At 72.9% G+C, this 115,343-nt stretch carries 89 protein-coding genes and 2 rRNA genes (1 of these 91 running past the window's edge); 61 read left to right on the forward strand and 30 right to left on the reverse strand.

Annotated elements, in window-relative coordinates:
* A 23S ribosomal RNA gene (locus IG02_RS0125415) occupies nt 1-78 on the forward strand; the annotation flags it as partial.
* Nucleotides 79-222: 144 nt separating this feature from the next.
* Nucleotides 223-339: ribosomal RNA gene (gene rrf / locus IG02_RS0125420) — 5S ribosomal RNA — on the forward strand.
* A gap of 6 nt (nt 340-345) precedes the next feature.
* Here rrf and IG02_RS43520 read toward each other — a convergent pair.
* Nucleotides 346-1,566 (reverse strand): hypothetical protein, encoded by a 1,221-nt coding sequence (locus tag IG02_RS43520; protein WP_199814091.1) that lies wholly within the window; start codon nt 1,564-1,566, stop codon nt 346-348.
* 111 nt (nt 1,567-1,677) lie between these two features.
* Here IG02_RS43520 and IG02_RS42265 point away from each other — a divergent pair, with 111 nt between their 5' ends.
* Nucleotides 1,678-2,475 carry a tetratricopeptide repeat protein gene (locus IG02_RS42265; RefSeq protein ID WP_199814089.1) on the forward strand — a complete coding sequence of 266 codons (798 nt, stop codon included), beginning with the start codon at nt 1,678-1,680 and terminating at the stop codon, nt 2,473-2,475.
* A 112-nt stretch (nt 2,476-2,587) separates the two neighbouring features.
* Here the strand turns inward: IG02_RS42265 and IG02_RS0125430 are convergent, their stop codons facing one another.
* Entirely contained in the window at nt 2,588-3,931 is a 1,344-nt protein-coding gene (locus IG02_RS0125430; RefSeq protein WP_234314912.1) for a DUF1015 family protein, read from the reverse strand.
* 201 nt (nt 3,932-4,132) lie between these two features.
* Between IG02_RS0125430 and IG02_RS0125435 the strand changes: the two genes are divergently transcribed.
* On the forward strand, nt 4,133-5,161 hold the full coding sequence (locus IG02_RS0125435) for an HAD-IIA family hydrolase (protein WP_030752614.1): 1,029 nt from the start codon (nt 4,133-4,135) through the stop codon (nt 5,159-5,161).
* Between the two features lie 75 nt (nt 5,162-5,236).
* Here the strand turns inward: IG02_RS0125435 and IG02_RS39825 are convergent, their stop codons facing one another.
* Entirely contained in the window at nt 5,237-6,208 is a 972-nt protein-coding gene (locus tag IG02_RS39825) for a siderophore-interacting protein (RefSeq protein ID WP_030752617.1), read from the reverse strand.
* Between the two features lie 55 nt (nt 6,209-6,263).
* Between IG02_RS39825 and IG02_RS0125445 the strand changes: the two genes are divergently transcribed.
* Complete coding sequence (locus IG02_RS0125445) at nt 6,264-7,163, forward strand: ABC transporter ATP-binding protein (RefSeq protein WP_078854809.1); 900 nt, start codon at nt 6,264-6,266, stop codon at nt 7,161-7,163.
* Between the two features lie 98 nt (nt 7,164-7,261).
* Here IG02_RS0125445 and IG02_RS0125450 read toward each other — a convergent pair whose 3' ends face one another.
* Nucleotides 7,262-7,609 carry a sterol-binding protein gene (locus IG02_RS0125450; protein WP_030752623.1) on the reverse strand — a complete coding sequence of 116 codons (348 nt, stop codon included), beginning with the start codon at nt 7,607-7,609 and terminating at the stop codon, nt 7,262-7,264.
* Nucleotides 7,610-7,651: 42 nt separating this feature from the next.
* Between IG02_RS0125450 and IG02_RS39830 the strand changes: the two genes are divergently transcribed.
* The 6 genes from IG02_RS39830 to IG02_RS0125475 all read left to right on the forward strand — a co-directional run bounded on the left by IG02_RS39830 (nt 7,652) and on the right by IG02_RS0125475 (nt 14,343).
* The gene (locus tag IG02_RS39830) at nt 7,652-8,059 is read left to right on the forward strand and encodes a hypothetical protein (protein WP_078854810.1); all 408 of its coding nucleotides are present in this window, start codon (nt 7,652-7,654) and stop codon (nt 8,057-8,059) included.
* Nucleotides 8,060-8,108: 49 nt separating this feature from the next.
* Nucleotides 8,109-8,924, forward strand: coding sequence for a TlyA family RNA methyltransferase (locus IG02_RS0125455; protein ID WP_030752625.1), 816 nt, complete (start codon nt 8,109-8,111; stop codon nt 8,922-8,924).
* On the forward strand, nt 8,921-10,003 hold the full coding sequence (locus IG02_RS0125460; RefSeq protein ID WP_267958536.1) for an NAD kinase: 1,083 nt from the start codon (nt 8,921-8,923) through the stop codon (nt 10,001-10,003). Before IG02_RS0125455 ends, IG02_RS0125460 begins: the two co-directional genes overlap by 4 nt.
* Nucleotides 10,004-10,271: 268 nt before the next feature.
* Nucleotides 10,272-12,020: a DNA repair protein RecN gene (recN, locus tag IG02_RS0125465; protein WP_030752629.1), complete on the forward strand. Its 1,749-nt coding sequence runs from the start codon at nt 10,272-10,274 to the stop codon at nt 12,018-12,020.
* A 273-nt stretch (nt 12,021-12,293) separates the two neighbouring features.
* A complete protein-coding gene (locus tag IG02_RS0125470) occupies nt 12,294-13,109 on the forward strand; it encodes a hypothetical protein (protein WP_051765729.1) in 816 nt (271 codons plus the stop codon).
* A gap of 145 nt (nt 13,110-13,254) precedes the next feature.
* Nucleotides 13,255-14,343: a glycosyltransferase family 4 protein gene (locus IG02_RS0125475; RefSeq protein WP_030752635.1), complete on the forward strand. Its 1,089-nt coding sequence runs from the start codon at nt 13,255-13,257 to the stop codon at nt 14,341-14,343.
* Nucleotides 14,344-14,400: 57 nt separating this feature from the next.
* On the opposite strand, the gene IG02_RS0125480 is transcribed toward IG02_RS0125475, so the two are convergent.
* Both IG02_RS0125480 and IG02_RS0125485 read right to left on the reverse strand, forming a co-directional pair.
* Nucleotides 14,401-16,518: a glycosyltransferase gene (locus tag IG02_RS0125480; protein ID WP_078854811.1), complete on the reverse strand. Its 2,118-nt coding sequence runs from the start codon at nt 16,516-16,518 to the stop codon at nt 14,401-14,403.
* Between the two features lie 287 nt (nt 16,519-16,805).
* The gene (locus IG02_RS0125485) at nt 16,806-18,635 is read right to left on the reverse strand and encodes a glycoside hydrolase family 15 protein (protein ID WP_030752641.1); all 1,830 of its coding nucleotides are present in this window, start codon (nt 18,633-18,635) and stop codon (nt 16,806-16,808) included.
* 572 nt (nt 18,636-19,207) lie between these two features.
* Here IG02_RS0125485 and IG02_RS0125490 point away from each other — a divergent pair.
* The 16 genes from IG02_RS0125490 (at nt 19,208) to der (ending at nt 38,915) form a co-directional block, all read left to right on the forward strand.
* Nucleotides 19,208-20,875: a CTP synthase gene (locus tag IG02_RS0125490; RefSeq protein WP_030752644.1), complete on the forward strand. Its 1,668-nt coding sequence runs from the start codon at nt 19,208-19,210 to the stop codon at nt 20,873-20,875.
* A gap of 276 nt (nt 20,876-21,151) precedes the next feature.
* A complete protein-coding gene (locus IG02_RS0125495) occupies nt 21,152-21,778 on the forward strand; it encodes an NUDIX domain-containing protein (protein WP_030752648.1) in 627 nt (208 codons plus the stop codon).
* An 844-nt stretch (nt 21,779-22,622) separates the two neighbouring features.
* Nucleotides 22,623-25,070 carry a tetratricopeptide repeat protein gene (locus IG02_RS36975; protein WP_420707793.1) on the forward strand — a complete coding sequence of 816 codons (2,448 nt, stop codon included), beginning with the start codon at nt 22,623-22,625 and terminating at the stop codon, nt 25,068-25,070.
* Between the two features lie 238 nt (nt 25,071-25,308).
* Entirely contained in the window at nt 25,309-26,424 is a 1,116-nt protein-coding gene (gene ald / locus IG02_RS0125505; RefSeq protein WP_030752654.1) for an alanine dehydrogenase, read from the forward strand.
* A gap of 404 nt (nt 26,425-26,828) precedes the next feature.
* Nucleotides 26,829-27,953, forward strand: coding sequence for a ParA family protein (locus IG02_RS0125510; RefSeq protein ID WP_030752657.1), 1,125 nt, complete (start codon nt 26,829-26,831; stop codon nt 27,951-27,953).
* Nucleotides 27,938-28,582 carry a hypothetical protein gene (locus IG02_RS0125515; RefSeq protein ID WP_078854812.1) on the forward strand — a complete coding sequence of 215 codons (645 nt, stop codon included), beginning with the start codon at nt 27,938-27,940 and terminating at the stop codon, nt 28,580-28,582. The genes IG02_RS0125510 and IG02_RS0125515 overlap by 16 nt, the downstream gene beginning before the upstream one ends.
* A gap of 48 nt (nt 28,583-28,630) precedes the next feature.
* Nucleotides 28,631-30,019, forward strand: a complete 1,389-nt coding sequence (locus IG02_RS38465) for a segregation and condensation protein A (RefSeq protein ID WP_107055698.1) — start codon at nt 28,631-28,633, stop codon at nt 30,017-30,019.
* A gap of 89 nt (nt 30,020-30,108) precedes the next feature.
* Nucleotides 30,109-30,678, forward strand: a complete 570-nt coding sequence (scpB, locus tag IG02_RS0125525) for an SMC-Scp complex subunit ScpB (RefSeq protein ID WP_234314913.1) — start codon at nt 30,109-30,111, stop codon at nt 30,676-30,678.
* Nucleotides 30,678-31,958, forward strand: coding sequence for a pseudouridine synthase (locus IG02_RS0125530; RefSeq protein WP_030752666.1), 1,281 nt, complete (start codon nt 30,678-30,680; stop codon nt 31,956-31,958). Before scpB ends, IG02_RS0125530 begins: the two co-directional genes overlap by 1 nt.
* Before the next feature lie 151 nt (nt 31,959-32,109).
* Nucleotides 32,110-32,970 carry an NUDIX hydrolase gene (locus IG02_RS0125535; protein WP_234314905.1) on the forward strand — a complete coding sequence of 287 codons (861 nt, stop codon included), beginning with the start codon at nt 32,110-32,112 and terminating at the stop codon, nt 32,968-32,970.
* A complete protein-coding gene (locus IG02_RS0125540; protein ID WP_030752671.1) occupies nt 32,967-33,989 on the forward strand; it encodes an ADP-ribosylglycohydrolase family protein in 1,023 nt (340 codons plus the stop codon). The genes IG02_RS0125535 and IG02_RS0125540 overlap by 4 nt, the downstream gene beginning before the upstream one ends.
* Nucleotides 33,990-34,289: 300 nt before the next feature.
* Nucleotides 34,290-34,652 (forward strand): chorismate mutase, encoded by a 363-nt coding sequence (gene aroH, locus IG02_RS0125545; protein WP_030752674.1) that lies wholly within the window; start codon nt 34,290-34,292, stop codon nt 34,650-34,652.
* On the forward strand, nt 34,649-35,734 hold the full coding sequence (locus IG02_RS0125550; protein ID WP_030752678.1) for a prephenate dehydrogenase: 1,086 nt from the start codon (nt 34,649-34,651) through the stop codon (nt 35,732-35,734). The genes aroH and IG02_RS0125550 overlap by 4 nt, the downstream gene beginning before the upstream one ends.
* Nucleotides 35,735-35,976: 242 nt before the next feature.
* Nucleotides 35,977-36,690 carry a (d)CMP kinase gene (gene cmk, locus IG02_RS0125555; RefSeq protein WP_051765733.1) on the forward strand — a complete coding sequence of 238 codons (714 nt, stop codon included), beginning with the start codon at nt 35,977-35,979 and terminating at the stop codon, nt 36,688-36,690.
* Nucleotides 36,687-37,361 carry a lysophospholipid acyltransferase family protein gene (locus tag IG02_RS0125560; RefSeq protein ID WP_078854813.1) on the forward strand — a complete coding sequence of 225 codons (675 nt, stop codon included), beginning with the start codon at nt 36,687-36,689 and terminating at the stop codon, nt 37,359-37,361. The genes cmk and IG02_RS0125560 overlap by 4 nt, the downstream gene beginning before the upstream one ends.
* A gap of 93 nt (nt 37,362-37,454) precedes the next feature.
* The gene (gene der / locus IG02_RS0125565; protein WP_030752688.1) at nt 37,455-38,915 is read left to right on the forward strand and encodes a ribosome biogenesis GTPase Der; all 1,461 of its coding nucleotides are present in this window, start codon (nt 37,455-37,457) and stop codon (nt 38,913-38,915) included.
* Between the two features lie 145 nt (nt 38,916-39,060).
* Here the strand turns inward: der and IG02_RS0125570 are convergent, their stop codons facing one another.
* A complete protein-coding gene (locus tag IG02_RS0125570; RefSeq protein ID WP_030752692.1) occupies nt 39,061-39,408 on the reverse strand; it encodes a hypothetical protein in 348 nt (115 codons plus the stop codon).
* Nucleotides 39,409-39,649: 241 nt separating this feature from the next.
* Complete coding sequence (locus IG02_RS0125575; protein ID WP_030752696.1) at nt 39,650-40,435, reverse strand: hypothetical protein; 786 nt, start codon at nt 40,433-40,435, stop codon at nt 39,650-39,652.
* 354 nt (nt 40,436-40,789) lie between these two features.
* On the opposite strand from IG02_RS0125575, the gene IG02_RS0125580 reads away from it, so the two are divergent.
* Both IG02_RS0125580 and IG02_RS0125585 read left to right on the forward strand, forming a co-directional pair.
* Complete coding sequence (locus tag IG02_RS0125580) at nt 40,790-42,076, forward strand: glycosyltransferase family 4 protein (RefSeq protein WP_030752699.1); 1,287 nt, start codon at nt 40,790-40,792, stop codon at nt 42,074-42,076.
* A gap of 436 nt (nt 42,077-42,512) precedes the next feature.
* Nucleotides 42,513-42,728, forward strand: a complete 216-nt coding sequence (locus IG02_RS0125585; RefSeq protein WP_030752702.1) for an I78 family peptidase inhibitor — start codon at nt 42,513-42,515, stop codon at nt 42,726-42,728.
* Between the two features lie 209 nt (nt 42,729-42,937).
* On the opposite strand, the gene IG02_RS0125590 is transcribed toward IG02_RS0125585, so the two are convergent.
* On the reverse strand, nt 42,938-44,086 hold the full coding sequence (locus tag IG02_RS0125590; protein WP_030752705.1) for a phosphatase PAP2 family protein: 1,149 nt from the start codon (nt 44,084-44,086) through the stop codon (nt 42,938-42,940).
* 425 nt (nt 44,087-44,511) lie between these two features.
* On the opposite strand from IG02_RS0125590, the gene IG02_RS0125595 reads away from it, so the two are divergent.
* Nucleotides 44,512-46,347: an MFS transporter gene (locus IG02_RS0125595; protein ID WP_030752708.1), complete on the forward strand. Its 1,836-nt coding sequence runs from the start codon at nt 44,512-44,514 to the stop codon at nt 46,345-46,347.
* Nucleotides 46,348-46,624: 277 nt separating this feature from the next.
* The gene (locus tag IG02_RS0125600) at nt 46,625-47,818 is read left to right on the forward strand and encodes an acyl-CoA dehydrogenase family protein (RefSeq protein ID WP_030752711.1); all 1,194 of its coding nucleotides are present in this window, start codon (nt 46,625-46,627) and stop codon (nt 47,816-47,818) included.
* 63 nt (nt 47,819-47,881) lie between these two features.
* Here IG02_RS0125600 and IG02_RS0125605 read toward each other — a convergent pair whose 3' ends face one another.
* Nucleotides 47,882-48,316, reverse strand: a complete 435-nt coding sequence (locus IG02_RS0125605; RefSeq protein WP_030752714.1) for a cell division protein SepF — start codon at nt 48,314-48,316, stop codon at nt 47,882-47,884.
* A 288-nt stretch (nt 48,317-48,604) separates the two neighbouring features.
* On the opposite strand from IG02_RS0125605, the gene IG02_RS0125610 reads away from it, so the two are divergent.
* From IG02_RS0125610 to IG02_RS0125635, 6 genes are all read left to right on the forward strand, one after another.
* Nucleotides 48,605-49,915, forward strand: coding sequence for a DUF5685 family protein (locus IG02_RS0125610; RefSeq protein ID WP_030752717.1), 1,311 nt, complete (start codon nt 48,605-48,607; stop codon nt 49,913-49,915).
* Between the two features lie 420 nt (nt 49,916-50,335).
* The gene (locus tag IG02_RS0125615; RefSeq protein ID WP_078854814.1) at nt 50,336-52,450 is read left to right on the forward strand and encodes an FAD/NAD(P)-binding protein; all 2,115 of its coding nucleotides are present in this window, start codon (nt 50,336-50,338) and stop codon (nt 52,448-52,450) included.
* Nucleotides 52,451-52,460: 10 nt separating this feature from the next.
* Nucleotides 52,461-53,528 (forward strand): LLM class flavin-dependent oxidoreductase, encoded by a 1,068-nt coding sequence (locus tag IG02_RS0125620; RefSeq protein ID WP_030752721.1) that lies wholly within the window; start codon nt 52,461-52,463, stop codon nt 53,526-53,528.
* A 68-nt stretch (nt 53,529-53,596) separates the two neighbouring features.
* Complete coding sequence (locus IG02_RS0125625) at nt 53,597-54,904, forward strand: NtaA/DmoA family FMN-dependent monooxygenase (RefSeq protein WP_030752724.1); 1,308 nt, start codon at nt 53,597-53,599, stop codon at nt 54,902-54,904.
* A 264-nt stretch (nt 54,905-55,168) separates the two neighbouring features.
* The gene (locus IG02_RS0125630) at nt 55,169-56,068 is read left to right on the forward strand and encodes a S1 family peptidase (RefSeq protein ID WP_030752728.1); all 900 of its coding nucleotides are present in this window, start codon (nt 55,169-55,171) and stop codon (nt 56,066-56,068) included.
* Between the two features lie 186 nt (nt 56,069-56,254).
* On the forward strand, nt 56,255-56,734 hold the full coding sequence (locus tag IG02_RS0125635) for a hypothetical protein (protein ID WP_030752730.1): 480 nt from the start codon (nt 56,255-56,257) through the stop codon (nt 56,732-56,734).
* A gap of 64 nt (nt 56,735-56,798) precedes the next feature.
* Here the strand turns inward: IG02_RS0125635 and IG02_RS0125640 are convergent, their stop codons facing one another.
* Nucleotides 56,799-57,797, reverse strand: coding sequence for a DUF4231 domain-containing protein (locus tag IG02_RS0125640; RefSeq protein ID WP_030752733.1), 999 nt, complete (start codon nt 57,795-57,797; stop codon nt 56,799-56,801).
* A gap of 202 nt (nt 57,798-57,999) precedes the next feature.
* Here IG02_RS0125640 and fxsA point away from each other — a divergent pair, with 202 nt between their 5' ends.
* The 5 genes from fxsA (at nt 58,000) to fxsT (ending at nt 66,885) form a co-directional block, all read left to right on the forward strand.
* Entirely contained in the window at nt 58,000-58,164 is a 165-nt protein-coding gene (gene fxsA, locus IG02_RS38470; protein WP_063756857.1) for an FxSxx-COOH cyclophane-containing RiPP peptide, read from the forward strand.
* Nucleotides 58,165-58,173: 9 nt separating this feature from the next.
* On the forward strand, nt 58,174-60,615 hold the full coding sequence (gene fxsBH, locus IG02_RS39835) for a radical SAM/SPASM protein FxsBH, inactivated beta-hydroxylase extension form (RefSeq protein WP_078854816.1): 2,442 nt from the start codon (nt 58,174-58,176) through the stop codon (nt 60,613-60,615).
* Nucleotides 60,608-61,516 (forward strand): aminoglycoside N(3)-acetyltransferase, encoded by a 909-nt coding sequence (locus IG02_RS0125655; protein WP_420707792.1) that lies wholly within the window; start codon nt 60,608-60,610, stop codon nt 61,514-61,516. Before fxsBH ends, IG02_RS0125655 begins: the two co-directional genes overlap by 8 nt.
* 106 nt (nt 61,517-61,622) lie before the next feature.
* Nucleotides 61,623-62,954: an FxsC protein gene (gene fsxC, locus IG02_RS0125660; RefSeq protein WP_234314906.1), complete on the forward strand. Its 1,332-nt coding sequence runs from the start codon at nt 61,623-61,625 to the stop codon at nt 62,952-62,954.
* On the forward strand, nt 62,938-66,885 hold the full coding sequence (gene fxsT / locus IG02_RS0125665) for an FxSxx-COOH system tetratricopeptide repeat protein (protein WP_030752746.1): 3,948 nt from the start codon (nt 62,938-62,940) through the stop codon (nt 66,883-66,885). Before fsxC ends, fxsT begins: the two co-directional genes overlap by 17 nt.
* A gap of 209 nt (nt 66,886-67,094) precedes the next feature.
* Here fxsT and IG02_RS0125670 read toward each other — a convergent pair whose 3' ends face one another.
* A complete protein-coding gene (locus IG02_RS0125670; protein WP_030752748.1) occupies nt 67,095-68,036 on the reverse strand; it encodes a Yae1 family protein in 942 nt (313 codons plus the stop codon).
* 138 nt (nt 68,037-68,174) lie between these two features.
* On the reverse strand, nt 68,175-69,041 hold the full coding sequence (locus IG02_RS0125675; protein WP_078854817.1) for an alpha/beta fold hydrolase: 867 nt from the start codon (nt 69,039-69,041) through the stop codon (nt 68,175-68,177).
* 469 nt (nt 69,042-69,510) lie between these two features.
* On the opposite strand from IG02_RS0125675, the gene IG02_RS0125680 reads away from it, so the two are divergent.
* Nucleotides 69,511-70,593: a S1 family peptidase gene (locus IG02_RS0125680; protein WP_030752753.1), complete on the forward strand. Its 1,083-nt coding sequence runs from the start codon at nt 69,511-69,513 to the stop codon at nt 70,591-70,593.
* A 241-nt stretch (nt 70,594-70,834) separates the two neighbouring features.
* Here the strand turns inward: IG02_RS0125680 and IG02_RS0125685 are convergent, their stop codons facing one another.
* From IG02_RS0125685 to IG02_RS0125695, 3 genes are all read right to left on the reverse strand, one after another.
* Nucleotides 70,835-71,827: an HpcH/HpaI aldolase/citrate lyase family protein gene (locus IG02_RS0125685; RefSeq protein WP_234314907.1), complete on the reverse strand. Its 993-nt coding sequence runs from the start codon at nt 71,825-71,827 to the stop codon at nt 70,835-70,837.
* A complete protein-coding gene (locus IG02_RS0125690; protein WP_078854818.1) occupies nt 71,817-73,127 on the reverse strand; it encodes a CaiB/BaiF CoA transferase family protein in 1,311 nt (436 codons plus the stop codon). The genes IG02_RS0125685 and IG02_RS0125690 overlap by 11 nt, the downstream gene beginning before the upstream one ends.
* A gap of 99 nt (nt 73,128-73,226) precedes the next feature.
* Nucleotides 73,227-74,165 (reverse strand): LysR family transcriptional regulator, encoded by a 939-nt coding sequence (locus tag IG02_RS0125695; protein ID WP_030752762.1) that lies wholly within the window; start codon nt 74,163-74,165, stop codon nt 73,227-73,229.
* Nucleotides 74,166-74,309: 144 nt separating this feature from the next.
* Between IG02_RS0125695 and IG02_RS0125700 the strand changes: the two genes are divergently transcribed.
* From IG02_RS0125700 to IG02_RS0125715, 4 genes are all read left to right on the forward strand, one after another.
* Nucleotides 74,310-75,746: a CitMHS family transporter gene (locus tag IG02_RS0125700; protein WP_030752765.1), complete on the forward strand. Its 1,437-nt coding sequence runs from the start codon at nt 74,310-74,312 to the stop codon at nt 75,744-75,746.
* Between the two features lie 167 nt (nt 75,747-75,913).
* Nucleotides 75,914-79,645, forward strand: coding sequence for a DNA polymerase III subunit alpha (locus tag IG02_RS0125705; RefSeq protein WP_030752768.1), 3,732 nt, complete (start codon nt 75,914-75,916; stop codon nt 79,643-79,645).
* Complete coding sequence (locus IG02_RS0125710) at nt 79,642-80,667, forward strand: DNA polymerase Y family protein (protein WP_051765753.1); 1,026 nt, start codon at nt 79,642-79,644, stop codon at nt 80,665-80,667. Before IG02_RS0125705 ends, IG02_RS0125710 begins: the two co-directional genes overlap by 4 nt.
* A 144-nt stretch (nt 80,668-80,811) precedes the next feature.
* Nucleotides 80,812-81,762: an esterase/lipase family protein gene (locus IG02_RS0125715; RefSeq protein ID WP_030752772.1), complete on the forward strand. Its 951-nt coding sequence runs from the start codon at nt 80,812-80,814 to the stop codon at nt 81,760-81,762.
* Between the two features lie 93 nt (nt 81,763-81,855).
* Here IG02_RS0125715 and IG02_RS0125720 read toward each other — a convergent pair whose 3' ends face one another.
* On the reverse strand, nt 81,856-82,965 hold the full coding sequence (locus tag IG02_RS0125720) for a lytic polysaccharide monooxygenase auxiliary activity family 9 protein (protein WP_030752775.1): 1,110 nt from the start codon (nt 82,963-82,965) through the stop codon (nt 81,856-81,858).
* 437 nt (nt 82,966-83,402) lie between these two features.
* Here IG02_RS0125720 and IG02_RS0125725 point away from each other — a divergent pair, with 437 nt between their 5' ends.
* On the forward strand, nt 83,403-84,272 hold the full coding sequence (locus IG02_RS0125725; RefSeq protein WP_078854819.1) for a putative protein N(5)-glutamine methyltransferase: 870 nt from the start codon (nt 83,403-83,405) through the stop codon (nt 84,270-84,272).
* A 159-nt stretch (nt 84,273-84,431) separates the two neighbouring features.
* On the opposite strand, the gene IG02_RS0125730 is transcribed toward IG02_RS0125725, so the two are convergent.
* The gene (locus tag IG02_RS0125730) at nt 84,432-85,115 is read right to left on the reverse strand and encodes a response regulator (protein WP_030752780.1); all 684 of its coding nucleotides are present in this window, start codon (nt 85,113-85,115) and stop codon (nt 84,432-84,434) included.
* A 241-nt stretch (nt 85,116-85,356) separates the two neighbouring features.
* Here IG02_RS0125730 and IG02_RS0125735 point away from each other — a divergent pair, with 241 nt between their 5' ends.
* From IG02_RS0125735 to IG02_RS0125755, 5 genes are all read left to right on the forward strand, one after another.
* Nucleotides 85,357-86,340, forward strand: coding sequence for a Bug family tripartite tricarboxylate transporter substrate binding protein (locus IG02_RS0125735; protein ID WP_030752782.1), 984 nt, complete (start codon nt 85,357-85,359; stop codon nt 86,338-86,340).
* Between the two features lie 38 nt (nt 86,341-86,378).
* A complete protein-coding gene (locus IG02_RS0125740) occupies nt 86,379-86,951 on the forward strand; it encodes a tripartite tricarboxylate transporter TctB family protein (protein WP_030752786.1) in 573 nt (190 codons plus the stop codon).
* A 4-nt stretch (nt 86,952-86,955) separates the two neighbouring features.
* Entirely contained in the window at nt 86,956-88,515 is a 1,560-nt protein-coding gene (locus IG02_RS0125745; RefSeq protein ID WP_051765737.1) for a tripartite tricarboxylate transporter permease, read from the forward strand.
* Nucleotides 88,516-88,637: 122 nt separating this feature from the next.
* Nucleotides 88,638-89,828 carry a methyltransferase domain-containing protein gene (locus IG02_RS0125750; protein WP_078854821.1) on the forward strand — a complete coding sequence of 397 codons (1,191 nt, stop codon included), beginning with the start codon at nt 88,638-88,640 and terminating at the stop codon, nt 89,826-89,828.
* Nucleotides 89,829-89,938: 110 nt separating this feature from the next.
* Entirely contained in the window at nt 89,939-90,313 is a 375-nt protein-coding gene (locus tag IG02_RS0125755; RefSeq protein ID WP_030752796.1) for a GntR family transcriptional regulator, read from the forward strand.
* 30 nt (nt 90,314-90,343) lie between these two features.
* Here IG02_RS0125755 and IG02_RS0125760 read toward each other — a convergent pair whose 3' ends face one another.
* The 4 genes from IG02_RS0125760 to IG02_RS0125775 form a co-directional block, all read right to left on the reverse strand.
* The gene (locus IG02_RS0125760; protein WP_030752798.1) at nt 90,344-91,459 is read right to left on the reverse strand and encodes a DUF5925 domain-containing protein; all 1,116 of its coding nucleotides are present in this window, start codon (nt 91,457-91,459) and stop codon (nt 90,344-90,346) included.
* A gap of 322 nt (nt 91,460-91,781) precedes the next feature.
* Complete coding sequence (locus IG02_RS0125765) at nt 91,782-92,567, reverse strand: polysaccharide deacetylase family protein (RefSeq protein ID WP_030752801.1); 786 nt, start codon at nt 92,565-92,567, stop codon at nt 91,782-91,784.
* Between the two features lie 110 nt (nt 92,568-92,677).
* A complete protein-coding gene (locus IG02_RS0125770; RefSeq protein ID WP_030752803.1) occupies nt 92,678-93,766 on the reverse strand; it encodes a glycosyltransferase family 2 protein in 1,089 nt (362 codons plus the stop codon).
* Entirely contained in the window at nt 93,763-94,629 is an 867-nt protein-coding gene (locus IG02_RS0125775; RefSeq protein WP_030752805.1) for a glycosyltransferase family 2 protein, read from the reverse strand. The genes IG02_RS0125770 and IG02_RS0125775 overlap by 4 nt, the downstream gene beginning before the upstream one ends.
* A gap of 594 nt (nt 94,630-95,223) precedes the next feature.
* Here IG02_RS0125775 and IG02_RS0125780 point away from each other — a divergent pair.
* Both IG02_RS0125780 and IG02_RS0125785 read left to right on the forward strand, forming a co-directional pair.
* Nucleotides 95,224-96,042, forward strand: a complete 819-nt coding sequence (locus IG02_RS0125780) for an SGNH/GDSL hydrolase family protein (protein ID WP_030752808.1) — start codon at nt 95,224-95,226, stop codon at nt 96,040-96,042.
* Nucleotides 96,043-96,280: 238 nt separating this feature from the next.
* Nucleotides 96,281-96,544 (forward strand): hypothetical protein, encoded by a 264-nt coding sequence (locus tag IG02_RS0125785; protein WP_030752811.1) that lies wholly within the window; start codon nt 96,281-96,283, stop codon nt 96,542-96,544.
* A 315-nt stretch (nt 96,545-96,859) separates the two neighbouring features.
* Here the strand turns inward: IG02_RS0125785 and IG02_RS0125790 are convergent, their stop codons facing one another.
* Together IG02_RS0125790 and IG02_RS0125795 are read right to left on the reverse strand one after the other, a co-directional pair.
* Nucleotides 96,860-97,642, reverse strand: a complete 783-nt coding sequence (locus tag IG02_RS0125790; protein ID WP_030752813.1) for an ABC transporter permease — start codon at nt 97,640-97,642, stop codon at nt 96,860-96,862.
* On the reverse strand, nt 97,639-98,610 hold the full coding sequence (locus IG02_RS0125795; protein WP_030752814.1) for a daunorubicin resistance protein DrrA family ABC transporter ATP-binding protein: 972 nt from the start codon (nt 98,608-98,610) through the stop codon (nt 97,639-97,641). The genes IG02_RS0125790 and IG02_RS0125795 overlap by 4 nt, the downstream gene beginning before the upstream one ends.
* 64 nt (nt 98,611-98,674) lie before the next feature.
* Here IG02_RS0125795 and IG02_RS0125800 point away from each other — a divergent pair, with 64 nt between their 5' ends.
* Nucleotides 98,675-99,469: a TetR/AcrR family transcriptional regulator gene (locus IG02_RS0125800; RefSeq protein ID WP_078854822.1), complete on the forward strand. Its 795-nt coding sequence runs from the start codon at nt 98,675-98,677 to the stop codon at nt 99,467-99,469.
* Nucleotides 99,470-99,618: 149 nt separating this feature from the next.
* Here IG02_RS0125800 and IG02_RS0125805 read toward each other — a convergent pair whose 3' ends face one another.
* From IG02_RS0125805 to hmgA, 3 genes are all read right to left on the reverse strand, one after another.
* On the reverse strand, nt 99,619-100,860 hold the full coding sequence (locus IG02_RS0125805) for a type ISP restriction/modification enzyme (RefSeq protein ID WP_030752819.1): 1,242 nt from the start codon (nt 100,858-100,860) through the stop codon (nt 99,619-99,621).
* A 266-nt stretch (nt 100,861-101,126) separates the two neighbouring features.
* Nucleotides 101,127-101,897: a GntR family transcriptional regulator gene (locus tag IG02_RS0125810; protein ID WP_030752822.1), complete on the reverse strand. Its 771-nt coding sequence runs from the start codon at nt 101,895-101,897 to the stop codon at nt 101,127-101,129.
* On the reverse strand, nt 101,894-103,288 hold the full coding sequence (gene hmgA / locus IG02_RS0125815) for a homogentisate 1,2-dioxygenase (protein WP_078854823.1): 1,395 nt from the start codon (nt 103,286-103,288) through the stop codon (nt 101,894-101,896). Before hmgA ends, IG02_RS0125810 begins: the two co-directional genes overlap by 4 nt.
* Nucleotides 103,289-103,543: 255 nt before the next feature.
* Here hmgA and IG02_RS0125820 point away from each other — a divergent pair, with 255 nt between their 5' ends.
* The 3 genes from IG02_RS0125820 (at nt 103,544) to IG02_RS0125835 (ending at nt 108,097) form a co-directional block, all read left to right on the forward strand.
* Nucleotides 103,544-105,094, forward strand: coding sequence for a CitMHS family transporter (locus tag IG02_RS0125820; protein WP_030752828.1), 1,551 nt, complete (start codon nt 103,544-103,546; stop codon nt 105,092-105,094).
* Between the two features lie 76 nt (nt 105,095-105,170).
* Nucleotides 105,171-106,484, forward strand: a complete 1,314-nt coding sequence (locus IG02_RS0125825) for an MFS transporter (protein WP_078854824.1) — start codon at nt 105,171-105,173, stop codon at nt 106,482-106,484.
* Between the two features lie 623 nt (nt 106,485-107,107).
* Nucleotides 107,108-108,097 (forward strand): CPBP family intramembrane glutamic endopeptidase, encoded by a 990-nt coding sequence (locus tag IG02_RS0125835; protein ID WP_234314909.1) that lies wholly within the window; start codon nt 107,108-107,110, stop codon nt 108,095-108,097.
* Nucleotides 108,098-108,178: 81 nt separating this feature from the next.
* Here the strand turns inward: IG02_RS0125835 and IG02_RS0125840 are convergent, their stop codons facing one another.
* Nucleotides 108,179-109,126 (reverse strand): LysR family transcriptional regulator, encoded by a 948-nt coding sequence (locus IG02_RS0125840; protein WP_030752838.1) that lies wholly within the window; start codon nt 109,124-109,126, stop codon nt 108,179-108,181.
* Between the two features lie 220 nt (nt 109,127-109,346).
* Between IG02_RS0125840 and dnaE the strand changes: the two genes are divergently transcribed.
* Entirely contained in the window at nt 109,347-113,030 is a 3,684-nt protein-coding gene (dnaE, locus tag IG02_RS0125845) for a DNA polymerase III subunit alpha (protein WP_037804240.1), read from the forward strand.
* 107 nt (nt 113,031-113,137) lie between these two features.
* Here dnaE and IG02_RS0125850 read toward each other — a convergent pair whose 3' ends face one another.
* A complete protein-coding gene (locus tag IG02_RS0125850) occupies nt 113,138-114,247 on the reverse strand; it encodes a DMT family transporter (protein ID WP_234314910.1) in 1,110 nt (369 codons plus the stop codon).
* A 31-nt stretch (nt 114,248-114,278) separates the two neighbouring features.
* Nucleotides 114,279-114,989 (reverse strand): ArsR/SmtB family transcription factor, encoded by a 711-nt coding sequence (locus tag IG02_RS0125855; protein WP_030752846.1) that lies wholly within the window; start codon nt 114,987-114,989, stop codon nt 114,279-114,281.
* Between the two features lie 259 nt (nt 114,990-115,248).
* Here IG02_RS0125855 and IG02_RS0125860 point away from each other — a divergent pair, with 259 nt between their 5' ends.
* Nucleotides 115,249-115,343: the start of a TetR/AcrR family transcriptional regulator gene (locus tag IG02_RS0125860; RefSeq protein WP_030752849.1), read on the forward strand. The gene runs 535 nt beyond the window's last position; only the first 95 of its 630 coding nucleotides appear in the window; it begins with the start codon at nt 115,249-115,251; its stop codon lies beyond the right edge, outside the window.

A 115,343-nucleotide genomic window follows, 5' to 3' on the forward strand; every position in this document is an offset into this window, starting at 1 on the left:
ACTGGGTTGATAGGCCGGATATGGAAGCCAGGTGACTGGTGGAGTTGACCGGTACTAATAGGCCGAGGGCTTGTCCTCAGTTGCTCGCGTCCACTGTGTGGTTCCCGGGTTGCGAACAGTCGCACCGGTTGAACCAGTATTACTTCAGTACATCAATTGAAGAGTGTGCTTGTTCGCTAGTGCCGATGTCCCGGTTTTTCACGGGACGAAGCCCGATAGGGTTTCGGTGGTTATAGCGTGAGGGAAACGCCCGGTTACATTCCGAACCCGGAAGCTAAGCCTTACAGCGCCGATGGTACTGCAGGGGGGACCCTGTGGGAGAGTAGGACGCCGCCGAACAATCTTTCAAGGACCTTTGGTCCAGCGTTCATGCTGGACCAAAGGTCCTTTTTGTTTTTGAGTTTTTTCCTGGAGCGCAGCGGAAGGCCGACTGCGCGAGAATGACTGCGGTACCCGAAGACAGGAGCCCCACCGATGTCCCCCAACTCCTCTGACGACCGTCCTGAGCGCGAAGAGCGTCGCAGGGACAGCGGTGGCGACCGGGGCGGCTTCCGCGGAGGCCGTGACGATCGCGCGCGCGGACCGCGGCGCGACGACCGGGACCGTGGCGGCTTCCGGCGAGACGACGACAACCGCCGGGAGGGCTACCGGGGTAACGGTAGCGGTGGCACCGGCGGCGGTGGCGGCTACCGTGGCGGGCGCGACTCCCGGCCCGGTGGCTTCCGGCGTGATGACGAGCGGACCCCGCGTGGTGACCGGGGGGCTCGGCCGTCCGGCGGCCCGTCCGGTGGGGGCGCGTACGGGCGGCGCGACGACCGGGACAGGGACCGTGGTCCGCGCAGGGACGACCGGCCGAGCGCGCCCCGTCGTTACGACGACCGCGGGGGTTTCCGCCACGATGACCGGCGTGACGAGCGCCGCGACGACCGGCGTGACGAGCGCCCGGCCTTCCGGCGTGACGACCGGCGTGACGAGCGCCGGGATGACCGGCGTGACGAGCGCCCGGCCTTCCGGCGCGACGACCGCCGTGACGACCGCCGCGATGACCGCCGGAGTGACCGCTCCAGTGGGCCGCGTCGTTACGACGACCGTGGTGCGCGGCCCTCGGCCGGCGGCGGTGGCGGCTACGGGCGCCGCGACGACCGGCCCGGCGGGTTCCGCCGCGACGACCGCCCGCGCGACGAGCACCGTCGTGAGGACCACCGTCGTGACGACCGTCCCGGCTTCCGCCGCGACGATCGCCCGAGCGCGCCCCGCCGTGACGGTGAACGCGGTGGCTTCCGCCGCGAGGACAGCCGGGGCGGAGGCTTCGGGCGCCGTGACGACCGGCCCGGCGGGTTCCGCAGGGACGAGCGCCGTGACGACCGGCGCGACGAGCGACGCGATGACCGTCCCGGCTTCCGCCGCGACGACCGGCCCGCCGGAAGGCCCCGTCGTGACGACGACCGCGCCGGATACGGACGCCGCGACGACCGCGGCGGGCGCCCCGGCGGTGGTGGCGGGTACGGGCGCCGCGACGACCGGGACCGTGGCGGACGCGGCGGATTCCGTGGCCGTGACGACCACCGCGGGGGCGGCTACCAGCGGCGCGACGACCGTGACCGCGATCGTGACCGCGAGCCCATCAAGCGGCTGCCGATCCCCGAGGACGTCACGGGTGACGAGATCGACAAGGATGTGCGGCAGGAGCTGATGAGCCTGCCGAAGACGCTCGCCGACGATGTCGCCCGCAACCTCGTCATGGTCGCCAAGCTGATCGACGAGGAGCCCGAGAAGGCCTACGGGTACTCACGGGTGGCGCTCCGGCTGGCCTCGCGCGTCGCGGCCGTACGGGAAGCCGCCGGCTTCGCCGCGTACGCGACGCAGAAGTACACCGAGGCGCTGGCCGAATTCCGTGCCGCCCGGCGGATGACCGGCAATGTCGATCTGTGGCCCGTCATGGCGGACTGCGAGCGGGGCCTCGGTCGTCCCGAGCGGGCGCTGGCGATGGCCGGTGAGCCCGAGGTGCAGAAGCTCGACAAGGCCGGGCAGGTCGAGATGCGTCTCGTGGCGGCCGGCGCGCGCCGCGACATGGGACAGCTCGATGCCGCGATCGTGACCCTGCAGAGCTCCGAGCTGGCGTCGAACTCCGTGCAGCCCTGGACCGCACGGCTGCGGTACGCGTACGCCGACGCCCTGCTGGCGAGCGGCCGCGAGGACGAGGCGCGGGAGTGGTTCGCCAAGACGGTCGAGTCGGACAAGGACGGGGCCACGGACGCCTCGGACCGGCTCGCCGAGCTGGACGGGGTCGAGTTCGTCGACGCCTTGGCCGCTGACGACGAGGTGGATGTCGAGGGCGACGAGACCGTGGCCGACGAGGGCGTCCCCTCCTCGGCCGCCATCGAGAACCCCGAGGACAAGCAGGAAGAGCGCGAGAAGGACGAGAAGGGCGAGAAGAACGAGGACGAGGACAGGAACGGAAACAGCACGTCCTGACCTCGTACGGCGGCATGGGCGGTACGCGGCCATGCCGCCATGACGTCCGTGGGCGGGCGGGAACACCGGAACCGGCTGTTCCCGCCCGCCCACGCGTATGTCCGCTCGCGCCTCAGCCCTGGGTGAGGCTGCGCAGCACCAGTCCCGTCGCCGGCTTCGGCCCGAACGACGTGGACTTGCGCGGCATGGTGACGCCCTGACGCGCCAGTTCCCGTACGACCTCCTCGCGCACCGGATGCATCAGGACCGCCGTACCGCCGTGGCGTTCCGCCTGGGTGACGACCGCCTCGGCGTCATGGATGTACGCGATGTGGTCGGGGTCGTCCGGAATCCGCCAGATGTGATCCAGGAGGGTGGAGTGCAGCACGGCCGCGTCGAGTTGCCGCCAGGCGGCCGGCGGACCGGCCGGGACCGTACGGCTCAGCAGGCCGTCGTCCGGGCGGTCGAGGAGGTGGAAGCCGCCGTCGCCCGCGAGCAGGAACGCGTTGCCCGTCGCGGCGGCCTCCGCCAGGGCTTCGAGTGCCGTGGGCAGCGGACCGGGGACCGTACGGACGCGGAACGCGCCGTCGACGGCCGCGAGCGCCCGGTCGACCGGCAGTGCGCGCAGCAGCCGGTGGATGGCACGGACCTGGAGCGGGTAGCGGGCCGTGTCGACCAGCAGGACCAGCCCGTAGGCCCAGGGGCCGGTGGCGGAGTGCTCGCCGCGCAGCCGCAGGTAGGTCGCCCAGCGGTGGTGGCCGTCGGCGATGAGCGCCTGGTGGTCGGCGAGGTCGCAGGTGATGTCCGCCAGGTCGCCGGGGTCCGTGACCGACCACAGCCGGTGGCCGAAGCCGTCCTCGGTGGTGGTGGCGAGGAGCGGGGGACGCCGTACGGTGCGCTCGATCACGGCGTTCGTACCGGAGCCGCCGCCCACCGGAGGGCCGCCGGCGGGCGGGGCGGAGCCGGCCGCCGTGTCGTGTGCGGGCCGGTGCGTGAGGAGCGCGTCCGCGGCGTGGTCCGCGCCGTCCTCGCCGCGGTACGTCAGCAGCAGGGGCTCCAGGTTCGCCGACGTCGTACGCATCAGCGCCGCCCGGTCCGCCACCACCTCCGCCATCACGTCCTCGTGCGGCAGCACGATCCCGTCCTCGGGCGGGGAGAGCGCCAGCGCGCCGATGACCCCGCGCTGGAGCAGGTCGCCCTTGCGCTGCTCGTACACGTACAACGCCGGTTCCGGATCGGGGGCGAGTACCCCCTCGGTCAGCCACCGGCCCAGGGTGCGCGCCGCCTGGCGGTGCCGCTCGGCCGCGGTGGCGGCCTGCGGGAGGATCAGCCGGACGATGTTGTACGGGTCCGCCGACTCCAGGTGGTGCAGTCCGTCGGGCCTGACCACGACGTCGTACGGCGGCGAGGTCACCGCCGACAGGCTGCCGACCCGTTCGGGGACGTAGCGCAGCCCGCGGAACGGTGCCAGCCGCAGCCCTTTGCCTTCGACTTCCGGACCCGCCGGACCCGGGCCCGTGGGACCCCGGCCTGCCGGCGCTGGACCTGCCGGGCCCGGACCTTTTGGGCCCGGACCTGTGGGACCTGCCGTCTTTGTGGACATTGACGCATCGTATGTGCGCCCGTGGAGATGCGCGATGATCGGAGGAGACCGACCGAGCCGAGGAACGGACGACGCATGAGCCAGCGGAGCAGGACCAGCCCGAGCGGGAGCGCGAGCGCGCTGCATGAGGCGTACGACACGGCTCTGCTCGACCTCGACGGCGTCGTGTACGCGGGTGGGGAGGCCATCCCGCACGCGGTCGAGTCGCTCCGGGAGGCGCGGGACGCCGGGATGAGACTGGCGTACGTCACCAACAACGCGCTGCGCACGCCCGACGTCGTCGCGGAACACCTGACGGAACTGGGCGTGCCGGCCGCGCCCGTCGATGTGATCACCTCGGCGCAGGCGGTGGCCCGGCTGATCGCGGAGTCGGTCCCGCCGGGGTCCCGGGTGCTGGTCATCGGGGGCGAGGGGCTGCGGGTCGCCCTGCGCGAGCGCGGTCTGGAGCCCGTGGACTCCGCGGACGACGACCCGGCGGCCGTGGTGCAGGGCTACGGCGGCCCGGACATCACCTGGGGGCGGTTCGCCGAGGCGTGCCACGCGGTCAACCGGGGTGTGCCGTGGTTCGCCTCCAACACGGATCTGACCATTCCGAGCGCGCGGGGGATCGTGCCGGGCAACGGCGCGGCGGTCGAGGTGGTACGGATCGCCACCGGCGCCGAGCCGCGGGTCGCGGGCAAGCCGCTGCCCCCGATGCACCGGGAGACGATTCTGCGCACGGGTGCCGAGCGGGCGCTGGTCGTCGGTGACCGGCTGGACACGGACATCGAGGGCGCGTTCAACGGCGGTGTGGACTCGCTGCTCGTGCTGACCGGCGTGACCGACGCGGCGGCGCTGCTCGCCGCCGAGCCCCGGCACCGGCCCACGTACGTGGACGAGGACCTGCGCGGTCTGCTGACCGGCCAGCCGGAGGTGACGGAGGCCGGCGGTGGCTTCGCGTGCGGCGGGTGGACGGCGTCGGCCGCCGGGGGCGCCCTGGTGCTGGACGGGGACGGCCGGGCGCCCGACGGGCTGCGGGCACTGTGCGCGGCGGCCTGGACGGAGGCGGAGGACGGCGGCTGCGGGCTGGACGCGGGGAAGGCGCTGGCGCGGCTGGGACTGTGAGCGGCCCCCGCTCCCACCCGGTCCCTCGTCTCCCGGCGCGCCCGCGCCCGCCACGCACCGTTCCGGCCCGTGCCCCTACGCGTCGTCCCCGACGGCCGTCAGGTGGTCCTCCGAGGCGCCCCGGCGCCAGTAGCCGCTGAACTTGACCCTTCCCCGGTCGAAGCCGCGGTCCCGGACGAGGTGGCGCCGTACCGCCTTCACCGTGGCCGATTCGCCGGCGACCCACGCGTACGGCGTACCGTCCGGCAGGGCCGCGGCGCTGATCGCCGCCGCGGTGGCCGGGAACGGGTGCGCGTGCGGGGTGAGCCATGTGATCTCGGCGTCGGCCTTGGTCGGGAGGTCCTGGCGGTCGGCCCGGTCGGGGACCTCGACCCAGACGCGGGCGGGGACGCCCGGGGGCAGCGTTTCGAGGATGCCCGCGACGGCGGGGAGCGCGCAGGCGTCGGCGGCCAGCAGGATCCAGTCGGTGCCGTCCGGCGGCCGGAAGTCGTAGCCCGCGTTCTCCTCGTACACGGGGGCCAGGACACTGATGCGGTCGCCGGGGCGGGCGGACCTGGCCCAGCGCGAGGCCGGGCCCGACGCGGCGTCGGCGGCGGCCGTCGGAACGGGCGCCGCGTCCTCCCCGCCGGACGGGGCGCCGGCCAGGGCCGTGCCGCCTCTGTCGCTTCCGAGACCACCGCCGCCCTCGTCGGGTCCGTGCGGCTCGGACGGTCCGTGTGGGGCGGACGGTCCGTGGAGGGCGAAGTCGATGACCAGTTCGTCGGGATCGCGGCGCAGTTCGCGCGCCGTGAACGTCCGCATGATGCCGCGTACCGCCGGATCCAGCTCGCGGTAGGCGTCGTACCAGTCGGTCCGGTCCGAGTCCGGCATGACCGGGGCGTCCTGGCCGGGGTGCGGGAAGAACAGCTTCACTCGTTGGTCGCGTCCCGCCGTCGCCATACGCGCCACGTCTTCACCCCCCAGGGTGATCCGGGCCATGGCCGGCGTGACACGCTCCGTGCGGAGCACCTCGACGGAGAAGAACTGGAAGGGGGCGTCATTCCTCATGCGAGGGTAGGCTAACCTAACCTCGCGTCGCTCGACAGTCCCCAGGAGTACGACCATGCAGCGCCTCACCGCGGAATCGGTGACCCTCGGTTATGACCAGCGGGTCATCGCCCGCGATCTGTCCGTGGAGATCCCCGACCACTCGTTCACGGTGATCGTCGGTCCCAACGCCTGCGGCAAGTCGACCGTGCTGCGGGCTCTCTCCCGGATGCTGAAGCCCTCACGGGGGCAGGTCCTGCTGGACGGCGCGGCCATCCACACGATGCCCGCGAAGAAGGTGGCAAGGACCCTCGGCCTGCTGCCGCAGTCCTCCACGGCGCCCGACGGCATCACGGTCGCCGACCTGGTCGCGCGCGGGCGGTACCCGCACCAGGGGCTCCTGCGCCAGTGGTCGCCGCTCGACGAGCGGATCGTCGAGGAGTCGATGGCCTCGACCGGGGTGGGCGAGCTCGCAGACCGCCATGTCGACGAACTGTCCGGCGGCCAGCGCCAGCGCGTGTGGATCGCGATGGCCCTCGCCCAGCAGACACCGCTGCTGCTGCTGGACGAGCCCACCACGTATCTCGACATCCAGCACCAGATCGACGTACTCGACCTGTGCGCCGAACTGCACGAGACGCGGGGCCGCACACTGGTGGCCGTCCTGCACGACCTCAATCACGCCGCCCGGTACGCGACCCACCTGATCGCCATGCGCGACGGCCGTGTCGTCGCCGAGGGCGCGCCGGCGGAGGTCGTGACGGCGGAGCGGGTGGAGGAGGTGTTCGGGCTGCGCTGCCAGGTCATCGACGACCCGGAGACGGGCACTCCGCTGGTGGTCCCGGCCGCCCGCCGGGCCCGGCGGGCGGCCTCGGGCGCGGATGCCCCGGCCGGTGGCGGACCCGGGGCGGCCACGTACACCGAGCCCACCCCGGCCTCCCTCGCACCGTCGGCCGGCGCCGCGCCGGAGAAATGACCTGGACGCCGGCCGCAGCTCCCGCCCCTGGGACCTCGTCACGAGGCGCCGCCACGAGTGCGCCGTCGGAAGGACGCCGCCACGAGGTGCCGCGCCCGTCAGAGCAGCGACTTGAGGCGCACCAGGTCGAGGATCCCGGCCTCCAGCCGCACCCGGCCCGCGCCCCAGGCGCGGGCGAAGTGCAGTTCGCCGTCCACCATCGCGACCAGGTCGTCACCGGTCATCGCAAGCCGGATCTGAGCCTTCTCCGGTGGCGGGCCGGCCACGGTGTCCGCCACCTCGATCCGGCCCGCCGTGAGACGGCCCCTGAACGTCACGTCGAGATCAGTGATGTGGCAGCTGAGGGAACGGTCCAGCCCGGCCGCGGTGCGGACCTTGCCGTCCGCCTGGGCCAGGTTGTCCGAGAGCTTGTCGAGTGCGCTGCGGCACTCCTCCATGGTCGCCATCGGAGCCGACGGTACCGCACGGCTTCGAGGTAGCGTCTTGGCATGGACGACTCGATGACGGGACCGGCCGGGCGGGCGCCGGGCCGCTCACCGGAGGAGGCCCCTGGCCAGGCACCGGCGCAGGCACCCGGCGAACCGGCGCGGGCATCCGGCGAGGAGCCGGGGCGGGGGTCGGGGGCGCCTGGTTCCTCGGCGTACGAACCGGCGGCGCCCGCGCCGCTCGGTGTGGAGCGTGCCCCGACCGGCCACTCCGAGGTCGACGAGCGGCTGGCCAGGCTGGCAGACGCCGACCACCTCCCTGTTCAGGGCCATGCCGAGGTGTACGAGGATGTACATCAGGGGTTGCGCGACGCGCTGACCGCGCTCGACGCACGCCCGGGGCCGCCGGGGCCGCCGGCACCACCAACACCACCGGTCCCGGGGGCGCCGGGCGCGCGCCGGACCGGCTGACGGGCCCCGGTGACCTCTCTCGCGTACGACCACAGGAGCTGAACCGAACGTGGCTGGACTGGCACGCCGCCGTCTCGATGCCGAGCTGGTACGCCGCAACCTCGCGCGCTCGCGCGAGCACGCGAGCCAGCTGATCGCCGCGGGCCGGGTGACCGTCGGCGGCGCCACCGCGACCAAGGCCGCCACCCAGGTCGAGACCAGCGCGGCCGTCGTCGTCACCGAGGACGACGCCGACCCCGACTACGTCTCGCGCGGCGGGCACAAGCTCGCGGGCGCGCTGGCGGTCTTCACCCCGCTGGGCCTCGGCGTCACCGGCCGGCGGGCGCTCGACGCGGGGGCGTCCACCGGCGGGTTCACCGATGTGCTGCTGAGGGCAGGGGCCGCGCACGTCGTCGCCGTGGACGTGGGGTACGGCCAACTCGCCTGGTCTTTGCGCAGCGATGAACGCGTCACCGTCAAGGACCGTACGAACGTACGTGAGTTGACGCTCGACGCGATCGAAGGTGAGCCAGTGGATCTCATTGTGGGAGATCTGTCGTTCATTCCGCTGGGCCTCGTGCTGCCCGCGCTGGCGCGCTGTGCCGCGCCCGACGCCGATCTCTTGCTGATGGTCAAGCCGCAGTTCGAGGTCGGCAAGGAACGCCTGGGCAGTGGGGGAGTCGTGCGCAGCCCCGAGCTGCGCGCGGAGGCCGTACGGACCGTGGCGGGACAGGCGGGTGAACTCGGTCTCGGCGTACGAGGCGTCACCGCCAGTCCGCTGCCCGGTCCCGCCGGGAATGTCGAGTACTTTCTGTGGCTCCGCTCCGGAGCGCCCGAGCTGGATCCGGCCGATGTCGACCGCGCAGTGGCGGAGGGACCCCGTTGACCACGAAGAACGCAGCTGCCACCGGCGCCGAGCGCGTCGCGGGCACCACGGAGAACACGGACACCACGGCGAGCGCGGACACAAGGGCGAACGCGGGGAACACGGCGAGCGCGGACAACGCGGACGGCGCCTGCACCGAGTGCTCCGCGCGCGGGACGCACACCGCCCCCGAGGGCACGGCGCACGAGGAGCGCACCGTCTTCCTGCTGGCACACACCGGCCGGCCCGCCGCGGTCCGCAGCGCCGAACTGGTCGTGAACGGCCTGGTGCGCAGCGGTCTGGGCGTACGGGTGCTGGCCACCGAGGCCGCCGATCTGCCGCTGCCGCCGTCCGTCAAGACGGTCGCCGAGGACGACCCCGGCGTGCTCGACGGCTGCGAACTGCTGATCGTGCTCGGCGGCGACGGGACGCTGCTGCGCGGCGCCGCGTTCGCGCGGGCGTCCGGGGTCCCCATGCTCGGGGTCAACCTGGGCCGGGTCGGCTTCCTCGCGGAGGCGGAACGGGACGATCTGGACAAGGTCGTCCAACGGGTCGTCACTCGTGCGTATGAGGTCGAGGAGCGGATGACGATTGACGTCGTCGTGCACCGCAACGGCGACGTGGTCCACACGGACTGGGCGCTGAACGAGGCGGCCGTGCAGAAGGACTCGGCCGAGCGGATGCTGGAAGTGGTCCTGGAGATCGACGGCCGCCCGGTCACCGGGTTCGGCTGCGACGGGATCGTGTGCGCGACCCCCACCGGCTCGACGGCGTACGCCTTCTCGGCCGGCGGGCCGGTCGTCTGGCCCGAGGTGGAGGCGCTGCTGATGGTGCCCATCAGCGCCCACGCCCTGTTCGCCAAGCCGCTGGTGACATCGCCGACCACGGTGCTGGCGGTGGAGGTGCAGTCACAGACGCCGACCGGGGTGCTGTGGTGCGACGGGCGCCGGATGGTCGAACTGCCGCAGAACGCGCGGGTCGAGGTGCGCCGTGGTGCCGTGCCCGTACGGCTGGCGCGGCTGCACCACGCGTCGTTCACGGACCGGCTGGTGGCCAAGTTCGCGCTGCCGGTGTCGGGGTGGCGCGGGGCGCCGCACTGAGCGGCCACGCCGTGGGGCGGGTGCCGGGAGACCGCGTGGGCCGGGACGTCGTTCGCACCCGTCTCCCGCGCACCCGGTCACTTGCCGGGCCACGTGCCCGGGCGCACATCGCGCCGCGTACCCGGGTGCGTGCCGAGGCGCGTACCGGGCCGGGAGCACCGCCGCGTACACCGCGCGGAACCCGGTCACGGAAGTGCCGCCGCACTGCCCGGACGGGGGAACCTGGGGTGGGGGCCGTCGCACGACGGGCTCCGGACCTCGTATGGTCATGACCGTGTTGGAGGAGATGCGGATACGGTCGCTCGGGGTCATCGACGACGCTGTCGTCGAGCTTTCACCCGGCTTCACCGCGGTGACCGGTGAGACAGGCGCGGGCAAGACCATGGTCGTCACCAGCCTCGGGCTGCTGCTCGGCGGGCGGGCCGATCCCGCCCTCGTGCGGATCGGCGCCAAGTCGGCGGTGGTGGAGGGGCGGCTGGCCCTGTCCGCCGGCGACCCCGCTGCCGTACGGGCGGAGGAGGCCGGCGCGGAGCTGGACGAGGGGGCGCTGCTCATCAGCAGAACCGTCTCGGCCGAGGGTCGTTCGCGCGCCCATCTCGGCGGGCGCTCGGTACCGGTGGGCGTGCTCGCGGAACTGGCCGACGACCTGGTCGCGGTACACGGACAGACCGACCAGCAGGGGCTGCTGCGCCCCGCCCGGCAGCGGGGCGCCCTCGACCGGTACGCGGGCGAGGCGGTGGCCGGGCCGCAGGCGGCGTACACGGCCGCCTACGTCCGGCTGCGGGCCGTCGCCACCGAGCTGGAGGAGCTGACCACGCGGGCGCGCGAGCGGGCGCAGGAGGCCGATCTGCTGCGCTTCGGGCTGAACGAGATCGCGGCGATCGAGCCACGGGCCGGGGAGGACACCGAGCTCGCCGCCGAGGCCGAGCGGCTCGGCCACGCCGAAGCCCTGGCGTCCGCCGCCGCCCTGGCGCACGCTGCCCTCGCGGGCGACCCGGAGGACCCGGAGGGCGTCGACGCGACGACGCTCGTCGCGGGGGCGGGCCGCGCGCTGGCGGCCGTGCGGGCCCATGACGCGGCGCTCGCCGGCCTCGCGGACCGGATGGGGGAGATCTCCATCCTGCTGACGGACGTGGCGGGCGAACTCGCCGGATACGCGGACAACCTGGACGCCGACCCGCTGCGCCTGACCGCGGTGGAGGAGCGGCGGGCCGCGCTCACCGGACTCACCCGCAAGTACGGCGAGGACATCACGGCCGTCCTGGCCTGGGCGGAGCGCGGCGCGGCGCGGCTGACGGAGCTGGAGAGCGACGACGACCGCATCGAGGAGCTGACGGCGGAGCGGGACCGGCTCCGGTCCGAACTCTCCCAGCTGGCCCAGGCACTGACGGACGCCCGCACGGAGGCGGCGGCGCGCTTCGCCGACGCGGTCACGGCGGAGCTGGCCTCGCTGGCGATGCCGCACGCGCGCGTCTCGTTCGACATCCGGCAGACCGAGGCGGCGGACGAGGCGTCCGGTGTCGAGGTCGGCGGCCGGTGGGTCGGGTACGGGCCGCACGGCGTGGACGAGGTCGAGCTGCTGCTCGCCCCCCACCCGGGCGCCCAGCCGCGACCGATCGCCAAGGGCGCGTCCGGGGGTGAGCTGTCGCGGGTGATGCTCGCGGTGGAGGTCGTCTTCGCGGGGTCCGACCCGGTGCCCACGTACCTCTTCGACGAGGTCGACGCGGGTGTCGGTGGCAAGGCGGCGGTCGAGGTCGGCCGCCGGCTCGCGGAGCTGGCCCGCTCCGCGCAGGTCGTCGTGGTGACCCACCTTCCGCAGGTCGCGGCGTTCGCGGACCGTCAGCTGCTGGTCGAGAAGACGAACGACGGCTCGGTGACGCGGTCGGGAGTGACCGTGCTGGAGGGGGAGGACCGGGTACGGGAACTGTCGCGGATGCTGGCGGGCCAGGAGGACTCGGAGACGGCCCGGGCACACGCGGAGGAACTGCTGGCGACGGCGCGGGGCGCGGCGGGCTGAGCGGGGCCGCCGTCCGGCGGGGGTGCGGTTCGCGCCTCCGGCGGGGCGGGACGTCTCAGGTCGGCCGCGCCGCCGGAGGGGCACGGTTCGCCGTCCGGCGGAGTATGGTGTGCCGGCTCCGCGCGGGGCGGACCCCGTCGCGTTCGCCGGAACGTTTTCCCTACCACTGGTGCGCTCGGTGCGCACGGGAGTCGCCGGTCCCCCCGGCCCGGGGACGGCAACCGCGGGGACGCCCGGTGCAGGCACCGCGCCCGGCGCGCCTACGCTTGGCGCATGACCGCCAGCCGCGGCAGAACCGCCGTCTGCGTCACCGCTCTCGCCACCACCCGCGCCGTGTACCAGGCGCTCCGTACCCGCGCGCCGGGTACGTCCGCGCGTTGGCGGCGGAGCAACTACGCCGGACGTACGGTCGACCTCTACGCCGGACCGGCGACCGCGCTCGGTGCCGCCGCCGGGACGGTTCTCGCCGGGAGCTCGTCCGCCGCGCGCACCGCGCCCGCCGCGGCCCTCGTCGTGCTCGCCGCCGGAGCGTGCGGGGCGTACGACGACGCGGTCGGGGCCGACGACCCGCGACGGGGCTTCCGGGCACACCTCGGGGCGCTGCGGCGCGGCGAGGTGACCGGTGGCGCGGTCAAACTCCTCGGTATCGGCGCGGCCTCGCTCGGGGCCGCCGCGCTGCTCAAGGAACGGCCCGCCGACCGGCTGCTGGCCGCGGTCGTGGTGGCGGGCGCCGCGCACTGCGTGAACCTGCTGGACGTACGGCCGGGCCGCGCCGGTCTCGGGGTGCTGGCCCTGGCCGTGCCCGGGCTGCTGCGCCGCGGCCCGGCCGGGGCGTTCGCCGCCGTTCCCGTGGGCGCGGCCGCCGCCGTCGTCCTGGACGACCTCGGCGAGCGCACCATGCTCGGTGACGCCGGCGCGCACGCGCTGGGCGCCGCACTCGGGGTGGCGGCCGTGGTGGGGAACGGCCGGGCCGGGTTGGCCGTTCACGCACTGGGAGTCATCGCGGCGACGGCGTACGGTGACAGGACCAGCCGGTCGGCGACCGGCCCGGCCACCGCCTCGCGGAGTCATCCACACTCACCCGCGTGAGTGTTCGCGGGTGCGGAGTCGCGGCGGAGTCGCGGCGCCCGACGCGAGAACGACGCCCCGACAGTGCCGGAACGTGCGTGCGGGCTGGCATCCTTGGCGCAGTCCCCCGTCCCCGCCCCCACCCGAGTCCAGGAGCCTTGCCCACGTGACACAACTGCGTACGGTCCAGGTGCTGGGCGGTGGCAGTGCGGGCAGCAGCGCGCACGTCCGCTCGCTGGCGGCGGGTCTGGTCGCCCGGGGAGTGCGCGTGACGGTCTGTGCCCCGGAAGAACTGGAACACGCCCACGACTTCGGCGGTTGCGGGGCCCAGTACGTCACCGTGCCCCGGCGCGCGGCTCCGGCGCCGGTCGCGGCGCTGCGCGCGGCGTGCGCCGGTGCGGACGTGGTGCACGCGCACGGCCTGCACGCCGCCGTACGGGCCGTGGTGGCGCTCGGCGGCCGGCCGGTTCCGCTGGTCGTCACGCTCCACACCCGTTCCCGGGCGACCGGGGTGCGCGGCGGACTGCCGCGGCTGCTGGAGAGGCGGGCCGTACGGGCGGCGACGGTGGTGCTCGGTACGTCCTCGGAGCTGGTCGACCGGGCCCGCCGCGCGGGCGCCCGGGACGCCAGGCTCGCCCCCGTCGCCCTGCCCGGCGCCCGTTTTCCGGCCCCCGGTCCGGAGAACAAGGCGCGGGCCGAACTCGGCGCCGTCGAACGTCCGTTATTGATGGCCGTCGGCGGCCTCGAACAGGGCCAGGGGTACGACACGCTGCTGGACGCGGCCGGCACCTGGCGCGGCCTCGACCCGGCGCCGCTGGTCGTCGTCGCCGGGGACGGCAGGGAACGCGCCGGGCTCCAGCGCCGTATCGACGCCGCCGACCTGCCCGTGCGGCTGCTCGGCCGCCGCGACGACGTCCCCGAACTCCTCGCCGCCGCCGACCTCGCGGTCCTGCCGAGCCGCTGGGAGGCCCGCTCCGTCCTCGCGCGGGAGGCCCTGCGCCTCGGGGTACCCCTGGTCGCCACGGCGGTGGGCGGCACCCCCGACCTGGTCGGGGACGCGGCCGTACTCGTACCGTACGGGGACGCGCCGGCCCTCTCGCACGCCGTACTGCGGCTCCTGGCCGACCCGGCCGCGCGCCGCCGCCTGACCGCGGCCGGCCGCGCGCAGGCGGCGACCTGGCCCACGGAGGACGAGACGATCGCGCACGTACTGAGCGTGTACGACGAACTCACCCAGCCCTGGTGCCCTCGATAGGACCGCCGTTCCCCGGCTCCTGGCCCGGGGAGGGCGTGCGGTCGTACGAGGCGTGCTCTAGAGCCTGCTTCCGCGCGGGGGAAGCGTGCGGCTCCTCGGTATGCGCAGTCGGCGTCGTACGCCGGCGACCGGGTCCAGGACGCCGAAACGGAGTGTGAGCGAGTCCCGGCCCGGGAGCGGTTTGGCGTAGGCGGGCAGGGCGCGCTGCCGGAAGCGTGCCGGGGGCAGGCCGGGCTCGTCCGGTACGGGAAACGTCAGGGGCGCGTCCGTCAGGGGCAGGACCAGGGACAGCTCCCACTCGCCCGTCTCCAGGGAGCGGGAGGCGACGGCCCGGGCGAGGTCGACGCGGAGCTCGAACGGACCCGGGGCGGTGAGGACTCCGGTCTGGAAGGCTCCGAGGCCGACCGTGTGACCGGCGCGGTCGGCCCGGACGACGAGGTCGGCCGCGGTGAGTCCGGCGATGTCGGCGTGGCCCGTGAGCACCAGGACCCCGGGGGCGTCCGCCGCCCACGCGGTCCCGCGCACCCGCACCCGCGAGCGCAGGGGGTGCCGCAGCTGACCCACGTCGAGCGTCAGGTCGCCCTGGGGCGTGGTGTAGTAGGGCGTGACGGTCCGGGTCGTTCCGTCGGCGGTGCGGGTGAGACGGGGCAGCGGCCGGGTGTCGACGCCCTCGGCACGCCGGTTGCCCACGCGTACCTCCTTCTCGATGCCCTGGCCGCGCACCCGCAGGTGGACGTCCCAGAGCCCGCGGGGCAGATGCCGGCCGTCCGCCGCCGTGGCGATGTCGATCCGTGCGCTGAACCCGGCCAGTCCGTAGTCGTACGGGTGCTCCCCGGGGGGCGGGTTCTCCCCGGCGGTCGGGTGCTCCCCGTCGGTGCGGACCGGCTCGGCCTGCTCCGGGGCGTGGGCGGGGTCGAGGTCGGCGGGGAAGCGGTACTCGGTACGGCTTCCCCGCTCGCGCAGGACGACATCGACGGCCGCCTCGCGGGTGTCGACCCGGTCGATGTAGGCGTGTCCGCTCAGCCGCAGACAGGTTCCGGCCAGGGCCGCGATGTCCAGCCGGTGGCGCACGGGCAGCCGGTCGGTGATGTCGTAGCAGCTGTCCGGAACGGCGCGCGAGGGGTCGCGGAAATAGGGATACGCGCCGAAGGCCCGGCCGCCGTCGACGACGACCCGTTCCTTCGGGCCGGACCGGTCGAAGGCGATGACCTCCCGCAATTCCTCCAGCATGCCGCGACCGGCCAGGTGGAGGCGCAGCCGGGTCATCGGGGCGAGCCGCGCGGCGATTTCATCGGTGTACCACCGGTCGAGCATCCGTCTTGTCTCGGTGGCCGCGGACTCCCGTCTCTCGGGATCGGTCTCGCGCACCAGGTGGTGCAGCACACCGTTGAGGTCCACCTCGAGGTGGCGGCGCACCAGCAGATCACGGTTCGGCCCGGCCGCCACCTCCCGGGACAGCAGGTCGAACATCAGGGAGAGGAAGCGCAGCCGCGGGTGCGTCCCCCGCGTGGTCAGCGTGACGTTGTTGCCGTCCTCGCGCTCGACCCAGTAGTAGCAGTCGTAGTCGGCCACCACCGAGATAACGGCGGCGCGCAGATAGGCCATGGCGACGAACGGCTGGTCCTCACCGACCCGCAGGTCGGTACGGAAGCGCAGTCCCAGGCGCTCGATCATCTCCCGCCGGAACAGCTTGAGCGGGCTGAGCGTCCAGTACACGCGCGAGGCGAACAGGTCCGCCTTCGGCTGGTTGCGCCGGAACATCGAGCGGGGTGCGTTGCGCCCGCCGATTCCCACCATCTTGCCGAGCACCACGTCGGATCCCTGGGCGTCGGCCATGGCCACCATGCGTTCCAGGGCCTCGGGGCCGAGGTGGTCGTCGGCGTCCAGGAAGAAGACGTACCGCCCGCGGGCCAGGTCGAGACCGGCGTTGCGCGGGGCCGAAGGACCGCCGGAGTTGGCCTGGTGCACGACGCGCACCACCTCGGGGAACTTCTCGGCCAGCCGGTCCAGTTCGGCGCCCGTTCCGTCCGTCGACCCGTCGTCGACGGCGACCAGCTCGACCCGGCCGTCGCCGATGGTCTGCTCGACCACGGACATCACGCACCGGGTCATGTAAGGCATCGCGTTGTACGCCCCGACTATCACAGTGACGTCGGGAACAGCCGTCTCCGGCACACCGCTCAAGACACTCCACCTTCTCGTGGCAGGAAGAATGAGAACCGCGGAACAGACGCGCGGCAGGGTGCCGGTCGCAGGGACCACAAGCAGTGCCGCGCCCGCGACTGTCAGATTAACAGTCGAATTTGACAACTCTTCACCATCTGACCATGCGGCCTTCACTGATCAGAGCATGTGGTGCCCAGGCCGGGGCGGCAGTGGATGGAGTCCCCATGACGCGGAACTCCCCCGTGCCGAAGGCGACGGGGGAGCCGGGAGTGAGTGGCGCGCGGCGCGCCGGCGCGTCAGCCGCCGTACGCTCCGGACGCCGTCAGGCGCAGCGCGGTGTCGATCAGCGGCACATGGCTGAACGCCTGCGGGAAGTTCCCGACCTGCCGCTGGGCGGCGGAGTCCCACTCCTCCGCCAGCAGTCCCAGGTCGTTCCGCAGCGCCAGCAGCTTCTCGAAGAGCTTCCGTGCCTCGTCCACCCGGCCGATCATCGCCAGATCGTCCGCGAGCCAGAACGAGCAGGCCAGGAACGCGCCCTCCTCGCCCGCCAGGCCGTCCACGCAGCCGTCCCCGTCCGAGGTCGGGTAGCGCAGCACGAACCCGTCCGGCGTGGACAGCTCCCGCTGGACCGCCTCGATCGTGCCGATGACCCGCTTGTCGTCCGGCGGCAGGAAACCCATCTGCGGGATGAGCAGCAGCGACGCGTCCAGCTCCGGGGAGCCGTAGGACTGCGTGAAGGTGTTCCGCTCCTTGTCGTACCCCTTCTCGCAGACGTCGCGGTGGATGTCGTCGCGCAGCTCGCGCCAGCGCTCCAGCGGCCCGTCGACGTCACCCGACTCGATCAGCTTGATCGTGCGGTCGACCGCCACCCAGGCCATCACTTTGGAGTGCACGAAGTGCCGCCGCGGCCCGCGCACCTCCCAGATGCCCTCGTCCGGCTCGTCCCAGTGGTCCTCCAGGTAGTGGATCAGCTTGAGCTGGAGGACGGAGGCGTAGTCGTTGCGGGACAGGCCCGTCATGTGCGCCAGGTGCAGCGCCTCGGTGACCTCGCCGTACACGTCCAGCTGGAGCTGGTGCGCCGCGCCGTTGCCGACCCGGACCGGGGACGAGTTCTCGTAGCCCGGCAGCCAGTCCAGCTCCGCCTCGCCCAGTTCGCGCTCGCCCGCGATGCCGTACATGATCTGGAGGTTCTCCGGGTCGCCCGCGACCGCGCGCAGCAGCCATTCGCGCCAGGCGCGTGCCTCCTCGCGGTAGCCGGTGCGCAGCAGAGAGGAGAGGGTGATCGCGGCGTCGCGCAGCCAGGTGTAGCGGTAGTCCCAGTTCCGTACGCCGCCGATCTCCTCCGGCAGGGAGGTGGTGGGCGCGGCGACGATGCCGCCCGTCGGGGCGTAGGTGAGCGCCTTGAGCGTGATCAGCGAGCGGATCACGGCCTCCCGGTAGGGGCCGTGGTACGTGCAGTGCTCGACCCACTCGCGCCAGAAGTCGGCGGTCGCCTCCAGCGAACCCTCCGGGTCGGGCAGCGCGGGCGGCTGCTTGTGCGAGGGCTCCCAGCTCATGGTGAAGGCGACCCGCTCGCCCGGCGACACCATGAAGTCGGAGTACGTCGTCAGCTCCTCGCCGTACGTCTCCGCCTCGGTGTCCAGCCAGATGGAGTCCGGCCCGGACACGGCCACCGTGCGGGTGTCGTCCACCCTGTGGACCCAGGGCACGATCCGGCCGTAGCTGAAGCGCATGCGCAGCGCGGACCGCACCGGGACGCGGCCGCTGATGCCCTCCACGATCCGGATCAGCTGCGGGGCGCCGTCGCGCGGCGGCATGAAATCGGTCACCCGTACCGTGCCGCGCGGGGTGTCCCACTCCGACTCCAGGATCAGGGAGTCCCCGCGGTAGCGGCGCCGCGTGGCGGTCGGCGCCGCGTCGTCCGCGGCGTGCACGGGCCCCAGCCGCCAGAACCCGTGCTCCTCGGTCCCGAGCAGCGCCGCGAACACGGCGTGCGAGTCGAAGCGGGGCAGGCACAGCCAGTCGACCGTGCCGTCCCGGCAGACCAGTGCCGCGGTCTGCATGTCTCCGATGAGTGCGTAATCCTCGATGCGCCCGGCCACGTGTGTCTCCAGTCGAACGGCCATGGTCGCCCCGGAGGGCTCTTTCTGCGGTCAAGGGTCGTTGACGAGCTTCTGTTCCGGGAAATTCCGGGAGGGCCGACGGTGCTCGGCGCCGGTCCTGATTGTCCTGTGCCGTCCCGGCTCGGCGGCGAATGTCCGAGCAGGATACGACGCGGCAAGCGCTTCGGCCGGCACGCTCCCGACAACGCCGGCCCGCCGAACGGGTGGGCCCGGGTGCCGCGCGGGGAACAGGGTGACTCGTGTGAGCGCTCCTGTGCAAGCCGGGCCGGAAACCTCGCCGCGCGCCGTACCGGACCGTGCCGGGCCCGGGGCCGGCCCGCACCGGAGCGGGCCGTACCGGAACCAGCCTCCCCCGCGGCGCTGATACCCTGGTAGCCCGTGGACCGGTGGACTCCTGCGACGCGACTGGGGCCCCGACCCCGCAGCGACGGACGTTCCTCCTCGGAACCCTTGGAACCCTCGGACTCCGTCGGACCAGATCGTCAGAGGCACAGCCGTCTGCGGATCCGGTCCGGAACCGACAGGGGCGTCCGGTACGCACCTCGAACCGCGACCACGGGAGCACCGCCTTGGCCATGCCGAATCGATCCTCGTCCTCGACGACCAAGCACATCTTCGTCACCGGGGGTGTCGCATCATCCCTCGGCAAGGGCCTGACCGCCTCCAGCCTGGGCGCGCTGCTCAAGGCGCGCGGACTGCGGGTGACCATGCAGAAGCTGGACCCGTACCTGAACGTCGACCCCGGCACGATGAACCCGTTCCAGCACGGTGAGGTGTTCGTCACCAACGACGGGGCGGAGACCGATCTGGACATCGGTCACTACGAGCGTTTCCTCGACGTCGACCTCGACGGCTCGGCCAACGTCACCACCGGTCAGGTCTACTCGCAGGTCATCGCCAAGGAGCGGCGCGGCGAGTACCTGGGTGACACCGTCCAGGTCATTCCGCACATCACCAACGAGATCAAGCACCGCATCCGGCGGATGGCGACCGGTGACGTCGACGTCGTGATCACCGAGGTCGGCGGCACGGTCGGCGACATCGAGTCGCTGCCGTTCCTGGAGACCGTCCGCCAAGTGCGCCACGAGGTGGGCCGCGACAACGTCTTCGTCGTGCACATCTCCCTGCTCCCGTACATCGGTCCCTCCGGCGAGCTGAAGACCAAGCCGACCCAGCACTCGGTCGCGGCCCTGCGCAACATCGGCATCCAGCCGGACGCCATCGTGCTCCGCGCCGACCGCGACGTGCCGCTGTCCATCAAGCGCAAGATCTCGCTGATGTGCGACGTGGACGACAACGCGGTCGTGGCGTGCGTGGACGCCAAGTCGATCTACGACATCCCGAAGGTCCTGCACACCGAGGGGCTGGACGCCTATGTCGTCCGGAAGCTCGACCTTCCCTTCCGCGATGTCGACTGGACCGTCTGGGACGACCTGCTCGACCGCGTCCACAACCCCGACCACGAGGTGACCGTCGCCCTGGTCGGCAAGTACATCGACCTGCCGGACGCCTACCTGTCGGTGACCGAGGCCCTCCGAGCGGGCGGCTTCGCCAACCGGGCGCGGGTCAAGGTGAAGTGGGTCACCTCGGACGACTGCAAGACGCCGGCGGGCGCCGCGAAGCAGCTGGGCGACGTCGACGGCGTGCTGATCCCGGGCGGTTTCGGTGAGCGCGGGGTGACCGGCAAGGTGGGCGCCATCCAGTTCGCCCGTGAGCAGCGGATCCCGCTGCTGGGCATCTGCCTGGGCCTCCAGTGCATCGTGATCGAGGCCGCGCGCAACCTGGTGGAGATCCCCGAGGCGAACTCGACGGAGTTCGACTCCGGCACCTCGCACCCGGTGATCTCCACGATGGAGGAGCAGCTGGCGTACGTGGAGGGCGCGGGCGACCTGGGCGGCACGATGCGGCTCGGGCTCTATCCGGCGAAGCTCGCGGAGGGCTCGATCGTGCGCGAGGTGTACGAGGACCAGCCGTACGTGGAGGAGCGTCACCGCCACCGCTACGAGGTCAACAACACCTACCGTGCGGAACTGGAGAAGAAGGCGGGGCTGGTCTTCTCGGGCACCTCCCCGGACAACAAGCTGGTCGAGTACGTCGAGTACCCGCGCGCGACCCACCCGTACCTGGTCGCCACCCAGGCCCACCCGGAGCTGCGCTCCCGGCCGACGCGTCCGCACCCGCTGTTCGCGGGGCTGGTGAAGGCGGCGGTGGAGCGCAAGGAGGGCGGCGCGGGTCGGGCCTGACGGACGGGCCCGACGCCGGGCTCCCGGGGCCGGCCGGCCCCGGGAGCCCGGCCCCCGCACCGGGGGCTTCGCCCCTGTCATGTGCCGGGGGCCCGTGCCAGGGCCCGGCTTCCGGGGCCCGCGGCTCGCGTTCCGGGCCACCGGGCCGGCCGGGCCGGGCTCGGCCGCCCCGGGCCTGGGCGCCCGGCGCAGGCGATACGGTGGAGCCGGGGTACGGGCATCCACGACCGGTACCCCGGTTTCCGCTTGTGCGCCGCTGTGTGGGAGGACGGTTTCATGACCATCGAGGACGCCCCCGAGGAATGGCGGGTCACCGCCACCTCGACACCCTTCCGCGGAAACAAGACGAGTGTCCGCACGGACGACGTGGTCATGCCCGACGGCTCGGTCCACGCGCGGGACTACCAGGTCCACCCCGGTTCCGTGGCGATCCTCGCGCTGGACGACGCGGACCGGGTCATCGTGCTGCGCCAGTACCGGCACCCGGTGCGGCAGAAGCTCTGGGAGATCCCGGCCGGGCTGCTCGACGTACCGGGCGAGAACCCGCTGCACGCGGCGCAGCGCGAGCTGTACGAGGAGGCTCACGTCAAGGCCGAGGACTGGCGGGTGCTGGTGGACGTCTACACGACGCCCGGCGGCTGTGACGAGGCGGTACGCGTCTTCCTCGCCCGGGACCTGTCCGAGGCGGAGGGGGAGCGCTTCGCGGTCGCGGAGGAAGAGGCGGACATGGAGCTCGCCCGGGTGGACCTGGCCGACCTGGTCCGGGGCGTGCTCGCGGGCGAACTGCACAACAACTGCCTGGCGGTGGGGGTGCTGGCGCTGACGGCGGCGCGGGCCGGGGACGGGATCGAGGCGCTGAGGCCGGCGGAGGCGCCGTGGCCCGCCCGGCCGTTCGAGTCCTGAGCGGCACGGCTCGCGCGCGCTGAGCGACCGGGCCCGAGCGGACGTCTCTCGTCGCCGGGCGGCTTTCGGGGCGTCGGCGCCGCCGGATCGATGGTGCCGACCGGGTCGGTCATATCGCCGTACTGATACGACGATATGACTGACCCGGTCGGGGGACGCCCCGGCCCCGCTGCGACGGTCCGGTCGCAGAGCGTGAACTAGGCTCGGACCGCCCGTGCGGGGACCCGGCGGGCTCGGCTCGTGCGCAGGCGGACGGAGCGTGGCCGTGACGGATCAGGCGACCGATCGGACGGTGGAGGCGGCCGGCTCCCGGGACGCGGGGCGGGCCACCGCGGGAGTGGCAGAATCTGATGGGCCGTCGTTCGGGACGAAGCGTTCGGCGGCGTGTTCCACGACGTCCGAGACGAAAGGTACGGCCCGGGTGAACGTCCCGGATGAGCCCGCGGGCGCGGTCGACGGCGACCGCGGCAGTGACATGACGGCGGCGGACCTCGGCTTGGCCGAGGTCCGCCGCCGTCGTCGTACGGCACCCGGCGACGCCGGCACGGAGCCGGTACCGGACGGCACAGACCAGGACGGCACCGAGCCGGGCGGCCCGGAAGGCCGACTCGGGGGGCCGGAGCCGGCGTCCGGCGACCCGGCCGAGGGCGCGAGCGCGCCCGGCCCGGAACCCGTCGGCGCTCCCCCCGGCAGCGGGGAGCCGGCCGCGCGGGGCGCCGGGCCGGGGGCCGACGGTCCCGCTGCCGCGTCCGACGAAGAGCCCGGCGACGGCACCGGGGGCCGCCCTGGCGGCGTCGCGGCGAGCACCGGTCCCGTGGGTACGGCCCTCGACGGCCGGGAGCCGGTGACCGACTCCGCCGGGCACGGCGACGGGCGGACAGCGCCCGCCGACGGGCCCGGTCGGGCCGGGACCGGCAGCCGGACCGGGAGCGACGGGACGGATCGTGATCCTGACCTCTCGGAACCGGCCCCGGGCGGGCTCGGTTCGGCCGGGGCGGATCTTCCGTCCGCGAGTGGCGGACCGGGGCGAGCCCCTGACTTCGCGGGCCCCGCCGGAGCCGGGTCCGGGGATCCCGGCCCCCGCCCCGACTCCGCCGAGGCGGCCGGGGGTACGGCCGACGAGGGGGCTCCCGCCGGTGACGGCTTCCCGGCCGAGGCGTCCGCAGACGGTTCCGCGGCGGCCGCGGCGGATGCCGGGCCCCCGGAGCGTACGGCCGGCGAGGGCCCGGCCGGTGGCCGAAGGCGGGCGGCCGACGGCGAGTCCGGGCGGCCCCGGCGGCGACCGCCCGCGGGGAGCCGGCCGTTCTTCGGGCGCGAGCGCGAGCTCAAGGCCCTGCACGGGGACATCGAGCGCGCGGGACTCAACACCCTGTCCGGACGCAAGGAACCCCGCGCGCGGGTGCTGCTGATCGCCGGGCGGCCCGGTTCCGGGCGGACCGCGCTCGCCGACGAACTCGCCGCGCGGCTGGCGCACGCCTATCCGGACGGCGTCGTACGGGCCCGGCTCACCGAGGCCGGGGGAGAGGCCGTCCCCACCGAGCGCACCGCCCGCGAGATCCTCACCTTCTTCGCGCTGCCCACACCCCCCGGAGCCGGTGAGGACGAGCTGTGCGAGAGGGTGCGCGCCGCGCTGGCCGCCCGGCGCGTCCTGCTGCTCCTCGACGACGCCGGCGACGCGGGCCAGGTGGACCCGCTGGTACCCGACAATCCCGACTGCCTGGTGGTCGCGGTCGCCACCGGCCCCCTCACCGGCATTCCCGACGTCCGCCCCTGCACCATCGGGGGGATGGACACCAAGGCCGCCATCGCCCTGCTGGAGCGGTTCGCCGGCGAGGTAAGGATCACGGTCGATCCGCAGGCCGCCGAGTCCCTCGCCGAGGAGTGCGCGGGTCAGCCCGCCGCGCTCGTCCTGGCCGGGGGCTGGCTCGCGGCCCGGCCCACCACGTCCGTCGCCGACGCGGCCAAGCGCCTGCGCGCACAGCCGCAAAGCCAGGACAGCCCCGTCGGCGACCGTCCCCTCGCCCGCGCGTTCCGGCTGGTGTACGAGTCGCTGCCGCCGTCGTCCGCCCGGTTCCTGCGGCTGCTCGCGCTCGCGCCCGCCGGTCGTGTCGACGCCCACACCGCCTCCGCGCTGGCCGGCTGTTCGGTGTCCGACGCCATGGTCCTGCTGAAGGACCTCGCCGCCCTGGGGCTGCTCCGGGCGAGCGGTGTCCGGGCCGCGGCGCACCACGGCGCGCACGACGACCAGTACCTGGTGCCGGGCGCGCTCATGCCGACGCTGCGCGCCCTGCTGGAGGAGAAGGACCGCCCGGCCGAGATGCAGCTGGCGCGGGCGCGGATGCTGGAGCGGACCGTACGGCTGCTCCAGTCCTGCCGGTCGGTCACCGAACCCGAGGGCTCTCCGGCCCGGGCGAAACTGGCCACACTGCCGCGCACGCTGCGCTTCCCGCACGCCGCCGCCGCCGAGGCGTGGCTCGGCGCGCACCTGCCCGCCCTGCTGGCCTCCGCACGGCTCGCGGTCGCCGACGGCGAGCTGGACACCCTGGCCCGCAGGCTGATCGCGGCGCTGGTCCGGGCCCTGACCGCGCACCACGGCGCCGAGGCCGCGGCGCCCGAGCTGTACGGGCTGCACCGGCTCGTCCTCGACATCGCCGAGCGCCGCGAGCTGCACCGCGAACGCGCCGCCGCACTGCTGAACCTCGGCGACCTCGACGCGCGGACCGGCCGGACCCGTGACGCGCTCGCGCGCTACCGTGCCGCGCTGGACGCGGGCCGGGCCGCGAACGACCTCTACGCCACCGGCCGGGCCATGGAATCCGTGGGCGGCGCCCACCAGGACCTCCAGGACTGGCAGCGGGCCGCCGACTGGTACGGCAGGGCGCTCTCCCAGCGGCTGAGCAGGGGCGAGCGGGCCGACGCGGCCCGCCTCTACGGCCGGCTCGGCACCGTGCACACCTACGCCGGCCGGTACGGGGAGGCCCTGCGCGACTGGCGGGCCGCCACCGCCGAGTACCGCAGGATCCACGACCTTCCGGGCCAGGCGCGCGCCCTGAGCGAGGTGGCCCGGGTGCAGGAGTACGCGGGCCGGCCGCACGAGTCGCTGCGCACCTGTGAGGAGGCGATCGGCTGGGCCCGGCAGGCCGGGGACGACCGGCTCCAGGCCGCGCTCCGGCTCCGGGCCGCGGACACCCTGGACCGGCTCGGCGACTCGACGGCCGCCCGCCTCCACCGCAGCGCGGCCGAGCGGCTGCTGGAGGGGGCGACGGCGGAGAGCGGGACGCGAGGGACGTGAGGCCTGTCCCGCGGGCTGCCTGCCCCGGCCTGCGGGAAACAGGGGAACCCCGGGTTCGACCTGTGAAACCCGTGGCAGTTCCGATTGTGATTGATGTTTTACAAGGCTAGACAGCGGGAAATCCTTCATTAGACTGGCTCCGCCGTGCATTCGTGCGGTGTCTTCCCGTACGCCCGCACCCGCCCGGGTTCGTGTGGAACGCCCGAGACATCCCCAGAGCCGAGGACTGTGATCCGCCGTGTTGGTAGGCATCCCCCGCGAGGTGAAGAACAACGAATACCGGGTGGCGATCACCCCGGCCGGTGTGCACGAGCTGGTGCGCCACGGTCACGGGGTCGTCGTGGAGCGCGACGCGGGGACCGGTTCCTCGATCCCGGACGACGAGTTCGCCGCCGCCGGCGCGCGCGTCCTGCCCACCGCCGACGCGGTCTGGGCCGCGGCCGACCTGCTGCTGAAGGTCAAGGAGCCGGTCGCCGAGGAGTACCACCGGCTGCGCAAGGACCAGACGCTCTTCACCTACCTCCACCTCGCCGCGTCCCGCGCGTGCACCGACGCGCTGCTGGACTCGGGCACCACCGCCATCGCCTACGAGACGGTCGAGACCGCGAACCGCGCGCTGCCGCTGCTCGCCCCGATGTCCGAGGTCGCGGGGAGGCTCGCGCCGCAGGTCGGCGCGTACCACCTGATGCGCTCGGCGGGCGGCCGGGGGGTGCTGCCGGCCGGGGTTCCCGGTACGGCGCCGGGCCGGGCCGTCGTCATCGGCGGCGGGGTCTCGGGCTGGAACGCCACACAGATCGCGGTCGGCATGGGCTTCCACGTCACGCTGCTCGACCGGGACATCGCCAAGCTGCGCGAGGCGGACCGGATCTTCGGCACGAAGGTGCGGACGCTCGTCTCCAACGCCTTCGAGCTGGAGAAGGCGGTCACCGAGGCCGACCTCGTCATCGGGGCCGTCCTCATCCCCGGGGCGAAGGCGCCGAAGCTGGTCACCAACGAACTGGTCGCCCGGATGAAGCCCGGGAGTGTACTTGTCGACATCGCGATCGACCAGGGCGGATGCTTCGAGGACTCGCGTCCCACCACCCACGCGGAGCCGACCTTCCGGGTGCACGACTCCGTCTTCTACTGCGTCGCCAACATGCCCGGCGCCGTGCCGAACACCTCCACCTACGCGCTGACCAACGCCACACTGCCGTACGTCCTGCAACTCGCGGACCACGGCTGGATCGGGGCGCTGCGCCGCGACCCGGCGCTGGCCCGGGGCCTCAACACCCATGACGGCCAGGTGGTTTACCGCGAGGTCGCCGAGGCGCACGGCCTGGCGCACGTCGAATTGGGCGCTCTTCTGGGCTGATTCGCCCCCCTTGTCGTCAATCTCACGCCAACGGCCGGACCTTGCCGAGCGAGGACCGGCCGTCGGTGTGTGCCCGGGCGTCGCCGAATCGTTTCGCGGGCGTTCCGCGGGTCCTTCCAAGGGGCCCTGGGCACAACACTTTCCACCGTTTCGCGCGCCCGTGCGACATGTGGACCATGCCTTGGTGAGAGGCGTGTGCGCCCTTGACAGAGAGGCGTTCGGTCACCGACACATCGGGCCGGGTCCGGCGGATTGTGTTGCTGCGGACCGGTGACACGCCATAGAGTCGCCAATCGTCGGCATGGTGCCACGCTGACCTATCGATAAGTTTCCTGGTCCCTTCCAAGGAGGTAAGACGACTTGTGAATGAGTCGACATTTACTCCCGGGGGTGGTCACCCAGGAATGCCCACGACGGTCCAGAGCCCGCCGACCGGGCTCGTGGAGGCTGTCGGCTCCGTAGCTGTCCGCACCTTCGCCACCCACCAGCACATGACGACAGCCCACCAGATGATGGACGGCCAACACGTGAACGCCAGGGCCGGCAACGAGGGTGGCCGAGAGTCCACTCCATTCGCCGACTACGACGAGGTGCCCGAGGGGCACTTCTACGATCCCGACGCCGAGTACGAACCCGACCCCGAATACGCGGCCACCCTCGCGCCCGACGCCGCCCGCCAGCGCCGCGAGCGGATCGGGCCCACGGGGCGTCCGCTGCCGTACTTCCCGATCCCGGGCCCGCTCACCGACCACGGCCCCGCGAAGATCATCGCGATGTGCAACCAGAAGGGCGGCGTGGGCAAGACCACGTCGACCATCAACCTGGGCGCCGCGCTCGCCGAGTACGGCCGCCGCGTGCTGCTCGTCGACTTCGACCCGCAGGGCGCGCTGTCGGTCGGGCTCGGGGTGAACCCGATGGAGCTCGACCTCACCGTCTACAACCTGCTCATGGAGCGGGGCATGTCGGCGGACGAGGTGCTGCTGAAGACCGCCGTGCCCAACATGGACCTGCTGCCGAGCAACATCGACCTCTCGGCCGCCGAGGTGCAACTGGTGAGCGAGGTCGCGCGCGAGTCCACCCTCCAGCGCGCCCTCAAGCCGCTGCTCCAGGACTACGACTACATCGTGATCGACTGTCAGCCGTCGCTGGGTCTGCTCACCGTGAACGCGCTGACGGCCGCGCACAAGGTGATCGTGCCGCTGGAGTGCGAGTTCTTCGCGCTGCGCGGCGTGGCGCTGCTGACGGAGACGATCGAGAAGGTCCAGGAGAGGCTCAACCCGGAGCTGGAGCTGGACGGCATCCTCGCCACGATGTACGACTCCCGTACGGTGCACAGCCGAGAGGTCCTCGCACGCGTCGTCGAGGCGTTCGACGACCACGTCTACCACACGGTGATCGGGCGCACCGTGCGTTTCCCGGAGACCACGGTCGCCGGTGAGCCGATCACGACGTACGCCTCGAACTCCGTCGGCGCCGCCGCGTATCGCCAGCTCGCCAGGGAGGTGCTCGCCCGGTGTCACGCCGAGTGAGTCTGCCCGGGGCCGACGAGCTTTTCCGTACGACCGGGGGGACGGCGCTCCAGTCGTCCACCCCCGTGGACCGGCGCAGGAACGCGGGCGGCGAGCCGCGGGTGCCCGCGCCGACGGGGGCGGGCGACGAGGCGGGTGCCGACCAGGCGGCGGAGCCGGCCGAGGAGGAGCACGGCCCGGCCGCCGAGCCGGAGCCCGGCGAGCCGTCCCGGAACCGGGGCGCGGCCGGCGGCACGGGCGCGGCGGGCGGCACCGCGGGCACGGCGGCACCGGATCAGGCCGCGGCGGCGATGAAGGGCCGCAGGCCGTCCCGGGACGCCTCGGGGACCTCCGCGGGTGCGGGCGCCCCGGCGGCGGCCGCCGGGGCGCAGGGCGGTCAGCAGCGCCGCCGGGGACGCGGCGCGAACCGCCGGCCCAGCGGCCGGGAGCGGCACGACGAGAAGATCACGGTCTATGTCTCGGCCGAGGAACTGATGGACCTGGAGCACGCCCGGCTGGTGCTGCGCGGGGAGCACGGGCTGGCCGTCGACCGGGGACGGATCGTCCGCGAAGCGGTCGCCGTGGTCCTGGCCGACCTGGAATCACGCGGCGACGCGAGCATCCTCGTACGGCGCCTGCGCGGGCGCTGAAGGTAGCCTGCGCGGGCCGCCCCTGAAGCTCCCGCCCCCAGGACCCCGATGCCTCCGCCTCCCCCTCCGTTCCGCCGGCCCCGCCGCCCGCTGGGCCGTGGCCCGGGCCTGGCACGGCCGACGGCCCCCGGCCCGGAAGCCCCGGGACCGGACGCGGACCCCGAGCGCGCGCCGCGGCCCGTTGACGCCGCGAGCCCCGACCGCGGGGACCCGGCGGCCGGCCCGCCCGCCCCGGCCGACGGCCCCGGCACGGCTCCCGAGGCCGGTCCGCCCGCCCCCGTCGGTCCCGGATCGGACCCGGACGGCGGCCGCGAGGCCGGGGACACCGCCGTCCGCGCAAGGGACGACGCGGCCCGAGCCGAAGGCGGCACCACCCGCGCCGGGGACGACACCGCGGCCACCGGGCAGGCCGGGCCCGCCGACGGCCCGGACCGCGACGGCGGCGAGGGCGACGCCGCCCGGGCCGTCGACGGACCCGCCGAGGGCGACCCGCGGCTGTTCACCGTGCGGCTCGTCAATTTCGAAGGGCCCTTCGACCTCCTCCTCCAGCTCATCTCCAAGCACAAGCTGGACGTGACCGAGGTCGCGCTCTCCAAGGTGACCGACGAGTTCATGGCCCATATCCGGGGCATGGGCCCGGACTGGGACCTCGACCAGACCACCGAGTTCCTCGTCGTCGCCGCCACCCTGCTGGATCTCAAGGCCGCCCGGCTGCTGCCCGCCGCCGAGGTGGAGGACGAGGCCGACCTCGCCCTGCTGGAGGCGCGCGACCTGCTCTTCGCCCGGCTGCTCCAGTACCGCGCGTACAAGCGGATCGCCGAGATCTTCCAGGACCGCCTCGACGCCGAGGCCCGGCGCCACCCCCGTACCGTCGGGCTCGAACCCCACCACGCCGAACTGCTCCCCGAGGTCGTCATCGGCATCGGGCCGGAGGGCTTCGCCCGGCTCGCCGTGAAGGCGATGCGGCCCAAGCCGCCCCCGCGGGTGTACGTCGACCACATCCACGCGCCGCTCGTCTCCGTGCGCGAGCAGGCGGGGATCGTCGTCGCCCGGCTGCGGGAGCGGGGGGAGAGCAGCTTCCAGGAACTCACCGAGGACGCCGCCGACACCCTCACCGTCGTGGCGCGCTTCCTCGCGCTGCTGGAGCTCTACCGCGAGCGTGCCGTCGCGCTCGACCAGGACGAGGCGCTCGGAGCGCTCATGATCCGCTGGACGGGCGGGGACGACGGCGCGGAACCGGCCGTCACGGACGAATTCGATCAACTCGATCAGCTCGATCAACCCGGTCAGGAGGACCCCGAGGACGGCGAGGACGGCGAGGACGGCGAAGGGCATGAGGGCGGCAGGACCGGCGGGCACGGTGAGAAGCGCCACACCGGCACGGCGGGCGGGAGCGATCCGCGAGGACGAGCAGACGGAGAAGGTGTGCGGGTGTGAGCGAGCAGCAGCGGAGCGAGGCGCGTGACGAGCCGGACGCCGGCCCGGTGGCGGAACTCGCCCTCAAACCCGCCCTGGAAGCGGTCCTCATGGTCGTCGACGAGCCCGCCACCGAGGAGCACCTCGCCAAGGTCCTCGACCGCCCCCGGCGCGCCGTCGCGGACGCGCTGCGGGAACTGGCCGACGAGTACACCGTGCAGCGCCGCGGCTTCGAACTGCGGCTGGTCGCGGGCGGCTGGCGGTTCTCCACCCGGCCCGAATACGCCGCCGCCGTCGAGGGCTTCGTCCTCGACGGACAGCAGGCCCGGCTCACCCAGGCCGCCCTGGAGACGCTCGCGGTCGTGGCGTACCGGCAGCCGGTGAGCCGGTCCCGGGTCTCCGCCGTACGCGGCGTGAACTGTGACGGCGTCATGCGCACCCTCCTCCAGCGCGGGCTGATCGAGGAGGCGGGCGCGGAACCCGAAACAGGTGCGATCCTGTACGGGACGACGAACTACTTTCTGGAGCGGATGGGCCTGCGCGGTCTGGACGAGCTCCCGGAGCTCGCGCCCTTCCTCCCCGAGGCGGACGCGATCGAGTCCGAGACCCTGGAGGGTGTTCCGTCGTTCGATCCGGACGCACCGGACATCGACGCAGACGACAAGACGACGGACATGTGATGCGAAGCAGCGGCAGGAACAGCGGAAGCGGCAACCGGAGCGGCGGGAGCGGCAGCGGCGGCGACCGGGGCGGCGCCGGCCGCGGCGGTGCGGGCCGGGGCGGTGGGGGCCGGGGCGGCACGGGCCGCTCCGGCGCGAGCAGCCGCGACTACCGGGGCGCGGGCAACGGGCGCGACGAGCAGCAGAAGCGGCCCTCCCGCCCCCGCCCGGAGGAGCGCCGGTACGACGTGGGCGGCACGGGCGGGCCCGGTGGCTCCGGCCGTCCGGGCGCCGGTTCGGGCCGGCCGGGATCCGGCTCCGGCCGTACGGGTTCGGGCAGTGGCGCGGGCCGCTCCGGCGCTTCGTCCGACGGTGCCCGCAAGGGTTCCGGCGCCCGCGGCGACGCGGCCCGTGGCGGCGCCAAGGGCGGCCCCCGCGCCCCGCGGGACACCGGCGGGCCACGCCGTGGCGCCGCCGCCCGTCCCCGCGAGCTGGACGCCAGGATCGAGCAGCGCAACCGGGACCGCTACGCGGAGCGGCCGCGGGTCAGCACGCCCAAGACCTTCCCCGGTGCCGAGCAGGAGGGCGAGCGGCTGCAGAAGGTCCTCGCCCGCGCGGGCATGGGCTCCCGCCGCGCCTGCGAGGAGCTGATCGAACAGGCCCGGGTCGAGGTCAACGGCGCGATCGTGCGCGAACAGGGCATGCGCGTCGACCCGGCGAAGGACGAGATCAAGGTCGACGGGCTGACCGTCGCCACCCAGTCGTACCTCTTCTTCGCGCTCAACAAGCCGGCCGGTGTCGTCTCCACCATGGAGGACCCGGACGGCCGGCAGAACCTCGGCGACTACGTCAACAACCGCGAGACCCGGCTCTTCCACGTGGGCCGGCTCGACACGGAGACCGAGGGCATCATCCTGCTCACCAACCACGGCGAGCTGGCACACCGCCTCACCCACCCCCGCTACGGCGTCAAGAAGACCTACCTCGCCGCCATCCAGGGCCCGCTGCCGCGCGACCTGGGCAAGCGGCTGAAGGACGGCATCCAGCTGGACGACGGCTACGCGAAGGCCGACCACTTCCGCGTGGTGGAGAACACCGGCAAGAACTACCTGGTCGAGGTGACCCTCCACGAGGGCCGCAAGCACATCGTCCGCCGGATGCTCGCGGAGGCGGGTTTCCCGGTGGACAGGCTCGTCAGGACCTCCTTCGGGCCGATCCCGCTGGGCGACCAGAAGTCGGGCTGGCTGCGCCGTCTGACCAACACCGAGGTCGGGATGCTGATGAAGGAAGTGGGTCTGTAGAACGACCGTCGTGTGCACCGCTGTTGCCGTTGGTGCGCACGCTGATCGGTGGTGGGGAAGAAAGAGCCCGCGTCCGCACGGACGCGGGCTTCGCTCTTGTCGGCAGGCGCCTTTCACTTTTATAGTCAGAGTGACTATTAAGGGGTTGGGTGTGCGTCGCGCTGAGTTCCACATCGGTCCCGCGCCGGCCGTCGGCGACCCGGCCGGCCGTCCCGGCCCGCTGCCGCCGTGCCGCCCCGCGCCTTCCGGAGACTCCGGTTCCGCCCCGGCGCCCGGCCGCGGACCGCGCGTCCCCGAGGGCTACGACCCCGGTGCCTTCGAGCCGTTCGCGGTCACCGTCGACCTCGCCGTGTTCACCGTGCGCGAGGGCCGGCTGCACGTCCTGCTGGTCGAACGCGGGGCGGAGCCGTACCTGGGGAGCTGGGCGCTGCCCGGCGGGTTCGTCCTGCCCCGGGAGTCCGCGGAACGGGCGGCCCGCCGTGAACTCGCCGAGGAGACCGGTCTGTCGGAGGAGACCGCGGGCGCGCTCCACCTGGAACAGGTGCGCACCTACAGCGACCCGGACCGCGACCCCAGGATGAGGGTCGTGTCGGTCGCGTACGCCGCGCTGGTGCCCGACCTGCCCGAGCCGCGCGGCGGCGGGGACGCGGCCCGCGCCCGGTGGACGCCCTACGACGCGCGCGGCCCGCTCGCCTTCGACCACGAACTGATCCTCGCCGACGCCTACGACCGCGTCGGCGCCAAGCTGGAGTACACCTGTCTCGCCACGGCCTTCTGCCCGCCCGAGTTCACCCTCGGCGAGCTGAGGCAGGTGTACGAGACCGTCTGGGGCGTGGAGCTGGACCGTCCCAACTTCCGGCGCAAGGTCCTCACCACACCCGGATTCGTCCAGGCGGTGGAGAAGGCCCCGCGCCGGACGGGCGGCCGGGGCAAGCCCGCCGCGCTGTACCGCGCGGGCCGGGCCACCACGCTGCACCCACCACTTCTGCGACCGGAAGGACGGACCGCATGATCCTCGCGAGGACCCTCACCAAACAGGCCGCCACCGGGACGCTGCTCGGGCTCGCCCTCGGCGACGCCCTCGGCTTCCCCACCGAGTTCAACGACGTACCGTCGATCCTCACCAAGTGCGGGCCCTGGCGGCGGATGTCGCTGCCGAAGCCCGCCTTCGTCACGGACGACACCCAGATGACGCTCGCCTTCGCCCGGGGCATCAGGACCGCGATGGACCGGGGTGTGCTCGGCCCGCAGCGCCTGGAGGGGCCGCTCCGCGAGGAGTTCGTCGCCTGGTACCACTCGCCGGACAACAACCGCGCCCCGGGCCGTACCTGCATGACCGCGTGCATGCTCCTCGACAGCGAGCGGCCGTGGCAGCGGGCCAGCCAGATCGGCTCCAAGGGCTGCGGCGCCAACATGCGCGTGGCACCGATCGGGCTCGTCCCCGGCCTGAGCGACGAACAGCGCGCGGGCGCCGCCCAGTTGCAGGCCGCGCTCACCCACGGCCACCCGACGGCGCTCGCCGCCTCCGATCTCACGGCGCGGGCCGTCTACCTGCTGGCGCGGGGCGGCGAGCCGATGGGGCTCGCGGGCCACCTGCGCAGTTACGCGTACGAGAACCGGGACCGCTACCACCACCGCTGGCTCGGCGACCTGTGGACGTTCTCCCACGACCCGACGCCGGAGGCGTTCATCGCTCGGGGCTGGGACGAGTGCCTGGAGATCCTCGAACGCCTCCAGCACGCCACCCGGACCGCCTCCCCGGAGGACGACCCGTGCCTGGCCACCGGTGACGGCTGGATCGCCGAGGAGGCCCTGGCCACGGGACTGCTCAGCTTCCTGCTCTTCCCCGAGGACCCCGTCATGGCCGTGCGCAGGGCCGCCTGCACCCGCGGCGACTCGGACTCCATCGCCTGCCTGGCGGGCGCCTTCGCGGGCGCGCACCTGGGGGCGGGGGCCTGGCCCAAGGAGTGGACGGACCGCATCGAGTACCGCAGTGACCTGATGTCGCTGGGAGCCCTCTGGGACTCCTGATCCATGTCCCCCGCCCGTCCCCCCGTCGTTCCCCGTCGGACCCACGCCACCACGGGCCCCGCGCCACCACCGACCCGCGTACGACCCCACCGAGAACCGGCCCCCTGCCGTTCGCCACCGTCCCCGGGGACCTCTGTACGGCTCGCTCTGTACGGCTTCCCCTCCCGGGGCCCGCGCGACGGACGGCGGGGGGCCCGCGCATGCCCCGTATGCCTCCCGAACAGCCGTCTTACCGGGCGGGGGCCGCCGTCGTCACCCCTTACGCTGAATCGAGGATTCGAGATCATCGAGGAGGACGCGGTGGCGGTACGAGCGGTCCGTGGAGCCGTCCAGCTGGAGCGGGACGCGCCCGAGCACATGGACGAACAGGTCAGAGCCCTGCTCACGGCGATCCTGGAACGCAACCGGCTCACGTCCGACGACCTGATCAGCATCTGGTTCACGGCCACGCCCGATCTGCACTCCGACTTCCCGGCCGCCGCCGCGCGCGGCCTCGGGATCGTCGACGTTCCCCTGATCTGCGCGCAGGAACTGGACATCGCGGGCGCCATGCCCCGGGTCGTGCGCGTCCTCGCCCATGTCGAGTCCGGCCTTCCCAAGGCCGACATCGCACACGTCTACCTCGGCGCCGCGGCAGCGCTGCGGAGGGACATCGCCCAATGAGAACGGCCCTCGTCATCGGCACCGGGCTGATCGGCACCTCGGCGGCGCTCGCACTCGCCGGCCGCGGGGTCACCGTCCACCTCCGTGACCACGACACCACCCGGGCCCGTACGGCCGCCGCGCTGGGCGCGGGCACCGACGAGGCGCCCGAGGGCCCCGTGGACCTCGCGCTGATCGCCGTACCGCCCACGCATGTCGCGGGCACGCTCGCCGAGGCCATGCGCGCCGGTGCCGCCCACGGCTACCTGGACGTCGCCAGCGTCAAGGGCGGTCCCCAGCGGGAGCTGGCCGCGCTGGGTCTCGACCTCTCCTCGTACATCGGCACGCACCCGATGGCGGGCAAGGAACGCTCGGGGCCGCTGGCGGCGACCGCGGACCTCTTCGAGGGCCGCCCCTGGGTGCTGACACCGACGTCCGACACCGACACGGAGGTGCTCAACCTCGCCCTGGAGCTGGTGGCGCTCTGCCGCGCCGTCCCGGTCGTGATGGACGCCGACGCCCATGACCGCGCGGTCGCGCTCGTCTCGCACACTCCGCAGCTGCTGTCCTCGATGGTGGCCGCGCGGCTGGAGGGGGCGGACGACACCGCGGTCCGGCTGTGCGGTCAGGGCATCCGGGACGTCACCCGGATCGCGGCCTCCGAGCCCGCGATGTGGGTCGAGATCCTGTCCGCGAACGCGGGCCCGGTCGCCGACGTGCTGGCCGGTGTCGCCGCCGACCTCGAGGCGACGGTGGAGTCCCTGCGCGCGCTCCAGTCGGCTGACGAGGCCAAGCGGGACGGGGGCACCGCCGGTGTGGCGGACGTCCTGCGGCGCGGCAACGCGGGCCGGTCGCGGATACCGGGCAAGCACGGGGCCGCCCCGGCGGCGTACGAGGTCGTCGCGGTCCTGGTCAGCGACCAGCCGGGCGAGCTGGCCCGGATCTTCGCCGACGCGGGGCGCGCGGGCGTCAACGTCGAGGACGTCCGCATCGAGCACGCGACGGGACAGCAGGCGGGCCTGGTCCAGGTGATGGTGGACCCGGCGGCGGCACCGGTGCTTGCGGCGGCGCTGCGGGAGCGGGGCTGGTCGATCCGCCAGTAGCGGACCACCCGCCCCGGCACGGTTCCCGGGCATACGAACACCTCCGGTGCGGGGCGGGGCACAGTCCCGTCCCGGAGCTGAGGCGCGTCCCCGGGCCCGCGCCCGGGCATCCTCGGGCTCCCGCGCCCCCGGGCGCCCCGAACGGGTGCGTGGGCCGGGGCGTGCACTCGGTAACCTTGTGCCGGGGGCACACCGACGTCCCCACTCCGCCACCCCGTGAACCAGGAAGGTGCTCGCCCCCCGTGGAAACAGGAGCAACCCCCGCCCGGACCGCCCCGGCCGCAGTGATCGTCGCCATCGACGGGCCCTCGGGCACGGGCAAGTCGAGCACCTCGAAGGCCGTGGCCGCCCAGCTCGGGCTGAGCTATCTGGATACCGGTGCCCAGTACCGCGCGATGACCTGGTGGATGATCAGCAACGGCGTCGACGTCGGGGACCCCGCGGCCATCGCGACCGCCGCCGACAAGCCCGTCCTGGTCTCCGGGACCGACCCGGCCGCCCCCACCATCACCGTGGACGGCGCGGACGCCTCGGGGCCGATCCGTACCCGGGAGGTCACCTCCCACGTCAGCGCGGTGAGCGCCGTGCCCGAGGTACGGACCGTGATCACGGAGCTCCAGCGCTCCATCGCGGCCGCCGCGGCGGGCGGCATCGTGGTCGAGGGCCGCGACATCGGGACGACCGTACTGCCGGACGCCGACCTCAAGATCTTCCTCACCGCCTCGCCCGAGGCGCGCGCCGCCCGCCGCAGCGGCGAGCTGAAGGGCAAGGAGGCGGCCGACGTCGCCACCACCCGCGAGGCGCTGATCAAGCGGGACGCGGCCGACGCCGGCCGCAAGACCTCGCCGCTCGCCAAGGCCGCCGACGCGGTCGAGGTGGACACCACCGACCTCACGCTCCAGCAGGTCGTCGAGTGCGTCGTCACCCTGGTCGAGGAGAAGCGGGCCGCCAAGTGAGCACGGCCACGACGGCGCCGGTGACGGGCGGTGGGCCGTCCTCGAAGGGGGCGGCCGTCGGGCGCGGCATCGGCATCGGGCTGATGTACGGTCTGTGGAAGCCGCGTGTCCTCGGCTCCTGGCGGGTCCCCTCGGCCGGCCCCGTCATCCTCGCCGTCAACCACGCGCACAACCTGGACGGCCCGATGCTGATGGGCACCGCGCCCAGGCCGGTGCACTTCCTGATCAAGAAGGAAGCCTTCATCGGCCCGCTCGACCCGTTCCTGCGGGGCATCGGGCAGCTGAAGGTCGACCGCGAGGTCACCGACCGCACCGCGATCACCGACGCCCTCGCGGTGCTCCGCGGCGGCGGGGTACTGGGGATCTTCCCCGAGGGCACCCGGGGCGAGGGGGACTTCGCCTCGCTGCGCGCCGGCCTCGCGTACTTCGCCGTACGCTCGGGCGCGCCGATCGTGCCGGTCGCCGTCCTGGGAAGCACGGACCGGCCCGGACGGTTGGTCAAGGCACTGCCCGCGCTGCGCAGCCGCGTGGACGTGGTCTTCGGCGACCCGTTCCAGGCCGGGCCCCCCGGCGGCCGGCGCACCCGCAAGGCGCTGGACGAGGCCACCGAACGGATCCAGGGGCGGCTGACCGCCCACCTGGAAAACGCCAGGCGCTTCACCGGGCGCTGAGGCATGGTGCATGCGGCAGGTTCCACCAGCACGACCGAGTAGTGCTCCCGCGTACGGCGGGGCACCGATCACGATGAACGAGGTACGGACTTCATGAACGACCAGATCGACTCCGGCGACGAGCACGGAGAGCTTGGCGACGCCGAGTTCGCGGAGTTCATGGAGCTTGCCGCGCAGGAGGGTTTCGAGGCCGAGGAGGTCGAGGGCGCCATCGGCGAGGCCGGCCACGGCCCGCTGCCCGTCCTCGCCGTCGTCGGCCGCCCCAACGTCGGCAAGTCGACGCTCGTGAACCGGATCATCGGGCGCCGCGAGGCGGTCGTCGAGGACAAGCCGGGCGTCACCCGGGACCGCGTCACCTACGAGGCCGAGTGGGCCGGCCGCCGCTTCAAGGTGGTCGACACCGGCGGCTGGGAGCAGGACGTCCTGGGCATCGACGCCTCCGTCGCCGCACAGGCCGAGTACGCGATCGAGGCCGCCGACGCGGTCGTCTTCGTCGTGGACGCCACGGTCGGCGCGACCGACACCGACGAGGCCGTGGTCAAACTGCTGCGCCGGGCCGGCAAGCCCGTCGTGCTGTGCGCCAACAAGGTCGACGGACAGAGCGGCGAGGCGGACGCCGCGATGCTCTGGTCGCTGGGGCTCGGCGAGCCGCACCCGGTCTCCGCGCTGCACGGCCGGGGCACGGGCGACATGCTGGACGCGGTGCTGGAGGCCCTGCCCGACGCGCCCGCGCAGACCTTCGGCAACACCGTCGGCGGCCCGCGCCGCGTCGCGCTCATCGGACGGCCCAACGTCGGCAAGTCCTCGCTGCTCAACAAGGTCGCGGGCGAGGACCGGGTGGTCGTCGACGCACTGGCGGGCACCACGCGCGACCCGGTCGACGAACTGATCGAACTCGGCGGCAAGGTGTGGAAGTTCGTGGACACCGCCGGCATCCGCCGCCGGGTCCACCTCCAGGCCGGCGCCGACTACTACGCGTCGTTGCGCACCGCCGCCGCCGTCGAGAAGGCGGAGGTCGCCGTCGTACTGATCGACACCAGCGAGTCCATCAGCGTCCAGGACCAGCGGATCATCACGATGGCCGTCGAGGCGGGCCGCGCGCTGGTCATCGCGTACAACAAGTGGGACACGCTGGACGAGGAGCGCCGCTACTACCTGGAGCGCGAGATCGAGACGGAGCTCGGGCAGATCGCCTGGGCGCCCCGGGTCAATGTCTCGGCCCGCACCGGCCGCCACATGGAGAAGCTGGTGCCGGCGATCGAGACCGCCCTGGCGGGCTGGGAGACCCGGGTCCCGACGGGCCGGCTGAACGCCTTCCTCGGCGAACTCGTCGCCGCCCACCCGCACCCGATCCGGGGCGGCAAGCAGCCCCGGATCCTGTTCGGTACGCAGGCGGGGACGAAGCCGCCGCGCTTCGTGCTCTTCGCCTCGGGCTTCATCGAGCACGGCTACCGGCGCTTCGTGGAGCGGCGGCTGCGCGAGGAGTTCGGCTTCGAGGGCACGCCGATCCACATCTCCGTACGGGTGCGGGAGAAGCGTGGCCGCAAGAAGTGACACCGGATGACCCCGGAAAGCCGTGGGGCCCGGCAGGAACGTGTGAAAGCGTCCCTGCCGGGCCCCACGGCTTTGGATGTCGCCCGGGCGGGTGGGGCCCGGCCGTCCACCTGTCCGCGCGATCTCTCAGCGCCGTTCCCGTGCGTCAGATGCCGCGGCGCGGCCCCGGCGGCAGCGCCGGCAGATGGCGCCCGGTCGGCTGGCGGGTGTCCCGCTGCCAGGAGCCCAGGTACGCGGTGTGCCCGTGGTCGCCGTGGTTCCCGTACCCGCCGTACCCGCTGTGCGCGGCGTGCAGACCGGTGCCGAACGCCGTGAAGCCGAGGTTCTCCTCGTTGCTCCGGTCGCCGGGGAGCGCCCGGAAGGACCGCCGCCATTCGGAGTACAGCGCGTCGTAGATCGGCGTCTCCGAGAAGCCGCTCCGCATGTCCTGGGCGGGGCGCATGGCGGGGATGTGGCTCTGGTACGGCTGGCGCGTGGGGTCGTATGAGTGCACGTACGTGCCAACGAATCCACCGCCCGCCGGATGCGGGAGGGCAGCGGAATGGGACCCGGTTGGAGCAGCGGCCGCCGGCGTCCCGCCGGCCGGGCCACGGCCGGACGGGACGGCGTCGACGGCGTCGGTGCCGGCGCCGCGGACGGGGGTGTGCGCGCCCGTAGGGACCCCGAGGGGCGCGGCCGTGGGAGTCGTGCCGGGCGCCGCCGCACGGCCGACGGCGCGGGCGGCCCTCGTCATGTCACGTACCCGCCAGCGGCATGGCCGCGGCGACCAGCCGGCCGTTGACCGCGGCCTTCTCCAGCGCGTCACGCAGCAGGTCCTCCCTGGGCTGCTGGCCGATGGAGCCGACGGGCGCGGCGAAGACCAGGACCGTGTGCGACTTGTTGGCGGCGGTCCGCCAGCCCTCGGTGACCTGGAGCGGCTGGTGCGCCTGCCACCAGGCGACCGGACTGCCGCCGCCGGTGCCGGGCTGGAGCACGGCGTGCAGCTGGCCCATGGCGAGCAGGACCGACCAGCCGGGCAGCGGCGAGGGTGTCCGGTTCAGATCGGCGACCGGCCGGAAGCCCTGCTCGATCAGCAGTTGGAGGAACTCGTCGGTGGTCCCGCCCGAGCCGGGCCGGGCGATCGGCGCGGTCGGCTCGACGACCAGCGCGGGGTGCAGCTCGTCCTCGATCAGCACCAAGCCGCTGGTGACGCCCAGGACCGCCTGGCCGGGGGCGGCGTCGGGCACTTCCGGCCTCCGCTGCTCGCCACCGGTGATGCTGCGGACCGCGCCCTGGAGCTGTTCCTCGGCGACCTGGACGACCTGGGAGGGGATGCAGGTGGCATGGGCGAAGGCGAGCACGGCCGTCTCGTCGCCCACGAACAGGACGGTGCTGGTCCGCTCCTGCTCGCAGTCGCCGGGCGTCCGGCAGGAGGTGCAGTCGTAGCTTCCCGGGGAGTTCTCCCCGGCGAGCAGCCGGTCGGCTTCTTCGTCGCCGATCTCGGCGCGTACGTCCTCGCTGACGTCGAGCATGCGCGGCACGGGGTGGCTCCTCGAACTCGGTGTGTGGGCCGGGCCGTTCCCGGCTCGTAAACCGGGCTGTTCCCGGCTCGTAAAGGCACAACGGGCGAGTCATGGCCCGGGTCACGCACAAAGGGGTACGGAAATCGAACCATCCGCCGCATCGGGCGGGCCCCGGCGGGAGCGGTTCGTTCCCGCGCCGTTCACGTCTCGTTCCGGTCTCATCCGGGTTCCTGTCATGGCACGGGATCGCAAAGATCCACTTCGGGCGGGCAACCCCCGGCGCCGGTCCGCGTCTAACGGGTCGGCCGACACGGCAGGCCGCACTCGTCCATGGCGGACGGAGCCGTGAGAACCAGGAGGACCCGGCAAGACATGCGCATATCGTTTCTGCTGCACAACGCCTACGGCATCGGGGGCACGATCCGTACGACGTTCACCACCGCCGGGACCCTGGCCGCCGCAGACCATGACGTGGAGATCGTCTCGGTCTTCCGCCACCGCGACGCGCCGGCCCTGGGCGCTCCCGCGGGGGTTCGCATACGCCACCTGGTCGACCTGCGCCGCAACACCCCCGGCTACGAGGGCGACCACCCGGAGCACGCCCGCCCGGCCCGGGTCTTCCCGCGCGGGGACGGCCGGCACCGCCAGTACAGCCGCCTCACCGACGCCAGGATCGGCGACCACCTGCGCTCGCTGGAGGCGGACGTGGTGGTCGGCACCCGCCCCGGCCTCAACGTGCACATCGCCCTGCAGGCCCCCCGCCGCCTGGTACGGGTCGGGCAGGAGCACCTCACCCTGGAGGGCCACAGTGCCCGGCTGCGCCGCGAACTGGCGCACCGCTACCGACTGCTGGACGCCGTCACCACCGTCACCGAGACCGACGCGCGTTCCTACCGCGGCCGGCTGCGGCTGCCCGGCGTACGCATAGAGGCCGTGCACAACGCCGTGCCCGCGCCCGCCGTCGCCCCCTCGGACTCCACCGGCAAGTACGTCGTCGCGGCCGGCCGGCTCACCCGCGTCAAACGGTTCGACCTGCTGATACGGGCGTTCGCACAGGTGGCGGCCGTACGCCCGGACTGGCGGCTGCGGATCTACGGCGGGGGCGAGGCGACGGGCAACGAGAAGGCGAACCTGAACGCGCTCGTGACCGAGCTGGGCCTGTCCGACTCCGTGTTCCTGATGGGGCCCACGAGTCCCATGGAGCCAGAGTGGGTGAAGGGATCGATCGCGGCCGTCACCTCCAGCCGGGAGCCCTTCGGTATGACCATCGTCGAGGCGATGCGCTGCGGCCTGCCCGTCGTGGCCACCGACTGCCCGCACGGGCCCGCCGAGATCATCGCGGACGGAGTGGACGGGCGGCTGGTGCCGAACGGCGACGTGGACGCGATCGCGGCGGCGCTGATCGACCTGATACAGGACGACGAGGGCCGGCGGCGCATGGGCCGGGCCGCCCTGGACGCCTCGTCCCGGTTCGATCCCTCGCGCGTCACGGCGCGGCACGAGAAGCTCTTCACCGAACTGCTCGCCGGGGCCCGCGGCTCCGGCTCCGGCCGCACGCTGCGCGACACGCTGAACCGCGGCGGCAGCGTGGCGTTGGGCGGCTACTACGCCGTCCGCGACCGGGCGGCCGACACCGTCCGGAGCAGACGCAAGGGCTGACGGAGGGGGACCGGTCCGTCCGGCCCCGGCCCGGCCCGGGCCCGGGCCCGGCCCCGCATGGCGGTCGGCCCGGACTCGGGTCCGGACACCGGCTTCGGCCGGAACACCTCCCCCCCGCCGGAACCCCGTGTCAACCGTCGACGGATCGTGCGGGGAAAACGTGAAATGGCATCCGGTCGTTCAAATGCCGCGAAGGCCGCGGGAGGCCGGTCGCCCGCCTTGTGACGGAGAAATTCGGACCGGCTGAATTCATGCGGTCTTTAAAATCGTGGAATTACTCCGTTGAGGGGTGGGGGAGGGCCGAATGAGTGAACTCGCCGACGTCCGGCGGGGGCCCTGACCCTGTGACAGAAGTGTGACGGTGGGCGGCGGTGAACGCCGTTCCCGGTATCCGTTCCGCTTCCTTCTCCGGATCCGGGCGCCTACGGTGAGTGGTATGGCACCGATACCGACCCCGCCCGCACAGCCCGCCGACGACCCCGATTCCTATGTCGGTCTCGACGCCGAGGGCGCCGAGCGCCGCGCCCGGGAGCGGGGCTGGACCACGGTCCGGGCACTGGCGCCGGGCACGATCATCACCATGGAGTTCGTGGTGGGCCGGCTGAACTTCGAGGTGGACGGGGGCACGGTCGTCCGCTGCTGGCTCGGTTGAACGAGCCGTCACGAAGCGGCCGGAACAGGTCTGTACGACACGGCTGTACGACGCGTCGGCCGGTCCGGCCGAACGGCATCGCGCCGCTCACCGCCCGCCGCTCACCGCCCGCCACTCACCGAACGCACCAGGGCCCCGGCGCCGCCGGGGCCCTGGTCGTGCGTATGCGGTTGTCCCCGGGCCGCCCGACAGGCGCCCTCGGTGGGCCCTCAGCCGCCTGCCACGGGCCGGCCGCGCGGGGGGCGCCGGCTGCCCGCCGCGGTCATCGGGGTCCGCTCGGAGCGCAGCGCGTGCGGCCGTGCCGGCGTGAACCGGCCGGTACCGCGGTTGGCCACCGCTTTGGGAGCCGCGTTGGCCGCGTTGGCCGCGTTGGCGGCGTTCGCCGTCGTGCCGGGTGCGGTGCCCGCCCCCGCCGCCGGATTCGCCGCCGTCAGACCGCTGTGACCCGCGCCGACGGCCTCCCGGGACGGATCGTCGGCCGGTACGGAGCCCTGCGCCGCGGCGCTGTGCGCCGGAGCCGCCTGCGGCACGGGCTCCTGCGCGGGTTCCTGCTCCGGTCCGTCGGCCGTGGCCGGAGCCGTGGCCACCACCGCGGTCGGCGGCACGGCCGGGGCCGGCCGCGCGCCCCGGCGGGCGCGCCACCGCTCGCGCAGCGCGAAGAGAGTCAGCTCCGCCCAGCCGATCAGCGGCTCGAACCAGGGCAGGCCCAGCAGGATCAGCAGGCCGGCGGCCCAGCCGAGCAGCACGTCGCTCAGCCAGTGCGTACCCAGGTAGACGGTCGTCGCGCCGACCCCCAGCGCCACGAGCGACGACAGGATCGACAGATAGCGCCTGGCCCGGGGCGTGGTGGCCAGATAGGCCAGGATTCCCCAGGTCACCACGGCGTTCGCGGTATGGCCGGAAGGAAATATATCGCCGCCCGCGAACAGCTCGGGCGAGCCGATCCGCGTCGCGTAATGCGGGCCGAGCCGCCCGAGCCCGAGCTTCACCGCCCCGACGGTCACGTTCAGCAACAGCAGGGCGGTCCCGAGGGTCAGCAGCGGCCGCAGCGTGTGCTGGCGCCACGAGCGCCAGCCCAGCCAGGCCGCGATCATCACCGCGGTGGGACCGCGCTGCCCGAGCACCACGAAGTAGTCGAGGTACGGGTGGAGCGTCGGCCACTGCTGGTAAGGCCGGAACAGCATGACCTTCCAGTCGAGGGTCACCAGCCAGGACGAGACGAGCACGGCCACGACGATGGCGAGATAGAACGCGAGCGTGCCGCCGAACAGAGCGGCCCGTGTGCGGCTCATCCGCGGGATCTCTATCTTCGGCGGTTCCGGCTCCCGGTCCAGACGGGCAAAGATGTCGGTACGCACGCAATGGACGTTACAGCGAGTGAGTGAGGGAACTGGTCGGTCAGGTCTCTTTGTGATGACGATGTGATGTGGACTATGTCTCAGGTCACTCCTTTTCCGGGACGGTTCCCGAAATCGAAGTGACCTTCGACCCTATTCGTCTGCGCAGCGCTTCAGGAAGCGTCTTTGTGCGGAAAAGAATTAGTTCACCAGGGCGTCGCGCGGAATTTCCCGTCCGCTCGCGCACGCCCGGGGCGCCCGGCCCGTGCCCGGTGGAGTGGCGTACGACACACTCCCTGGTCACAGGGGTGAGAGATGCACCATGCGACACACGCGACGACTCGCGTACGCTGTCGGCTCACTCGCCCATCGGCGCCGGGCCGCTCCGAGGGACCGGTGTCCCCGCCGGTCCGCCGAGCGCGAGTGACGCACTGGGAGGTACGCAGATGTCCGGGACCAGCACGACCGGAGCACGCCCGGGTGCCGCCCGGCCCGGTGCCAACCGCTGGGTCGTCCTGTTCGTCCTGTGCGTCAGTCTCCTGCTCGTCGCGCTGGACGCGACCGTGCTGCACGTCGCCGTCCCCGCCGTCACCGCCGACCTCGGCCCCAGCGGCGTGGAACTGCTGTGGATCGTGGACGCCTATCCGCTCGTCTGCGCCTCGCTGCTGATCCTCTTCGGCACCCTCGGCGACCGCGTCGGCAGACGGCGGGTGCTGCTCCTCGGCTACGCGATCTTCGCCGCCGCGTCGGCCGCGGCGACCCTGGCGCACACCCCCGAGGTACTGATCGGGGCCCGCGCGCTGCTGGGCGTCGGCGGCGCGATGATCATGCCCGCGACGCTGTCCGTCCTGCGCGCCGTCTTCCCCGACCGGCGTGAGCGGGCCCTGGCCATCGGCATCTGGACCGCCGTGGCCGCCGTCGGCGCGGCGGTCGGACCGGTGCTCGGCGGCTTCCTCCTGGAGCACTTCTGGTGGGGCTCCGTCTTCCTGATCAACCTTCCGCTGCTGGCGGTGCTGCTGCCGGTCGGCCGGCTGGTGCTGCCCGAGTCGAAGGGCGGCACCGACGGGCCCTGGGACGTGCTCGGGGCCCTGATGGCCGCGGCGGGCGTGCTCGGGGTCGTCTGCGGGGTCAAGCGCGTCGGGGCCGGAGAGGGGCCGCTCAGCCCGCTCACGCTGGTACCGCTGTGCGCCGGTGTCGCCCTGCTGGTCCTCTTCGTCCGTCGGCAGCGGCACCGCGAGCATCCGCTGATCGACCTGCGGATGTTCGCCAGGCGCACGTTCTCCACCTCCGTCGGCTGCATCGTGCTCGCCATGCTGGCCCTGGTCGGACTGGAGCTGATCGCCGTCCAGTACCTCCAGCTGGTGCTGGGACTCAGCCCGCTGCAGACCGGGCTGCGGCTGCTGCCGCTCACCTTCGCCGCCATGGCCGCGGGCGTCACCGGCTCGGTCATGCTGGCCCGGCTGGGCCCGCGCCGCATGGTGGCCTGGGGCTTCGTGCTGACCGCCGCCGCCGTCCTGCTGCTGGTCCGGATGGGCCAGCACGACCGGCCCGCGCTGCTGACCGTCGGCTTCGTGCTGCTCGGCTGGGGGCTCCAGACCACGCTCTTCGGCGCGTACGAGTCGATGCTGAGCGAGGCCCCGGCGGAGCAGGCGGGCGGCGCGGCGGCCGTCGGCGAGACCTCGTACCAGCTCGGCGCGGGCATGGGCATCGCCCTGCTCGGCAGCGTGATGAACGCGACCTACGCGCCCGCGCTCGCCTCCGTCAAGGGCGTGCCGGGGTCCGCGGGGACGGCGGCGGCCTCCTCGCTCGGCGAGGCGTACGCGGTGGCGGCCCGGCTGGACGGGCCCGCCGGGGCCGCCCTGCGGACCGCCGCGCGCCACTCCTTCGTGCACGGTCTGCATGTGACGCTGCTCGTCAGCGCGGGGCTGCTGCTGCTCGGCGCGGTGTGGGCGCTGCGGCTGCCGAGGGTCGCGGAGTGCCCGGCCACGCCGGCCGCGGTCGACCGCGCCGACGGCGCCGACCGCGCCGACGCCGTGGGGGAGGGGCAGGACGCCCAGGGCGGTCCGGCGGGCCGGGATGGTCAGGACGGCCGGGAGGATCCCGGCGCGCGAGAGCTCCGGGAGCCGCGGGACGCGAGGGACCTCCGGGAGCCGCGCCCGCCGGAGCAGCGCGGCGCCGCCCGGCACACCCCCCGGCCCGCCCCGGCGCGGACTCCGCGCCAGGCCCGGGAGCCCGTGGAGCCGTCCGCCGCCCGCGCCGCGACCGAGGCCGGAACCCGCTGAACGTTCCGCACCGGTCCGGCCCCGTCCCGACGAGGCGTCGGCCGGAACGCCGGGACGCGACGCCGGGGCGCCGGGACCCCCGTCGGGACGCCAAGGCGGCCGGAACGCCCGGAGGCCGGGGCGTGGCCGACAGGTGCCAGGACACGCTCCGGAGGCGGCCGGGTCTGGACGGGTGACGGACCGCCCCGTAACCTCGGCGCCGGTCCGTCATCACCGTCGCTCGTCACGGGCCTGTACCGGCGGGAGCACCGACCGGTCAGGGCCGCCGGAGGCCGCCATGCCCGCACCGTCCGCCGCCACGCCGCCCTTCGATCCCGGTGATCCGCTCGGCATCGACGACTGCCTCGACCCGGAGGACCTGGCCGTGCGGGACACCGTGCGCGCCTGGGCCGCGGACCGAGTGCTGCCCCACATCGCCGAGTGGTACGAGCGCGGCGAGCTGCCCGGCGTGCGCGAGCTGGCCCGTGAGCTCGGCGCGCTCGGCGCGCTGGGCATGTCCCTGGAGGGCTACGGCTGCGCCGGGGCGAGCGCCGTGAGTTACGGGCTCGCGTGCCTGGAGCTGGAGGCCGCCGACTCCGGTATCCGCTCCCTCGTCTCCGTACAGGGCTCCCTCGCCATGTACGCGATCCACCGCTACGGCTCCGAGGAGCAGAAGCGGCGGTGGCTGCCCGCCATGGCCGCGGGCGAGATCATCGGCTGCTTCGGCCTCACCGAGCCCGACCACGGCTCCGACCCGGCCGGGATGCGCGCCCACGCGCGACGGGACGGCTCCGACTGGCTGCTCACCGGCCGCAAGATGTGGATCACCAATGGCTCGGTGGCGGGCGTCGCCGTGGTCTGGGCCCGGACGGACGAGGGCGTCCGGGGGTTTCTCGTACCGGCCGGGGCGCCGGGCTTCTCGGCTCCGGAGATCACCCATAAGTGGTCCCTGCGCGCCTCGGTCACCAGCGAACTGGTCCTCGACGACGTACGGTTGCCGGCCGACGCCGTCCTGCCGGAGGCCAGGGGGCTGCGGGGACCGCTGAGCTGTCTGAGCCACGCGCGCTACGGGATCGTCTGGGGCGCGATGGGCGCAGCGCGCACCTGCTTCGAGACGGCTCTGCGGTACGCGGGGACCCGGGAGCAGTTCGGCCGGCCGATCGGGGGGTTCCAGCTCACCCAGGCCAAACTCGCGGACATGGCACTGGAACTGCACAAGGGCATCCTGCTCGCGCTCCACCTGGGGCGGCGGATGGACGCCGGCCGGCTCCTGGCCGAGCAGGTCAGCTTCGGCAAGCTCAACAACGTGCGGGAGGCGATCGAGATCTGCCGGACGGCCAGGACCGTCCTCGGGGCCAACGGAATCTCGCTGGAGTACCCCGTGATGCGCCACGCCACGAACCTGGAGTCGGTGCTCACCTACGAGGGCACCGTCGAAATGCACCAGCTCGTACTGGGCAAGGCGCTCACCGGCCTCGACGCCTTCCGGTGACCGCCGTGTGCGGCGCCCCGGCGGGGCCCGGTGGCCCGGCGGTGAACCGGTGAGCGGCCTTGCTCAGCTCTGGTTGAAGAAGCCGTCCTCGGCCCGGCCCGCGTGGTCACCGGTGACGATCTCGGTGTCGGCGGGGGTCAGCAGGAAGACCCGGGTGGCGACCCGGTCGATCGAGCCGCGCAGGCCGAAGATGAGACCGGCGGCGAAGTCCACCACGCGCTTGGCGTCGGAGGGATCCATGGCGGTGAGGTTCATGATGACCGGGACACCGGAGCGGAAGAGCTCGCCGATCGTCCGGGCGTCCCGGAAACTGTCCGGGGTGACCGTGGCGATTCTGCGGCCGGCCGCCCGGCCGGGCTCGGCGGCGACCCGCACCCGGGGGTCGGTCTTCCAGGCGTCGCCGCCCTCCGCTTCCTCGGCGTACTCGTCGTCGTAGTAACGCTCGTCGTTGTCCTCGACGAGGCCCAGCCAGGCACTCGCCTTGCGCACCGATCCCATGGACGCCTCCTTTCACCGCGGTCACATGTCGTTCCCTATCCCCATCGTCGTCCATGATGCGGATTACGCGCCAAGTAGATAGTCGGCGCGCAGGCGATTCGTGACGGTACTGGTGCAGATGATGTGGTGGTTCGTCAAGGTTCTTCCACCTTGGTGCGCCTGACACGGTACAAAATATGACGTTCCAGCCGCGAGGGTGATGGACGTCCACGTACGGGTGAATGACACGATCGTTACGATCGCCGGGCACGGAGAAAAGCAGCGCGGAGAACGTTCGGGGGAACTGCTGTGTTCGGAATCGTCAGGCCATGCGCGCATCGGCTGACCGACGGCCTCAAGACCGAGTGGACGGCCCATCTGTGCGGCCTGTGTCTGGCCTTGCGGGCCGACCACGGGCAGCTCTCCCGGGTCGTCACGAACTACGACGGACTGATCGTCTCGGTCCTGACGGAGGCTCAGGTCGAACGCACCGCCGGACAGCGGCGCACCGCGGGCCCGTGTCCGCTGCGTGGTATGCGCACCGCTCCCGTCGCGCGTGGGGAGGGCGCGCGCCTCGCGGCGTCGGTGTCGCTGGTGCTGGCCGCGGCGAAGGTCAGGGACCACGTCACCGACGGGGACGGGCTGTTGGGGCGCCGCCCCCTGGCCGCCGCCGCGCGCCGGGTCGCCGTCGGCTGGGACCGGGCGGGCGCGCGGACCGGCGCGGTGCTCGGTTTCGACACCTCCGTACTCGTCGACGCCGTCGACCGGCAGCCCGGGATCGAGGCCCTGGCCGGCCCCGGCACCTCGCTGCTCACCGTCACGGAACCGACCGAGACGGCCACCGCCGCCGCCTTCGCGCACACCGCGGTCCTCGCGGGCCGGCCGGGCAACCGGGAGCCGCTGGCCGAGGCGGGGCGGATGTTCGGCAGGCTCGCGCACCTGCTGGACGCGGTGGAGGACCAGCGGGCGGACGCGGAGTCCGGGGCGTGGAACCCGCTGACGGCGACCGGCACCTCCCGCGCGGAGGCCCGGCGGCTCGCGGACGACGCGGTGCGCGGGATACGGTCGGCGCTGCGCGAGGCGGAGTTCACCGATGCCAGGCTGGCGCATGTGCTGCTCGCGCACGAACTGCGCGTCTCGGTGGACCGCGCCTTCGGTGCCCACGGCACGACGCACCACGGGCAAGCGGCGCACGGGCACGCGGCGCACGGGCATGACGCCGGTGCGCATGACGTCCATGGGCAAGCCGGTCAGGGCGGTTCGCCTCCGCCGGGGAACCCGTACGGCGGCGATCCGCGGGGCGGCAATCCGTACGCCGGTCAGGGCGGCGGCGGCCCGTACGGACCGGACCACGGCCAGGGCGGCGGGAATCCGGGCGTGCCGGGCGGCCCGGGTGGGCCGGGCGGTCCGCCGCCGGGCTTCGGCGAGGAGCCCAGGAAGCCGCGCGGCTTCCTCGCCGGCTGCGCCGTCTTCGTCGGGCTCTGCTGCACCTGCAAGCTGTGCTGCGCGAAGGAGTACGAGGGGCCGTGGTCCCGGAAGAAGCGTGAGGGCTGCTGCCGGGACTGCGACTGCTGTGACTGCGATGGGTGTGACTGCTGCGACTGCGGCTGTGACTGCTGAGCGAACCAGCGGCCACGGACGGTACGAGGGGAGGCGCGCAGTGCCGCGGTGACGGCGTGTGAAGGCACGCGGGACACGGCGCCGGAACGCCGGTGGTGCGAGGGAGCGACCCTGGGCTGGCCGAGCAGGGCGTCAGCTCAACAGGACGAGGACCACACCCGACCGAAGTCGATGTGGGAGCGCGTCACCAGCCGCCGCTGTGGATGCATGGGCCAAGTGGAACAGGCATCCGGTTCCGCGTCAACCGAATGAGACGACGGGTTCACAGTGCGGACGGTCTTGACACCGGGCCCCGAGCGGCACTTACCCTCTGTCTCCGACAGGCGGACCGTGCTGAGGGGCTCGGACCGTCCGCGCCCCGCGCGCGATGTCCCGTGAAGGCACCACCGTGTTCGATCGCTGTATCCACGGAGCCTTCGCATGCCTGTGTCATCGGACACCGTCCGCACGTCTCCCGCGCGGGAGGCGGCGGCACCGACCGTCGTCGTGATCGGCGCGGGCCCGCGCGGTACGGGATTCCTGGAGCGGATCGCGGCCAACGCGCGCTCGCTGTACGACGGTCTGCCCCTGGACATCCATCTGGTGGACCCGTACCCGCCGGGCGGCGGGCGGATCTGGCGGCGTGACCAGTCGCCGCTGCTGTGGATGAACTCCATGGCCCAGGACGTCACCATGTTCACCGACGCGTCGGTCCCGCTGGCCGGTCCGGTCCGGGAGGGGCCCGCGCTGCACGAGTGGGCGCGGGACGTCGGGGCGGAGCGGGCACCGGCCGGCCTGGGCGACGAGTTGGGCGCGCTCACGGGCCCGAGCTTCCCCAGCCGCCAGGCGCAGAGCGCCTATCTGAGCTGGGTCTACGAACAGACCGTCGCCGCTCTGCCGCCCGGCGTCACCGTTCACCCGCACCGCACCAGCGCGGTGCGCGTGAGCGGTCCGCGCGACGGACGGCAGCGGGTGTGGCTGGCCGGCCGCGGCGAACCCCTGACCGCCGACCTGGTCGTGCTCACCATCGGCCACCTGGACGGCGAACCGGACGCGGAACAGGTGGAGTTGGGCCGCTTCGCGCGGCGGCACGGGCTGGTCCACCTGCCGCCCGACTTCACCGCCGACAGCGACCTGTCCGCGCTGCGCGCGGGCGAGCCCGTCCTGGTGCGCGGCCTCGGACTCGCCTTCGTGGACCTGATGGTGCTGCTCACGGAGGGGCGCGGCGGACGCTACTCGGAATCCGATGCCAACCCCGTCGCCGACGCGAACGCCGACGCGGACGGGGCCGGCGGGTCCGAGGGCGAGTTGGTCTACCACCCCTCCGGGAACGAACCCGTCCTGTACGTCGGATCGCGACGCGGCGTCCCGTACCACTCCAAAATCGGCTACCCGCTGGACGGCGAGCGACCGCCGCTGCCGCGGTTCCTCGGCCCCGAGCAGATCGACGAACTGCTGGCCCGGCCCGGTCCGCGCGACTTCACGCGCGACGTCCGGCCGCTGATCGACAAGGAACTCGGCTTCGCCCACTACCACCGGCTGTTCACCGCCCACCCGGAGCGCGTCCGCATGGACCGGACCCGCTTCGAGGAGAAGTACGCGGCGGCGGGACCCGGCAGCCCGGAACTCGCCGCCCTGGTCGCCGCGGCCGTGCCCGACCCCGCCGACCGGCTCGACCTGGCCGCGCTGGACCGGCCGCTGGAGGGGGAGAAGTTCGCCTCCTACGAGGCGCTCCAGGAGCGGCTGCGCGCGTACGTGAGCGCGGACCTCACCCGCAGACACGACCCCGCGCACAGCGCCGACCTCGCGGTCTTCCTCGGACTGCTCTCCGTCTACGGCCAGTTGGTCCGCCTCGGCGACCTCGGTGCGGGCGGCGGCGGGTGGCACGGTTTCTTCAGTCATCTCGCCTCGGGCCCGCCGGGGCCCCGGCTGCGCCGGCTCCTCGCGCTCTCCCGGGCCGGGATCGTGCGCTTCCTGGGGGCCGGGATGACGGTCGAGGCGGACGAGCGCGGCGGTGTGTTCCGGGCCGGGAGCGCCTCCGTACCGGGGGAGTACGTCGAGGCGCGCGCCCTGGTCGAGGCCCGGCTTCCCGACCCGGATCCCGAGCGCACCCGCAGCCCGCTGCTGCGCGCCCTGTACGAGGAGGGCGCCGCGACCTCGGCGGCGGGCCTGGTCCGGGTCGATCCCGGCGACGGCCGTCTCGTCGGCCACGACGGCCGCCCCCACCCGCGCCGCTTCGCGCTCGGCCCGTACACCACCGCGCGCTCGAGCGGCGCGTTCACCCGGCCGGGCACCGGCGGCCCGGCGTTCCGCCAGAACGACGCCACGGCCCGCGCGGTACTGACGTTCCTGCGCGAGGCGGTGTGCGCGGCCGGCGCCGGCCGAAGGCCCGGCTCGGACCCCACCGGCCCCGGCCCCGCTGCCCAGGACTCCGCCAACCAGGACTCCGCTGCCCAGGACTCCGCGGGCCCGCACGACCGGCCGGACTCCGCCGGCCCGCGCGGTCGTCCGCGCGTCGGCGCGCCCGCGCGGTCCCCCTTGTCGCCTCACGACTGAAAGGCACCCGATGCCCCCCATCCCACCCCTGCTGCTCGCCGCGGAGATCGGCGGTCCGCCGCGCTACGACGCCGCCCACCACGTCGGACTCGTCCGGCTCGCCGAGCGCGGCGCCCTGGACTTCGTCACCCTCCGGGACTCCTTCGCCCGGCCGGGCCCCGACGCGCTCGAGGTCCTGGCCCGGGTCGCGCCCGCCACCGAGCGGATCGGTCTCGTGCCGACGGTCACCACCACCCACACCGAACCGTTCCACGTCTCCACCGCCGTGGCGACCCTGGACTGGGTGAGCCGCGGCCGGGCGGGCTGGCTGGTCGAGGTGTCGGCCACCGAGGCCGAGGCGAAGCTCTTCGGACGCAAGCCCGCCGCCCCCGCGCCCGCCCTGTGGCGGGAGGCCGGTGAGGTCGCGGACGTGGCCGCCCGGCTCTGGGACAGCTGGGAGGACGACGCGGAGATCCGGGACACGTCGACGGGGCGCTTCGTCGACCGCGCCAAGCTGCACCACGTCGACTTCACGGGCACGGACTTCACCGTGCGCGGCCCGTCGATCGTGCCGAGGCCGCCCCAGGGCCACCCCGTCACCGTGGTCGACGCGGTGGCCGGCGGGCACAGCGAGCAGACCGCCGCGCGCCACGCGGACGTCGTCCTCGTCCGGGCCGGCAGGCCCGAGGAGGCGGCGGCGGTCGCGGAGCGGCTGCGGGCGCGCGCCGCGCGCCACGGCCGCGATCCGGGCAGCCTCCGGATCCTGGTGGCGCTCAGCGTCGACCTCGGGGGCGGCGAACGGCCCCGGGAACCGGGCCTCGACAGCGCCCCGTCCGACGCCGAGGGCCTGCACCACAGCGGAGGCCCCGTCGACCTCGCCGAACTGATCACCCGCTGGCACACCCACGGGGCCGTGGACGGCTTCCACCTGACGCCGCTGTTCCCGGAGCGCGACCTCGAACGGCTCGTCAACGGGACGGTGGCGCTGCTCCAGCACCGCGGCCTCTTCCGCACCTTCCATCCGGGCGGCACGCTCCGCGAACACCTGGGCCTCGCCCGCCCGGCCAACCAGTACGCGTCCGCCGGGGAGACCTCATGACCACGCGCACGCCCCGTACCGCCCCGGGCACGAGGCGCGCCGCCTCGGGCGCGCCTCGTACCCGGCGGATCCACCTCGCCGCTCACTTCCCCGGCGTCAACAGCACCACCGTCTGGGCGGATCCCCGCTCCCGGTCCCAGATCGACTTCTCCTCCTTCGAGCACCTGGCCCGCACCGCCGAGCGCGGCAGGTTCGACTTCTTCTTCCTCGCCGAGGGGCTCCGGCTGCGGGAGCACAAGGGGCTGATCCACGACCTGGACGTGGTCGGCAGGCCCGAGTCCCTCACCGTGCTGAGCGCGCTCGCGGCCGTCACCGACCGGCTCGGCCTCGCCGCCACCGTGAACGCGACCTTCAACGAGCCGTACGAACTGGCCCGCAGGCTGGCGACGCTCGACCACCTCAGCGCGGGCCGGGCCGCCTGGAACGTGGTGACCTCCTCCGACGCCTTCACCGGCGAGAACTTCCGGCGCGGCGGCTACCTCGACCGCGCCGACCGCTACACGCGGGCGGCCGAGTTCGTCGCCACCGCCCGGGAACTGTGGGACTCCTGGACCCCGCCGGGACCGGACGCCCCGTACGGCGAGCCCCGGCGCTTCGCGCACGCGGGCGCGGAGTTCACCATCGAGGGCGAGTTCACCGTCCCCCGTTCCCCGCAGGGCCACCCGGTGGTGATCCAGGCCGGGGACTCCGACGAGGGACGGGAGTTCGCCGCCTCGGCCGCCGATGTCGTCTTCACCCGGCACGGCACCCTGGAGGCGGGCCGGGCCTTCTACGACGACGTCAAGGCGCGGCTGGCGGCGTACGGCAGGCAGCCCGGCGACCTCAAGATCATGCCGGGGGCGACCGTCGTACTCGGCGACACCGACGCCGACGCGCGGGAGCGGGCCGCCGCGATCCGCGAACAGCAGGTCTCCCCGCAGAACGCGATCCTCGCGCTGGAACAGGTCTGGGGCCGGGACCTGTCGGCGTACGACCCGGACGGGCCGCTGCCGGACGTCGACCCCGACCCGGATGCCGCGCTCGCACAGGGCCGGGTGCGGATCGGTGATCCGTTCGAGGTCGCCGCCCGGTGGCGGGCGTTGTCGGAGGCCAAGGGGCTCTCCATCCGGCAGACCGTCATCGAGACCACGGCACGGCAGTCCTTCGTCGGCTCCCCCGAAACCGTGGCGGAGGAGATGCACACCTTCGTGACCGAGCGGGCGGCGGACGGCTTCATCCTCGTCCCGCATCTCACCCCGGGCGGCCTGGACGACTTCGTCGACCGGGTCGTACCGCTCCTCCAGGAGCGGGGGGCCTTCCGCACGGAGTACGAGGGTGCCACCCTGCGCTCCCACTTGGGTCTTCCGGACCCGCACCGAAAGGCCGATGGCGCGTGACCGCCGGAACGGACACCGCTGACGGCACCGCTGTCACAGCCGTACGCCTGACGCCCCGCGGAGTCCGCCCGTACCGCGCGCACCACTGGCACCCCCCGGCCAAATACCGCCCTTGCGCGTCCAGTTGAGGTTCTCAATACTCCCGAGACAGCGCGCCGGTCGGGGCGCCGTACCGTCCGGAATCCGGACGGTACGGCCTCGGCCGCGCCTCACGGGCCCCACACCCCACAGCGGGCCCCCGATTCCCCTCGGGAGGAACGAGAAGTGAGGATCAAGCGCACCACCCCACGCACGGGCACGGCCAGACGCACCCGTCTGCTCGCCGTCACCGCGGGACTCGCGGCGGCCGCGGCGATCGCGGTCCCCACCGCGAACGCCGACTCCGCCGGAACGTTCAGCGAGAGCCGGCTGAGCGCGGCGAGCGACGCCGTGCTGGACGCCGATGTGGCCGGCACCGCCTGGTACATCGACAAGGCGGGCAACGACGTCGTCGTGTCGGCCGACAGCACCGTCTCCCAGGCCGAGATCGCCAGGATCAAGCAGGCCGCGGGGGCCAACGCGGGTGCCCTGCGGGTCGAGCGCACCCCCGGCAAGCTCTCCAAGCTCATATCCGGCGGTGACGCCGTCTACACGAGCAGCTGGCGCTGCTCGGCCGGGTTCAACGTGGTCAGCGGCAGCACGTACTACTTCCTGACCGCCGGCCACTGCACCGAGGGCAACCCCGCCTGGTACACCAGCTCCTCGGGCGGCACGAGCATCGGTCCCACGGCCGGTACCAGCTTCCCCGGCAACGACTACGGCATCGTGCGCTACTCGAACACCTCCATCGCCCACCCGGGCACGGTCGGCAGCATCGACATCACGGGCGCGGCCAACGCCAGCGTCGGGATGTCCGTCACCCGCCGCGGTTCGACCACCGGCACCCACAGCGGCTCCGTGACCGGCCTGAACGCCACGGTCAACTACGGCGGCGGTGACATCGTCTCCGGACTGATCCGCACCAACGTCTGCGCCGAGCCGGGCGACAGCGGCGGCCCGCTGTACTCCGGCAGCCTGGCCGTCGGACTGACCTCCGGCGGCAGCGGCAACTGCTCCTCCGGGGGGACGACGTACTTCCAGCCGGTGACCGAGGCGCTGAGTGCCTACGGGGTCAGCATTCTGTGACCGGGCGCCCGTGACCGGCATTCCGTGACCGGTGTCCGGTGAGCGTCCACCGACCGGTGTTCTCCGGCCGACAGCAGGCGAGTCCTCGTCCGATTCCGGGACGGGGGCTCGCCTCCGTCCTTTTCTGGGAAGATGGAGGGACGGTGGGGCCAGCGCGTGTTGCGAGGACCGGGGAGCCGCGGAGCAGTGGAACGCATCGGAGTGACCGGCCACAGAAGCATTCCGGCGGAGGCGTACGCGCACGTCACCGCGGGCATCCAGGACGTGCTGCGCGGTCACACGGGGGCGCTGGAGGCGCTCTCCAGCCTGGCGGTCGGCGCGGACCAGCTGTTCGCCGCGCTGGCCCTGGACCGGGGCGCCGCCCTGACCGCCGTCATCCCCAGCGGTGACTACGAGAACGACTTCGCGGACCCGGACGAACTGGCCGGCTACCGGCGGCTGCGCGACCGGGCGACGCGAAGGGTCCGGATGGCCTTTCCGCACTCCACCGACGAGGCGTACTACGCGGCGGGGACGTACATCGCAGACCACTGCGACCAGTTGCTCGCGGTGTGGGACGGCCGGCCGGCCCGGGGACTCGGCGGCACCGGGGACATCGTCAGCTACGCGCGGAAGCGCGGGAAGCCGGTCACGGTGATCTGGCGCGAGGGCGTCGAGCGCGCGTGAAGCCGGTACGGCGGGGCGCGGTGGCGAGGCGGGGCGGCGGTCCGAACCCGAAGCCGCTCGTCGGTCAGCCCCGGTGCCGTACCAGCCAGTCCGTGTGCTGGGGCGAGACGACGCGCTCGGTCTCGTACACCGCCGCGGCCCACTGCCGCTCGGTGACCGTCGTCTCCATCGCCGTGTGCATCGCCGCCAGGTCCTCCGCCACCAACGAGTGTGCGGATATGAGGGGTTGGTGCCTGCGGATCTCGCTCCACGCGAGACACGCCGCGGCCGAGGCCGACAACAGGCCCAGCACGGCGGAGGACTGGGTGAGGGAGAAGCTCCGCGCCACGGCCAGCAGGAGGGCCAGCAGGGTCAGTACGGCGATGGTGACCGACCAGAGGGTGGTGGCCCGGCGGGAGACGGCCGTTCTGCGGTCGTACCAGTCGCGCTGCTCGATCAGCCGGTCCCTGACGTAGGTCTCCTTGCGTACGGTGAACGGCTGCTCCCGCAGCGACCGCATGGACTCCGTGACCAGTTCCCCGTCGGCCACGGGATCCGGGCCGTACCCGGTCCCGCCGGCGGCCCCGCCGTCCCGGCCGTTCCCCTCGCCACGGCCGCCGGGTCGGCCGTCCCGCGGGTCGTCCCAGCCCACCTTCTTCAACTCGGCGAGCCCCGCCTCGAGGCGGGCGAGGTACAACGCCGTCGCGTCGCCGGCCGCCGAGTCGAAGGGAGCGCCGTGCACCGCGTAGCGCCAGGACATCGACTTGATGAACTCGGCCGCCGAGCGGTTGAGCTGCCAGTGTGCCCCCGCCCGCCGACGCGCCGAGCGGAACGTGATCAGAAGCACACCGGCGTAGGCCAACGCCGTGAGGGCGCCGACGAGTTGGAACGAATCGCCCACGCCCGCCCGCCACGGCGACGCCGCGAGCGCGGCGCCGACGACGAGCAGCAGGAGCCGGGTGCGCGTGGAGCCGACCGCCTCGCGCTGCCGGGCGATGGCGGCGGCGTCGGCGTGGTGGAAGAGAACGGGCAGGTCAGCATTCCGGAAGACCCGGCTGTGCAGCGGTCCGCGTACACCGTCCATGCGTGCCCTCCGCGTGCGGTCGTGTCGTCACCCATGCGGCGGAATGGTGTGTTCCGTATCGCCTCGTGAACGCCCGGCGACGCTCGTGTCGCGGCGGCACGAGTCGAGTTGCCGGGCGAGTTCATGAGAGTAAAGTCGTGACGCTGGCACCGCAACGGTGCGGTGTCTCCCCCTCAGGGCAAGATGATCAAGGACGGCCGTCGTGACCACTCACACCTCTGTCGCCTTCGCCACCGCGAAGAAGAACCGTGTCCCCCTCGCAGAGATCGACGTACGCGATTCCGGCGTCGCGAAGAAGCTCAACCGTGTGCTGCCCGTGCCCACCGGCCGCGTCGCGCGCGTTTCGAGCTTCAACTCCGCCCTCTAGAATGGCGTGATGACAGGACCACTGGTCCCCTTTCGCGAGATCGTTCTGAAGGTCCACAGCAGGTGTGATCTTGCGTGTGACCACTGCTACATCTACGAACACGCCGATCAGAGCTGGCGCACCCGCCCCAAGGCGATCTCTGACGACGCGATGTCCTGGACGGCTCTGCGACTGGCCGAGCACGCCAAGACCCATGACCTGCCCTCCGTGTCAGTGATCCTGCACGGAGGGGAGCCCCTGCTGGCGGGCCCCGCCCGGCTGCGCCGGGTGTGCGAGGAACTGACCCGCGCCCTCGCCGGGGTCGCCGCCCTCGATCTGCGGATCCACACCAACGGGCTCCAGCTCGGCCCCCGCTACCTCGACCTCTTCGCCGAGTACGGCGTCAAGGTCGGCATCTCCCTCGACGGCGACCGGGCCGCCAACGACCGGCACCGCCGCTTCGCGGACGGCCGCAGCAGCCACCCCCTGGTCCTCAAGGCCGTCGAACTGCTCCGCCAGGACCGCTACCGCGCTCTCGACCTCGGCCTGTTGTGCACCATCGACATCGCCAACGACCCGGTCACCGTCTACGACGCGCTCAGCGCGCTCGAACCGCCCCGGATCGACTTCCTGTTGCCGCACGCGACCTGGGACGACCCGCCGCCGCGCCCCGAGGGGGCGACCACCGCGTACGCCGACTGGCTGCTCGCCGTCTTCGACCGCTGGGACGCCGACGGCCGGCCCATGCCCGTACGCCTCTTCGAATCGGTGTTCTCCACCCTGCACGGCGGCCCGAGCCTGACCGAGTCGCTGGGGCTCGTCCCGACCGATCTGATCGTGGTGGAGACGGACGGGACACTGGAGCAGGTCGACTCGCTCAAGAGCGCCTACGAGGGAGCCGCCGCCACCGGTTTCGACGTCTTCTCGCACACCCTGGACGAGGTCGCCGCCCACCCGGGCGTACGGGCCAGGCAGCTGGGCGTGGCCGGGCTGGGCGAGACCTGCCGGCGGTGTCCGGTCGTGCGCTCCTGCGGCGGCGGGCTCTACACCCACCGCTACCGCTCCACGCCGGACACCGGCACGCGCCCCGACCGCTCCGACCACTCCGGCCGCTCCGGGAAGAGTGACCGTTCCGACGCTGACGCGCGCGCGGAGGGTACGGGAGGACACACCGGAGGCTTCGACAACCCCTCCGTCTACTGCGCCGACCTCGAGGCGCTGATCCGCGGCATCGAGTCCCGTACGGCCGCCGCGTCCGTGCCCCCCGTCCTCACGGACCCCGGTGAACTGGTCGCGGCCCAGCAGGAGCTGACCCGTTCCCTGCTCGCCGAGCTACACGTGGAGCTCGGCGGCCGGGGCGGGGCGGAGTGGCAGCAGGCGTGGGAACTGGCGAGCGCCGTCGAAGAGCGCAGCGACGGGCTCGACGCCGTCCTCACCCACCCCTACACCCGGAGCTGGCTGGTGGACCGCGTGGCCGCCCTGCGCGCCGAGCGGCCCGGGGCCGTCGACGGCGCGCTCGCCCTGTCGGCGTACGTGGCGGCCGCGGTCGTCCGGGGCGGCCTGGACCTGCCCGTACGGGTCAGAGGCACCGGCGGGGTGCTCCACCTGCCCACCCTCGGCACCCTGCGGATTCCCCGGCCGGACGGGACCGGAGCCTCGACAGCACACGGAACCGGGGCGGCCGGGGCGGCCGAGGAGTTCGGGACGGTCGGCCCGTTCGGGGAGGGCGGGGCGTTCGAGGCGGAGGTGCGGCCCGTCGAGGAGGGCTTCCTGGTCCGCACCGCCACCGCGGAGCTGCGGATCGGCCGGCCCGCGGAGGCCACCGAACACTGGCGCCCCGTGCACCGGCTGGGCCTGCCCGGGGGCCCCGTCCTCGCCCTGGACGACCTCGATCCGTACCGCGACTGCTTCGGCGTCCCCGTCCACCCAGGGCTCCGGCCCGCGGAGACCGCTGCCTGGGCCGGCCGGCTGACGGCGGCCTGGGAACTGCTGCACCCCGCCCTGCCCGAGCGGGCCGAAGCGGCGGCCGGTGCGCTGTCGACCGTGACACCCCTGCTCGCCGCCGCGCCCCTGACGGCCCATCAGCCCGTTGCGACCACCGGCGCGCACGGCCTCGGCGCGCTGGGTCTGCCCTTCGCGGCCGGGGTGGCGGAGCTGGCGCTCGCGCTGCTGCGCGGGCTGCGCCGGGCCCGGCTCCGGGCGCTGACCGAGGTGACCGACCTCTACGCCTACGACGGCGAGTGGCTCAGACCCGCACCCTGGCAGGAGGCCCCGGTCCCGCTCTCCGAGCTGCTGGCGGGGGCGTACGAACGGGTGGGGCTCGCCGTCTACGGGGGCCCCACCGCCATGGCGCGCGGCATCCGGCTGGACCAGGCCCGCCGGGCGCTGGACACCTTGGAGGACGCGCCCGAACTCACCGTCGGCGGGAAGAGCCTGCTGGCAGCTCTACGGAAAGAGACCGAACGTGGCTGACGACGGGACGGGGACCGGAACCGGAACGGGCGCGGACGCCCCCGCCGTGACCGGCACCGGAACGGTCGCCGGAACCGGGACGGGCACCGGAACCCCATCGGGCACGGCCGCCGTGACCGGAACCGCGACCGGGGCGCACACCGATCCACGCCTGGTGGACCAACTCGCGGCCCTGGGCGTCACCGAGGGCATGACCCTGCTCGTCCACGCCTCCCTCAGCGGTACCGGCCTCGCCCCCGACGTCCTGCGGACCGCCCTCATGACGGCGCTGGGGGAGAGGGGCACCCTCGTGGTCCCCGCCTTCACGGAGGAGAACTCCGACTCCTCGCTCGCCCACCGCGCCGCCATCAAGGGCCTGACCCGCCGGGAGGCCGCCGCCTTCCGGGCCAGGATGCCCGCCTTCGACCCGGCGACCACCCCGTGCCCGCGCATGGGCGTCCTGGCCGAGTCGGTCCGTACCGCCCCCGGCGCCGTACGCAGCGCGCACCCGCAGTCCTCCTTCGCGGCACTCGGACACCGGGCGGCGGAGCTGATGGCGGACCACCCGCTGGAGAGCCACCTCGGCGAGGAGTCCCCGCTCGGCAAGCTGGCCGGATCCGGTGGGCACACACTGCTGATCAACGTGGGGTTCGCCGCCTGCACGGCGTTCCATCTCGCCGAATACCGGATCGGCGCCCCCCTGCGCTCCTACCACTGTGTGGTCAAAGCGCCGGACAACAGCCCCCGCTGGGTGGAATATGAGGATGTCCGTCTCGACGACAGCGATTTCGAGGCGATCGGTGCCTCATTCCCCTGGGGTCTGGAGCAGAAGGGACGGCTGGGAGGAACGACCGCGCGATTGTTCTCCGTCAAGGACGCTGTCGACCATGCCGAGGCGTGGATGACCGAAAAGCGGCGTTGATTGACCGAACCGCATGGGGAGAAAGCGGGCGCGGTTCCGGAATGATGAATTCGCTCACGTCCTCTTCGTTCATGGAAGTGAGTGTTCGACACAGGACGGGGGTCGTGTGCACGCGTCACCGCAGCAGCGGGCTGCTGACCATCGGCCGTACTTCTTTCTCAGTTACGCGCACACACCGAGGGATGTCGCCGGGGGACCCGATCCGGACATGTGGGTCGAGCGCCTCTTCCGGGATCTGTCCGGCCATGTGATGGCCATGACCGACCTGCCGGCCGGGGCGCAGGCCGGATTCATCGACCGGGAGATGCGCTCCGGCGAGGGCTGGTCCGAGCGGCTGGCCGAAGTGCTGGCGACCTGCCGGGTATTCGTACCGCTGTTCTCCCCACGGTATTTCGCCAGCGAGATGTGCGGCAAGGAGTGGTACGCCTTCGCCCAGCGCGTCATCTACGAACAGGCCAAGGGCAACAGCACCGCGGACGCGATCGTCCCGGCCTTATGGGTGCCGGTACCGCCCGCCCAACTGCCGGGGCCGGCCGAGCGGTTGCAGTTCAACCACCGGGACTTCGGCGACCGCTACGTCACCGACGGGCTCTACGGGCTGATCAAGCTCCGGATCTTCGCCGAGGAGTACGAGCGCGCGGTCTACGAACTCGCCAAGCGCATCGTCAGCGTCGCGGACACCGCCGCGATCGGCCCCGGCCGCCCCGTGGACTACCGGCAGGCCCCCAGCGCCTTCGGCACCAGCGGCGGACCGCGCCCCATGCAGGTCACCGTGGCCGCGCCGACCCGCCACGACCTGCCGGCGGGCCGCGCGACCCGCTACTACGGCAGCATGGCGCAGGACTGGAACCCCTACCACCCGGAGTCGGTACGCCCCCTGGCCTACGTCGCCCGGGATCTCGTACGGTCCCTCAACTACCAGGCCGACATCATCTCCTTCGACGAGGTGCCCATACCGGCCGAGGGGAAGGGGGCGCCCACCCGGCCGGAGATCCTGCTGGTCGACCGGTGGGCCCTGCACGACGAGGAACAGCGCAGGCGGCTGGCCGCGTTCGACGCCGAACACCGGCCCTGGGTGAGCGTCGTCGTGCCGTGGAACCGCGACGACCAGCAGAGCCGGGCCGCCGAGGCCGAACTCACCGACCAGCTGGAGCGCACCATGCCCAGGAAGATGGGCCAGGGCCGGGCCGCCTGCCGGGCCGCCGCCAAGGGCGTGCCCAGCATGGAGGCGTTCGGCCAGATACTGCCCCAGGTCGTCGAGGCGGCGGCCCAGCAGTACCTCAGACACGCGGCGGTCTATCCGCCGGCCGGCGGCGGCCGCACCGGGCGGCCCCGGCTGCGCGGGCCGATGGCCGCCGAGTACACGACGACGCACCACCTTCCCGAGACGCACGACCTGGCGCCCGATGCGGAGGACACGGATGACAGAACGTCGTGACGGACGCATCGTCACCTTCTACTCGTACAAGGGCGGTACCGGCCGCACCATGGCCCTGGCCAACACGGCCTGGATCCTGGCCGCCAACGGCAAACGGGTCCTCGCCGTCGACTGGGACCTCGAGGCGCCCGGCCTGCACCGCTTCTTCCACCCGTTCCTCGACCCGGCCACCCTCGGCGCCACCACCGGTGTCATCGACCTGATCACCGAGTACGCGTGGGCCGCCACCAGCCCCGTCGAGCGCTCCGACGACTGGCACCGCGACTACGCGCGGATCCAGCCGCACGCCGTCTCCCTCACCCCCGAGACGCTGGGCTGGGAGTTCCCCGCGGGCGGCACCCTCGACTTCGTCTCCGCCGGCAAGCAGAACCGCGAGTACTCCGCGACCGTCTCCACGTTCGACTGGGACAACTTCTACGACCGGCTGGGCGGCGGGCACTTCTTCGACGCGCTGCGCGACGACATGAAGGCCCACTACGACTACGTCCTGATCGACTCGCGGACCGGCCTGAGCGACATCGCCGACATCTGCACCGTCCACCTGCCCGACATCCTGGTCGACTGCTTCACACTCAGCGACCAGTCCATCGACGGCGCCGCCGCCGTGGCCCGCCAGATCGACGAACGGTACGGGGGCAGGGGCATCCGGATCCTGCCCGTACCGATGCGCATCGACGAGGGGGAGAAGGAGAAGGCGGACGCCGGGCGGGCGCTCGCCCGACTGAAGTTCGACCGCTTCCCGGGCGGGCTCACCGCCGAGGAACTCACCGCGTACTGGGGCGCGGTGGAGATCCCGTACCGCCCCTACTACGCGTACGAGGAGACCCTGGCGACCTTCGGCGACGAGGCAGGGCTCAGCAACTCCCTCCTCTCCGCCTTCGAGCGGCTGACGACCTACCTCACCGACGGGACCGTCACCGCCATGCCGGCGGTCGGCGAGGAGGCCAGGCTGCGGATCAGGGACGCCTTCACCCGGCGCAGGCCGGCCATGCCCGCCGACCTCTTCCTCAGCTACGTGGCCGAGAACCGGATGTGGGCCGACTGGATCGAGTCCGTGCTCACCCGCGCGGGCTTCCGGGTGGTGCCGCGCGACGTCTCGGCCGGTCCCGACGGCGGCACGTTCGGCTCCGGCACCTCCCTGGCCGGTGAGAACGCGACCCGTACCGTCGTGCTGCTGTCCAGCGCCTACCTGAAGTCGGCACGGGCGGTCGACGTGTGGAAACGCGCCACGTCCGACGACCCGGGCGGGGCCAGGCGCCGGCTGGTGCCGCTGCGCGTCGGCGACGTCAGGCTCACCACGCCGTACATCGACCGCAACCCGGTGGACCTGTTCCGCCTCGACGAGGCGCACGCCACCGCCACCCTGCTGCGCGCGCTGGACCGGCCCGTACAGCTCACCGACGCGGTCTCGCCGGGGCCGCGCTTCCCCGGCACCGTACCGAAGATCTGGAACGCCCCCGCCCGCAACCCCGGCTTCACCGGCCGCTCCCAGATCCTGGAACGGATGCGCGACCAGCTCGGCGGCGGCCTGGCCGTGGTGCTGCCGCAGCCGCAGACCCTCTACGGGCTCGGCGGCATCGGCAAGACCCAGGTCGCGCTGGAATACGTGCACCGCTTCATGGCCGACTACGACCTGGTGTGGTGGATCTCCTCGGAGCAGACCGCCGACGTGGTGGCGGGCCTCGCGGAGCTGGCCGTACGGCTCGGCGCGCAGGGCGGCGAGGACATGGCCGCGGCGTCGCAGGAGGCGGTCGACCTGCTGCGGCGGGGGGTGCCGTCCACGCGCTGGCTGCTGGTCTTCGACAACGCGGACGACCCCGAGCAGCTCCAGCGCTTCTTCCCGCCCGGCGGCCCCGGGCACATCCTGGTCACCTCCCGCAACCAGAGCTGGTCGAGCTACGGCGACTCGCTGCCCGTCGACGTCTTCCAGCGCGAGGAGTCCGTCGAACACCTCCAGCGGCGGGCGCCGGGACTGACCGCCGCCGACGCCGACAAGGTCGCCACGGCCGTCGGGGACCTGCCGCTGGCCGTCGAGCAGGCCGCGGCCTGGATCGCGGAGACCGCGACGCCCGTCGGCGAGTACCTGGACCAGCTCGCCCAGCAGGCGCCCAGCGTGCTGGCGCTCAACCAGCCCGTGGGCTACCCGGAACCCGTCGCCGCGACCTGGAACATCTCCATCGAACGGCTCAAGGAGCGGTCCCCGGCCGCGGTGCGGCTGCTCCAGCTCTGCGCCTTCTTCGCCCCCGAGCCCATCTCCGCGAACCTCCTCTACAGCAAGGAGATGATCGAGGCCCTCAAGCCGTACGACGTCTCGCTCCAGGAGACGCTCGTCCTCGGCCGGGTCATCCGGGAGATCGGCCGGTTCGCGCTGGCCAAGGTCGACCAGGTCGGCAACAGCATCCAGGTGCACCGGCTGGTCCAGGCGATCATCCGGGCCCAGCTCAGCGAGGAGGAGCAGCGGGACGCCCGGCACGCCGTGCACCGGATCCTCGCGGGCGCCCGGCCCGACGGCGACGAGCCGATCGACAACCCCGGTACCTGGGAACGGTTCAACACCATCTGGCCCCACCTCGCCCCCTCCGAGGCGGCCCTGTGCCGGAAGCCGGAGACCCGCCGGCTGATGATCGACCGGGTGCGCTACCTGTGGAAGCGCGGTGACTGGCCGGCCGCGGCCCAGGTCGCCGACGAGGTGCGCGAGGAGTGGCGGGAGATGCTCGGCAACGACGACCCGCAGTACCTCTACCTGCGCTTCCACATCTCCAACCTGCTGCGCTCGCAGGGGCGTTACGTGGAGGCCCGCGAGCTCGACGCCGAGACCCTGGAGCGCCAGCGCCGGGTGCTCGGGCCCACCCACCCGCACACGTACATGACCACCAGCGGCCTCGCCATGGACCTCGGCACGCTCGGCGAGTACGCCAGGGCGCTGGAACTGGCGAAGGAGGCGCACGAGGGCTTCAGCTCCATCTTCCACGACTCCCACCCGAGGACCCTCGCGGCGGCCAACAACCGCGCGCTGAACCTGCGCATGGTCGGCCGCTACGCCCAGGCCCGCGAGATGGACCAGGACGTCTTCGACCGGCGGACCGAGGTGCTCGGCGCGGAACACCCCTACACCCTGTCCTCGGCCACCAGCCTGGCGCGCGACCTGCGGGAGATCGGCCGGTACGAGGACTCGGTGACCCTGCTCAGCAGGACGTACGACCTGTACAAGGAACAGATGGGCCGCGCCTTCCCCGGCACCCTCGCGGCGGCCAAGAGCCTCGCGGTGTCACTGCGGCGGGCGGGCCGGCTGGAGGACGCGCGCCGGCTGACCACCGCGACCCGCAACCGCTACCGCGCCAAGTACGGCTCCGAGGCCAACCCGGACTCGCTGGCCTGCGACCTGAACCTGGCGGCGGACCACTTCGCCGCGGGGGAGCCGGTGGCGGCCCGGGACCTGTCGCAGGAGGTCGTCGACCAGTACATGCGGGTCCCGGGCGCGCGCCACCCGTACACCCTCGCGGCGCTCAACAACCTCGGGATCTACCACTGGGGCTGCGGCGCCCCGGAACTGGCCGAACAACTGCACCAGAGCACGCTGCGCACGATGCGGGAGGTCCTCGGCGACGAACACCCGCACACGCTCTTCTGCACGGTCAGTCTCGCCAACGCCAAGGCGGACCTGGGCGAACTGGACGAGGCGCTGGTCATCGAACGCCGCGCGGTGGCGGGCCTGCGCGTCTCCCTGGGCGCCCACCACCCGGAGACGCTGGCCGTCACCTCCAACATGTGCGTGACCCTGGGCGCGCTGGCCCGCAAGGACGAGGCGGCGCTGCTGCGCGCGGAGACGGTCGAGGAGCTGACGCGCCTGCTGGGCGAGGAACACGCGCTGACGCGCTTCGCGCGCGACGACCGGAGGGTCTACCGGGACCTGGAACCGCTGGCGGTGTGAGTGGTGGCTCGCACCGCCGCTGGTCCTCGCGGCGGTCGCCTCGGTTCGCTGGGTCCTGGGCTGAGCCCGCGGCGGCGGTCTCGTCCTTCGGCCGAGGCGGCAGCAGGGCCTCTGAGTGCCGGAGGACCCTGCCGCCGTCGACGTACCGCTACCTGCCGCAGCCCCGGCACCGGCGGTGCGGCGGTGCTTCTGCGGAGAGTGTCAGTTCCTCACGCCGCCGGCCCGTCCTGGGCCTGGAAGATCTCCTCGGCCTCGGAGGCCGTGAGGGCGCGGTCCAGCCAGCGCTCGAGGGCGTCCAGGTCGGTGCAGCCCATGACGCGGTCGCGGACACCGTGCGACACGGGGATCCCCCGGCGCTCCAGTACGCGCACCACGATCTGGGCCATGCCCTCGGCCTTGCCCTCGGCCTTGCCTTCCGCCTTGCCTTCTGCCTTGCCGTCCGCCTTGCCTTCCAGATACTTCTCCTCGACAAGGGTGCCGCGCCCGGGGAAGTAGGAGCCAACGCCCATGATTTTCCTCCACATGTCTCTCGCCGGGGTGTCCCCCAGGCCGATTTCCAGCATTTCCGAGTAGTACGCGACGGACTCCGCGTCAGCTGTTCCGAGGGCACGCGCCAGTGCCTTCAGTATGGCCGGAGAGTCTTTGCCGCGCCCATGCGTCATGGCCGAGAAGGCCGCCATCGACAAGTTTCGGGCCGCTTCCTCGGGGTCGGTGATCACGGGTACGTTCTCCGGCCCCAGGACCAGCGGATGCACGGAGAGGGCTGTCCACCCCTCCGTACCGATGAGGAAAGGCCCGGACGCCCATCGAGCGGTGGCCTTGTCCTGGCACACGACGAGGAGAAGCGCCGGGCACTCGTACTTCGCTGTCAAGAACGACAGGTAGTACGCCCAGCTCGCCTCTTTCGCCTGGTCGCGGCGCCCTTGCGCTTCGATGGCCAGGAGAAAGCTGCCGCTGCCGTCGGACGGCTCGATCCGCAGGACGCTGTCCACGCGGCGTTCCAGCGGCCGGATCTCCGTGGCGTCCGCGGTGAGCACCTCGACCACCGCCTTCGAGGCAAACGGCACGCCGAGGACGCGGAAGACAGGCACGAGTAATTCCGGCCGGTCCTGAAAGATCCGGTGTGCGGCCTCGTGGTGTGAAGTGACCATGGCCCGAAAGTAGGACCGTCGACAGAAGTGCGACGAGCTGTCGGCGGATAAACCACCCGTTCAGGCGAGTTTACGTATTATGTGAAACCATGCGACCTGGCGTGTCTGTACGGCCGTCGCCGCTCACAGCCGGTTCCGTCAGTCCTCCAGCAGCCACGTCAGAATCCGCGGCAGCGCGTGCAGCGCGTCGAAGTGGGCCGCCGTCGGTTCCACGACCGCTGTCGCGTGGGGGATGCGTTCGGCCAGCCAGCGGGAGTGGCCCACCGGGGAGAAGACGTCCTTCTCGCCGTGCCACAGCAGGACCGGGCCCTTGATGTCGGCGGGGTCGAAGCCCCAGGGGCTGCAGAAGGCCAGGGCGTCGTCGATCCAGCCGTACGCCGACGCGCGTAACGCCTCCTGGTAGTTGCGCAGGAGCATCGTCCGTACGCCCGCGTCCGCGACCACCATGCGGTCGGAGTCGGTCAGTTCTTTGCGCAGGTCGTCCAGGAGGCGTACGGGGTCCTTCCTGATCGCGTCCGCGCGGGGGATGAGGCGGGCCGCCACGCCGTCCGGGTCGCGGGAGGCGGTGGTGTACTCGCGGACGTTGGAGGCGGCCATGCCCTCGAACCAGTCCAGGCCCGCCGCGTCCCGGGGGGCCAGTGTGACCAGCGCGGCCGTCCGGGTCACCCGGTCCGGCAGCAGCGCGGCGCAGGCCAGGGCGTGCGGGGCGCCGCCGGAGCGGCCCGCTACGGCGAAGCGCTCCAGGCCGAGCGCGTCGGCGATCGTCGTGACGTCCTGGACCACGTCGGCCACACTGCGGCCCGGCAGCCGGTCCGAACCGCCGTACCCCGGCCGGTCGTAGGCGATCAGCTGCATTCCCCGCTGGTACAGCACCATCCCCCGCGGGGCGGGGCCCAGCCTGCTGCCCGGCGTGCCGTGCATCAGGAAGACCGGTCTGCCGCGTGGGTCCCCCAGCCGCTCCACCATCAGATGCCGCCCGTCCGCCGCGCGCACCCGACGTCGCACCCCCCAGCCCCTTTCGTCCGCCCTGCCGTGCGTGTGGTGGTCCCCGTCCGATTTCCGTACCGGCACCGTGTCCGTGCATTCCCCGCCAGGGGACCGATAACCCGTCAGCGTCCGGCACCGGCTGGAATCACCGGTATAACCGCCCGGTTCACGTCGATTGTCCTGTATCGGGGGCGGCGGCGGAGGGTGTGGAATCTTCCCTTCGCTGAAATCTCGACAGATTGTTTCAAGACAGGTCTAGTCCTTGCCAGCTGCTGGGATTGCGGTCGCGCGAGGCGTTCGCGAAGCGGAACTTTTCCGATATGGTGCCGTGAGTCCGCTGTTCAGACCTGTCATGCGCCTGTCACTCACTCGTCTTGAAGTCGACCTTGTGTGTTACTGGCGGGTCAAGGAAAAGTGGGCGGCTCCATCACCGTTCCGGACCACCCCACATGGCCCGGAACGGCTCCCCCCACAGGAGGTTCGAACCTTGCAGCACCGGAAAGTGTCCACGAAGCGCGTGACGATAGCGGGCGGCGCCGTGGTGGCGCTCGTCGCCGCGGGCGTCACCTTCCAGACTGCGAACGCGAGTGAGGGGCAGCCTCCGTTCGAGGTGAAGTCCCTCACGGCGCCGGCGGCCGGAAACCTCGCATCCACCCTCGACAAGAAGCTCGGCGGCGACACGGGCGGTTCGTACTACGACGCCGAGTCCAAGGCGCTCGTGGTGAACGTCCTCACCGAGCAGGCGGCTCAGACCGTGCGCGAGTCGGGCGGCAAGGCCAGAATCGTCGCGAACTCCCTCGCCGACCTGAAGAACGCCCGGCAGACCCTCACCGACAAGGCGACCATCCCGGGCACCGCGTGGTCCGTCGACCCGGTGACCAACAAGGTCGTCGTCACGGCCGACCGTACGGTCAAGGGCGCGGCGTGGACGAAGCTCAGCGGTGTGGTCGACGGACTCGGCGACCGGGCCGAACTCAAGAAGACCGTCGGCGAGTTCAAGCGCTTCGCCGCCGGCGGTGACGCCATCACGGGCGGCGGCGGTCGCTGCTCCCTCGGCTTCAACGTGGTCAAGGGCGGCGAGCCGTACTTCCTGACCGCCGGACACTGCACGGAGTCCATCCAGTCCTGGTCCGACGCGCAGGGCGGGACGATCGGCACCACGGAGGAGTCCGCCTTCCCGGGCACCGACTACGGTCTGGTCAAGTACGCCTCCGGGGTCGACCACCCGAGCGAGGTCAACCTCTACGACGGCACCACCCAGGAGATCGCCCAGGCCGGTGAGGCGACGGTCGGCCAGCAGGTGACCCGTAGCGGTTCCACCACGCAGGTCCACGACGGCGAGGTCACCGGACTCGACGCCACCGTCAACTACGGCGGCGGTGACGTCGTCGACGGGCTCATCCAGACCACGGTCTGCGCCGAGCCGGGCGACAGCGGCGGCTCGCTGTTCGACGGCGACACCGCGCTCGGGCTGACCTCGGGCGGCAGCGGTGACTGCTCGTCGGGCGGTGAAACGTTCTTCCAGCCGGTGCCGGCGGCGCTCGACGCCGTCGGGGCCGAGATCGGCTGACGCCCCGCTGGGTCAAGGAACGCGGAAAGGAGTCCCGGCCCACCTGGTGGGCCGGGACTCTCGCCGTCCGGACACCGCGGACCGACCGGTCAGGAGCCAGTGCCTCCCCTGCCCGGTCCGCACCCGCCGCACGACCACCACCGACGGCGCCCGACCGGACCAATGAACTCAAGGCGGCGGAGCGGAGAGCGTGACGGCGCCGCCCCGGGCGTGCTGGGTTCATCGGGTGCTCCGTGCCCGACTACGTCCCGGTGCCCGGGCCGGTGTTCCGGCCCGTGGGGCTCCGGCCGGCTCGCGCGAGGACGCGGCGTGCCGTCGCCGCCATCGCCTCGTCGACCATGCGCCCCTCGAAGAGCACCGCGCCCTCGCCCCGGGCCTGCGCCTCGTCCACCGCCGTGATCAGGCGTTCGTACCGCGCGAGTTCCTCGTCGCCGGGGGTGAACACCTCGTTGACCACCGGTACGTGAGAGGGGTGGATCACCGCCATGCCCTCGTAGCCCATGTCGCGGTTCTGTCCGGCGAAGCGGCGCAGTCCCGCGAGGTCGGCGACGTCCGCCCACAGTCCGGCCACCGGGTGGGGGCAGCCCGCCGCGCGGGCGTCCAGCAGCACACGGGCGCGCAGCTCACGGGTTTCGGTGCCCTCGGGGCTCCAGCGATAGCCGATCGCCCGTTCGACGTCCCCGCCCGGGGCGGTCAGCGCGCCCAGGTGGGCGACCCGGGCGGCGGCCCGGCCGATGGCGTAGGCCTCGCGCAGCCCCCGGGCCGTCTCCAGGAGCGGTACGAGGACGAAGTGCCCGTCCGGCAGCCCGTGTTCGCGCTCGCACCAGCTCAGCAGCCGGTCCGCGAGACGTATGTCGTCGGCGGAGCACACCTTGGGCAGCACCACGCCGTGGAGCCCCGGGCGGGCCACGGCGCGCAGTTCGTCCGCGCTCGCCCAGCCCGCCGTGGGGTCGAACGGGTTGATACGTACGAACAAGCGCATGGGACCGCGCGCGGCGGCGGCCTCGTCGACGGCCCGGGCCACGGCGTCGCGTGCCGCCGCCTTGCCGGTGTCGGGCACCGCGTCCTCCAGGTCGAGGATGGCCGCGTCGGCGCCGGCCGCCTCGGCCTTGGGCAGCCAGCCGGTACGGTTCCCGGGGACGAAGAGCAGGGACCGGAGCGGGACCCGGCCGGGCCCGGAGGATCCCCGTCCCCGCTCCGACCGCACCCCCGCGGCCTCGCGCTCAGATGACACCCCGCTCCTCCAGTTCCGTACGCCGCTCGTCGTCGATGCCGAGCCACTGCCCGTACACCAGGTCGTTGTCCGCGCCCAGCGCGGGGCCGGTCCGCCACACAGCGCCCGGGGCACGGCGGAAGTGCGGGATCACGGCCTGCATCCGCACCGGGCCGAGGTCCGGGTCGTGGACGGTGACGATGTCCTCGCGTTCGGCGTAGACCGGGTCGGCCGCGATGTCCGCGGCCGTGAAGACCCGGGAGGCCACGACCTCCGCGCGTTCGAACTCCGCCAGACACGCCTCCGCCGTGCGTTCCGCGACCCACGCGCGCAGCCCCTCGTCGAGCTGTTCCCGGCCCCGGTGCTGCTGCTCGGTGGTCGCGAACTCCTCCTCGGGCAGGCCCAGCAGCCGGACCACGTTCGTCACGGACCTGAGCGTGGCCGAGGTGACCGTCAGCCAGTCGCCGTCCTTGCTGCGGTAGGTGTTGATGACGGCCGCCGGCGCCACGGCCAGCTGGTTGCCGGCCCGCCCGGGTGCCGTGCCGAGCTGGTCGTACGCGATGACCTGCCACTCCACCAGCCGGAACAGTGGCTCGAACAGGGCCAGGTCGATCCACTCGCCGTCGAAGTCGGGGTCGGTGGAACGCCGGTGCAGCGCGGCGAGGATCGCGTACGCGCCCATCAGGCCGGTGACCGCGTCGCCGTGGGAGAAGCCGGTGTGCACGGGCGGCCCGTCCGGGAAGCCCGTCAGATGGACCACCCCGCTGCGGGCCTCGCCCATCTTCCCGAACCCGGGCGCGTCCGCGCGCGAGGAGGTGGCGCCGAAGCCGGATATCTGCAGCAGGACCGCTTTCGGATTGACGGCGTGCACGGATTCCCAGTCCAGGCCCCACGCGCGCAGCCGCCCGGCCCGCAGCGTCACGATCACCACATCCGCCCAGGCGATCAGGGAACGGGCGATCTCCCGGCCCTCCTCGTGGTGCAGGTCGAGCGTGACGGAGCGCTTGTTGCGGCCCGCCACCTTGAACCAGAGCGGGACTCCCTCCCGCCGGGGGCCCATGGCACGGGCGGCGTCCCCCGCGCCCGGCGGTTCCACGTGCACGACGTCGGCCCCCTGGTCGGCGAGCATCGACCCGGCGAGCGGACCCGCCACGACGTGGGCGAACTCCACCACCTTCAGACCTGTCAGCTGTCCCTGCCGCGCGTCACCACGATCGCCCGCGCCGCCTCTACCAGGCGCATGGCCCGCGCCGCCCGTGCCGCTGAAGCCGTTCACGCCGTACGCCCCGCCCACGTCGTCCGTGCCGTCGTTGCCGTCCATACGGTTCAGGCTGACGGCCGATCCGTATGCGGGGCCAGCAATGAAGAGGGATCAATTCATGCGAATTCCGCAACAGTCGCCGGTGTCGTCGGACTTCCCTCAGTCGCTGCCCCCGTCCTCCCACACCGCCCCTTCCGGAAGGGCGTGACCCGCGTCCCGGAACTCCTCCAACCGCTCCAGGAACCGCTGGGCGCCGGGCGGTAGCGCGCGCCGGGTCGGCAGGACCACGTACAGTCGCCGCTCCACCACCGGATCCACCAGGGGACGCCGTACCAGCTTCCCCGGTGCCACCAGAGGGTGGACCAGGGCCGGCATCGCGGAGACTCCCAGGCCCGCGGCCACCAGCCCGCCGACCGTGGCCACACTGCCCGCCTCCGCCGCCGGGGCCGCCGCCACGCCCGCCCGGTCGAAGGCGGCGTCGGTCAGCCGGCGCACGCTGGAGTCCGTACCCACCGCCAGGAAAGGCTCCTGCCCCATCTCCCGCCAGGACACCTCGGACCGCTCGGCGAGGGGATGGCCCTCCGGGAGCACGGCGTCGAAGCGGTCCCGGACCAGTGGCCGCAGCGTCGTTCCCGGGGTGCGGCGGACCGCCGTGCTCACCGCGAAGTCGGCGTCCCCGTCCACCACCCGTGCCAGCACGGCGCGTTCCAGCCCGTCCAGGATGCGCACGCTCACCTCGGGCCGCCCCGCGCGGAAGGCGGAGATCACCGGCGGCAGCAGCACGGCCGCCACCGAGGGCAGCGTCGCCAGCGCGATCGAGCCCCGCTCGCCCGCCGCGTAGCGCCCGAGCTGGGCGAGCCCCGTGCGGTGCGCGGCCAGGATCTGATCGGCTATCCGCAGCGCTTCCGTACCGGCCGGGGTGAGCTGGACGTTCCGGGTGTCGCGTTCCAGCAGCCGCAGGCCGAGGTTGCGTTCCAGATCGGCGACCGCGCGGCTCAGCGAGGACTGGGAGACATGCAGTTCGGTGGCGGCGGCCGTGAAGCTCGCGGCGCGGGCGACCGCGGAGTACGCGGCGAGCTGGCGCAGGGTGACGTCCATGGACGGCGAGCGTAGGGGCGAACGCGCCCGGGCGGAACTGTTGCGCGAAGCGCATGGACAGATCCGTGTTCGATGCTGGACGCGGATCTTTCACGGCTCCGACACTCGTCGGCAACACCCGATGGGACGAGGAAGCGGGCGACGATGCTGGCGGTACTGGGGTTCTGCACGATCGGCGGCTTCCTGCTGCTCACCATGACCAGGCGGGCGTCCGTGCTGGTGGCGCTGGTCCTGACGCCGGTGATCGCCGCGCTGGTCGGCGGACACGCGGCCGAGATAGGCCCGATGGCGCTGGAGGGGCTGACCAAGGTCGCTCCCACCGGCATCATGATCGCCTTCGCGGTGCTCTACTTCAGCCTGATGATCGAGGCGGGGCTGTTCGAACCGCTGATCCGGGCGATCCTGCGGGCCGCCAAGGGGGATCCGGTACGGATCGCGGTCGGCACGGCCGTGCTCACCATGTGTGTCGCGCTCGACGGCGACGGTGCCTCCACCTTCCTCATCACCGTCTCCGCGCTGCTCCCCGTCTACCGTCGCATCGGGATGAGCAGGCTCGTGCTCGCCGGGATCATCTGCCTCGGCGCGGGCGTGATGAACCTGGTGCCCTGGGGCGGGCCGACCGCGCGGGCGGCCGCCGCGCTCAAGCTGGAGACGTCGGACATCATCACTCCGCTGCTGCCCTCGATAGCCGCCGGGATCGCGTGGGTGCTGCTCGCCTCGTACCTCATCGGGCTCCGGGAGCGCCGCCGGCTCGGCGCCCTCGAGATGCCGGGCGGAGGCGACGGTTCGACGGCCCGGGACGATTCGGCGGCCGGGGACGGTTCGGCGGCCGGGGACGACTCGACGGCGGGGGACCGTACGGCGGTCAAGGGCGGTACGGCGGCCGAGCACGGCGTGACCGTCCGGAACGGGGCGGCCCCCGGCGACGGTCCCGGTACGCCCCTGGTCGTCACGCGCCCCCGCACCGCGCTGACCGTCTTCAATCTGCTGCTCACCCTCACCCTGCTGACCTGCCTGGTGCTGGAGGCCATGCCGCTGCCCGTGCTCTTCGTGGTCGCCTTCGTCGTCGCGCTGCTCGTCAACCGTCCCCGCTGGGAGGACCAGCAGGCCCTGCTGGAGAGGCACGGCAACAACGTCGTGCTCGTCACCACCATGATCTTCGCGGCGGGCGTGTTCACCGGTGTCCTCACCGGGACCGGGATGATCGGGGAGATGGCCGAGGCGATGGTGGGCGTCATCCCCGACTCCCTCGGTGGACACCTCCCGGCCGTCATCGCGGTGACCGGTATGCCGCTGAGTCTCGTCTTCACCCCGGACGCCTACTACTTCGGCATCCTGCCCGTCCTCTCCGAGACGGCCAACGCCTTCGGCACCGAGCACGCCGAGGTCGCCCGCGCGGCCGTCCTCGGGCAGATGACCACGGGGTTCCCGCTGAGCCCGCTCACCGCCGCCACCTTCATCCTCGTGGGGATGACCGGGGTCCAGCTCGGCGAGCACCAGAGGTTCATCTTCCGCTGGGCGTTCGGGACGACGCTCGTGATGACCGCCACCGCGCTGCTCACGGGAGCGATCCCGCTCTGATCCCGCTCCGGCCCCGACCCTGGCTCCGTTCCGCTCTGCCCTCGTACATCACGGAGCTGACCTCCGGCCGGTACGACGCCCCTTGCCTTTCGTACGAACGTTCGAAGATTGGTTTATGGTGGAGAAGCGGGGAGGTGGGACAAGGCTGATCAGGTCAGGAGGTGCGGATGCCCGGATTCACGCATCTGCGCACCGTCTCCGGATTCTCCCTGCGCTACGGGGCCTCCCATCCGGAGCGGCTGGCCGAGCGCGCCGCCGAGCGGGGCATGGACGCCCTCGCCCTGACCGACCGCGACACCCTCGCCGGCGCGGTCCGCTTCGCCAAGGCGTGTGCCGGGGCCGGGGTGCGACCACTCTTCGGGGTGGAGTTGGCGGTGGGCGAACAGGCACGTACGGAACGGCCGAACCAGCGCCGCCGCACGCCCGTGCGCGGTGGGGCGTTCCTCGACGAGTCCGCTCCCCGCGCGGTCTTCCTCGCCCAGGACGGCGCGGCGGGCTGGGCACAGCTGTGCAGGCTCGTCTCCACCGCGCACGCGGCGGGCGCGCATGACCCGGCGCACGGTCCGGCGGGCGCGTACGACCTGGGCGGCGCGGCACACGGTGCGGGCGGCGCGGCGCGGGAAGCGGGAGCGGGCGCCCCGGGCAGCCGCGAAGGCGCGTACGGCGCCGGAGCCCACCCGGCCGCCCACCCCGCCGGCCACCACGCCGCCCACCGGCCCACCACCCCCCTGCTGCCCTGGCGCGACAACCACGGCCCCGGACTTCTCGTCCTGCTCGGCCCCGACTCCGAGATCGGCCGGGCCCTCGCGGCCGGCCGCCCCGACCGGGCCGCCCGGCTGCTCGTCCCCTGGCGCGAGATCTACGGTGACGCGCTGCGCCTGGAGGTCGTGCACCACGGGCGTACGGGTACGGGCCCCGGCTCGCTGCGCCAGGCCGCCCGCACCCTCGGCTTCGCCCTGGACCAGGGCGTCCGGGCCGTGCTCAGCAACGCCGTGCGCTACGCCGACCCCGGCCAGGGCCCGGTCGCCGATGTCCTCGACGCCGCCCGTCGGCTGGTCCCCGTCGACCCGCGCAGGGGCCTGGACAGCGGGGAGCGCTGGCTGAAGGACCCGGCCTCGATGGCCCGTGCGGCGGAGCTGGTCGCCGAGGCCGCCGGGTTCCGCCGGGACACGGCGCACCGGCTGCTGGCCCTGACCGAGGAGACCGCCGCGAGCTGTCTGGTCGACCCCGAGGACGACCTCGGGCTGGGCACCGTCCACTTCCCCGAGCCCCGCCTGGTCGGCGCGGACCGCCGGGGCGCCGAGCGGGTGCTGCGCTCGCGCTGCGCCGCCGGGATGGTGCTGCGCGGCTACGACCGGCGGCCGGACAGCCGGGACTACTGGGCGCGGATGGACGACGAGCTGCGCACGATCGACCGGCTCGGCTTCGCCTCGTACTTCCTCACCGTCGCCCAGGTCGTCGACGACATCAAGGGGATGGGCATCCGGGTCGCCGCGCGCGGCTCCGGCGCCGGCTCCCTGGTCAATCACCTGCTGGGGATCACCCACGCCGACCCGGTCGCCCACGGGCTGCTGATGGAACGGTTCCTCTCCACCCGCCGCCCCGGGCTCCCCGACATCGACATCGACGTCGAGTCCGCGCGCCGGCTGGAGGTCTACCGCGCGATCCTCGGCCGCTTCGGCCCCGAGCGGGTCGCGGCGGTCGCCATGCCCGAGACCTACCGGGTGCGCCACGCCGTACGGGACGTGGGCGCGGCCCTGTCCATGGACCCGGCCGAGATCGACCGGATCGCCAAATCCTTCCCGCACATCCGCGCCCGGGACGCCCGGGCCGCGATGGCGGAGCTGCCGGAGCTGCGCGAGGTGGCCGGACAGCAGGAGAGACACGGCCGGCTGTGGGATCTGGTGGAGGCGCTGGACGCGCTGCCGCGCGGGATCGCCATGCACCCGTGCGGGGTGCTGCTCTCGGACGACTCGCTGCCGCGCCGGACCCCGGTGGTGCCGACCAGCGGCGAGAGCTTCCCCATGGCGCAGTTCGACAAGGAGGACGTCGAGGACCTGGGGCTGCTCAAACTCGATGTGCTGGGCGTCCGGATGCAGTCGGCGATGGCGCACGCCGTCGGGGAGATCGCGCGGACCACGGGGGAGCGGGTGGACATCGACGACCCGCGGCGGGTGCCGGAGGGCGACCCGGCGACGTACGGGCTGATCCGCTCCGCCGAGACCCTGGGCTGCTTCCAGATCGAGTCGCCGGGCCAGCGCGACCTGGTCGGCAGGCTCCAGCCCGCCACGTTCCACGACCTGGTGGTCGACATCTCGCTGTTCCGCCCCGGGCCGGTCGCGGCCGACATGGTACGGCCGTTCATCGCGGCCAGGCACGGCCGGGCGGCCGTCCGCTACCCCCACCCCGACCTGGCCGAACCGCTGTGCGAGACCTACGGCGTGGTCGTCTTCCACGAGCAGGTCATCCAGATGCTGGACATCATGACCGGCTGCGGCCGGGAGGAGGCGGACACGGTGCGCCGCGGGCTGTCCGAGCCGGAGTCGCAGGCCAGGATCCGGGCCTGGTTCGAACAGCGGACGCGGCAGAGGGGATACACGGCCGAGGTCACCGCCCGTACCTGGGAGATCATCGAGGCGTTCGGCTCGTACGGCTTCTGCAAGGCGCACGCGGTCGCGTTCGCCGTGCCGACCTACCAGTCGGCCTGGCTCAAGGCCCATTACCCGGCGGCCTTCTACGCCGGGCTGCTCACCCATGACCCGGGGATGTACCCGAAGCGGCTGCTGCTGGCGGACGCGCGGCGGCGGGGGGTGCCGGTGCTGCCGCTGGACGTGAACCGGTCGGCGGTCGCCCATCGAATCGAACTGGTGTCTGGTGGCGGTGGTGTGCCCGGTGACGGGGCGTCCGGTGACGGCGTGTGGGGGCTGCGGCTGGCGCTCGCCGACGTCCACGGCATCAGCGAGGCGGAGGCCGCGCGGATCGAGGCCGGGCAGCCCTACTCCTCGCTGCTGGACTTCTGGCAGCGGGCCCGGCCCTCCCGGCCGGTCGCCGAACGGCTGGCGCAGGTGGGCGCGTTGGACCGGTTCGGCGCCAACCGGCGCGATCTGCTGCTGCACCTGTCCGAGCTGCACGGAGCGCAGCGGCGGGCGGGCGCGTACGGGGACCAGCTCCCGCTGGCCGGTGGCGGGCGCACCGCCCCCGCCGGGCTGCCCGACCTGGGGGACGCCGAACGGCTCAGCGCGGAGCTGGGCGTGCTCGGCATGGACGCCTCACGCCATCTGATGGACGATCACGAGACGTTCCTGAAGGAACTCGGGGTGACGTCGGCCAAACGGCTGCGGGAGGTGCCGCACGGCAGGACCGTCCTGGTGGCGGGCGCCAAGGCGGCGACCCAGACGCCACCGATCCGCTCCGGCAGACGGGTCGTCTTCACCACGCTGGACGACGGTACGGGCCTGGTCGACCTCGCCTTCTTCGACGACAGCCACGAGCGGTGCGCGCACACCGTCTTCCACTCCTGGCTGCTGCTGGTGCGCGGCGTGGTGCAGCGACGGGGACCGCGGAGCCTGAGCGTGGTGGGCGAGGCGGTCTGGAACCTGGCGGAGCTGGTGGAACTGCGGGAGAGGGGCGGCCTGGACGCGGTCGCGGCGGCGCTGGACACGGAGCCCGGCGACGCCGGAACCGCGGCCGCCGACGGTCCCGACGGCCCCGGTGACCCCGGTGGTTCCGGTGGTCCTGATGCCGAGGGGTCCCGGGGCCCGGCGCGGGGAGCCGACGGACGTCGCATCCGCCTGCCCACGGGCTACGAGATGAACCCGTGGGCCGACCTCCGACCGGCGGGTGAGGGCGTACCGACCGGCCGGAAGCTGTGGCACTCCAGCCCGGGGAGCGCGGGATGATCCTGTGCGTACGGCTGCACACCGGGGAGACGCCGGCCGGCGGCGGGTCCGGGCGGGCCCGGCTGTCCGATCTGTTCGCGCTGGCCCAGGACATCAGCCCGGCCGTCCAGGAACTGCCACCGGACACCGCGATCGTCGACGTGCGCGGCGCGGAACGGTACTTCGGGCAGGACGCCGCCGGGCTCGCCGCCGTGCTGCGGGTACGCGTGCTCGCGCACCTCGGCGCCGGCTGCACGATCGGGGTGGCCGCCACCCCCATGCTGGCCCGGATGGCCGCGCGGCAGGCCGCGCCGGGGACGACGCTCGTGGTCGGTGACGACGAGCGCGAGGTACGCGGATTCCTCGGCCCCCGGCCGGTCGCCGCCCTGCCCGGCATCGGCGCGGCGACGGCCCGCGTGCTGCGCTCGTACGGGATCGACACCGTCGGCAAGACCGCCGCCGTACCGCTGTCGACGCTCCAGCGGATCACCGGCGTGCGCGTGGGGCGCGAACTGTACGAGAAGGCGCACGGCATCGACCGTACGGCGGTGGCCGCCGACACGGTGGCGAGCCGCTCGTACACCGCCGAACGCTCCTTCCACCGCGACGAACTCGACCAGGACGTCCAGGGGCGGGCACTGCTCTCGATCGCCGGGGAACTGGGCGTGCGGATGCGCGGTACGGGGCAGGTGTGCCGGTCCCTGACGCTCACCGTGCGGTACGCGGACCGGACCACGACCGTCCGTACCCGGACGCTGCGCGAGCCGACCGCGCACTCGGCGGCGCTCGCGGACGCCGTCCGCCGGATCCATGGGGCGCTCGGGCTGCAACGGGCCCGGGTACGCGGGCTGTCCGTACGGACGGAGGGGCTGATGCCGGCCGAACGCGCCACGCGGCAGCTGACGTTCGACCCGGTGGACGACCGGGCGCGCCGGATCGAGGCGGTGGCGGACCGGGCGCGGGCGCGGTTCGGGCCCCGGGCGGTCATGCCGGGGTCGCTGCCCCGGCCGGAGGGCGACCGCGGCGACCTCGGCGGCCGCTGAGCGCGGACGCCTGTTTTTACTGACGCGTAACTTCCTTTCCGACCCTACTCGTGCGTAACTCGACAAGAGCACAGCTGAGATGTGGTCCGGGCCACAGGGCTGACAGACATCGCCATTTCCCTTGAGCCGCAAGGAGATCGCCGGATGCTGCCCTGGAAACGCGCGCTCGGCCCCATGGCCGCGCTGCTGCTGACCCTCACGGTGACGGTCACCCCAGCCGTGGCCGCGCCCCCCACTCCCGCTCCCGCCACCACCTCCGCGTCCGCCCCCGCCTCTGTCTCCGCCCCCGCCTCTGTCCCTGTCCCCGCTTCGGCCACCGCTTCCGCGGCGGCGCCGGACAGCGGTTGGAACGACTACTCCTGCAAGCCCTCCGCCGCTCATCCGCGGCCCGTCGTCCTCGTCCACGGCACGTTCGCCAACTCCGTCGACAACTGGCTCGGCCTCGCCCCGTACCTGGTGAACCGCGGATACTGCGTCTTCTCGCTCGACCACGGCCAACTCCCGGGCGTAGCGCTGACGTACGGCCTCGGCCCCATCGACGCCTCGGCGGCCCAGCTCGCCACGTTCGTCGACAAGGTGCTCGCGGCCACCGGCGCCGCCGAGGCCGATCTCGTCGGCCATTCCCAGGGCGGCATGATGCCGCGTTACTACCTGAAATTCCTGGGCGGTGCCGCGAAGGTGAACGCGCTGGTCGGCATCGCCCCGAGCAACCACGGCACCACCCTGCTCGGGCTGACGAAGCTGCTGAGGTACTTCCCCGGAGTGGAGGACCTGCTCAACGAGAAGACGCCCGCGCTCACCGATCAGGTGGTCGGCTCGCCCTTCCTGACCAAGCTCAACGCGGGTGGTGACACGGTCCCCGGGGTGCGCTACACCGTCATCGCCACGCGGTACGACGAGGTGGTGACCCCGTACCGGTCGCAGTTCCTGACCGGGCCCGACGTGCGCAACGTCCTGATCCAGGACCTGTGTCCGGCGGACGTGTCGGAGCACGCGGCGATCGGGCTGCTCGACAGGATCGCGTTCCACGAGGTGGCCAACGCGCTGGACCCGGCGCAGGCGACGCCGACCACGTGCGGGTCGGTGATCGGCTGAGACGGGGCGAGGCGAGACGAAATGAATGGACGATGCGGCTGCCGCCCCCCGGCGGCAGCCGCATCAGGTCCTCCCGCGTGGCCCGGACGAGGGTCAGCGACCGTGCCGGCCGGCGACGGCCGTCTTGCGGCGTACGGTCCCGAACGTCACGGCGGCGCCGAGGGCGAGGGCGGCGGCGCCACCGATCGCCAGGTAGGGAGTGGTGCCGGTGGCACCGGTCTCGGCGAGGTTCTCCGCGGAGCCGGCGGCCTGTTGCGGGGCGGGGGCGTTGGCGGAGGGGCCGTCCGAGGACGTCTCCGGCGCGTCGGCCTTCGCCTCGGTCTTCGGGTCCGTCCCGGCCTCGGCCCGCGCGGGGGAGGCGTCCTCCGCCTTCTTCGCGTTCTCATCGGACTCGGCCCCGTCGGCTCCGTGCGTCCCGGCGTGCCCGAGATCGCCCTGGCCGTTGTGTTCGACGGTGGACTTGCCGGCCCCGTCGGCGATCTCCCGGTCCGTGGGCGCTGCCGCGGCCGGCGCTTCCGCCCCCGCCGCGCCGTCCGCCGCACCGCCCGCACCCGCCGCGCCGCCGTTGTCCTGGCCGAACACGACGTCGGAGCAGGTGTAGAAGGCTTCCGGGCTGTCGGAACGCTGCCAGACGGAGTAGATGAGATGGCGGCCGGACTTGTTCGGGACGGCGCCGGTGAACACGTAGGCGCCGTTCTCCAGCGTGGGATCGGTGACCTTGAGGAAGGGCTTCTCCTCCAGGTCCGACCACTTCAGCGGCTTGGCCGGGTCGTAGCCGTCCTTGGTGACGTACAACTCGAAGGAGCCCTTGTGCGGGGCGGTGGCCTTGTAGCGGAAGGTGCGGTTGCCCGGGGACATCGGGGACGACGGCCAGTCGGCGCGGGCCAGGTCGAGACCCTTGTACTTGTCCCGGCCCGCGCTGCACAGCTTGCCGTCCGGGATCAACTGCCGGTGGTTACCGGCGGCGTTGGGGATGTTGACCTCGTTCCAGTCGTAGAACGCCTGGGTACCACTGGCCGCGACGGCGGCCTTGCAGGCGTCCGACTTCGGGCTCTCCGGACCCTCGGCGAAACAGGCGGCGACCCGGCTGACCGGGTCCGTCATCGACCCATGAGCGGCGGCGGGTGTGGCGGCGAGCCCGGTCAGCGCGACCGGAGCGAGGCCGAGGGCGAGAATCCCGGCGGCCGTGCGGCGAACGGTCATGGAACGGTTTCTCCTTCGGGAGCGGTGTGGGGGGTGTGGGGTGTGGGGGTGAGCGGCGCGCGGGCGGCATCGACGAATCCGCCGGAGCGGCAGGCGACCTCCCCGCCGCCGGGCCGCCCCGGCGTCAGCAACCTAGCCCGTCCGGACCGCGTGAATCGCCTGTTGGGAGGGGGTGGAGGCGATCCTTATGCCGCGTTTAAGGCAGGGCTAAGAACCCCCTGAGAAAAGCCCCTGGCCGGGCGGTGGAACTGACGACGGTTCGGATCGATCCGCCTCGGGTAGGGTGGATTCCGCTGGACAAGGAACGCGATCTTCAGGAGGTGGGACCGATTACCGCTGCAGCAGGTCGGGCGCTCCCCTTCCACGACCGTGCGGTCCGTCAGGCATAGGTGACCGCGGGAGCGCCCCTGGGCAATCCCGAAAGGCCAGTGGCTTCCATGCCGTCTTCACCGTCGCCGTCCCCTTCACCGCTCCCTTTCCCGTTCTCTTCTCCTCCGCTCTCTTCTCCTCCGCCCGCCGTGGTCCACGAACTCCGCGCCGCCGGCTGCGTCTTCGCCGAGGACGAGGCGCGGTTGCTCGTTTCGGCGGCCAGGAGCTCCGCCGAACTCGCCGCCATGGTGGAACGGCGTGCCGCCGGGCTGCCGTTGGAGCACGTCCTCGGCTGGGCGGAGTTCCACGGGCAGCGGTTCACCGTGGACGCCGGGGTCTTCGTGCCGCGCCGCCGTACCGAGTTCCTGGTCGACCGGGCCGCCTCGCTCGCCCGGCCCGGTGCCGTCGTCGTCGACCTGTGCTGCGGCTCCGGTGCGCTCGGCGCGGCGCTGGTCGCGGCATTGGGCCGGGCGGAACTGCACGCGGCCGACATCGACCCGGTGGCGGTGCGCTGCGCCCGCCGCAATGTCGCCGCGGCCGGGGGCCGCGTGTACGCGGGCGATCTGTACGACCCCCTGCCGGCCGAGCTGCGGGGGCGCGTCGATGTCCTGCTCGCCAACGTGCCGTACGTGCCCACCGGCGAGATCGGGCTGCTGCCCCCGGAGGCCCGGATCCACGAGGCACGGGTGGCGCTCGACGGGGGAGCGGACGGTCTCGACGTGGTGCGCCGGGTGACCGCGAGGGCGGCGCGGTGGCTGGCGCCGGGCGGTCATCTGCTGTTCGAGACGAGCGACCGCCAGACGCCGTCGGCCCTCGACGTGGTCGCGGGCGACGGCCTGGTCCCGCGCGTGGCGGTCTGCGACGAACTGGACGCCACGGTCGTCATCGGAACCAGGCCGGGTACGGACCGGCGGGACCACCCCGGCAACGGGGAGTGACCCGCCCGCCGGGCCGGGCCACCGGTTCGAGCCACCCGAGCGGGCGACCGGATCGAGCCACCGGATCGAGCCGTTGCGCGAGCGGTCGTACCGAGTGGCCGTACCGAGTGGCCGAACCGAACCGGGCCGGGCCGGGCCGGTCGCCTCGAGTCGTCGTTCTCAGATCCAGCGGTACCGGCGCTCCGGCCGCCCCGTTCCCCCGTACCGAAGGGTCACCTCCGCGCGACCCGTCTCCGCGAAGTGTTCCAGGTAGCGGCGGGCGCTCACCCGGGACAGGACGCCGGCCTCCGCGCACTCCGTGGCCGACAGACCGGCCGGGTGGGCGCGCAGGATGCTGGCGACCAGCTCGGCCGTGTGCGGCGCCAGGCCCTTGGGCAGGCTCCTGGCGCCGGGCGGGCGGGTGCCGAAGATCTGGTCCACGTCCTCCTGCCGCGCCTCGTCGAGCACCGCCAGGCGCGAGCGCAGCGACGCGACATGGCGCAGCTGCTCCTGGAGCGCCGCCCGGCTGAACGGTTTGATCAGATAGTGCAGCGCACCGGCGCGCAGCGCCGCCCGGACCACGCCCGCGTCCCGCGCCGCCGTGATGAACAGCGCGTCCACGCCCGCCCGGCCGCCGTCCCGCTCCTCCGCCGCCCGCAGCTCGCGCAGGACGGCTATCCCGTCCATGTCGGGCAGGTAGATGTCGAGCAGCACCAGGTCGGGACGGAGCCGCTCGGCCGCGCGCAGCGCCTCGCCGCCGCTGTGCGCCACGCCGACGACCGTGAAGCCGTCCGTCGCGGACACATAGCGGCTGTGCAGCTTGGCGACCATGAAGTCGTCGTCCACCACCAGCACCTTCGTCACGCCGACACGCTAGGCCGCGACCACAACGACCACAACGTCCGTTGGTTCCGGAAGAGAGACAGCTTGTTAACGCGAAGGCAACATGTGGCCCACTTCACAGATGTTTCCGGCCATGGTGCGAGTCCTGTCCGGCCGGTGTTCGCGGACCCGTGAACACCGGCCGGACAGGATCCGGAGCCGCCCTGGCCTCACCCCCCACGGCTTCCGACTCATCCAGCTCACTCTCCGAAAGGCGGCAGACGTGCGATTGCGCACCCCTCTGGCCCTGCTCGGGTCGGCGCTGCTCGTGCTGGTGGGGCCGCCGCTGCTCACGCCGCGCAGCGGTGCCGACACCGGTACGCAGATTCCCGGTCTGCGCTTCATGGTCCCCAACACACCCGGCGGCGGTTACGACATCACCGCGCGCACCCTGGCCAAGAACGCCGAGGACGCCGAAGTCACCCACAACATCGAGGTGTTCAACCTGCCCGGCGCGGGTGGCACCGTCGGACTGGCCCGCCTCGTCGGCGAGCACGGCAACGGCAAGCTCGCCATGTCGATGGGCCTGGGGGTCGTCGGCGCCGTCCACACCAACAAGTCCGCCAGCACCCTCGCCGACGCCACGCCGATCGCCCGGATCACCGAGGAGCCGGACATCGTCGTGGTCGCCAAGGACTCCCCGTACCGGACCGTCGACGACCTGATCGCGGCGTGGAAGGCCGACCCGGCCAAGGTGCCGGTCGGCGGGGGCTCCTCGCCGGGCGGGCCCGACCACCTGGCGCCGATGCTGATGGCGAAGGCCGCGGGCATCGCACCGAAGACCGTCAACTACGTGCCCTTCGACGGCGGAGGCGAACTCCTCGCCTCGATCCTCGGCGAGAAGGTCTCCTTCGGTGTCTCCGGCGTCGGCGAGTACCTCGACCAGATCGAATCGGGTGAGCTGCGGGTCCTCGCGGTCACCGGTCCCGAGCGGATCCCGGGTGTCGACGCGCCCACCCTGCGCGAGGCGGGGCTGGACACCGAGTTCACCAACTGGCGCGGAATCGTCGCACCGCCCGGCCTGTCCGGCGCGCAGCGTGACAAGCTCCTCGCCTTCTTCGAGAAGCTGCACGACTCGCCGCAGTGGAAGGAGTCCCTGAAGAAGAACGGCTGGGACGACGCCTTCCTCACCGGCGAGAAGTTCGGTGACTTCCTCGCCGAGGAGGACCACCGGGTGGACTCCGTCCTGAAGGAGCTGGGGCTGTGACGACGCCCGAACGTACGCCGGAACAGGCGACAGAACAGATGACAGGACAACCGTCCGGTGCTTCCCGCGACGGGGCGGGCCCCGGCGACGGCGCCGGTGCCCGTAACTCGGGCGGCGCTCGTGACTGGCTGCGCGAGCACTCCGAACTCGGTGTCGGTCTCCTCCTGCTCGCCCTCGGCGTCCTGGTCCTCACCGACGCCCTCACCATGAACGTCGACATCTCCCAGCGCGGCCCCGTCGGCCCCAAGACCGTCCCGGTCGTCGTCGGCATTGGCCTGCTGGTCGTCGCCGTCCTGCTCGCCCTCGACGTCCTGCGCGGCGGCCGGGGCGAGGCGGAGGGCGGCGAGGACGTCGACCTCGGCGAACCCAGCGACTGGCGCACGGTCCTGCTGCTCGCCGGAGTCTTCCTCGCCAACGCCGTCCTCATCGGCCCGCTGGGCTTTCCGATCTCCGGCGCCCTGCTCTTCTGGGGCTCGGCGTACGCGCTGGGCAGCCGCCGCCACGACCGTGACCCGGTGATCGCCGCGGTGCTCGCCCTCCTCACTTACATCGTCTTCGACCGCATGCTCGGTGTCCCCCTCCCCGGTGGCCCGCTGATGGGGGTGCTGTAACCCGATGGACTCCCTCAACTCCCTCATCGACGGCTTCGGCACGGCGCTGACGCCGATGAACCTGCTGTGGGCCGCGATCGGGGTGCTGCTCGGCACCGCGATCGGCGTGCTGCCGGGCATCGGCCCCGCCATGGCCGTCGCCCTGCTGCTCCCGGTGACGTACGGACTCGAACCGACCGGCGCGTTCATCATGTTCGCCGGCATCTACTACGGCGCGATGTTCGGCGGCTCCACCACCTCCATCCTGCTCAACACTCCCGGTGAGAGCGCCGCCGTCGTGGCGGCCATCGAGGGCAATCCGATGGCCAAGGCCGGGCGCGGCGCCCAGGCCCTGGCGGCGGCCGCGGGCGGCCACTTCGCGGGCGGCATGATCGGCACGATCCTGCTGGTCGCCCTCGCGCCGACCGTCGCGTCGCTGGCCGTGGACATCGGTGCCCCCGACTACTTCGCCATCATGGTGCTGGCGTTCATCGCGGTCACCTCCGTCCTCGGCTCCTCCCGCGTCCGCGGACTCGCCTCACTGCTCATCGGCCTCACCATCGGCATGGTCGGCCTCGACCAGATGACCGGCCAGCAGCGGCTGACCTTCGGCACGCTCCAACTCGCCGACGGCATCGACGTGGTGATCGTGGCGGTCGGTCTCTTCGCGATCGGCGAGGCCCTCTGGGTCGCCGCCCATCTCCGCCGCACCTCGGGCGAGGCGATCCCGGTGGGCCGGCCCTGGCTCGGCAAGAAGGACATACGGCGCACCTGGCGGCCGTGGCTGCGCGGACCGCTCATCGGTTTCCCGTTCGGCGCGATCCCGGCCGGCGGCGCGGAGATCCCCACCTTCCTGTCGTACGTGACCGAGAAGCGGCTGTCCAAGCACAAGGACGAGTTCGGCAAGGGCGCCATCGAGGGAGTGGCAGGGCCGGAGTCGGCGGCGTCGGCCTCGGCCGCCGGGACCCTGGTCTCGATGCTGACCCTCGGCCTGCCCACGACGGCCGTCGCCGCGGTGATGCTGGCCGCGTTCCAGCAGTACGGCATCCAGCCCGGGCCGCTCCTCTTCGAGCGCGAGCCCGAACTGGTCTGGGGCCTGATCGCCTCGCTCTTCATCGGCATGCTGCTGCTCCTCGCCCTCAACCTGCCGCTCGCGCCGGTCTGGGCCAAGCTGCTGCGCATCCCGCGCCCGTACCTCTACGCGGGGATCCTCTTCTTCGCGGCCGTCGGCGCCTACGCGGTCGGCGGGGAGGCGCTGGACCTGGTCATCCTGCTGATCATCGGTCTGATCGGGTTCGGGATGCGGCGGTACGGGCTGCCGGTGCTGCCGGCCGTGATCGGCGTCATCCTGGGCCCGGCCGCGGAGCAACAGCTGCGGCGCGCCCTCCAGATCAGCGACGGCAGCGTCACCGGGCTGGTGAACACGCCGTTCTCGGTGACGGTGTACGCCGTGATCGTGCTGCTGCTCGCCTGGCCGGGCGTACGGAAGCTGATCGCACGCGGACGTGGGCGCGGCGGTGACGGTGACGGCGGGAACGAGAGCGGCGGCGACCGTGACGGTGACCGCCGTGAGGTGACGGCCTGAAATCAGCCGTGGCCGGGCAGGGCCCCTGGCCTGCCCGGCCACGGCCGCCGACCGGTCCCTCACCCCGCGGCGGCCGGGTGAGGGACCGGTCCGTTGTCAGTGGTGGCTGCCACCATCGGGACATGACGACGACCGACTGGAACGCCGCGGCCGACTCCTTCGACGAGGAGCCCGATCACGGACTGCGGGACCCCGCGGTCCGCGCAGCGTGGGCGGCGCGGATGGCGGACTGGCTGCCGCGGGGGCCCGCCCGGGTGCTCGACCTCGGGTGCGGTACGGGCAGCCTCGCCCTGCTCGCCGCCGAGCGGGGGCACGAGGTGACGGCCGTGGACCTCTCGCCGAGCATGGCCGAGCGGGCACGCGCCAAGCTCGCCGGGACCGGCGCGCATGTCCTGGTCGGGGACGTGACCCGGCCGCCCGTGGGGGAGCGGGCCTTCGACGTCGTTCTGGCCCGGCATGTGCTGTGGGCGCTGCCCGACCCCGAGGCCGCGCTGTGGCACTGGTCCTCTCTCCTGGGGCCGGGCGGCCGGTTCGTGCTGGTCGAGGGGGTGTGGTCCGGCGCGGGCCTGTCGGCGGCCCGGCTCACCGCAGCGCTCGCCCCGTTCACCGAGCGAGTGCACCAGGAGCGTCTGTCGGGCGATCACGCGCTCTGGGGGCGGCCCGTGGACGACGAGCGGTACGCGCTGATCGCCCGCGTGGCCCCGCGACGGCGGCACGCGGAGGTGATCGACGTGCACCTCGTCCTGCGCCGGGGCGACGAGGTGCTGCTGGCCCGGCGCAGTGGCACGGGGTACGGGGACGGTCTGTTGAACAGCCCCTCGGGGCATGTGGAGGACGGCGAGGACGTCCGTGCGGCCATGGTCCGCGAGGCGTTCGAGGAGATCGGTGTCGCGCTGAAGCCGGAGGAGCTGCGGGTCGCCCTGGTGATGCAGCACCGAGGGCCCGGCGGGCAGCCGCGGACCGGCTGGTTCTTCGAGGCGGGCCTCGACGCGGCGGCCGAGCCGGGCGACGAGCCGTACAACAAGGAGCCGCACAAGTGCTCCGGTCTTTCCTGGCACCCGCTGGACGCGCTCCCGGACGACATGGTCGCCTACTGCCGCGCGGGTCTCGAGGCGTACCGCGCGGGCGAGCGCTTCGTCCTCCACTGGCACGAGGACGACGACGCGATCGCCCACGCCCCGCGGGGCCCCGACCGCTCGATTCCGCTGCCCGCCACGGCCGTGCCCACGACAACGAACACGACCGCGACCACGGCACCGGACACGAACACGGCACGGGACACGACCACGGGAGGTCCGCGGAGGCCGGCCTGACGGGGCCCGGGCCTACTGGAGCCCGCGCGGAGCCCGCTCGACCTGTCGTGATCCGGCCACCCGAGGCGGGTATCGCCCGGGGCGGGCGGGCCGTGAGGGAGAATCGGGGCGTGACCCTGAAGATCGTGATCGACCCGGCTGTCCCGACCGCTCCGTACGAGCAGCTGCGCAGCCAGATCTCCACCCAGGCCCGCAAGGGAGCCCTGCCGGTGGGGTACAAACTCCCCACCGTCCGGGGCCTGGCCGAGGAACTGGGCCTGGCCGCCAACACCGTCGCCAAGGCGTACCGCGCGCTGGAGACGGACGGTGTGATCGAGACGCGGGGCCGGAACGGCACGTTCATCGCCGCCGCCGGGGAGGCCGCCGACCGGGAGGCCGCGGCCGCCGCGCGGGCGTACGCGGAACGCGCGCGACGCCTGGGCCTGGGCAGGGCCGCCGCGCTGGCCGCCGTGGAGGACGCGGTGCGGGCAGTCTACGCGAAGTGAGACGACCGGGGCCGGAGACGCCGACCCGTGTCAGAGGTACAGACCCGCGTCCGCCCCCGGGTACTGGGCCGGGACCGACGCCGGGCCGGTGCCGCGCCGCAGCGCGTACAACTCGGCCAGCGTGGCGCCCTCGCGGCCGACCGACTCCTCCCACTCGCCGTTCTCCCCGGTCCCGTTCAGCCAGCTCAGCGCCTCCGCGCGGGTCAGTGAGCCGACCTCGATCCTGGCCAGGCAACGGCCGGGCCGGACCACCGCGGGGTGCAGCCGCTCCAGGTCCTCGTTGGTCGTCACACCCACCAGGACGTTCCTGCCCTGTCCGAGCAGGCCGTCGGTGAGATTCAGCAGCCGCGACAGCGCCTGTCCCGCCGTGTGCTTGGCCTCGCCGCGGATCAGCTCGTCGCAGTCCTCCAGCAGCAGGAGCCGCCACCGGCCCTTGGCGGAGCCCTCGTCCTCACCGATCGCGATGTCCATCAGGTAGCCGACGTCGTTGAACAGCCGCTCCGGGTCCAGTACGCAGTCGACCTGGCACCAGTCGCGCCACGAGCGGGCCAGCGTGCGCAGCGCGGAGGTCTTGCCCGTGCCGGGCGGACCGTGCAGCAGGAGCAGCCGGCCCGCGATGTCGTCGGGTGTCACCTTCATCAGCCGGTCCATCGCGTCGGCCACCGGCGCGGTGTAGTTCGGCCTGACCTCGTCCCACGCGCCGGCGGTGATCTGCCGGGTGGTGCGGTGCGGACCGCGCCGGGGCGAGACGTACCAGAACCCCATGGTCACGTTGTCCGGCTGCGGTTCCGGCTCGTCCTGCGCGCCGTCGGTCGCCTGCTGGTGGACCTTCTCGGCGAGCTCGGGGCTGACGGCGGTGACGGTGACGTCCGCGCCCCGGTTCCAGCGGGAGACCAGCAGCGTCCAGCCGTCGCCCTCGGCGAGCGTCGCGCTGCGGTCGTCGTCCCGCGCGGAACGCAGCACGGTGGCGCCGGACGGCAGCAGGGTCGCGCCCGACCTGACGCGGTCGATGGTGGAACTGTGGCTGTACGGCTGCTCGCCCGTCGCGAAGCGGCCGAGGAACAGCGCGTCGACCACATCCGACGGTGAGTCGCTGTCATCGACGTTGAGCCGGATCGGCAGTGCGTCCTGTGGGTTGGCAGACATGTCGCCCATGATCCGGCACGGGGACGGCCGATGCACGGTGTTTTGCCCTGTGGCGACGAGGGACGGGGCGCACGGTGGGGGCGGCGGCCCCGGCGGCCCGTGCGCTCGCGCACCGCCTTCCCCACCCGGCTCCCGCGCCGGACCTGCCGGCCCCACTGGGCCTGCCGGATCTGCCGGCCCGCCGTACCCGTGTGGCGCGCGGGCGACGGCGGCTCATGGCCCGCACGGCGGAGGCCCGGACGCGCCACGGACCGTCGGGCGACCGCCGCACCCGTCGGTGCGGGGCCCGTGGCCCGCGCGGCCCCGGACCCCGCCCGCGGCGTCACGCCCGCGTGCCCCGGAGCAGCGAGCCGGCCAGCGCGGTGGCCCTGCGTGTGCGGCGTACGACCGCGTAGCCCTTGGTCAGGGCCCGGTCGGTGACGAAGTGGCGGGCCAGGGCGCGTCCCTCCACCAGGTGGGCGAACTCCCCGATGCCCGTCGTACGGCGGACCGTCATCCGGCGCAGGGCGTGCGGACCCTGCCGGTGGCGTGCCAGGTCGTTGCCCACCGCCACGGACTGGGTGAAGCCCGCCGCCCGGACCGCGTCGCGCACCCGTCGGCTGGAGTAGCCGTACGGGTACGCGAACGAGACGGGCGGCGTGCCCAGCTCCGCCGCGACGATCTCCCGACAGCGGCGGACCTCGAAGCCGAGCCGCAGGCCGTCGAGCTGGTCCAGTTGGGGATGCGTATGGCTGTGACCGCCGATCTCGACGCCGGCCGAGGCCAGTTCACGCACCTGGCCCCAGTCGAGCATCGCGTCCGGCGCCCGGCCCTCGTCGTACCGCCCCCGCAGCCACGCCGTCGAGACGAAGACCGTGGCCGGGAAGCCGTACGAGGCGAGCAACGGAAGGGCGTGCCGGTGCACGCCCTCGTACCCGTCGTCGAAGGTGATCAGCACCGGCCGCACCGGCAGTCCGCCCCCCGTCCGCCAGGCATCGGCCAGCGCCCGGGTCGTCAGTGGAGTGAACCCCCGCTCGTGCAGGACCCCCATCTGCTCGGCGAAGGCGCCGGGTGTCACGGACAGCCCGTACGTCGGGGCCGCCGGCCGGTCTCCGACGGCGTGGTACATGAGGACCGGCACGGCCCTCGCCCCCGCCGAGGCCTCCGGGGCCCGCGCGATCCCCGAGTCCCCCGGCCCCGACCCTGACCGTGCCCCCGGCCCCGGCGTTCGGTCCCGGCTCACACCACCGCCTCCCGCCCGTTCCGTGAGCTCTCGTCCCGTGAGCCTTCGCCCCGGGAGCCCGCGCCTTCCGGTACCGACCACTCGATCGGGCCCGACGAGAACGTCACGCCCCCGCCACGCGTGCGGAAGCGCCCCACCGCGTATCCGGCGGCCGCCGCCATCACCCCCGTGACGATCGCACCGGCGCGGCCCAGTCCGTCCGCACTCCCGCGCAGCGCGTCGCGCACTCCGCGCGCGATGCCCGCCGGGAGCACGCGGGTGGTGTAACGACGCTCGGACTCCAGGCCCTTGGCCGCTCCCACGCTCCGGGCGACCAGCGCCTTGGACAGGCCCTCGGCGTAACTGCGAGCCCGTAGGTAGCGGAAGCGTTCACGGTCGGCGGGCACCGCGTGGTGGATCACCGCCCGGTCGTCGATCAGCAGCACCGCGTCCGGCACGGCCGCGGTGAGCCGGATGCACAGCTCCGTCTCCTCGCAGCCCAGCGGACGCCCGTCGCCCTCCCGCCGGCCGATGCCCGTGGCGAACCCCCCGGCCGTGACGAACGCCGAGCGCCGGAACGAGGCGTTCCCGCCGAGGACGTTACGGACGCGCACCCGGCCCGCGGGCAGGCCCCGGTACGTACAGCCGACGACCCAGTCGAACTCCTCCGGGAACCAGCCGGGCCGGTGCCCCGACGACCAGGCCGGTACCGTACGGCCGCCGACCGCGAGCACCCGGGGGTCCTCGTACGCCTCGTCGAAGTACCGCAGCCAGTCGGGTTCCGCCACCGCGTCGTCGTCCAGGAACGCCACCAGTTCGCCGCGAGCCGCGGCGATCCCGGTGTTGCGGCCCGCGGAGAGGCCGCGGGGCCCCGCGTTGGCGAGGACCCGCACCTCCCCGCGCGCCGTGAGCCGCCGGTACTCCCGGCGGAGCCGCGCCAGCAGCGCGGCGTTGTGGTCCACCACGAGCAGGATCTCCAGTGCCGGCAGCGACTGCCGCGCCACGGACTCGACCGCCGCGCGGATGGCGTCCCAGCGTTCCTCCGTGTAGACGCAGATCACCACCGAGAAGGGCCGGTGGTGCCTCCGCGGGTTCGGTGCGTTCATGACGCCCCGCCTCCCGGCACCGAGATCCGGAGCGCCGGTCCCACCGGCCGACGGCGCGCCGACCGGGGAACACCCCTCTCCTTGAGGATCACCCTGAGCACCCGCAGACCGTCCCGGACCGCCCTGAGGTTGCTGACCCCGTGGATCCGGTCGTACTCGTGGCTCGGTATCTCCTGCACCTTCAGGCCCGCCTTGACCACACGTATGTTCATCAGCGTCTCGACCTCGAACCCGGTGCAGTCCAGGGTGATCTTGTCCAGGCAGTGCCGCCAGAAGGCGTTGTAGCCGTAGCAGAGATCGGTGTAACGGGCGCCGAACTTCGCGTTGACGACGGCGCACAGCACCCGGTTGCCGAGCTTGCGGATCGCCGTCATGTCGTCCGTACCGCCGCCGTTGGCGAAGCGCGAGCCCTTGGCGAAGTCCGCGCCCGAGACCAGCGCGGAGACATAACTGACGATCTCCCGGCCGTCCGCCGAGCCATCCGCGTCGATCATGACGATGATGTCACCGGTGCAGGCGGCGAACCCGCTGATCAGGGCATCCCCCTTGCCCTTGCCGCGCTGGCCGACGACCTTGATGCCCGGCCACAGGTCACGGGCGACCTGGACGGTGTCGTCACTGGACCGCCCGTCCACCAGGACGACTTCGTGGATCCACTCGGGCAGCGTTCTGAAGACGTACGGAAGGTTCCGCGCCTCGTTCATCGCGGGGATCACCACGCTCACCGGCGGGGCGATCGCGAGGTGCGAGGAGACGGGCCGGTACCGCACGGGTAACCGGCCGGCGACGCCGGCGCCGCCCGCCCCGGTCGGTATGGTCAACGGATCTTCGCCCGGCACCGCCGGGCGCACGGAAGCGCTCACGAGTCTGGTTCCCTCTCGTCCGGTGGACCGCCCGCCCCCGGGCGGTCCGATGATGTTTCCGGTTCGAAAGGGGGGTCCTCACCCCGGTCATGACGGCATGGAACTCCGTACCGGACAGGTGGTGAGCTGAAGAACTGGCCGCGCGGCACGCGACTCGGCACTGTGTGCGCATCGTGCGGTCACCGAGCACGGCACCCCCCTACCGCGCCCCGCCCCGGAAGTCATCCGCATGTGCCCCGGCTCTCCCCAAGAGCCGCCGCGCATGATGTTCCAATGCGGGTGGATGTACGACGGTATTGATGATTAGGACTGTATGACAAGGCTTGGAACATCACCCCGCTTTTCGCGGCTTTGGCCATACTTCTACGGTCCTACCCGGAACCTCCCGGCGCGCGTGCGGGTGTGACGCCGTGTCCGTGACGGAGTGCGCGTCGTCTCTCCGTTCGCTCCCTCACCCCGCCCCTCCTTCACTGTTTCTCCGCACTCCTGCCTCATGTCTCCCCGAAACGGACCCGACGCGTTCCGTTCCGGTGAACGCGCCCCGCTGCTACCAAAGTTGAGGCAGAGATCCTGCCGAAGGAGAGGTTCGGTTCCATGAAACTGTCCCGCTTCACGGTCTTCTCGTCCTCGCTCCTCCTCGGCGCCGTGCTCGCTCTCACCGGAGCGGCCTCGGCGCACGCGGCACCGTCCGCCGACTCGGCGGCGGCCGTCGACTACGTGGCCCTGGGCGACTCGTACTCCTCGGGCGTCGGCGCGGGCGCCTACGACAGCGCGAGCGGTGCCTGCAAGCGCACGCCCCGCGCGTATCCGGCGCTGTGGGCGGCGGCGCATTCACCCGCGACGTTCGCCTTCACCGCGTGCGGCGGTGCTCGTACGGGTGATGTGACCGCCGGTCAGCTCGCACCGCTCGGCGCCGCCACCGACCTGGTCAGCATCACGATCGGGGGCAACGACGCCGGGTTCTCCGACGTCATGACGACCTGTGTGCTCCAGTCCGAGGCCGCCTGTCTCGCCCGGATCGACCAGGCCCGCTCGTACGTCGACAGCACCCTGCCCGGCAACCTCGACGCCGTGTACTCCGCCATCAGATCCAAGGCTCCGTCGGCCAGAGTCGTCGTCCTCGGCTACCCGCGCTTCTACCAGGTCCCCGGCACCTGCTCCGTCGGGCTGAGCGAACGGAAGCGCACGGCGATCAACAACGCGGCCGACCACCTCAACACGGCGACCGCCAAGCGGGCCGCCGATCACGGCTTCACCTTCGCCGGGGTGGCCGGGGCCTTCACCGGTCACGAGATCTGCTCCAGCTCGGCCTGGTTGCACAGCGTGAACTGGCTCGACATCGGCGAGTCGTACCACCCCACCGCCGCCGGTCAGTCCGGTGGCTATCTGCCGGTCTTCACCTCGGCCGCGTGAGCCGGGCTCGGCGGCCCCGTCCGACGGGGCCGTACCGGCCGGCTCCCGGGCGTCCGGCGCGGGCGGCCCCCGACTCTCCCGAAGTGTCCAACTCGCCCTGAAAAAGCATGGATCCGAATACGGTCAAGGTTCCCCGTACGGGTGTGCTTGGCCCCGGAGGCGGGATACACGAGTGTCGCGCGGGGGAGATAGGGTTAATCTGCCCGGGCCGGGTGCCTCGTTACGGGTGGGGAGTGAAATGGAACGGATAACAGTGCACAGCAGGGCGCGAATCCCTGCGATCACCTGCGGTAACAGCGCGACCAGTACGCGCCTCGACCGTCATCTCGCGGTGCTCGGCGGTCCCGCCGTCCCGCAGCGGGAGACGGCCGAGGCGACGCTGCTGATGCGTGAACTGACCACGCAGGACAGGGTGGGCGGTCACCGGAGCAGGAGCGCGCGTGTCTCGCTCTTCGCGCCGTTGCGCCGTCTGCGCCGCTCGCTGTTCGGCAGCCGCGGCTGACCCTGTACGGCCGTCCGTACGCGGAAGGGCGTAGTCGTCGTACTCCGTCCATGTCATCCACGTACTGACGCTCGAACGCACTACGTCGTTCGAACGCGCTCGGGTGGTCACATCGTCCGGCGCAGTGCCGCACCGCACACGTCCCCACGGCCCGCGGCGGTGCGCCGGAGTGACTCCCGAGCGCGGTAATTCCTCGTAGAGCGGTGGCCCCCGGCCGGTCGATCCCACTCCCCGACACCGGCCTCGGCCACCGCTTTCACTCGTTCTCGGTCCGTCCTCGTCCCGGCCCGCTCCCGCTCGTCGTCGCCTCTGACGTCACTTCGCGCCGGTGGCGTACCGTCGCACGGCCAGTGGTACGAACAGTACGAGGAGTAGCAGCGACCAGAGGACGGATCCGGCCACCGGGTGGGCCACGGGCCAGGCGGCGTCCGCGGCCGGCGCCGCGTTGCCGAAGAGGGCCCGTACGCCCATGGAGACGGCGGAGATCGGGTTCCACTCGGCGACCGTCCTGAGCCATCCCGTCATCCCCTCCGTGGGGATGTAGGCGTTGGACAGCAGGGGCAGGATGAAGGTCGCGGCACCCAGTTGACCAGCGGCTTCCTCGTTGGCGACGAGCAGCCCCAGATAGGTGCCGACCCAGTTGGCGGCGAACCGGAAGATCATCAACAGCCCAATGGCGCCAAGGGCGTCGAGCGCTCCGCCCTCGATCCGCCACCCCACCGCGAGTCCCACGAGAAGCAGCGGAATCAGCCCGACGGCGGTCGTGATCAGGTCCGCCAGGGTCTGTCCGAGGGGCACCGCCGCCCTGCTCATCGGCATTGTCCTGAACCTGTCCATGATCCCGCGCTGGGCGTCGTGCGATGCCTGGAACATCCCGGTCATGATCCCCCCGGCGGCCGTCGAGGCGAGCAGACCGGGTACGAGATAGGCGCGGTACTCGGTGCCCGGCATCGCCAGCGCGCTGCCGAAGACATAGCCGAAGAACAGCAGCATGGTGATCGGCATGGTCTGGGTCAGGAGCACCACGCCCGGCGCGTGCCTGATCCGCCTCAGGTGCCGGCCGAGGACGGCTCCGCTGTCGTACGCCACCGTGCTCATGCCGCGAGCCCCTTCCGGTTCGTCAGCCGCAGGAACACCTCGTCCAGCGTCGGCGGACGCAGACTCACGTCGATGACGGGCACGCCTGCCGCGTCCAGCTCCCGCACGATCCGGGGCAGGGTGAGCGCCGGGTCCGTCGCCACCGCGCCCACGGTCCTGTTCTCCCGGTGGAGCACGGGCTCCGCGCCGGTGAGGTGGTCGAGCACGCCCGCCGCCGCGACCAGGGCCGCCTGGGTGGCGGCCTCCGTCCGCTCCTCGGCGAGGACGACCTCCGCGTACGCCCCGATCCGGCCCTTGAGCTCGGCCGGGCTGCCGCGGTGGGCGGCCCGGCCCCGGTCGATCAGCACGATGTCGTCGGCCAGTCGGTCGGCCTCCTCCAGGTACTGGGTGGTCAGCAGGACCGTGGTGCCCGCGGCGGCGAGTTCGCGCACGGCCGCCCAGATCTGGTTCCTGCTGTGCGGGTCGAGCCCGGTGGTCGGCTCGTCCAGGAAGAGCACCCGGGGCCGGGTGAGCAGGCCGGCCGCCAGGTCGAGGCGGCGCCGCATGCCGCCGGAGTAGGTGCGGGACACCCGGTCGGCGGCCTCCGTCAGCTCGAAGCGTTCCAGCAGTTCGTCGGCGCGCGCCCGGCCGGCCCCGCCCCTGATGCCGAGCAGCCCGGCGAACAGCCGCAGGTTCTCGCGGCCGGTCAGTTCGCCGTCCACGGCGGCGTACTGACCGGTGACGCCGATCGCGCGGCGTACCGCGCCCGGGTCGCGGACGACATCGTGCCCGGCGACCAGGGCGGTGCCGGAGTCGGGGGAGACGAGGGTGGTCAGCACCCGGACGGCCGTGGTCTTGCCCGCGCCGTTCGGGCCGAGGACCCCGCAGACCGTGCCCTCGGCGACGGCCAGATCCAGCCCGCGCAGGGCGTGGACCTCACCGAATCTCTTTGTCAGGCCTTCACTATGTACGGCGTACGTAGTTGTCATGCGGTCCACCGTAGCGCACTACGTACGTCGTACGTAACTAGGATGGTGGGCGAGGTGATGATCCATGGCACGGCGACCCGCCGAACCCGAGGTGATCTGGGACCGGCCGCAGCGCGCGACCCGCGGCCCGCGGCCCGCGTACACGCGTGCCGACATCGCGGCCGCGGCCGTCCGGATCGCGGACGAGGGCGGCCTCGACGCCGTCACGATGCGGCACGTCGCCGCCGAGCTGGGCTGCGCCACGATGTCGCTGTACAACTACGTGCCGCGCAAGGAGGACCTGTACGAGCTGATGGTCGACCTGGTCGGCGGGGAGTACGCGCTGCCGGACAAGCCGTCGGGACACTGGCGCGCGGACCTGACCGACCTCGCCCGCCAGGCGCGGGCGATGATGCACCGGCACCCCTGGGTGCCCCGGCTGATGTCACCGGTCTACGGATTCAGCCCCAACGCGCTGGCGTACCTGGAGTACGCGCTGAGCTGCCTGGACGGCCTGGAGGGGACGTACGGCGCGAAGCTGGAGCTGGTGGCGATGGTCAACGGCCTGGTCACCGCCTATGTGGCCAACGAACTCGCCACCGCCGAGCGCGACCGCTCGCTGCCCTGGCCGCCGGAGCGCGAACACGCCGTGCGCTCGGCCTACTTGGGGCGCGCACTCGCGTCGGGCCGCTATCCGCGCCTGGCCGCGTCCCTCGTGGAGAACGAGGGCCCGATCGATCTGGACGGGGCCTTCGACCGGGCGCTGGAGCGGCTGCTGAACTCGTTCGAGAAGACGTTGGGAGGGACGGACGGGCCCGGCGGCTCGGAGGGTACGGGCGGCTCGGACGGCTCGGGCGGCTCGGGCGGGGCCGGGGCCTGAGCGGCCGTGCGACCCGACCGTGGCCGTGACCCCAGGGGAGGGGCTCTCCTTACGGGGCGGGGCCGGGCCGGGCGGCCCGCGCACGCGGCGTGGCGACAGCGGCGGGACCTGCCGCGCTCGGGCCGTCGGGCCCGCCCGCCCCGACAGCGCTACAAGAGGGCGAACTGGCCGTCCGGGCCCTCCTCGTGGTGGTCGAGCACGGACGCGGGCCGCCGGGCCGAGGCCGGAACCGGCAGGACACCCGCCGCGCGCAGCTCGGCGCTGGTGATCCGGGCCCCGGACGCGCCGTCGCCGGGACCGGCGCCGTCCGGGCGCAATCGGCGCATGAGGGCGCCGAGTTCCGCGCGCGACTCCGCGAGCAGGGCCAGCACAGTGATCAGTTCGAGCAGGTCGGAGGTCCACTCCTGCGGCCACGCCGAGGGCCGGATCCCGGCCAGGGACCCCGGCCGGGCCGGAGCCGTACGGCGCTCGAACCACAGCTCCAGCACCCGTACCCCGCCCACCCGGAAGTCCCAGGCCCCGGCCGGTACGGGCGAGACGCGGCCGGCTCCGAGACACAGGGCCTCGTCGTCGGGGTCGTACGTGATCGTCTCCGGGCGGGCCGGGACGGCAGCACGTACGTACGGCCGTCGGCCGCCGGGCAGCCGGGGGCGCTCGCCGCCGCGCGCCCCGCGAAGCTGGATCCCGGTCATCCGGCGCCCCAGTTCGACGCCGGTCGCCCAGAGGCCGGGGTCGGCGGGCAGGGGCACCACACAGCCCGCCGGGGAGGCGACGGCGGCGGCCACGGCCCACGCGAGCACCGCGTCGGCGGTGACCTCGTGGCCGTACCGCCCGGACAGTACGCCGGTCAGTCCGGGGGCGAGGTTCGGCTCGACGCCACCGGGGCGGCGGTAGAGGGGGCGGATCCGGCCGGGCCGGCCGGCGGGGGAGCGGCCGTCCGGCAGCGGCGCGCTCACCAGCAGGGCGGGGCCCACGGCCTGGGGCACGTACCCCTGCTCGACGGCGAACAGCTGGTGGTCGTCGCCGACACGCCACAGCTCGGGGCGCGCGGCGTCGATGAGCCGGTGGTCGGGGATCAGCCACTGCTCGTCGAACGGTCCGTGCCGCACCCGAACGGGCCTCGGGCACCGTCCCTCTTCCCGTACGAACCGTCCGGTCCCGGTGGCGTGGCCCGGCAGCGCGGCGACCGCGGTGTGCTGCGTACGGTGCCGGCTCGGCTCGAACAGAGCGTCGCGTTCGTCGCCGCGCGCGCGTACGAGCCGGTCCCACCGGGCGGTGAGGGAACCGGCGTCCGGCGCGAGCACCCAGCTCCGTCCGAAGCGCAGCGGAGCGACCGACCACGGCATCAGATCGCCCAGCAGGGGAGCGTCCGAGAGCGGCCCTTCCGTCATACGGACGGTCCTTCTGTCATGCGGACGGTCCTCCCCGTCACTTTCTGCCCCTCTGCCCCTCTGTCTCTTCGCCCGGTGGCCTCCGCCGCATCGTAACCATAGGGGGCCCGGCCGGGGCCAGGGCGGCCGGGCTTCACCCGTGCGGGCCGCCGCTCGGTTCGCCTGCGCGGGCCGCCGCCCGAGCCTTCATGCCTGAGCCTTCGCGTGCCCGGGCCGTCGCCACCGAGCCTTCGCGTGTGCCCGGACCGCGGCGCCCGAGTCGTCGCTCAGGCCCCGACCGAGCCGCCGGGATCCGCCTCGACCGTCACCGAGAACGCGAACCGGTCCCCTCGGTAGCGGATCCGCGCCACATCCACCACCCGGCCGCCCTCGTCGTACGTCACCCCCGTGTAGTGCAGGATCGGGCTCAGCAGCGGGACCCCCAGCAGCTCCGCCGTCACCGGGTCCGCCAGCCGCGCCTCCACCGTGTCCGTGATGCGGCTGATTCGTATGCCCACCGCGTCGCGCAGCACCTTCGTCATCGGCCAGCGCTCCAGGTCCGTCACGTCGAGGCCCGCCGCCACGTCCGGACGGACGGCGTTCTCCGCCCAGTTGACCGGCTCGTCGCTCTCGCCGTCACGGCGCAGCCGCCGGTAGGTGACGACCTCGTCGTACCCCGGGAAGTGCTCCGCCAGTTCACCGGGCACCGGGGCCGGGCCATGGCCGAGGACCGTCGTCCGCTCGCCCGACTGCTGGGCCACCACCGCGTCGATCGAGCCCAGCAGCCGACGCGGGGCGCCGCGCCGCGTGCCCGGTTCGATGAACGTGCCGCGCCGCCGGTGCCGGCTGATCAGACCTTCCTCCTCCAGCTCCTTCAGCGCCTGACGCATCGTCAGCACACTGACGCCGTAGTGCTCGGCGAGCCGTTCCTCCGTCGGCAGCCGCAGGGGGTCCTCCGGCCGCCGGCCGAGTATGGAGGCGCGCAGCGACTGCGATACCTGGTACCAGAGCGGCAGCTTGCGGTTCAGGACCAGCGAGTCGGGGGCGAAGGCGGTCACCGGGGAGCCTTGAAATTCCGCTCGATCCCCTCCCAGACGGTGTCGTACGCACGCTGCCGGTGCTCCGCCCCGGCCGCCTGCTCCGTCACCGTCACCGGCCAGCGCGTCTCGAACATGAAGGCCAGCCCGTCGTCGATCTTCTGCGGTCGCAGTTCGGCCGTGCTCGCCCGCCGGTAGGTCTCCCGGTCCGGCCCGTGCGCCGACATCATGTTGTGCAGCGACCCGCCGCCCGGCACGAACCCCTCCGCCTTCGCGTCGTACGCGCCCTCGATCAGCCCCATGTACTCGCTCATCACGTTGCGGTGGAAGTACGGCGGCCGGAACGTGTCCTCCCCGACCAGCCAGCGCGGCGCGAAGACGACGAAGTCCACGCCCGCCAAGCCGGGCGTGTCGGACGGCGAGGTCAGCACGGTGAAGACCGACGGGTCCGGGTGGTCGTAGCTGATCGACCCGATGACATTGAAGCGGCGCAGATCGTAGACGTACGGCACGTGGTTGCCGTGCCAGGCCACGACGTCGAGCGGGGAGTGGTCGTACGTGGCGGCCCACAGGTTCCCGCAGAACTTGTTCACGACCTCCGTCGGCCGCTCGACGTCCTCGTACGCGGCGACGGGCGCGAGGAAGTCCCGGGCGGCGGCCAGGCCGTTGGCCCCGATCGGGCCGAGGTCGGGCAGGGCGAACGGTCTGCCGTAGTTCTCGCACACATAGCCCCGCGCGGTCCCGTCCAGCGGCTCCACCCGGAAGCGCAGCCCGCGCGGGATCAGCGCGATCTCGCCGGGGCGCGCGGCGAGCAGGCCCAGTTCGGTGCGGAGCAGCAGACCGCCGCGCTCGGGGACGATCAGCAGCTCGCCGTCGGCGTCGCTGAACACCCGGTCGGTCATGGGAGAGTTGGCGTGGTAGAGGTGCACCGCCATGCCCTCCCGGCGCGTCGCGTCCCCGTTGCCGCCCAGCGTCCACAGCCCGGCCAGGAAGTCGGTGCCGGGCGCCGGCTCCGGCAGCGGGTCCCAGCGCAGCCGGTTGGGGTCGGGGACCGTCTCCGTGAAGGGCGCGCCGCGCAGTGCGCCGTTGTCGATCCGTACGAACGGCGGGTGCGCGGCCGACGGGCGGATGCGGTAGAGCCACGACCGCCGGTTGTGGGCGCGGGGCTCGGTGAAGGCGGTGCCGCTCAGCTGTTCGGCGTACAGCCCGAGCGGTGCGCGCTGGGGGGAGTTGCGGCCGAGCGGCAGCGCGCCCGGGACGGCCTCGGAGCTGTGTTCGTTGCCGAAGCCGGGTGAGTGTGCCAGGCCCTCGGCCGCCTTCCGCGCCTGTTCGATACCCGTCGCATGCCCGGCCGTCGCGTGGCTGTCGGTCGCGTCGCTGCCGGTCACGACGCCTTTGTCGATGCCGCTCATGGGGTCGTCCGCTCCTGATCGAGAGTCAATGAATCCTATGCTGAACCGTAGGATTGTCGGCCCGGGGCGTCAACGATCCACGCGGGGTCCCCGAACACTCCCGGCCGCCGGGCCGTCGCCCCCGACCCCCTCGTGACCTGGGGTTTTGCTCGTATTGCTCACGTGTCAACATCTTGTTAACGCGCTGAAACCGGCCCTAACGTCATCCGGACCGCCGTGCCAGGCGGAAGTTCAAGGGTGAACGTGAGGGGCCCCATGCTGACAATCCTCGGCTTTGTCATGATCGCCACCTTCTTGGTGTTGATCATGATGAAGAAGATGTCGCCGATCGCGGCGCTCGTGCTCATACCGGCACTCTTCTGCGTAATCGTGGGACAGGGCGGGCAACTGGGCGACTACGTCCTCAAGGGGGTCGGCGACCTCGCCCCCACGGCGGCGATGCTGATGTTCGCCATCGTCTACTTCGGTGTGATGATCGATGTCGGCCTGTTCGATCCGATCGTCCGGGGCATCCTGCGCTTCTGCAAGGCCGACCCCATGCGGATCGTGGTCGGCACGGCCGTGCTCGCCGCGATCGTCTCGCTGGACGGCGACGGCTCCACGACGTTCATGATCACCGTCTCCGCGATGTATCCGCTCTACAAGCGGCTCGGCATGAGCCGGGTCGTGATGACCGGTGTCGCCGCCACGGCGAACGGCGTGATGAACACACTCCCGTGGGGCGGCCCGACCGCCCGCGCGGCCACCGCGCTCAAGGTCGACGCCGGTGATGTGTTCGTCCCGATGATCCCGGCGCTCGCCGTGGGCCTGCTCGCCGTCTTCCTGCTCGCGTACGTCCTCGGCCTCCGGGAGCGCAAGCGCCTGGGCATGCTGACGCTCGACGAGGCGCTGGAGACCGAGGCCGGGACGGTCGGCGGGGCCGGCGGCGTCGGGTCCGTGACGGAGCGCACGGAGCAGGTGCTGGTCAAGGCGGGCAGCACCACGACGGCGGGCGGCGGAACGGGCACGGGCAAGAGCGCGGGCAAGGGCGGCGGCTCGGGTGCCGGTACGGCCGGCGGCTCCGGTGACGCGGACGGTACGACCGGCGCTGACGGTGCGGGCAGTGCTCACGGTTCTCACGGTGCTGACGGGACGAGCGGCCCGGGCGGCCCGGGCGATTCGGGCTTCCAGGGGCTCGACCCCAACAGGCCCACCCTGCGCCCCCGTCTCTACTGGTTCAACGCGGCCCTGACCATCGCCCTGCTCACCGCGATGATCATGGAGCTGCTGCCGATCCCGGTTCTCTTCCTCCTCGGCGCGGCGCTCGCGCTCACCGTCAACTTCCCGAACATGGCGGACCAGAAGGCCCGGATCGCCTCCCACGCCGACAACGTCCTCAACGTCTCCGGCATGGTCTTCGCCGCCGCCGTCTTCACCGGCGTCCTCACCGGCACCGGCATGGTCCAGCACATGGCGGACTGGCTCGTCGGCGCCATCCCCGAGGGCATGGGCCCGCACATGGCCCTCGTCACCGGTGTGCTGAGCATCCCGCTCACGTACTTCATGTCCAACGACGGCTTCTACTTCGGCGTCGTGCCCGTCCTCGCCGAGGCCGGCGCGGCCCACGGCGTCTCCCCGCTGGAGATCGCGCGCGCCTCCCTGGTCGGCCAGCCGCTGCACATGTCGAGCCCGCTCGTGCCCGCCGTGTACGTCCTCGTCGGCATGGCCAAGGTCGAGTTCGGCGACCACACCAAGTTCACCGTGAAGTGGGCGGCGCTCACGTCGCTGGTGGTGCTCGGCGCCGGACTGTTGTTCGGCATCATCTGACGATGTGATGAAGCGCGATGGGAAACAAGTGCCCGGTGGGGCGAGTGCGGGGTCGGGCGCGGGGTCGAGCGGCGGTATGAGAAGAGGGAGAGGACCGGGGAGGAAGCCGGGACGAGGCTGGCTCCTCCGCCTGGTCATCGCCTTCGCGTTCGCCCAGTGCGCGGTGTCGATGGCGCGGCCCGCGACCGCCTACCGGGCCCTCGGCGTGGGAGCGGACGAACGTGCCGTCGGTGTGATCGCCGGCGCGTACGCGCTGCTGCCGCTCTTCGCCGCCGTGCCGCTCGGCCGCAGGACCGACCGGGGCCGGTGCGCGCCGCTGCTGGTCGTCGGTGTCGTCCTGATATCGGCGGGGTGCGCGCTCAGCGGCCTCGCGGGCTCGCTCGCCTCCCTCGCCGTCTGGAGCGGTGTGATGGGGCTCGGCCATCTCTGCTTCGTCATCGGCGGCCAGTCGATCGTCGCCCGCCGCAGCGCGCCGGAGGACCAGGACCGCAACTTCGGTCACTTCACCATCGGCGTCTCGCTGGGACAGCTCATGGGCCCGGTCGCGGCCGGGCTGTTCGTCTCCGGCCAGGGCGACGAGATGGCCCGCACGAGCGCCCTCGCCCTGCTGGCCGCCGCCGCGACGGGCGCCGTGGCCTGCACCTCGCTCTGGCGGATCGAGGACCGTACGGCGGTGTGGGGAGCCGCTTCCGAACCGTCCGGCAAGGCCCCCGTCCTGGGCATCCTGCGCACCCGGGGCGTGGGCGCGGGCATCTTCATCAGCCTGGCCGTGCTCTCCGCGACGGACGTCCTCACCGCGTACCTGCCGGTGATCGGCGAGGAGCGCGGCATCGCCCCGGGCGTGGTCGGCCTGCTGCTGAGCCTGCGCGCGGCGGCCACCATCGCCTGCCGCCTGGTGATGACCCCGATGCTCCGCCTGCTCGGCCGTACGGTCCTGCTCACCGTCACGTGCCTGACCGGCGGGCTGCTGTGCGCGGGTATCGCCCTGCCGGTGCCCGTGTGGGCGCTGGCCGTGATGCTGTCGGCGCTGGGGTTCTGCCTCGGGGTGGGCCAGCCGCTGTCGATGACGACGGTCGTACGGGCCGCCCCCGACGGCGCCCGCTCCACCGCCCTGGCCCTCCGCCTCACCGGCAACCGCCTGGGCCAGGTGGCGGCCCCCGCCTCGGCCGGACTGGTCGCCGGCCTGGTGGGCACGGCCGCGCCCTTCGTGATGCTGGGGGTGCTGTTGCTGATGGCGGGAGTCCTGGGAGCGCGAGGACCGGGCCGTACGGGGACGGACGAAACGGAGGACGCCGGTACGGAGAGGCGCGACGCGGAGGGCGCCGGTACGGGCGACGTCGGTACGGAGGGGTCCGGCACTGTCGGGCCGCCGGGACGACCGGTGATCTGACGCCTCTTGCGTGAGGCGTTGCGTCAAGCGGTACCGCACGCGCGGGACCTGCCGTACGCGCGGTGAGAGGCAGGTCGTAGGCCGACGAGGTGCCCAGGTCCTCGCCGTCCCACGTCACGACGCGGGTCGTACGCGGCCGGCCAGGGGGCTGCAGGACGCCGCGAACGAGCCGGGCCTCCCCGCTCCCCGTTCCGGCGAGTGGCGCGCACACGAAGTGCAGAAGCCGCGCCATGATTGCCCGGTGTGCCTCGGCCATGTCCCCTGCTTCGCCGAGGGGCTGCTCACGGTCGGCCTCTCCGGGTTTCACACCGTGCTCCAAGGGTTGACCGCCGGTGAGTCCGGGGTCTTTCGAGAGGCTGGGGACGACAGAGGCACGCCGGCGCGTCGCTGATCTATCCGTACTGTCCACATCTCGCTCAATCAATCACGTGTGTCCCGAACAGGCCGGTTGCCCAGCTCGGATCGCACATGAAGGGGTGAACAGCCCACGTCCGGCCCCCGGTGGTGTACTCCGCTACACCTCTCATTCGGGTCTGCGCCGTAGTGATCGGCCGCCCGGCGGCTGGTGTGCTGATCACACCGAAAGTGCGCCGAGAGCACGCCGTCTTCCTGAGGAGCCTGTGGTGTCAGTCCACACTCGTACGAGCCCGCCCACCGTGCACCGCCCCGCCCGTGGCGGGCTGCGCGGGGTCATCGGCCGGGCGCCACTGACCTGGTTCTTCGTCATGGCGACGGCGCTGAGCTGGGCCGCGTGGACGCCGTACGTCGTGGCCGAGACCGGGCTCGGGCTGGTGGAGCTGAACATCCCGGTGCTGCTCGGCAGCACTCAGCTGGTCGGGGTGCTGCCCGGCGCGTACCTCGGGCCGATCACGGCGGCGTTCCTCGTGACGGCCGCCACCGACGGTCGCGCCGGGCTGCGGAAGTGGGCCGGAAGGCTGACGAAGTGGCGGGTCAGCCCGCGCTGGTACGTGGCGGTCGTCGTCAGTGTTCCTCTTGTCCTCATCATCACCACACTGCCGCTGGCCGGCGGAGACGTCCGGATGCCGTCCGTCGCCGTGCTGGCCGCCTACCTGCCGATGCTGGCCTTCCAGATGATCACCACCGGGCTCGCGGAGGAGCCCGGCTGGCGGGACTTCGCGCTGCCGCGCCTCCAGCCGAAGTACGGCCCGCTCAAGGGCACGCTCGTCCTCGGGCCGCTGTGGGGCATGTGGCACCTTCCGCTGTTCCTCACGGAGTGGGGCGGCTGGCCGGACATCGACTGGGTGACCCCCGTCGTGTTCGTCGCCGGTGCCGTCACCGTCAGCATCGTCATGACCTGGGTGTTCAACCGAACCGGGGAGAGCCTGCCGCTGGCCATGCTGCTGCACGTCAGCATCAACACCTACGTCTCGGTCGCCGCGGCGGACATGTTCCCGTCGTACGACTGGCAGCACGGCGCCCACACGGTCCTGCTGATCTCCTCCGGTGCCGCGGCCCTCGTCATCCTGGTCGCGACCCGCGGCCGTCTCGGTTACCGGGACCCGGCGGAAAACGCGGCACCCGCCTCCGGCGCGGCACCCGCCTCCGGCGAGCCGGCCGCCGAGGCCGGGGGGAGCTCGTCCGTCACGAGGTGACGTGGGCGAGGAAGCCGCGGGGCCAGGTGTCCGGGCTGACGACCGCGCACGGCGCCCCTCGGGACGTGGTAGAGGCTCGGGTCACGACTCCCGGTGAACGCTCCGGGCCCAGTCCGGTATCCAGATGTCCGTGCCGGGATCGTCCGGGCGCGGGGACTCGAGGTACTCGCGCAGCGCGGCGAGCCCCGGGTGCGGGTTGTCGGCGCGCCACAGCAGCGAGTGCGGGTAGACGGGGGTCGGGTCGCGCAGCGGAACGCGCCGCAGGTCGTGGCCCACGGGCCAGACGAGGGGGGTTCGGTCGCTGAGGAACGTCGCCAGGGTCGAGGAGTCGGCGATGGTGTCAATGAGGGCGTCGACGCCGAAGTTGGGGCCGATCGTGTCGATGGTGAACCCGAACTCGGCGGCGAGGGCGTCATAGTAGGCGGTCCACTCGGTCCCGGGCTCGTTGCCGGGCATCCAGACGCGGTGACCGGCCAGTTGGCCGGGCGTGACCGAGCGGGCCGAGGCGAACGGGTGGCCCGGCCCGACGCACAGCTGGAGCGGCTCGTTCAGCACCGGTACGGCCTCGATGCCGTCGGGCAGGGGCCGTCCGGGCACGGCGACGGCGCGGAAGGTCGCGTCGATCGTGCCGGACCGGACGGCCGCGATCGCCTCCTCCGACGCGAAGAGGGTGATGACGTCGAGGTCGAATTCGGGGTGGGCGCGGTGGAAGTCCCGTAGCACGCCGGCGACCGCGACCCGTCGGCGGATCACGTCGACACGCAGGGGGCGCCGGCCGGGGCGTACGGAATCGGACGCCCGGTCCGCGGCGTCGAGGAGCGCGCGGGCATGGGGCAGGAACGCCTGCCCGTCGATGGTGAGGTGCACCCCGCGCGCGGCGCGGGCGAACAGCTGGACGCCGAGGTCCTTCTCCAGCGCGGCGACGCGCTTGGAGACGGCTTGCTGGGTGATCGCCAGCTCGGCGGCGGCGAGCTGGAACTGTCCCGCGTCAACGGCGGCGACAAAGGTTCGTACGGCGGTGAGATCCACGTCGGCATCGTAGATACGCACAACGAGTGGTTGTCCGGCGGGGGTGAATTGGTTGTTTGATTCCGTTACGCGCGGCCCGCTTTGATGGCTCCGGTCAACCGGTGGTCGCCCCGCCGGGACCGCTCCGGCGCCGTCCCCGCCCGCGTCGTCCCGTGGGAGAGGCCGAGGCGGCCGAGACGACCGCCCACACGCCCCGAGGTGCCTGAGAGGTGACTGACACGTGCCGGACTCCTTCGTCCATCTGCACAACCACACCGAGTACTCGATGCTGGACGGCGCGCAGAAGCTCAGGCCGATGTTCGCCGAGGTCGAGCGCCAGGGCATGCCGGCCATCGCCATGAGCGATCACGGCAACATGTTCGGCGCGTACGAGTTCCAGCAGGTGGCCAAGGACTTCGAGAGCGTCAGGCCGATCGTCGGGATCGAGGCGTACGTCGCGCCGTCCTCGCGGCGCAACCGCAAGCAGGAGTTCTGGGGGCCCGGCGGTCAGCGCGCCGTGTCGGACGACGGCGAGGGGTCGAAGGACGTCTCGGGCGGCGGCCGCTTCACCCACATGACCATGTGGGCGCGGAACGTCCGCGGCCTGCGCAACCTCTTCCTCCTGTCCACCGAGGCGTCGTACACGGGCCAGTTCCCCGCGGGCAAGCCGCGGATGGACATGGAGCTGATCAGCGAACACCCCGAGGGCATCATCGCGACGACCGGATGCCCCTCGGGCGCGGTCCAGACCCGGCTGCGGCTCGGACAGTACGAGGAGGCGAAACGGGTCGCCGCTGACTACCGGGACGTCTTCGGCAAGGAGAACTACTTCCTGGAACTGATGGACCACGGTCTGGCCATCGAGCGCCAGGTCCGCGACGGGCTGCTGCGGCTGGCCAGGGAACTCGGCCTGCCGCTGCTCGCCACCAACGACGCGCATTACGTCCGTGAGGACCAGGCCGACGCACACGACAACCTGCTGTGCGTCGGGGTCGGCAAGAACAAGGACGACCCCAGGAGGTTCCGCTTCCAGGGCAGCGGCTACTACCTCAAGACCGCCGAGCAGATGCGGGACCTGTTCCGCGAACTTCCCGAGGCGTGCGACAACACGCTGCTGATCGCCGAACGGGTCGAGTCCTACGACGAGGTCTTCGACCAGGTCGACGAGATGCCGCGCTACCCGGACGTGCCCGAGGGCGAGACCCAGGAGTCCTGGCTGCGCGGGGAAGTCCTCAGGGGCCTGGCGGCGCGCTACGGCGATCCTCTTCCCCCGCACGTCATGGACCGCTTCGAGACCGAGATGGCGGTCATCGGCCCCATGGGCTTCAGCTCCTACTTCCTCGTCGTGGCGGACATCTGCCGGTACGCCCGCGCCAACGGGGTCCCGCTCGGCCCGGGCCGGGGCTCGGCCACCGGCTCCATCGTGGCGTACGCCACGCGCATCACCGAGCTGTGCCCCCTGGAGCACGGACTGCTCTTCGAGCGGTTCCTCAACCCCGAGCGCATCAACCCGCCGGACGTCGACCTCGACTTCGACGACCGCCGGCGCGACCGGATGGTCCGCTACGTCACGGAGAAGTACGGCCAGGAGTACACGGCCCTGGTGAACACCTTCGGCAAGATCAAGGCCAAGAACGCGATCAAGGACTCCTCGCGCATCCTGGGCTACCCGTTCTCCCACGGCGAGCGGATCACCAAGGCACTCCCGCCGGACCAGAACGGCAAGTCCGCCCCGCTCGACGCCGTCTTCGACCCCTCCCACGAGCGGTACGGGGAGGCCGGCGAGCTCCGGCAGATGTACGACAACGAGCCGGACGTCAAGCGGGTGCTCGACACCGCCCGCGGGGTGGAGGGCCTGACCCGGGGCACCGGTGTGCACGCCGCCGCGGTGATCCTCTCCAAGACCCGGCTGACCGATCGCATCCCGCTGCACATGCGGGCCGCGGACGGCGCGAAGATCACCGGCTTCGACTACCCGTCGTGCGAGGCGATGGGCCTGATCAAGATGGACTTCCTGGGGCTGCGGAACCTGGGCGTCATCGACCAGGCCCTCGAGAACATCCGGGAGAACCGGGGCATCAGGCTGGCCACCGTGGACCCCATGGACGGCGACTCCGGCGGGAGCCCGGGTGGTGACACCGGTGGCGGGTCCGACGGACGGCCCGCCGGGCACCCCGGCGGGAACACCGCCACCGTCGTGATTCCGCTGGACGACGCCAAGACCTACCGGATGCTGGCGGAGGGCAACACGCTCGGCGTCTTCCAGCTCGACGGCGGCGGCATGCGCGCCCTGCTGAAGCTGATGGAACCCACCCGCTTCGAGGACATCGCCGCCGCCAACGCCCTCTACCGGCCCGGCCCCATGGCCGCGAACGCCCACACCAACTACGCGCTGCGCCAGAACGGCAGGCAGGCGCCCGCTCCCATCCACCCCGAGCTGAAGGAGGCCCTGGACCCGATCCTCGGCTCCACCCACCACCTGCTGATCTACCAGGAACAGATCATGGCCATCGCCCGGCAGCTGGCCGGCTACACCCTGGGCGGCGCGGACATGCTGCGCCGCGCGATGGGCAAGAAGAAGCCGGAGGTCCTGGCCGCGGAGTGGGAGAAGTTCCACGGCGGGATGAGGGCGAACGGCTTCTCGGACGAGGCCGTCCAGGCCCTGTGGGACGTGATGCTGCCGTTCTCCGGTTATGCCTTCAACAAGTCCCACACCGCCGGCTACGGCCTGGTCTCCTACTGGACCGCCTATCTCAAGGCCAACTACCCCGCCGAATACATGGCCGCCCTGCTCACCTCGGTCGGTGACGACAAGGACAAGGCCGCGGTCTACCTCGCCGACGCCCGCGCGAACGGCGTCCGCGTGCTGCAACCCGATGTGAACGAGTCCGTCGCGGAATTCACCGCGGTCGGTGACACCGTGCGCTTCGGGCTGCGGTCCGTACGCAACGTCGGCGACGGCGTCATCGAGGCCATCGCCGAAGCGCGCCGCGGCAAGGGGAAGTTCACGTCCTTCGCCGACTTCCTCGACAAGGCCGATCTGCCCGCGCTCAACAAACGGGCCGTGGAATCCCTGATCAAGGCCGGCGCCTTCGACTCCCTGGGGCAGACGCGCAAGGGCCTGACCGCCGTCCACGAGGACGCGATCGACGCGATCATCCCCGTCAAGAAGGCCGCCGGCTTCGGCCAGGACGACCTCTTCGCCGGCCTGGGCGGCACGGACGATCCCGCCGGCGGTGGCCCGGGAACGGCCTTCGGCCTGGACTTTCCCGTGGACGAGGAGGAGTGGCCGCGCCGCCGGCTGCTCGCGACCGAGCGGGAGATGCTCGGCCTCTACGTCTCCGCCCACCCCCTGGACGGCGCCGAGCACATCCTCGCCGGCGCCCGGGACTGCACGATCGGCGAACTCCTCGCCTCCGGCCGTACCACCGGGGAGGTACGGCTGGCGGGACTGATCGCCGGCGTCCAGCGCAAGGTGACCAAGCAGGGCAACGCGTGGGCCGTCGTGAACCTCGCCGACCGTGACGCCGGCCTCGAAGTCCTGTTCTTCCCCGCCTCCTACCGGCTGGTCGAGCAGGCCCTGGCCGAGGACAACGTGATCTCGGTAAAGGGCAGGATCGAGGACCGCGACGGCACCCTGAACATCTTCGGCAGGGAACTCGGCGTGCTGGACGTGTCCTCGGCCGAGCACGGCGGCAGGCCCCCCGTCCGCCTCGCGATCCCCGCCCACCGGATCACCGAGCGGTCGGTGGGCGAACTGAGGAGGATCCTCGCCGCCCACCCCGGCGACCACCCGGTCCACCTGCGCGTGCGCGGTGCGCGCAAGACCACCGTCTACGCCCTCCAGGCCAAGGTGGACGCCACCACCATCGCCTCCGACGTGAAGGGCACGTTCGGGGCCGACGCGTGGCTGGGCCTCGCATGACGCGGAACGGGACGGGAAACGCGGCGGCACGGCCGTACGGATCGCGCCGACCGTACGGCCGGCGCGATCCGTACGGCTGAAGGATTTTGTACGGCCGCCGGGACGTGTCAGGCCGGTCGGCGCGGGCGCACGCGGGAGCGCGAGCGCGACACCGCCACGCCGGCCAGGCACAGCGCCCCGCCGACGAGGGTGAGCGGGGCCGGGAGTTCGCCGAGGGCCAGCCAGGACATCAGGACCACCAGCGCGGGCACGGCGTACGTGGTCGCCCCCATCCGGCCCGCCGTCGTACGGGCCAGGGCGTACGCCCAGGTCGTGAAGGCCAGCGCGGTCGGGAAGACGCCCAGGTACACCATGTTGAGCGTCGCCGACACCGGCGCCCCGCCCGCCTGGTCCACCAGTTGGCCCGCGAACGGCAGACAGGCCACCGCGCCGATGGCACAGCCGAACGTCGTCACCTGGAGCGCGCTCGCCCGCGCCAGAGCCGGCTTCTGCGCGACCACCCCGCCCGCGTACGCCACCGCCGCCAGCAGGCAGAGCAGCACCCCGAGGACCGAGGCGTCGCCGCCTCCGCCCGACATCGACAGACCGACCACGACCGCGCCCGCGAACGACACGGCCATGCCCGCCAGCAGCCGGGGCGGCAGGCTCTCGCGCAGCAGCCGGCCACCGAGCAGGGCGATCAGGAGCGGGCCGATGTTCACGACCATCGCCGCGGTGCCCGCGTCGACCTCCTGCTCGCCCCAGTTGAGCACCACCATGTACACGCCGAACCACAGGACGCCCGAGACGACGATCCCGGGCCACGCCGCCCGGGGCGGCACTCCCTCGCGCCGTACCAGGCAGAACACGCCCAGCACGAGCGCCCCGGTCAGCAGCCTGCCGAGCGCCAGCGCGCCCGGGGAGTAGGCCGCACCGGCGCTGCGGATCGAGACGAAGGCCGACGCCCAGAGGAGGACCGTCACCCCGGCGGCGGCGACCGGCAGCCACGCCTTGGGAGCGGGGCCGGACACCGGGGGCGGGGGAGCCTCGGGGCCATGGGCCGCGGCCGGGCCCTGCGGGGTGTCGGCCGTCGGCGTACGAGCTGCCGCACCCGTGCCGGTTCCCGTACCCGCGTCCGTACCAGCATCCGCGGCTGTACCCGTACCCGTATCCGCGGTTGTGCCCGTACGCGCACCCGCGCCTGTGCCCGTACCGGTCCCGCGTATCGCACCTGTCATGGTGCGACCGTACGTCGCCGGGCCTTCGGCCTCACCGCAATATCCCGGGGTCGATCCCGAGCCGCTCGCGCAGCGCGAGCTCGCCGTCGTCGGTCACCTTCACCGCCCGGCCGGAGCCGATCCGCACGCACCAGCCGGACGCCAGCAGGTGGCGGCAGAGCGCCGCGCCCGCCACCCCGGCCAGATGCGGCTTGCGCTCGGTCCAGTCCAGGCACGGACGGACCAGGGGCCTGCGGCCCGTACGCTCCAGGCCGATGCCCTGCTCCCGGAACCAGTCGAGCCCCCGGTCGGTCAGCGCGAACCCGGTGTCCTGGCTGAGCAGTCCCCGGTCGGTCAGCGCGTCCGTGAGCGCGAGGCCGAGACGCCCCGCGAGATGGTCGTAGCAGGTGCGGCCCCGGGCGAGGGCGTGGCTCGCGCCCGCGGCCCGCAGCGTGCGGGGCGGCTCGCCGGACGGTTCGGCGTGCGCGGCCAGGTCCTCCACCAGGTGGGCGACCGCCGGTCCCGCGATTCTGAGGTAGCGATGCCGGCCCTGGCGCTCCTCGGTGAGCAGACCGCCCGCCACGAGTCTGCCCAGGTGCTCGCTGGCGGTGGAGGGCGCGACGCGGGCGTGCCGGGCCAGCTCGCCCGCCGTCCAGGCCCGGCCGTCGAGAAGCGCCAGGCAGAAGGCCGCGCGGGTCTCGTCGGCGAGGAGCGTGGCCAGGGCCGCGAGCCGGGGTCCTGTGGGGTCGGTGTCAGGGGCCATGCGTCCAGAATGCGCCAGGGACGTTTCGGCGGGGACCGTACGGTGTCGGTTCGCCCCGGGACGGTGCGGGTCCGCACCGGGACGGTGTCCGCCCGTCCGCGGTGCTCCGAGCACGTATGGCGGCCCGGGAGGAAGCGCGCCCTAAGCGCTTGCTCACCCGCGCGGTATGGTGTTCGACCTGGTCATGGTGCGAGCGGATGTACGAGTGGTCGTACGGACGGTACGGCCGGGGTACGAGCGGCGGGGACGAGGGCGAGCGATGCGAACGGTGGAGCGCGCGGCGGACGGCGAGGGCGCGCCGTGGGGCGAGGTCGCACCCGAGGCGGCCAGGAAACTGCTGGTCGCCGCCGTCGA

Origin of the sequence: Streptomyces sp. NRRL F-5135, from assembly GCF_000719775.1 — a bacterium.
Lineage (GTDB): Bacteria > Actinomycetota > Actinomycetes > Streptomycetales > Streptomycetaceae > Streptomyces > Streptomyces hebeiensis.

Excerpts from the sequence above, each read along its gene's own strand:
- IG02_RS0125435 (WP_030752614.1), top strand. The coding sequence starts at position 4,133 with ATGAGCCAGCGGAGCAGGACCAGCCCGAGCGGGAGCGCGAGCGCGCTG.
- IG02_RS39825 (WP_030752617.1), bottom strand. The coding sequence starts at position 6,208 with ATGAGGAATGACGCCCCCTTCCAGTTCTTCTCCGTCGAGGTGCTCCGC.
- IG02_RS0125445 (WP_078854809.1), top strand. The coding sequence starts at position 6,264 with ATGCAGCGCCTCACCGCGGAATCGGTGACCCTCGGTTATGACCAGCGG.
- IG02_RS0125450 (WP_030752623.1), bottom strand. The coding sequence starts at position 7,609 with ATGGCGACCATGGAGGAGTGCCGCAGCGCACTCGACAAGCTCTCGGAC.
- IG02_RS39830 (WP_078854810.1), top strand. The coding sequence starts at position 7,652 with ATGGACGACTCGATGACGGGACCGGCCGGGCGGGCGCCGGGCCGCTCA.
- recN (WP_030752629.1), top strand. The coding sequence starts at position 10,272 with ATGACCGTGTTGGAGGAGATGCGGATACGGTCGCTCGGGGTCATCGAC.
- IG02_RS0125470 (WP_051765729.1), top strand. The coding sequence starts at position 12,294 with ATGACCGCCAGCCGCGGCAGAACCGCCGTCTGCGTCACCGCTCTCGCC.
- IG02_RS0125485 (WP_030752641.1), bottom strand. The coding sequence starts at position 18,635 with ATGGCCGTTCGACTGGAGACACACGTGGCCGGGCGCATCGAGGATTAC.
- IG02_RS0125490 (WP_030752644.1), top strand. The coding sequence starts at position 19,208 with ATGCCGAATCGATCCTCGTCCTCGACGACCAAGCACATCTTCGTCACC.
- IG02_RS0125495 (WP_030752648.1), top strand. The coding sequence starts at position 21,152 with ATGACCATCGAGGACGCCCCCGAGGAATGGCGGGTCACCGCCACCTCG.
- IG02_RS0125510 (WP_030752657.1), top strand. The coding sequence starts at position 26,829 with ATGCCCACGACGGTCCAGAGCCCGCCGACCGGGCTCGTGGAGGCTGTC.
- IG02_RS38465 (WP_107055698.1), top strand. The coding sequence starts at position 28,631 with ATGCCTCCGCCTCCCCCTCCGTTCCGCCGGCCCCGCCGCCCGCTGGGC.
- scpB (WP_234314913.1), top strand. The coding sequence starts at position 30,109 with ATGGTCGTCGACGAGCCCGCCACCGAGGAGCACCTCGCCAAGGTCCTC.
- IG02_RS0125530 (WP_030752666.1), top strand. The coding sequence starts at position 30,678 with ATGCGAAGCAGCGGCAGGAACAGCGGAAGCGGCAACCGGAGCGGCGGG.
- IG02_RS0125540 (WP_030752671.1), top strand. The coding sequence starts at position 32,967 with ATGATCCTCGCGAGGACCCTCACCAAACAGGCCGCCACCGGGACGCTG.
- IG02_RS0125550 (WP_030752678.1), top strand. The coding sequence starts at position 34,649 with ATGAGAACGGCCCTCGTCATCGGCACCGGGCTGATCGGCACCTCGGCG.
- der (WP_030752688.1), top strand. The coding sequence starts at position 37,455 with ATGAACGACCAGATCGACTCCGGCGACGAGCACGGAGAGCTTGGCGAC.
- IG02_RS0125580 (WP_030752699.1), top strand. The coding sequence starts at position 40,790 with ATGCGCATATCGTTTCTGCTGCACAACGCCTACGGCATCGGGGGCACG.
- IG02_RS0125585 (WP_030752702.1), top strand. The coding sequence starts at position 42,513 with ATGGCACCGATACCGACCCCGCCCGCACAGCCCGCCGACGACCCCGAT.
- IG02_RS0125595 (WP_030752708.1), top strand. The coding sequence starts at position 44,512 with ATGTCCGGGACCAGCACGACCGGAGCACGCCCGGGTGCCGCCCGGCCC.
- IG02_RS0125600 (WP_030752711.1), top strand. The coding sequence starts at position 46,625 with ATGCCCGCACCGTCCGCCGCCACGCCGCCCTTCGATCCCGGTGATCCG.
- IG02_RS0125605 (WP_030752714.1), bottom strand. The coding sequence starts at position 48,316 with ATGGGATCGGTGCGCAAGGCGAGTGCCTGGCTGGGCCTCGTCGAGGAC.
- IG02_RS0125615 (WP_078854814.1), top strand. The coding sequence starts at position 50,336 with ATGCCTGTGTCATCGGACACCGTCCGCACGTCTCCCGCGCGGGAGGCG.
- IG02_RS0125620 (WP_030752721.1), top strand. The coding sequence starts at position 52,461 with ATGCCCCCCATCCCACCCCTGCTGCTCGCCGCGGAGATCGGCGGTCCG.
- IG02_RS0125640 (WP_030752733.1), bottom strand. The coding sequence starts at position 57,797 with ATGGACGGTGTACGCGGACCGCTGCACAGCCGGGTCTTCCGGAATGCT.
- fxsBH (WP_078854816.1), top strand. The coding sequence starts at position 58,174 with ATGACAGGACCACTGGTCCCCTTTCGCGAGATCGTTCTGAAGGTCCAC.
- fxsT (WP_030752746.1), top strand. The coding sequence starts at position 62,938 with ATGACAGAACGTCGTGACGGACGCATCGTCACCTTCTACTCGTACAAG.
- IG02_RS0125670 (WP_030752748.1), bottom strand. The coding sequence starts at position 68,036 with ATGGTCACTTCACACCACGAGGCCGCACACCGGATCTTTCAGGACCGG.
- IG02_RS0125690 (WP_078854818.1), bottom strand. The coding sequence starts at position 73,127 with ATGGACGGCAACGACGGCACGGACGACGTGGGCGGGGCGTACGGCGTG.
- IG02_RS0125695 (WP_030752762.1), bottom strand. The coding sequence starts at position 74,165 with ATGGACGTCACCCTGCGCCAGCTCGCCGCGTACTCCGCGGTCGCCCGC.
- IG02_RS0125700 (WP_030752765.1), top strand. The coding sequence starts at position 74,310 with ATGCTGGCGGTACTGGGGTTCTGCACGATCGGCGGCTTCCTGCTGCTC.
- IG02_RS0125705 (WP_030752768.1), top strand. The coding sequence starts at position 75,914 with ATGCCCGGATTCACGCATCTGCGCACCGTCTCCGGATTCTCCCTGCGC.
- IG02_RS0125710 (WP_051765753.1), top strand. The coding sequence starts at position 79,642 with ATGATCCTGTGCGTACGGCTGCACACCGGGGAGACGCCGGCCGGCGGC.
- IG02_RS0125715 (WP_030752772.1), top strand. The coding sequence starts at position 80,812 with ATGCTGCCCTGGAAACGCGCGCTCGGCCCCATGGCCGCGCTGCTGCTG.
- IG02_RS0125720 (WP_030752775.1), bottom strand. The coding sequence starts at position 82,965 with ATGACCGTTCGCCGCACGGCCGCCGGGATTCTCGCCCTCGGCCTCGCT.
- IG02_RS0125725 (WP_078854819.1), top strand. The coding sequence starts at position 83,403 with ATGCCGTCTTCACCGTCGCCGTCCCCTTCACCGCTCCCTTTCCCGTTC.
- IG02_RS0125740 (WP_030752786.1), top strand. The coding sequence starts at position 86,379 with ATGACAGGACAACCGTCCGGTGCTTCCCGCGACGGGGCGGGCCCCGGC.
- IG02_RS0125745 (WP_051765737.1), top strand. The coding sequence starts at position 86,956 with ATGGACTCCCTCAACTCCCTCATCGACGGCTTCGGCACGGCGCTGACG.
- IG02_RS0125750 (WP_078854821.1), top strand. The coding sequence starts at position 88,638 with ATGACGACGACCGACTGGAACGCCGCGGCCGACTCCTTCGACGAGGAG.
- IG02_RS0125760 (WP_030752798.1), bottom strand. The coding sequence starts at position 91,459 with ATGTCTGCCAACCCACAGGACGCACTGCCGATCCGGCTCAACGTCGAT.
- IG02_RS0125765 (WP_030752801.1), bottom strand. The coding sequence starts at position 92,567 with ATGTACCACGCCGTCGGAGACCGGCCGGCGGCCCCGACGTACGGGCTG.
- IG02_RS0125770 (WP_030752803.1), bottom strand. The coding sequence starts at position 93,766 with ATGAACGCACCGAACCCGCGGAGGCACCACCGGCCCTTCTCGGTGGTG.
- IG02_RS0125780 (WP_030752808.1), top strand. The coding sequence starts at position 95,224 with ATGAAACTGTCCCGCTTCACGGTCTTCTCGTCCTCGCTCCTCCTCGGC.
- IG02_RS0125785 (WP_030752811.1), top strand. The coding sequence starts at position 96,281 with ATGGAACGGATAACAGTGCACAGCAGGGCGCGAATCCCTGCGATCACC.
- IG02_RS0125790 (WP_030752813.1), bottom strand. The coding sequence starts at position 97,642 with ATGAGCACGGTGGCGTACGACAGCGGAGCCGTCCTCGGCCGGCACCTG.
- IG02_RS0125795 (WP_030752814.1), bottom strand. The coding sequence starts at position 98,610 with ATGACAACTACGTACGCCGTACATAGTGAAGGCCTGACAAAGAGATTC.
- IG02_RS0125800 (WP_078854822.1), top strand. The coding sequence starts at position 98,675 with ATGGCACGGCGACCCGCCGAACCCGAGGTGATCTGGGACCGGCCGCAG.
- IG02_RS0125805 (WP_030752819.1), bottom strand. The coding sequence starts at position 100,860 with ATGACGGAAGGGCCGCTCTCGGACGCTCCCCTGCTGGGCGATCTGATG.
- hmgA (WP_078854823.1), bottom strand. The coding sequence starts at position 103,288 with ATGAGCGGCATCGACAAAGGCGTCGTGACCGGCAGCGACGCGACCGAC.
- IG02_RS0125820 (WP_030752828.1), top strand. The coding sequence starts at position 103,544 with ATGCTGACAATCCTCGGCTTTGTCATGATCGCCACCTTCTTGGTGTTG.
- IG02_RS0125825 (WP_078854824.1), top strand. The coding sequence starts at position 105,171 with ATGAGAAGAGGGAGAGGACCGGGGAGGAAGCCGGGACGAGGCTGGCTC.
- IG02_RS0125850 (WP_234314910.1), bottom strand. The coding sequence starts at position 114,247 with ATGACAGGTGCGATACGCGGGACCGGTACGGGCACAGGCGCGGGTGCG.
- IG02_RS0125855 (WP_030752846.1), bottom strand. The coding sequence starts at position 114,989 with ATGGCCCCTGACACCGACCCCACAGGACCCCGGCTCGCGGCCCTGGCC.